The organism is Granulicella mallensis MP5ACTX8, from assembly GCF_000178955.2.
GTDB lineage: Bacteria > Acidobacteriota > Terriglobia > Terriglobales > Acidobacteriaceae > Granulicella > Granulicella mallensis.
Map to the genome: position 1 here is coordinate 4,484,104 of NC_016631.1, position 115,343 is coordinate 4,599,446.

The window sequence follows — 115,343 nt, forward strand, 5'->3', positions numbered from 1 at the left end:
AGCTGCAGCCGAGCGCATCGGACAACTGATCTCCGATCCGTACCTGCGCGCTCGCATAGGAGATGCCGGGATCACGCATATTCACAACCACTTCAGCTTGGAAAAGATGATCCGTTCCCACGTCGATCTTTACGATTCACTGCTTGCAAGGCAATCAAAGGAGCAACCATAAGATGGCACGCATCGTCTTCCTGACATCCCTCGGGCTTCTCCTCTACACCTATTTCGGATATCCCCTGCTCCTTGCACTTCTCAGCCTCTCGTTTCGCAGGCAGGCAACGCGCCCCTCGACAGATTTCACTCTCAGCGTGGTCATCTGTGCTCGTAACGAAGCACATGGTATAGGCAACAAGCTTGAGGACACGCTCTTACTCAACTATCCCTCTGACCAGCTTCAAATTATCGTCGTATCGGATGGATCTACAGATGAGACCTGCAAGATCGTAGAAGGCTTCGCGGACCGCGGTGTCGAACTTATCGTGCTTGCTCATCAACGCGGCAAGACCCATGCGCAGAACGTGGCAGTCCGCCAGGTTCGCGGCGACATCGTCGTTTTCTCTGACGCCACGACAAAGTACTCGGCGGATGCACTGCAGTATCTCGCAGGAGTATTTATGGATTCCGATGTCGGTGCTGTCTCCGGTCGCTATCTCTACGTAAACCCTAAGACTCACTCTACGACCACCACGGGAGCGAAGGCCTACGCCGGCTTCGACAATACCATTCGCTCGCTGCAGTCCCGCGTCAACAGCATCACTGGCTGTTGTGGCTGCATCTATGCGGTTCGCCGCGCCCTCTATACAGATCTGCGCGATGACATTATCAGCGATCTGGTGCAGCCGTTATATGTGCTGCGCAAAGGATTTCGCGTGAAGTATGAACCCAGAGCCATCGCGTCAGAAAATGCCACCAGCTCGCCCAGACAAGAGTTCTCCATGCGTGCTCGCGTGGTCGCCCGCGCTCTCATGGGCCTCCTCAGCGTCTACGAACTTCTGCTGCCGTGGCCGCATCCCTGGTATGCCTTTCAATTGTGGTCGCACAAACTACTCCGCTTTGCAACGCCTCTCCTCTGCTCGGGTATCTTTCTCTCATCCCTTCTGCTTTGGCGCTCACACCACATTCAGGTTTTCCTGGCTCTCGAGGCGTCTCTGCTTGTGCTGGCACTCATTGCGGCATTGATCCCTCGAAGCAATCGCCCTCGCATTCTCGCTCTTCCGCTCTATTTCATGACCGTAAATGCGGGCATGGTGGCAGGCATCGTCCAACTGCTTCGCGGAAATCGGCATGTGATCTGGCAACCAGAAAGAGAGAAAGCCAATGCGAACAGCTGAACATTTTGCATCCAAATCCAGTAAGTCCAGTAACTCCAGTCCCAGCATGTTGGGCCATCTCCGCTCCTCCCTTCGACACGCATCCGTTCGGGCATTGAGAATCGCGGGTGAACTCCGGGCTGCCCGCAAGTCGGTTGCTGCTTCCGGAGATCGGGTCGTACTTACATTTCATCGCATCGTACCCGACAAGGAAATCGCTCTGTGCCGTTCCCCGCGCGGCATGGTCTTGCGCGAATCGATCTTCGCCCAGGTCATTGAATATCTCAAATTCTCAACGTCTATTGAGGCTCCCGAGAGAGTGGAGTGGCCCCACTATCGAACGGGACGTCCGCAGGTTATCCTTACATTCGATGATGGGTGGATCGACAATCTGGATATCGCTCTCCCCTATCTCACGTCCGCCGGTATACGCGCTTGTTTTTTTATGACGACCGGATTCGCAGGTCAAGCTGAGCCCTTCTGGCCTGAACGTCTGCGCGGGATATTCGACTCATTGCGTTCGGCCAATATGCTCCCTCTCCTCCAAGAAGAGATGCATGAACTTGAATCTCGGTCGGACATCCCCAGCCCTGCGATGAATGGATCTACTAAGTTCGAAGAGATACTGACCTGGCTAAAGCAATTTCCCACCGACACAATATCTCAATGGCTTGACTCACTTCAAAATCACCTTTCGCCGATCGTACCGAATCTTCCGGCCGGCACGATCTTCGATCCACGCGAGCGCCTCATGGACTGGGATGAGCTTCAGCAGTTAGCAGCCGCCGGCCACACCATCGGATCTCATACCCGCAGTCACGCGCTACTCACTCAGCTTGATCCCCATGCCGTCCGCGAAGAGCTACTAGTCTCCCGAGAACACCTGAGTGAACATCTTCATCCCAGTAACGAAGCTCCGATTTGGCTCTCCTATCCCAATGGAGACGCGTCTCACGCCATCGCCGCTTCTGCCCTGCGGACCGGCTACAGCCGTGCCTTCCTTAACTCACCGGGTCTCTGGCGCAAGAGGACGTCGCAGATGCTGATACCTCGCGTCAACGTATGGGACGGGACGGTCACGGACCGCTCAGGCGACTTCAGCCCGGAGCACCTCGAGTATTCGCTCTTCTGGAAGACAGCCCGCACTCACACGAAATATAAATAAATAATATTAGATAAATGAATACAAATAATAGAGGTCTAAGAATGCGACAGCGCATCCGCAGCTGGAGCCAATTGCAGCTTTCCTCGATCTTCCAGTAATCCCCTCAACATGGCTTCGAAACGTTTCGCAGCCTGCTCCACTGTAAACTCTTCCGCTGCTCGCTTCGCACCCGCTCGTCCCATCCTGCTACGAAGTTCAGAGTCAGTACAAAGTTTATGAACGGCCGCAGCAATCGACTCGACCGAATCCCCATCGCAACGCAGCCCGGTGATTCCGTCCTCGATCGCAGCAGCGGTCCCTCCTGCCGTTCCACCAATCACGGGAAGACCGCAGGCATTCGCCTCTAGAAAAACCACTCCAAAACCTTCTGTGTCGCCATCGATCTCGCGATTCGGCTGCAGAAAGAGGTCCGCGGCCTGGTAAAGCCCGGCGACCGCATCATCTTCCACAAATCCCCTAAATTCGACTCGGTCTTCGATACCCAACTCCTTCGTCAGATGAGCCAGGTTCCCCTGTTCTTTCCCACGCCCGGCGATGACATAAATCCAGTTCTCGGGCAGCCCGTTCGCCGTATGAAGACGAGCCAAAGCCCGCAGCGCTTGATCGATTCCTTTTCGCGGGTCCAGCCGTGCGAGCGTCAGGATCACACATTTGTCTTCCCACCCCATCGCTCGTCGCAATGCCGTTCGATCCTCCGGCACACGAAATCTTCGTGTATCCACAAAGTTTGCCAACAACTTCATCTTGTTGGGATCGCAGCCTGACAACTCACAGCTTAGTGAAGCAGTGTAGTCGCTGACCGCGATGTTCAAGGCCGCCGACCGCAGAGAGCGCATCTGCACCCATCGCATCCAATGCATCAGCACCGCCGGACGCACCTGCATCGTCAACTCTTCCCCATGCAGATAGTTCACCATCGGCGTCCCCTCTGAGTGCCGCATCGCTAGCCATGCCGCCGAGTAGGTTCCGCCGCACACAATCAAATCCGGCTGCAACTCCCGCACCAGCGCGTCCCATTCGCTTCGGCCGCGCTGAAAGAATCCATACAGCTGCAAAAGCAGGCCCACCAAAGGGAGATCCCGCAGTGCGCGCCTCTTCTCCGCCGCGTGGCGCAGATGAAACTCAAAGGCATCGATTCTTCTTACCTCAAATCCGAAGTCGCGTTGCGCGATCTCATCCCACCCGGTCGCGTCTTCGTCACGCAAACCATGGCGGTCCGCTAGGACTACGATTCGATAGCCGGGAAGCCGCTGCAGCAAACCAAGATACACCTGCACCACGCCGCCATAGTAGACAGGCGGAAAGTAAGGCGCCGCAAACAGTAGCACAGGACGAGCGTCCGCCCCAGCATTCAATTCACACCGCCCGTCGATAAAACACTTGCAACGACAGGCGCTTGTCTCTGGCTCACCACCTGCGCCGGCACTCCCATTACCGTCGAATACTCAGGCACATCCTGATTCACCATCGAGTTCGCTCCGATCCTTGCTCCATCACCCACGATGATCGGCCCTATGAGTACAGCACCCGTGCCGATGAACACGCCATCTCCAACGATGGGAACACCGATGCCGCCGACGCCCCGCGTTCCCATCGTCACCCGATGCGCGAGATCGCAGTTTTTCCCAATCACGACCTCGGGATGCAGGGTGATACCCCCTGCATGCGCAATCAGTAGCCCCGGACCAATCTTCGCTCCCACATTCAGTCTCATCTCCAACAAAACCTCAAGGACTAAAGCCCCTGCGGAATGCAGAATACGGAACGGCATTGAAAGAACTCTCGATCTGTCGCTTCTATAAATGACTCGTCCTAAGCGATACCAGAATATGCACCACACCGCAGGGTTGCGCAAGATTGTGCAAGTACCTTCGCCGTAGGCACGATAGCGAGACATATCCTGCTTAAAGTCATTCAGCATCGTAAACCGTACTCCTATAACTTCAGGACCCTCTCCGAATCTTCGACCGCGAGATGGAATAACAACATCCTTGGCGGAGATCTTTGCTTGAAGTTCTGCAAGTGACGTGCCGAATGCTCTCTCCTCGACCACGTTTCGCAATACTCGATCCTTTTTATCCGGTGAGGCCGCCGTATTGAGTTCTTTGGCCGCTAACCTGCAGCGGAACAGGTGAGAGACTTATGCGGATTACTTCTTACCGGGGGGATCTCCTCCCCCTCTTCGGGCTCATCGTATTCATTGCGAGTTGCGCAAGGGTAATCCCCCCCAGCGCATTGGCCCTGTCGTCGGACACGAGCGGCACAACCAGCACGGTAAGTCCGCCTCACATCAACTACACCGACATCAACGTCGGCTCGAACACCGGTGGAGATACAGGAAACGGCGTCTACATTCGGATCTTCGGGTCGAACTTCGGTTCTTCGCAAGGTTCAAGTCTGCTCACGTTGGGTGGAAAACTCATCACAAATTGCAGGCTCTGCTCCTGGACCAACAATCAAATCATTGCTCAGCTGGGACCAGCCGCAAAGACCGGAGACATCCATGTCGACGTCGCTGGTGCCCATTCGAATGGCGTACCCTTCACCGTCACCCCGACAACAATCCTCTTCGTCGCTGCAAACGGATCGGACTCAAACCGAGGATCATTTGCCGCTCCCTTCAAGACCTGGCGCGCTGCCTTTAACTCCGTCACCAATACGGATTCACACCCTCCGAAGCAAAACACGGTCATCTACCTCGAACCTGGAGCCGTGGTGAACTTCGACGATGGCCGCGGATATAGCGCCGTCCTATCGACCGATATCGGTGGCACCTCGCCCATCAAACAACTCTCCATCGTTGGATTCCCCGGCGGCACCGTCAACGTCGGCAGCACCTCTGTCACACACGGCGTTCATGGCTGGGGTTCCTATATCACCATCGCGGATCTCACCATCGTTGGAAAGGTCTCCGCGATCGATGCTGAGAAAGGGAACGTACGCATCATTAACAACAGCCTGTCCTGTCCCTCACCTCCAACCGGCGTCGGCGGAGCCGCCTGCATCCTTGCTGAAACCGACACCCCAACCGACAGTTGGGTCTTCCAGGGCAACAATGTCCATGACACCGGGGGTAACGTCGACAAGACTTATCACGCCATCTACTTCTCTTCAAATGCCAATCACGTGGAGTTTGGGTGGAACAACATCGGTGCGAACTTCCTGGGATACTGCCGCAGTGTCCTCTTCCACGCCACCACGGGCGCCAACCTCTTCGATCTGCACGTGCATGACAATCAGATCGCCGGCGGCTACTGCGACGCTATCAGCTTCGCCTCGGTCAATCCATCCGCAGGCACCGTCGAGGCCTACAACAACGTAATCACGCACGTCGCTATCGCTTCAAATCCCTATGGAACCGCAAACGAAGCCGGCATCGCCATCAACTCCGATGCCTCGCCGGGAGCGAGCGGCACCGTCTACTCCTACAACAACACGGTTGTCGACGCCGGCGAATACACCATCGGCCACCAGAACGGCTGCTTTGGCGTGGTCAGCCCAGGGGTATCTCTCGTCCTTACAAACAACATCTGCATGCAGCCCAGTGCCGCTCAGCCGTACATCGAACCGAACAGCACAGGAGTCAGCGGCACCAACAATCTATGGTACGGAGCGGGACCTGCACCCAGATTCGATCCGCGACCAGTCATTCTTGCTCCACGCCTGGCAACGGCAACCGGCTTCGCCCTGCAGGCAGGATCTCCCGCCCATGCTGCGGGGACAATGACTCGGGTATCTATCTTCGACATCATCGGGACACAGCGAAGTCCCGCCCCGTCCATCGGCGCCTACGAGTAGACCGCCGTGCGCCGCAGCCTCTTCGGCGAGCGCGAAGTGGATACTTCTCTTCTGCACAAACGAATCATATCGGCGTCTCCTGATCGACCTGAAAGGGTACGACTCGGGCCATATCCGCCGCAATGCGCCTGAAAGTTTATTCGATCCGACTCAACATATCTTCTCGAAAGCCCATCAAGCACATGACAAGGGAATCGAGATTTGTGACAAAGATCACTGCATGACCGGTCGAGTAGTATGAGGATTGGGGAATGACAGGTAATGCTTTGCTCCATCCACTGAAGCCATATTGCCGAATTCTGATTGTTTCCTCTCTCTTCGCCTGCCGTCGAATGCAGCTCAGATAGCCGATCAGGCTCGCGCAGCAGACGACTCCGACGCTTCGTTACGCTGGCCCCTCACGACCGGGATGAAAAACTGGGCTTGGAAACAACCGCAATCAAAAAGAAATAACCTGCAGCGCCCACGATCGAATGCGCTCTATCCAGCGCATGTACGAATTACGAATAGTGCTGGGCGGCTTTAGAGAGAAAGCTGACGAACAATGAGCAATAGACTCAATATCAATGTAGACGCAATCAAAAAGCGACTTGACAGCCCAGACGAACCTCTTGGGTCAGCAGAGGAGCGGGCGGCCATTCTCTCGGGAGACGAGAATGAACGATTCTCCAAGGCGATCCAGGCTCTGCAGAAAGCATCACCTGCTCTAGAAGTCTTAGTCTCTGCCGTTGAACATGCTCACGATGCAATCATCGTGACTGAAGCCGGCCAACTCGATCTGCCGGGGCCGCGCATCGTATACGTAAATGAGACCTTCACAAAGACAACTGGTTACACCTTTGATGAAGCGTTTGGACGCTCACCGCGCATGCTCCACGGACCAAAGACCGATCGGGCTGCTCTCGACCGTATCCGCAAGGCGTTGACCTGTGGGGAGTCAATCCGAATAGAACTCGTCAACTATCGGAAAGATGGGAGCGAATTCAACGTGGATCTATCGATAGCGCCTATGAAGGACGAAAATGGGTGGTTTTCTCATTTTGTGTCGATCCGGCGAGACGTTACAGAGCGGGACTACCTTCGCAAGCGACTGCAAGAGAGTGAAGACCGGGTACGCGCTCTAATGGAGGCTATCCCTCAGCCCAAAGAAACATGTAACACATCCAAACGATTTAAGCAATAAAATTAGCAAACAATCCAAGCAACCAAAATTAGCATTGAAAATGCTAGGATTTTTCCGTTTTTTATGTTGCTTATAGGGGACAATTTTCTGTTGCTTATAGTAGAATCTGGCCTACCAGCAGACAAAGAGAGGGTTTTTTACTCTTATGAAGGAGTTTGTGGACACAATCCTCCCCAACCCCCTTCCTGGTGGGACATTCGGCTTCCATTGCAGAGCAAACGAGTGCTGACAGCACGTTCTTAGCTACAACGTTTCTGCAGTTCAGGCCGAACTCGGGAGTTTCTTATGCTGAAATGTCTCAACTGCCCACAACTTGGGAAGAATCCGTTTTGCAGTCTCGGTTCCGACGCACAAGCATTCCTGGAAGAGTCCTCAACAGAACTCAGCTATCCCCAGGGAAGCATCATCTTTCGCGAAGGCGATCAAAGTCACGCTGTCTACTTCCTCTGTTCTGGGAAGGTCAAGCTTTGTGCGTCCTCGAAAGATGGTCGAACCATGATCCTCCGCATTGCGCAGGCCGGCGAGGTCCTGGGTATAAGTGCCGCACTTGCAAAGGGAGAATTTGAGGTGACGGCCGAAGTATTGGAACCGTCTTCTGTTCGTGTTCTAAAAAACAAAGATTTTGATCAAATGCTCCACCGTTATGAGGAAGCGGGCGCTGCAGCCGCAAAGTCGCTTGTACGCGACTATAAGGCAGCCTTCGACGATGCCAGGATGCTTGCTTTATCCAGCTCTGCGAAAAGTCGACTAGCTATGCTCATCCTTGGCTGGAGCGCCACGAATGCGAAACTTCCGGTCCCCGCCGCCTTCATTAAAATGACATTTACTCATGACGACCTTGGGGCAATGACCGCAACGTCCCGAGAAACCATGACCCGAGCTCTGGGACAACTGCAAAGGGACAAAATCATTGCGGTCCACGGAATTGCTCTCACGGTGCTGAATCCATCGGCTCTTGAAGCGTATGCCACTTCGTGAGCCCGTTTCTTCATGCCACAACGGTGACGGCAGCACACGGCTAAAGCAAATCTCCTGTAGGGGTATAGCGAAACCACGAAACTTATGGCCGTTTTTCGCCAGAAAACGGCACTGCACGCCCGATTCAACTCCCCAGTAACAGGAGATTTGCTCTAGAGCATCGTCTCGCGCATGGACCTAAGCCGGGTCCGAGCGATCTGCGAAGCGATCTAGCGAGACGAAGAGCAGCTAAAATTCGATGCCTCGTCGATGCTGCCAACACCCTTGTAGCGGGCGACCTGAGGATAAGGGCAGAGAGGGCGGGTCCGATCGATCTTACCCGCAGCCTTGTGGGCAGCGATGATCTGCTCAGGAGTCTTGCCTAGTTCCACCCATTGTTCCATCACGTTGATCTTGTCGAAATTATCGGGGCCCTCGCCACCTGAGCAATGTGCCATGCCGGGCGCCATGAAAAGACGGACCCAGTTTTGTTCTGTAACTTTGCTCGCTTCCAGCACCTCCTTGTAGAACTCAACGCTAGAGCCCGGGGCTACCTGCTGGTCGGCCCAGCCGTGATAGAGGAGCAGCTTCCCGCCATGTTTCGCGAATGCTGTAAGGTTTGGATTGAGTTCGTCGATATCCTTATCGATTGCGTGCGCCTTGGCAGAATCACGTTCAAGGTCGAAGGTGCGCCAGTCCCAATTGGGATCCTGGTACACAACGTAGCGGAACTCATCCAGAAACAGATCCGCTGGTTGAGGCCCACCAGCGAGGCGACTCCAGCGAAGTTCAGTTCCCGGCTCCACCCGTGGGAATAGAATCTGCCCTGTCCTGGTCGCAACGGGACTCGTTATAGTTTGGGCGGTTTGGACCTGACGTGCTGTAAGGCAATCGATGCCGTCCTCCGCTTTGCATTGCAAGCTCTTGAAGTCCACGTTACAACTCTCTGGAGCTTCGATTAGCCCGTCCTTCAATCCGTCCTTTGCATCGCAGGCCTCAAGAACAGCGCGATGGATCATTGGGTACTTCGCCGCGGGGATATAGGCTTCAGGATCTTTAAAAGTCTGAACAGCCAACTCGAGCGCCCAGGCGTTTCGGCGGATGTTGGCTGGATCGCCTGCGATAATGCCGTCGAATTCCTCCGGATAGCGGGAGGCCTGCAGCAGACCTTCGCGTCCTCCGCCAGAGCAGCCGTTCCAAAAAGAGTAGCGCGGGTCACGACCGTAGAACGCATGGATGAGAGTCTTGGCTTCGACTGTCATCTCGTGATCGGCGCGGTAGGCGAAATCGATGAGCTTCTCCGGATGGTTAACAATGAACGAAGCACTTGGGCCAGTGTGGCCATCGTCGGTGGCGCTTGTTGCATAGCCTCGACGTAGCGCGTCGGCCATCTCTCCGTAGGAGATGGAGCCACCCCAGCCACCACTGCCTACGGCGATAAACTTACCGTTCCAACGTACGGTGGGGAGCCATACTTCGATGCGAATGTCTGAGTCGGAAGTCGGCTTCAGATCTGCAGCGACACGACAGAAAGATGGCAGATCGCGAAGCGTATTTTCGCTTCCAGCGGGAGTCAAGTTGCCAGCTTCCACAATCTTTGCAAATGTGATTGATACTTTCGGCGAAACGAGTTGCAGAAGCCTCTCACAGGGTTCTGCGTATAGCGCAGCCGGCAGAACCATCATGAGAAATAGAACAATCTTGTAGGGCTTGCGTCCAGTAAACATACACAGAACTATATATCTCGTGATTTGCCGCCAGAGCAAATGAGGTTCCTGTTGTCACAAACTGCGACTTGTTTAAAAGTCAATGCAGCACGAACAAAGCAAAATGAGCTACTGAACGCACTCCGCCACAAGAACCCCAAACGGTGCGAGCGTTATATGCTCCAGCGAAAAGTTCTCTCCGCTGGTCGACGGCGATGCATAAAGAACTTTTGCGGAACGAGCATGCACATCCCCTCTCAGTGAAAGGTGCTGCGTCTGCGCGCTCATGTTGAGCGCTATCACCACCGTGGAATGGTTGCTCTTCCTCAGATACGCAAATGTGTTCGGATCATCGCGATCGATGGACTCCTGCGTGCCGTCCCGCAGAGCGGGCACCGACTTACGCAACGCAAGCAGGGTCTTATAGGTATTGAAGATGGATTCAGGGTCCCGCTCTTCCGCGGCTACGTTGTAGGTGGCCGCGCTCGGAGGAACCGGCAGCCAGGACTCTTTCGACGAGGTGAATCCAGCTTCAGGAGCGGCGCTCCATTGCATCGGAGTACGCTCGCCGTCGCGCCCCTTTTCCTTGGGCCAGCCCAACTTGCCGATGGGGTCGCGCACGTCTTCTTTCCGAGCAGGATCGGTGGTTCTCATCCCAAGCTCTTCACCGTAGTACATCTGCGGGGTTCCGCGCGTCGTTAGCAGAAGCGTAGCCAGCAGCTTTGCGATCTGATCGTTATGTACGCCGTCGCCATAACGGTCCCATTGCCGAGGCTGGTCGTGATTGCTGAAAAAGTACTCAGGCTGTCCGTGAGCGGTATTGTTTTCAACCTCATCGAAGAGTCGTCGAAAGACGGGCGCAGATAGCTTGTTGACATCCGCTATCTGAAAATCCATCGGGAGTTGTATCTCGTCGCCATTGCCGTAGACCTTCGTCAGTTCGGCAATGTTCGGCTCATCCGCTTCTGTGAGCAGGACGGGATCGCCGGGATACTTGTTGACGGTCCGGCGCAGTTCCTTTAGCACATCGTTTACCTCTGGAAAGTTATCGGTGTACTTGTGCTCGATATTGCGGTCGCCATAGGCATTCCGGCCCGGCAGGTAGGGATCGTCACGCAGTTGGGGGTCTTCAAACAGCCGGGAAACTGCATCGATGCGGAAGCCGGAGACGCCGCGTTGCAGCCAGAAATCGAGAACGCCCTCCATCGCCTTATGTACTTCCGGATTGCGCCAGTTCAGATCGGGTTGCTGCACGTAGAAATAGTGATAGTAGAACTGCTTCGTGGTCGGATCGTAGGTCCATGCAGAGTGGCCAAACCAGGATTGCCAATTATTGGGCGGTCCCCCCCCGGGCTTGCCGTCGTGCCAGATGTACCAGTCGCGTTTTGGATTGGTGAGCGAGGAGCGGGATTCCCTGAACCATGGGTGCTGGTCGGAGGTGTGGTTGATGACGTAGTCCATGATGACGCGGATATCGCGTTTCCTGGCCTCCGCCACGAGCCGTTCAAAGTCGGCCATCGTTCCGTAAAGCGGGTCGATCGCTGTGTAATCCGAGACATCATAGCCGTTATCGATGCCGGGCGAAGGATACATCGGCGAGATCCAGATAGCATCGATTCCGAGATTGTGCAGATAATCCAGGCGCGATGCGATGCCATTGATATCGCCGACACCGTCGCCATTAGAGTCCTGAAAGCTTTTGGGATTGATCTCATAGATGACAGCGTGTTTCCACCACTCATCATGCGAATCGGGCAGAGCAGACGGCTGTTGTGCAACGGCGGCTATTCCTAGAAAGAAAGTCAGTAGGAAGGTAAAAAGGCGCAACACAAATTGCTGGATTGCCGTCTGTTTCAATTTCATTGTTTTCACCTTTATCTTTATGCAGGCCTATTCCAAGCCGAGACCGCCTAACATCAGTGAGAATTTTCTGACACGAAGGCGGGCGCCATTCCTCGCGGTGTTTGCGCGATGAGTGGGAAGCGGGAATGATCCGGCTCCCCACTCCAGGGTTGCTAGAACGAGACCCTCACAGCGAACTGCAACTGCCGCATGTTCACATTCTGGTCGAGTCCTACGATCTGCCCCGGCGTTCCACCAGCACTAAGCGAGCAGTCGATACAGGGGCCGTTCGTTTCATTGCTGGCGGTTGGCAGGCTGAGCGCAGGATGGTTGAAGAGATTGCTCGCCTGAAAGATGAACTGCCCATTGACACGTTGAGTGATCGGAAACGTCTTGGACAGCGAAGCGTTTACCAGGAACTCACGCGGACCTGTAAAAGAGTTCCTTCCGGAGTTGCCGACGATGCCGAAGGCCGGTCTCTGAAACGGTCCTGAGGACGAACCGTTCTGGCTCAAAGGAGCGACGGGGGTGAAGAACGTAACCGTGTGCGTGGCAGTATTGAATGCCTGTGCCCCATGAGGAAGGCTCATTGGCGAACCGCTCGGGCGACAGAGGACACCGTTGCTGACGCTGGTATCGACATCTTCGTCGGCATTGCACTCCGCATAGGTCGGAGTGAAGGGCAGACCGCTCATCCAGGTTGAAGTTCCGCTCAACTCCCATCCGCCGATGGCATAGTTCACGAGCCTGTTCGCGCCGCCCGCGTACTTCTGCCCATGACCGAAGGGCAGGTCATATACACCGTACAAGTTGAAGACGTTGGTGCGGTTCAGATCATTGCGAGAGTAGGTCAACCCGGGGTCCTGATTGAAGTAAGTTCCCGAGTTATTCATGGCCTTGGACCAGGTGTAATTGGCATTGAGCGAAAGGCCGCCTCTCAATTGCTCCTTAAGGGATGTCTGCAAGCCCTTATAGTTGGCGTGAGCGGAGGGTGCAACGCTGTTAAGGCTGGTGTTGCAGCAGACCACGCCATTGTTGTTGAAACGGTTGAAGAGGGGCATGCGGGCGTTCACATTTCCCAGTTCCGCTGGGGTCGTCGGCAGACGCTGCGTATTCAGGTTGTATCCTTCGGTGGTGCCAGGATAGGTTCTCTCCGCCAGGTTGCCGACGTAGGCAATATCGACGGTCAGTCGCGATCCCATCTGTTGTTGCAGACTGACATTCCACTGGTCCACCCGGGCAAGCTGGAGGGTCAGGGGGCGAACCGAGGGATAGCTTGTGTTATTCGCCATAGGAATAAGTCCATTCGGTGGAACCACCGGAGGCGCAGGCAGGGTGGGGCCGTTGGCTAGGTTGAAGACGGAGCCGTTGGGGCCAAAGGACGCCGCCGCTGTCAGGCTCTGGGTTGTGTAGACGGGCGTATTTTCCGTCAGCGCCGTTCCGAACAGCGTTCCGTAGAACCCTTCGGAGTCGTACATGATCGCCGCTCCGGCCCGCAGAACCAGACTTGGGTTGACGTTATAGGCAATGCCTACACGCGGAGAAAAGTTCTTGTAATCCATCTTTTCGCCACCGTTGGTGCCGATGCCGCCAACGCCTGCAACCTGCACATATCCTGTGCTCAGGTTTACGAAACCGCCATTGCCCGCGGCGTTCACCGTCTCGGGGAAGGTCAGTTCCCAGCGCAGGCCATAGGTCAGGGTCAAGGCAGGCGTGACGCGCCAAGTGTCCTGGCCATAGTAGGCCATGCGCTTTTGGTTGCTGGCTGCAGCGTTGTTATAGACGATGAAGCGCTGGAAGCTCGTGACGTCGCCAAGCAGCGCCGTTCCGAGATCGAGACCGCCAGAACCCGCCGACGCTGTGCCCGGCAGGCCGGAGGAACTTGTGCTCGATGCATTGAATTGAAGTACGCCGGTGCGATTGGTGTCGCTCGCACTGCGGAGCTGCGTCGCATAGCGAATATCTCCGCCGAAACGGATAGTATGGTTGCCGGCTGTGCGGGTCCAATTGTTTGTGACTTGGTACTCGTGCTCGCTCTGCTTGAGCGGACAGTTGCAGATCTGGGTGCCGTTGTAAGTGACGTTCGCTCCCAGATTGGTCAGTGTACCGCTGCTGAAGAGATAGTCGGGATTGCCCGAGGTGTCCAGCGTTCCAGTATTCAGCCCCGGAATGCCAAGGGTCGTCGCAGGCTCCGTGCCGATGTCGGGCTTATTCTGATTTACCTGGTATTTCATCAGGCCGAAGCGGAAGTCGGTCGCCATTTTTGGGGTCAGCGCCATATCGAATCCCGCTGAAACACTCTGGTCCTGCGACCAGTCGGTTCCGGCAAAGTAGGAGCCGTCCAATCCAACGCCTCCGGCCGCACCAAAGATGTTGGATCCGCTCAGGGTGTAGCGCGCATAGTCGTAACGGGCAAACGTGTGCATCTTCTGCGTCGTTTGATCGTCGAGGCGAATGTCTGCCTGATTTGCATTGTTGGGGCCAAATCCGGATGCGGCGTAGTTGTTTGCGGTTCCTGCTCCCGCGACGTTGGGGGCCGGTAACTCTGAAAGGAGCCCAACGGCCTGGGGTGCAAGCTGGCTTGTGGGAATCATGTTGCCTGCGTAAGCCACTCCGGTGATTGGGTTGTATACCTGCCCCACATTCCCCGAGCCGAGATACTCACTCAGGTTGCACATAGTCGATGCAGGAGAAAGACAGGTACTGCGCACCAGGTTGGTGGGCACGTTGACGAGCAGGCTCTGGCCGCTCTTTTGCCGGGTCCCCTGATAATCCGCAAAGAAGAACGTCCGATTCTTGATAATGGGCCCGCTGATCGAACCGCCAAATCGAGCGTAGACATTGGGTGGCAAGTACCTGCCGGTCAAAGGATTGGGCTGAAACTGCGTGAAGGGATTGCGGGCCTGTTGGGCATCCGAGTAACGATAGAAGTAGACATCACCATGGAGGGCGTTGCTACCGGACCTCGTCTCTGCCGTAATGATGCCTCCCGAAGCTCCTCCAAACTCCGCGTTGTAGTTCTGGGTGAGCACCTGCATGCCTTGTACGGAGTCCAGGGTCGGATTGATGACGATAATACCGAGCACGGGGTCGCGGTCGTCCGTTCCGTCCAATATCCAGCTCTGCGTGCCGAAGTTTTGGCCGTTGATCGAATAGCTCGCCGATCCCTGGGGGTCCTGCGAGGCACTGTTATTGCCAGTCGACGGAGAGGTTCCTGCTGTCAGCGCCTGAGTCTGCATAAAGTTGCCGGTCAGATTGGGAAGATTGGCGATCGTCTTTTCGTCGACTCGATCGGAGATCTGTGCGGAATCGGTTTGGAGGGCTGGGGGCGCGGACGTGACCGTGACCTGCTGGCTGGTTCCGGCGATCGACAGGGTCTCGTCGACCTTGGGCGCTCCGTTTGCTGTGACTACAATTCCCTTCGTCTCCACATCGGCGAAACCGTTAGCCGAGACTTTGACCATATACGTATCGGGAACCAGACGGTCGATACGGTAATTTCCACTCTCATTGGATTGAACGGTCTGGTTGATACCTTTGTCGACGTCGGTGACAGTTACCGTGGCGTTTGGGATGGCAGCACCGCTGCTGTCGGCGACCGTGCCGTAGATTGAGCCGAAGACCGCTTGTGCCCTGGCCCGGTTGCCGGCGCACAGGACCAGCGCAAGCATCAGGTATAAGCCGGTGGAAATACCTTTTTTGAATATCATTTGGCGTGCCTCCTCAAAAGTTCCACACCAGAACAAGAGAACTTCCCGGTTGAACCATTCAACCGGAACTCCAGACCTGTATCGTCATGGTTCCGACTACGGCTGGATCTACTGTTATGGTGCGAAGAGCATCTTTATCGGAACACGCAAGCATGGGGAAGTTTCTCGTAGTATGTAGCTTTTTCTATCCATCAAGTCGTTATTTTTCAATAAGATATGTTGAAGTTACATCGCATGTAACATGTTTTTTGATGGGCGATGGCAGAACAGGAACAGGAGAGCGGACAACTTTTTAGGAGCATGGACAGTCCCTCTGCGCACTGCTAGAATCGCCATTCCTGAAAGAAGTCCATATGGCGGGTGCGGCTGTTTACATGTCATCGGTCGAAGACTCCCAGCGGATGATGGCGCAGGTTGAAAAGATCATTCGCAGTTCGGTCTTCTTTGGAGCCGAAACCTCCAGCAAGCTTCTCCTCTTTCTGGCAAATCGCGCCCTCAATACTCCGGAGTCCTCCGGCTCTTCGATGAAAGAGTATGAGATCGCGACAGAGGTCATGGGCCGAAAGAGCGACTTCGATCCCCGGTTCGATTCCGGCGTTCGTGTGCAGGTAGCCCGGCTCCGCACCAAGCTCTCGGAGTACATGAGCCATGAAGGCAGCGCCGACCCGTATATCGTCGAGATTCCGCGCGGCTCCTACAAGGTCACGTTTACTCCCAATCCAGGGAGCCATGAGGTCCTGGAGTCCCCTCCTGCGATTCCTACGGATCACACCCTACACCTCCAGACATCCATTCTTGCCCAGGAAACGCCTTCGCCTGTGTCTCACGCTGCGGGATATGGAAGTCTCGTCTGGATAGCTCCGGCTGTCCTCGTTGTCCTGATCGCAGCAGCAGCGGTGTCGTTTTTCCATCTCAGGCGGGAGCCTGCCACTCCCACTCGCGTGGTTCCGCTGGATGCAGCGGTACGAGAGTTCTGGCAGCCATTTCTGGCGGATTCACAAGGGCCACTCACCATCCTGAGCAACGCTCCGTTCAGCGGAAATGTCATCAATGGTTTGCACTACGACCAGCCCGGCGAGCATTCGTCCGATGTGCACTCCTATTACACGGGTATCGGGGAGGCCATGAGTATTCATCGGCTCGATATGCTCTTCGATCAGTTGGGATATCCCCTGCGTGTCAGGCCTGGCAGTCTGCTGACGGTGGAGGACCTTAAGGATTCCAACCTGATATTTATCGGGGCCCCGGTCGAAAACCTGATGATCGAAAAAGTGATTGCGCTGAAAGACTTTACCTTTCGCGAACTGACATCGGGGCCACGCACCGGACAGGTTGTCATTGACAACCACGCTCCGCAGGCGGGTGAACCTGCAATGTACATGGCCAGCAATACCCCGGATCATCCGCTGATCGATGACTATGCCCTGATCACCCGTATGCCCATTGATGGCACACACGAAGCACTTGTAGCGGCGGGAACGACTACGATCGGAACCGAGGCGGCCGTGGAATATCTCTGCGATCCCTCTACCCTGATGCATATCCGGCAAAAGATCACTTCATCCAGCCATGAGGATGCTTACGAATTGATCCTCCACATCAGGATCGTGGACGAGGTTCCCATGCATGCCGATATCGTTGCTGTTCGGCAGTACCGGTTGTCTAATAAATAGCCTGCCCTGAAACCGGCACGCCACGAGCGCTGCGTAGTGAGTATGCCTCAGGGCCTTCCGCCTCTCGGAGCCGGAGGAAAATGTTGTGGCCATCCGCCGGCAAGCGATTTGTACAGTAGAACGGCAGAGATGGCGCTGTTGGAATGGCTTTCCGCATAAGCGTCTTCGGCCTGCAGTTGTACTCTCTGCGCGTCCAGCAAATCCAGTAAACCGGTAGCTCCATTCTTAAAACGAACACTGGCAAGATCGGCTGCACGTTTACTATCGTTGGCCGCGAGCTGGAGTTGAACGTCACGATCCTGCGACCTCGCATAGCTCACCAGAGCGTTCTCTACGTCCTCAAGAGCCAGGAGAACCGACTGCTGGTACTGGGCAAGTTGTGCATCGCCATCGGCCCGCTTGGCTGCGATGCGAGCGCGAACTCTTCCTCGGTCGAGGAAGGACCAGTCGATGTTCAATGCCGCCAGGTTCACCGCGCTGACTCCATCGAACGGTGTATCCCCATGGAACTCGTTCAATCCAAGAAGGCCCGCGAAGTTGACACGCGGGAAAAGATCGGCAGTAGCAATACCGATTTGTTCTGTCGCAGCATGCAGGCGTTCCTCCGACGCGCTTACGTCGGGGCGACGGCGTACAAGATCGGCCGGTGTTCCAAGATCGATACGTTGAGGAAGATCGGGTAGTGGCTTTGCCACTTCAAGCTCGGAGACAAGAGCCTCTGGAGAGAGCCCGCATAGCACGGCAAGGCGGTGTTCATCGAGTGCGATCGCAGAGAGCAGCTCCGGAATGCGCGAGGTTGTCGTCTCCAGAAGAGCGCGTGCTCTCGACGTATCGAACTCTGTTCCTCTACCAGCTGAGTAAGCCGCCTCAACCAGCCGTACTGTTTCCTGCTCATTCTCAACATTCTCTCGCGCGATCCGAAGAAGTTCCTGCCGTCCACGGAGATCTATATAGGTGCTCGCAACTTCTCCAACCACGGTAACCTGCATCGCCGCGAGGTTACTTGCATCCGCAAGAGTCTGCTGGCGTTGCGCCTCTATGTTGTGACGAACGCGACCAAAGAAATCGAGTTCCCAACTTGCATTGATCCCTGGGGTAAAAAAGCGATTATTTCTCGGATAGCCAAACGCCTGGTTAGCGCCGAACTTCTGTCTTCCCACGCTCGTGCTCATCGTTACGGTGGGATAGCGGTCAAACTTTGCTTCACGCAATAAGGCATTGGCGCTGTCGTAATGGGCCAGCGCGACGCGCAGATCGTTATTCGCAGTAAGTGAACGCTGCACAAGCGAGCTGAGCTCCGGGTCATTGAAGCTATGCCAGAACTCCGGATCATCCGCGTCTGCGTGCGGGCTAACGTCAACAGACGCGGTATCGGGAGCGGTAAACTGCTGCGGAAGTACAAGCGTTGGCTGCTTGTAATGAGGGCCAACGGAACACCCGGTGAGCCCAAGAGAGAACACCGTCGCCAGAATTGATTTGCGATTAAGCATTGCTCACCCCTACGCCTCCGCAAGACTCTTCCGTTACTTCGCTAAGCTTTTTCTTCGTCCAGGTACGCAGTGCTACATAAAATACCGGAGTCAGAAAGAGACCAAACAAGGTCACACCGAGCATTCCAGAGAAGACGGTAATGCCTGTCGCGGCGCGAACTTCGCTGCCGGCGCCGTGCCCCAGGAGCAATGGAACCGAACCGGCGATAAAAGCGATCGAGGTCATCACAATCGGACGCAGACGCATGCGACAGGCTTCGAGCGCAGCTTCGACGATACTCTTGCCCTGAATCTCTAACTCTCGTGCAAACTCAACGATGAGGATCGCGTTCTTACAGGCCAGGCCCATCAAAACCACTAAGCCCACCTGCACGAATACATTGTTGTCGCCATCCGTGAGCCACACTCCAAGAAGTGCCGCGCACATGCATACAGGCACAATCAAGATGACTGCAAGCGGCAATGTCCAGCTCTCAAATAGAGCGGCGAGAACGAGGAAGGCCAGCATCACAGCAAGCGGAAAGACCACGGCGGCTGCATGGCTTTGTGTCACCTGCTGATAGCTCAAGTCTGTCCACTCAAGTACGATGCCACGGGGCAGCACCTTGTTCGCGATCTCCGTAAGCTTGGTGACCACCTGTCCGGATGAAAGCATTTTGGGGTCGGAGTCGCCGATAAGATCAGCGGCTGGGTAACCGTTGTAACGCATGACCGGATCAGGGCCATAAGTGGGTACGACCGTCACAACCGAGCCGATAGGCACCATTTCACCGTGCGCATTGCGCACACGCAGATTGCCGATGTCCTCCGCGCTCTGGCGATGGGTGGCATCGGCCTGCGCCATGACCCGGTAGACGCGTCCGAATACATTGAAGTCGTTGATATAGACCGAACCAAGATAGGTCTGCAGGGTGTCGAATAGATCGGATAATGCAATTCCCTGCGCCTTAGCCTTAACCCGATCCACCTTGACTTCGAGTTGTGGGATGTTGGCCTGGTAGGAGCTGACGGGAAAGGTCATCCCTGGAGTTTGCGCGACGGTGCTCTGGAACGTGTTCAACGCATTCTGCAGAGCACCATACCCGAGCCCGGCTCGATCTTCCAAATAAAGCGAGTAACCCGAGCCATTGCCGAGCCCCTGAATGGGTGGAGGCATCAAAGCATAGGTGAAGCCTTCCTTGATGTTCGCAAACTTGGCGTTCAGTTCTTTGTTGATCTCCGCTGCGCTGCGACGGCGCTCATCGAACGGCTTGAGGATGATGTAAGCCACCGTAAGGTTTGGTGTATTGACTTGCTGCAGCGCGCTGAATCCTGAGTTGGCGGCCACCATCTCGACACCATCTACACTGTGGGCAACCTCAATCATCTTGCTCGTGACCTCATTGGTGCGAGCGTGCGAAGCACCTTCAGGCAGCTTGGCCCCGGAGAAAAGATAGAGTTTGTCCTGGGTTGGGATGAATCCTCCCGGCACTTTGTTGAACAAAAATGTGGTCGTGGCCAGCAAAAACGCATATACGCCGAACACAACTCCACGGTGACGTAGCGTGCGCCCGACCGCACCGTGATAGTTCTCCGAGCTACGCTCAAAGAAGCGATTGAACGGATGAAACAGCCAGCCGAAGACCCGTTCGATGCCGCGAGCCAACACATCTTTGGGCGCATCGTGCCCTCTGAGTAACTGTGCTGCGAGCGCCGGCGACAAAGTCAGTGAGTTGACGGCGGAGATCACGGTAGAGATCGCGATGGTTACCGCAAACTGCCGGTAGAACTGACCAGTGACGCCGGAGAGAAACGCCATAGGCACGAACACCGCGCAAAGCACCAGCGCAATCGCAATGATGGGTCCGGATACTTCTCTCATCGCCTGGTGGGCAGCAGCACACGGATTTAAGCCCTCCTGGATATTGCGCTCGACATTCTCGACCACGACAATCGCATCATCGACGACGATGCCGATCGCAAGTACCATGCCGAATAGCGTCAGTGTGTTAATCGAGTAACCCAACAAATATAGCCACGCAAATGTGCCAACTACAGAGACTGGCACCGCAATGAGCGGAATGATGGACGCGCGCCAGGTCTGCAAGAACAGAATCACTACCAGCACCACCAGCACCACGGCCTCGATCAACGTATGCTCAACCGCACGAATCGATTCGCGCACGAACACGGTAGGATCCCAGATTGGCTTGTAGGCAATGCCGGGAGGAAAGTCTGCAGATAACTCGCGGAACCGTTTATACACCGAGTTAGCGACTCCTAAAGCATTGGCGCCGGGGGTAAGGAATATCCCGATCGCTACAGCTTTTTGGCGGTCGGAGTACATATCCATGGTGTAGTCGCTGGCGCCGAGTTCCACCCGCGCTACATCGGAGAGGTGCACGATCTGGCCGTCCCCGCCATCTTTGAGGACGATGTCTCGAAACTCTTGTTCACTGCGGAGGCGGCCTCGCACGTTGATCGAGATCAGAAGTTCGGTTGTCTTCGGCGAGGGCTCGGCTCCAAGCTGACCTGCTGACACCTGCACGTTCTGCTCGCGCACAGCGTTGACCACATCGGCGGCCGTGAGACCGCGTGAGGCGAGCTGGTTCGGGTCGAGCCAGAGACGCATCGCATAATCGCCGGAACCGATCATCTGGACATCACCAATACCGGGTAGGCGCGACAACTCGTCCTTAATGTGCAGGACCGCATAGTTGCGCAGGTACAGTGAGTCGTAACGTTTGTCGGGAGAGTACAAGCTCACGTACATGAGCGGCGTGGGAGATTGTTTCTGTGTGGTTACGCCGAACTGGCGCACCTCGTCGGGCAATCGCGAAAGCGCCTGGCTGACCCTGTTTTGCACGCGCACAGCTGCAGTATCTGGATCGACCCCGGGCCGAAAGGTGACCACGACTTGAAGGCTGCCGTCTGAGCCGGCGACAGACTTCATGTACATAATGCCTTCGACACCATTGATCGCCTCTTCAAGAGGTTCCGCCACCGATTCGGCGATCTCCTTTGGATTGGCACCAGGATAGGTAGCACGGACCACTACGCTCGGCGGGATGACTTCGGGATATTCCCCAGATGGAAGCATCGGGATGGCAATGAGCCCGAGCGAAAAAATGACGATAGATAGAACGATTGCGAAGATCGGCCGGTCAATAAAGAATTTTGAGAAATCCATGATCTGGCTCTTTCTTACTTGCGGGCTTCCTGAGCAGGAGTGGAGGTGCTGCTGGCAGTCACAGCTCCCATTGCGACTTCCTGGGGAGCGATAGGAGCACCGGGGAAATAGATCTGTTGCAATCCGCCGACGATCACTTTGTCTCCTGGAGCAAGACCGGATTGAATCAGACGCAGGCCATCTGCCATGCTTCCCGTCACAACATTTTTGCGCTGCGCCACATTGCCGGAACCCACGACATACACATACTTCTGGTCCTGATCGGTAAGAATCGCTTTGTCATCAACCAGAAGCGCCTGCACGGTGCCGGTGCTCTCAAGCTGAACGCGTGCATAGAGGCCTGGAGTGAGAAGACGGTCAGGATTGGGCAATATGACGCGGGCCCGAATTGTTCCGGTCGATGGATTGACTTCATTGTCAAGAAAATCGATCCTGCCGGCATGAGGAAAGCCGGTTTCATTCGCCAACGCGACATGCACTGGGTTCGCCGAACTCACTCCGCTTCCGCGATGCACTCTCTCCTGAAAACGTAAATAACTCTGCTCATCGCAATCGAAGTAAACGTATAAAGGATCTTGAGAGACGACGGTGGTAAGCACTGTTTGATCGGCTTGCACAAGATTCCCGCGCGTGAGCTGAGCTCGGCTAGTTCGTCCATCGACAGGCGACCGTACTTCCGTGAAGGACAAATTGAGCTCTGCTGTTGCAACTGCGGCTTCCGCCTCATGGACCCGAGCGGTGCTCTGAGAGAGATCGGAATCGCGGTTCTGATATTCCTCCAGCGAAATCGCCTTAGAAGCGTTCAGCGCTTGTGCTCTTTTCGACTGAATACCTGCAAATGCCGCCGCTGCCCGCTCGCGCTCCAGACTCGCTTTTGCACTGTCGAGAGCATCGCGATACGGCCGCGGATCAATGACGAACAGTAGGTCACCGCGCTTTACGTTGTCTCCCTCTCGATAGGCAACCTTATCCACGTAGCCTGTCACCCTGGCCCGCACATCCACGGAATTGATGGATGCGACACGGCCGTTGAAGTCGTCAGACAGACGAATCGGCTTGGGCACGACCGCAGCGACTTCCACAACGACCGGTGAAGGCTGCTTCTTATCGGGCGCCGACTTACATCCCGCAAGAGGGATTACCAAAGCCCCAGCACAGGTGCAGGCAAGCAGAAGATGCCTAAACGAAATCCGATGTGCAAAGAAAGCAAGGCCCGCCCAATACCGATCGCGGATGTCCGCCGGGCGCTTCCCGCTCATATTCTGATTAGCCACACATATCCTGCTCCAGGAAACGCTGTATGTTTGTGCTTTCCGAGCAAAACACTCGTGAGCAAGATCATCGGTAAAATCTTCCTTCTCAATGTCTACGACTCCGAGGGCGATTCTTAGGTTCATCATGTCTTTCCTCTTTGATCGCGTAGTGAATTCATCAGTGCTAATAGACTTTTTCGAGCCTTCTTGATTTCTTTAACAGCCTCGTCCGCCTTGGCGAGTTACCCGAGTAGTCCGCACTACTGAAAAGCCATCTGCGACGAGCCGCCTTGGAATCGCTCCTCCGATACCACCGGAAGCGCCGGTTACTATCGCAGTCTTTGCCATTTCTTCCCCTAAGTTTTCAGATTACCCCTATTAAATGACGTGACGCTGCCTGGACAGCATGCATAGTTGGCATACTGAACATGCGTCTGGCGCAGCTTCAAAAAGCCGATCTTAACCTGCGCGTCTACCTCGTCGTTTTGAAAGTTCCCATAAGGGTCTGCGCCCCGGAAAAATCCATCGTGCCTTGCGCATGGCGACACCTGAGAGCACACTCTTCACACACGCGATGCGATACGAATGGGCGATCGAAACCGATCAAGCTCGTTCGGCAAAGCACGAAGCGGGAGCGCATTCCTGACTTCGCATTAGCGAACTTCTGGCGTCGCGCTGGCGGGATCAGATGATCGCGACCAGAGCCTGGACCTGGCTTACAAAAGCACGAACAACCTCCACCCAGATTCCTATAGAGCCTGTGGTCGTTGCTTTTTTTGCTCCTGTAGCCGGAGTTTTTCGCGAACGAAGCCCGGATCTCGAACCTGAGATCCGGGCTTCGCAAGTCGATGACGAATGAAGCGTCGATTACTGGTCGTTGCCTACTGTCAGTTCAGTGGCAACGGGTTTGAGGTAGCCGAAGAGCCCACCAGTGCCCTTGTCTGGTCCAGCGCTGAAATAGAGTTCTGCCGCGGGTGTGGCAGCGGGATCATAGCTGCCTGGTGCGGCACTATTGCCGGGGCTGAGGGCCCAGAGGCCATTAATGGAAAGCGGTTTTCCGCTTGCGTCCTGTACCAAACCGATGAACTTACCGGTGGCGAGATCGTAAGCGGCTATGGTTCCGCTCCCCTCGGACGAGCCTGCGCCAGCAAACTGCCCGACGAGCAGATCGTGACTAAAGATGCCGAAGTCGAGCGGCGCAAGGGCTACGCCCCAGGGAGCATTGAGCCAGTCACCGTGCTCGAGGCGTTGAAGGAGTTGACCATCAGAGGAGAAGATATCGACGTAGCCAAGACCGGGACCGTCAGTCTCTAATGGCTTGCCTTCCTGGTGGAGAACGAAAGTGACGACGATGTCGTTGCCGATGGCCTGTACGTTGAAGGGCACGAAGTTTCGGGGCAGACGATCGTCAGTAAACGCCCTGTTATTTTCGTCATCTCGATCACCGTCCCGGTTCGGCCGCAAAGTGACTCTTTGAAAGGCACTGTTGTAAACATCCACAGTACCTTTGTTGAAGTTGGCGGCGTAGAGATAACGATTGCCGTTAATGAGAGCACTGGTAAGCCCGGTGTAACTGGAACCATCGGTAGTCTTGACTACGATGACGGCGTTCGTGGAAGATCCCGGGGCCCCGCCTGCTGCTACGCCAACGTTCGGGTTCCAGCCGGAGATAGTGCCGTCAAGGGTGGAAAAGAGAAAGGCAGCAGCCGCGCCCGGGGCCAGAACAAAGTCGGTCGGACTGGAGTTAGCAATCGTTCCGGTGGGAGTGCCCGTGGGGAAGGTCTTGCTGTTGGGATTGGCCTTCGGGATAGTAACGACGAGTGGAGTGATTGCTCCGGCGCCGTTGTAAAGAGTGCTAAGGCCAGTCCCGTTATCGGAGATCCACCAAGGGCTACCAGAAGTTCGAGAGAGTCCCCACGGATTGACGAGATGGGGATCGGTAACAGGGGCTACGCCAGATACGTTGGCGACCAGATTGACTTGAGTGTAATGCTGAGCATTGGCAAATGGTCCAACAAACGAGGCCGACAATACGATTGAGGCCAGGGACAGGAACGTCTTCATCACGGATCTCCTGAAGCTGTGTAAGGCCCCGCCATTGGGGTGCCGCCTCATCGCCGACAGCGTCGGAGCATTGGCTGGATTTTCAGGCATGCGGGGAGTGACAGAAAAATCCACCCCGAGCTTATTCCCGCCGATCGACTCTTGTTGTCAGCGTAATGTCATCACTTTGTCTTCCAATGCTCGATCGGAGGCATAAGGATTTGTGAAGCGAAGAAGAAGCTATCACATGCCGGGATGCAGGCATAAACTCCGAGTTCTCATTCAGCAATGCATCGCTGAATGAGAACTCGGAGAATAAATCCCGCGGACTGTTTTCGATTGCCGCATGGCGAAGCAGGACATATCAGTTAAAGATTCTGTCCTGCCGAATGTACGTACTAGAAGCGTCGTTCGTGACAGCCCTTACCGTCGGTGACAGACGTCAGCACCTGGTTCTCGGCTGTAAGCGAACGGCTGAAGCAGTTACCCAGCGAGTCGTTGCTTTGATAGGACGCGTTCGATTTGCCTGCCGCAGACGTAAGGTTCTCGCTGGCGTTTAGCTGCAACGTGTCGTTGGAGTTGACCTGCTCCTGCGTATTGCTCTCGAAGAGCGGAAATCCGTTGAGGGTCTTCGACTCAGTCATCAGGTTCTGCTGGTTCGCCGTCGTTGCCTGCGTGAAGGTCCCGTTGGCGTTGGCGATGAACGAGAAGTTCACCGTCAACGGATACGACACATGCCTGGACTCCGTCTCCACCAGAATGCCGCTCCGCGTGGTGGTCTTTGAATCGACGGTACTGGTCTGAACGGCGTTCTGCACATCACCGCCTGTATTCGGGTTGACGTTGAAGGTCTGCGTGCTGAGGAAGTTGACCTGCTGCTCAACCGTGGTTTCCACACGTCCGTGCGAGGTGTTGACGAAGCCACTGATGGTGAAGGACCGGTTGGAGCCAATCGCGACTGTGCCCGTGACTACACCGCTGGTGCTGGTCGTGAGGTTTTCGTTGACCTGTGGGGTTGGAGCAGCGCTGAGAGTGTTGCTGATCAGGCCGCCGCTGACCTCTTTGCTGCCATGGTCGGTGAAGACGAGCATGTTCGCGGTGGCGAGGAAGAGGGTGTTGGCGTTGAAGACGCTGATGCCGACGATGTGCTGGCTGCCATCGCCGAGCACGCCGGCATAGGGTGTGAGGTCGACGCGGTAGGGCTTGAAGTTAAGCGTCTGCACGCCGGTGATGGGCTCCCATAGGAAGGGATCGATGCCGCCGGTGAAGATGAAGGGAAAGACGGGCGCGACGCCGGCGGGTTTGCCGTCGATGGTGATCTCGGTCTCGCGGAACGCGGTATTGCCGCAGCTCTCCAGCGTGCCGGTCTGGTCGTTGGGCACGCACAAGTAGTAGAACTCATCGTTGGACTGGTTCTGCGCGAAGACGTCGAGGTAGACCTTCTCTACGTTTCGCGGCAGGTTGAGGGTCTGTGTGACCTGATCGGTAGTGGTGTTGAGCGTGGCGGGGCCGTTGCCAACGCTTACCGGCACGATGATGTCCGGCACAACAGGAGCCGGGGTAAAGCGGGCGACAGGGTAAAACTCGAGCGCCGCGCTCGCGAAGATGGTACTGGTGTCAACGGAGTTGACGATGTTGCCGATACTGGCGAGGCCGGTCTGCGGCGTCTTGAAAAAGGACGTAAGGTCGGTAAGGTCACGCTCGACGTGCCAGGAGGGGCTCAGGTTGCTGCGGGGCTCGGCGGTAGTGCCGTAGAAGATGTTGACGTCGCCAAGATAGAACCAGGCGCTGCGATCGAACTGGTTCCCGGACGATACCGTGAAATCTGCCGTGAGAACGACCTTGGCCCATGGACCGGGGCAATCCGCGGGAGGGGTGTAGGTGAGCGGCGCGCCGTTGAAGCTGGCAAACGGTGCATTGGAGAGCAGCGAAACAATGCAGGGTTTGGTGTCTGGCCGCGTGACCAGTGGCTCCGCGCTGACGGGATTGGAAGAGCCGATCTGCGGGTTTGACGGAGCGAGGACGACCTGCGCGGAGGCAGCGCCACAAAATACAGAGACGAGTAAAAGGAGCTTGGAGACGGTGGGGAGGGGGTTGAGGACACGCAAGCCAACTGCTGTTTTATTCATGGGGAGATCATCCTTGGACTGCCGCAGAACAATACCACAACGATCTAAACAATGACTACCGCATTGCCAAAATTTCACAATAGTGAATAAATGTGGAGGTTTCAGGCGATTTCAGAAAACGTTGCATCGTTTTTGCTTCGCATCCAGAAGGTGCCTGGCCACGCACAGCAATCCCTTTTGGTATGGTGAATGTGTCTAGGCACGTCGAAACGGTAAGACGAAGAATCCGGGAGGCGTGAGTGGAGATACCGCAGTGGCTGCCCGCAGAGAAACAGGCGGCTATCTGTTTCACTATCGACGACATCCACCCGGGCAAAAGCAGCGATGCTTACGAAGCAGGCGGCGACCTGGAGAAAGGTGCTCTAGGCCACATCCAATGGCTTCTGGAGCGCCACCCTCAGCTCCGCGCCACATTCTTCGTTACTGCCGACTGGCGGGAGCTTGCTCCGCATGTCACACGCCCTCTGCTGGCCCAAATTCCTATTCTGCGAGACTCCGTCTACCTCACGAAGGTTCGTCCCCTGGGCGAGATGCGTCTCAGTCGCCATCCCGAATTCGTTGCCTATCTCAAAAGCCTTCCACGTACGGATGTTTCCCTGCACGGTCTCCACCACATCCGTAAGGGCAAACAGATTCCCATGGAATTCCTCGGCAAAGACCGCGCCGAATGCGATGTGATGCTCTCCGAAATGATCTCCATTTTCCGCGAAGCGGGTCTTCCCTTCTCTCCCGGAATGTGCCCACCCGCCTGGGCCTACAACGACGACCTCGGCTCTGCCATGCTGGCCCAGGGCCTGCAATTTGTCGCACCTACCCGTGATATCCGTACGCCCATCGCATCCGGCGCGGTTACGGCCATGAGTGGCGTGCAAGGCGTCTCGCTGATCCATCCGGAATGGCTCTACCCTGAATCGCTCCAGGGCGGCCAGCTTTTACACTTCAGCAGTAATTTTCAGGCCACCTCACCCATCGAACGAGCCTTCGAGATCATCGAAAACAACGGCCTTGTGGCCATCAAGGCTCACATCATCAAGAACACCTACGGCCACATCATGCTTGACGGCATGGACGATCTCTATCGCAACTATCTCGACCTCGTGTTTACAGAACTGGACCGTCGATACGGCAACCGCCTCTGGTGGACATCGATGGCGGAAATTACGGCCTGCGTCAACGAACGAAGAACTAGCGAGCTACCGGTATGCGTGTAGAAATCAATCCTCCTGACCTCGACTCCGAATATCTCCGCTGTCTGAACGCCTGTTTCCCCGGCTGGGGCGATAGGCAGATGGCTCAGTGGGCCTTTCGACGTGAACTGGCTCCTGATCCCATGCCGGATCTGATGGTGCTCCGCGAAGAGAACGAACTACTGGCGGGTTCGGCCGTTAGCTACCGTAGCATCGTGTTGCCTAACGGCAGCAGGGTCCGGGCAGGCATCATGACGGGATCGTGGACGCTGCCCGCTGCCCGTGGCCGTGGATGCTTCGCACGCATCATCGAGCGGTCGGTGGCGATTACGCGGGAGCGCGGAGGAGCTTTGCTGTTGGCTTTCGTGACAGAGGACAATCCGAGCTGCAGGCAACTCCTGAAGGCGGGAGCGACGCCCGTTCCGACTTCCTATTTATTTACCGATCTCGATGATTCCCGGCCTGAAGATCAAGCTGCTCCGGGGCTTGTAATCCTAAAGGATGCGGAGCTTTCCGAGGCCGTCGCGCTGTGGGCGAAAGGTCACGAGGGAAAATGCCGCTTCGCCTACTCCAGCCTTGAAGACTGGAAAGGACAGTTCATCGATCGTCCCGGAAGCGTAGAAACCGTTCGCAACGCATCAGGAGCCTTCGCCGTTATCGATAGGAATCCAACGACCGATAGAATCCTGGCCTGGTGGGCACCCTCACAAACATCCGCGTTGCAGCTCTTGAACGAGCTTCGCGCCGCTGCCCTGTCAAAGGGACGCAAACTCTTCACCTTTTCGACCGATGCAGCCATCGCAGCGCAATGCGAGGCAATGGGTTTCAAAAGAAAACCTGGCTATCTCACGGTAATGGTCACCGATTGGGAGCGACTTGGACGAGCATTGGAGACGACAGCTTTGCGGGAGCCTGACCACCATGCGCTCCTCAACCCTGCTAGCCCCTGGTTTGCCGGAGAATGGGACATCCAATCCGGTGACCGCATGTAATCGACCTCTGACTACGTATCAGACTGCCGGGGATACCGTCCCGATCAGGCGATGCTGGTCTTTGGCATCGAAAGCAGATCTTCGATTCGTACCGGCAGATTGCGAACACGAACTCCAGTCGCATGATAGACCGCACTGGGAATCGCCGCTGCAATACCGGCCAGTCCAATCTCACCCACTCCGCGGACACCAAGAGCATTCAGGTTGTAGTCCGGATAGTCCAGGAAAGTAACATCGATCTGCGGTGTATCTGCATTGACCGCCATCACATAATCGGCAAGATTGTTGTTGATGGGAGCACCGGAACGACTGTCGTACATCGTCTCTTCGAACAGAGCCATACCGATACCCATCACCACTGCGCCTTCAATCTGGTTCCGCGCCGGCCGAGGATTCATGATGCGTCCAGCATCAATGACAGTGACGACCCGGTTGATACGAAGACGTGCGATCTCTGGTTGCCAACCAATCTCTACAAACTGTGCTCCGTAGGAATGAAAGGAGTACTTGGGCTTCGAGTCTTCGAGGGTCCCCTCCGATTTACCCTGGCCAGAAACGGAGTTGATCTTGGCTATTTGCAGGACCTCTGCCATCGGAACCGCGCCCTGCGCCTGTCCTTTCAGGCGCACCATGCCGTCAGCAAGCTCTAGATCTTCGGGCTTCTTCCCTTTGAAGGGAGATCCGTCCGACTTAGCGGCCACGAGCAATAAAGACTGACTTGCCTTCTGTGCAGCTTCGAGCACTGCGGGTGTCACGGAAGCTGTCACCCAGGAGCCTCCGGAGATCGGGCCGGAAGGAAGCGCTGAATCTCCAAGTACGACGTTAATCTTGCTGACGGGGATGCCGGTCTCGTGACTCACAATCTGAGCCAGAACCGTATAAGTGCCGCCTCCAATATCCTGCGTGCCACACGCGACACGTGCAGAGCCATCCTGTCGCAGCTCTACGCTCGCCTGGGTCTCCGAACGCGCTGCAAGCCAGGAACAAGCAGCAACTCCCCATCCGAGAGTAACCCCGTCCTTTTTCATAGAGCCGATCTGCGGTGTGCGGTTGGCCCAGCCAAACTTTTCAGCACCGACCGTCAGACACTCCTTCATATGCCGCGAGGAAAATGGAATATTCAGACTCTCATCCATCTCCGGTTCGTTTTTAAGCCTGAACTGGACAGGATCCATCTTCAGGCTGACGGCTAACTCGTCCATCGCGGACTCCAATGCAAACAGTCCAGGGACTGCGCCAGGTCCGCGCATCGCCGTCGGATTGCCAACGTTTCGGCGCGCCAATCCGCCCGTTACGAGCAAATTTTGAGTGCTGTAGATGAACGGCGTAATCTCGCCGCAACCTTCATCGTAGTCATCCAGCATCGAGGTATGGTTGACGTAATCCTGTTGCACCGCCGTCAGCCTTCCATCGGGTTCTGCCGCTAACTGAATGTGCTGCTCGATAGCGGGCCGATGGCCGACGCTCTGAAACATCATCTGCCTGCTCACAACGAGCTTGACGGGACGGTTCAAGTTGCGTGCACACGCGGCGGCCAAAGCGCTCTGAGGCCAGGGCCAGAGTTTGCCTCCGAACCCGGAACCAAGAAACCGCGTGATGACCTGTACTTGCTCCGGAGGAACACCCAGCATCTGCGCAAGCACATCACGATGGTTAACGACAGCCTGCGAGGTCTCATAAAGAGTGAACTTCTGGCCGTCGTAGACAGCAACAGACGCATGGAGCTCGATTGGATTGTGTGTCTCGACGGGGGTCGTATAGACCTCGTCTACTTTGACCTTCGCACTCTTCAACGCCGTAGCGGTGTCCCCGCGTTTGCTCTTCTCCTCTGGCTTGTCAGTTGTGAGCGGTGAACCTAATAGCTTGCTGTTTGCATCGGGTTTATCCCGGTTGTAGGTGACCTTTACGCTCTCGGCGGCAGCTCGCGCCTGCTCGACGGTGTTTGCCACCACGACCGCTACATATTGGCCGTAGTAACGAATCTCGTCATCTTCGAACGGAGGACGTTTTTCGTCGAGGATCAAAGACATGCCTGCCGCCGGGGGCACGCGATAGAGCTTGCCTATGTTGGCACGATGGTAGACGGCGACGACTCCCGTCATCTTCTCCGCCTGGGCGCTATCAAGGTTTGCAATAGAACCCTTTGCAATGGTGGCACAGACCGGCCAGGCATAAAGAAGGCCCGGAAAGTGGTGGTCGGAGGCATACATCGCCGCGCCGCTCACCTTCAACGGACCGTCTACGCGGCGAGTTGCAACCCCGATAATCTTCGACTCGGTGATTTGATCCATCGTTCCGCCTCCTATGCGATCTGGCTAACCTGCCCCATGGTGTGCACCAGGCAGCGCTTGGCAAGCTCCACTTTGAATCCGTTCTGACTCTGCGGCCTGGCACCATGCAGCGCCGCTTCGGCTGCCGCGCGGAAATTCGCCTCGGTTGCAGCTTTGCCCATAAGCACCTTTTCCGCTTCCAGGGCACGCCAGGGTCTGGTGCCTACGCCACCCATTGCCACGCGAACATAGCTAATGCGATCTCCATCCTTTTTCATCACGATCGCTGCTGAAGCAAGCGCGAACTCATAGGACGCACGGTCACGCAACTTCAGATAACCGCTCTTTGCGCCAACGACTGGTTTGGACAATGTGATGTGGGTGACCAGATCCCCCGGCTGCAAAACCGTCTCACGCTCTGGTGTCGATCCGGGAAGAAGATAGAACTCCGAGATAGGCACAGCGCGTCGCCCGTTTTTGCCTTCGATGTGCACGACCGCTTCGAGGGCCATCAGAGCAATATTCTGGTCGGAAGGATTTGTAGCAATGCAGTGCTCACTGGTGCCAAGGATTGCCAACATGCGGTTGTAGCCACCGATCGCAGAACAACCCGAACCAGGCTGACGTTTGTTGCAGGCCGATGCAGTGTCCCGGTAATACACACAACGCGTCTTTTGCAGGAGATTGCCAGCAGTCGTCGCCATGTTTCGCAACTGTGGCGATGCGCCTGCGAGAAGAGCCTGGGACAGGACGGCGTACTGTTCCTTCACAGTCGCGTCCTGCGCCACATCGGCATTCCGCGCAAGAGCGCCAATCTTCAGGCCGCCCTCCGAAGTTCGTTCTATCTTGTCGAGCGGAAGACCATTGATGTCTACAAGCTGACGTGGGCGCTCTACATTCAACTTCATGTAGTCCACGAGATTTGTTCCACCCGCAATAAAGCGGACATCTGCTCCGTTCTGGGCGGTCGCCGACTGGGCCTGTGCCTTGACGGCGTCGGGAATCGTCTTGGCGGTGACAAGCTGAAAGAGTTCCATAGCCGATAACCCTCCTCTAGGACATGCGCCGAACTGCCTGCACGGCAGCAACGATGTTGGGGTAAGCGCCACAACGGCATATGTTGCCGCTCATCGCCTCTCGCACGTCTGCGTCTGTCTTCCCCCAGGGCTCTTTAACCATGGCGACAGCAGACATGATCTGTCCCGAGGTGCAGTAACCGCATTGAAAACCGTCGTGCTCCACAAAAGCGTCCTGCATCGGGTGCAGAGTTTCCAGTCCGCCGATACCTTCAATCGTTATGATCTCGGCGTTCTGCTGCATCACGGCGAGCGCCAGGCAGCTATTGATTCTGCGCTCGTTCAGATGGACGGTACATGCACCGCACTGGCCATGGTCGCAGCCTTTCTTGGTTCCAGTCAGATGTAGGGTCTCGCGCAGCGTGTCCAGCAGCGTCGCTCGCGGATCGATCTGCACAGCATGAGACTGTCCATTCACCCGAAGCGTAATGGGGACTGTGCCGGGAATCTTTGTCGATGCGGCTTCAGTTGGAGCACCTTCCGCTGACGCGGAAGAGGACGCAAGAGGCGCTATTGCGGTAGCTGCCGTTGCCGCTCCAACATGAGACAGAAATGACCGGCGTGTCAGTCGGCCCAAAGACGTTTTCGGCTCGTTCTCCTGCTCATCGATTGCCATGGTTCGCCCTCCGAAAGCATCCGGATCGATGCAAAACAGTATTTCACAATGGCTCAAGAGGTGAAACAGACCCTGCCTCCTCTGCCACGCATCATGACGTCGCACCCGACCCCTGCGGCTGCTAGTTTAGTGATGGATACTGTCGAGTCACGAGACTTATTGGAGGGGAAGATTGCGGAGAGGACTGTTACTCGCGGGTGTATTGATGTGGGGTGGTGGACTGCTTGCGGCGCAGGAACAGACGGCCGCGGATCAAGCCCGATGGAAGGCCGAGGCGGCACGGGTAACGATTGTGCGCGACGACTGGGGTATCGCGCATGTGCATGGAAAAACCGATGCAGATGCGGTCTTCGGGATGATCTATGCGCAATGCGAGGACGACTTTAACCGTGTCGAGACGAATTACCTCACTTCGCTTGGGCGCACGGCCGAGGCACAGGGCGAAGACGCAATCTGGCAGGACCTGCGGCAGCGACTGTTTTTGGATCCTGAAGAGCTGAGACACGACTATGCCACGAGCCCGGAGTGGCTTAAACAGCTGATGGATGCATGGGCAGATGGAATCAACTTCTATCTTTCGCAACATCCGGACAAGAAGCCGAAGGTGTTGACACGGCTTGAGCCTTGGATGGCGCTGTCGTTTACGGAAGGCAGCATCGGTGGAAATATCGAACAAGTCGATTTGAAGGCGCTGAAGGCGTTCTACGCACCGCCCAGCATACATACCACGGATGTTGGCGCGGTCCAGATAAAGCCGCTTGCGGCTGAACCGGACTGGTTCATGCCGGAGCCGAGCGGGTCGAATGGGTTCGCCATTGCTCCCGGTAATACGGTAGATCACCATGCGCTCTTGCTGATCAATCCCCATACTTCCTTCTTTTTTCGCAGCGAGCTGCAGATGGCGAGCGATGAGGGACTGGATGCGTATGGGGCGGTGACGTGGGGCCAGTTCTTCGTCTACCAGGGATTCAACGACCGCGCGGGATGGATGCATACCTCCAGCAATGTGGACGCAGTGGATGAGTATCTGGAGAAGGTGGTCAGGAATGGCGATACGCTGAGCTATCTGTATGACGGCACCCTCCGGCCGTTCACCAAGAAGCAGATCACGCTCCAGTACAAGACACCTCACGGCCTTGCCTCGCGGACATTTACGGCGCTGTACACCCTGCATGGACCAGTGATCCGGAAGGACGCCGATAAGTTCGTAACGATCCAGCTCATGAATATTCCTGTGGCCGCGCTGGAGCAGAGTTATCTGCGCACGAAGGCGCGAAACTATGCCGAATATAAAAAGACAATAGAACTCCAGGCGAACGCCTCGAACAACACAGTCTTTGCTGACGCCGATGGCGATATCGCATACTGGCACGGCAACTTCATCCCCCTGCGCGACACGCGGTTCGATTACACCAGGCCGGTGGACGGGAGCGATCCAGCGACGAACTGGAAGGGGCTGATGACGGTGGACCAGGCACCGCATCTGCTGAATCCGAAGAGCGGGTATCTTTTCAACGTGAACGATTCGCCCTGGAACGGCGCGGGCGCGAGTTCGCTGCGCAAGGCGGATTATCCAGCGTACGTAGAGCAAGGAATCGAGTCGGCACGCGGCCTGCATGCGACACGGGTGCTGGCTCCGGACGGTACTCCGCGGCGGGATCTCTCAATGGATGGGTTGATGCGTGCGGCGTACGACCCGTATCTGCCGTGGTTTGCCCGGACAGTACCCGCGCTGGTCGCGGCGTACGACGCGCTACCGGCTGATGCTTCGCTGAAGACGCGTCTGGCTGGGCAGATCGCACTCTTGCGTGGATGGGACGATCGCTGGAGCGCGGATTCAATGGCGACCTCGATCGCTGTGTATTGGGGTACAGAGATGATGAAGACCGTGGGCCGCCCGGCGCACGAGGCGCTAGTCCCCAGCGAGGATTGGGTGGCGACAAGAGTCCCGGCGGAAGCTCTGCTTACCGCTTTGGCGCAAGCTTCGGACAATCTGGCGGCGGACTTTGGAACGTGGCGTACACCCTGGGGGCAGATCAACCGCTTTCAGCGTCTTACTGGAGACATCGTGCAACCCTTCAGCGATGCCGGGTCGAGCATCCCGGTGCCGTTTGCATCATCGCTCTGGGGATCGCTGGCGTCGTTTGGCGCGCGGCAGTATCCGGGAACGAAGCGGTGGTATGGCACGAGCGGTAATAGCTTTGTCGCAGTTGTAGAGTTCGGAGACAAGGTGCGGGCAAAGGCCGTAACGGCCGGCGGCGAGAGCGGCGATCCGAAGTCGAGCCATTTTGATGACGAGGCTGAACGATATGCCGCAGGCAATCTGCGCGAAATTTACTTCTACCCGGAGCAATTAAAAGGACACACGGAGCGGACCTATCATCCGAATGAGTAAGAGAGCGCCTTCGGGAAGCACATAGAAGAGTTCCTCTTAGGCTGCATCGGGTCACAAAGAGTAAATCTTCGTCGCTGACGAGTTCTCATGCTTTATCCTCGCAATCAAGATGAGATCTCTTATTCTTGCCGCAGCGTCGATTCTCTTTCCGCTCCTTGTCACTGCACAACAGCCGGCCCAGCAGCCCGCGCCCGCCGCGACCGTTCTGCACGCGGCTCGCATCCTCGACGTCGCCGCCGGTAAGGTCGACTCCCCCGGCGAGGTACTCATCGTCGGCAACCACATCCGCGAGGCCGGCGAGCACGTCTCGCATCCCAACGGCGCTACTGTCATCGATCTCGGCGACGCCACGCTGATGCCCGGCCTCATCGACGCGCACGTCCATCTCTTCCTGCACCCCGGCGCCGAAGACCTCCAGACCGTCGAGGAGTCCGTCCCGCAACGCACGCTTGAAGCCGCAGCAGCAGCCAAAGCCGACGTCATGGCCGGCTTCACCGCGGAGCGCGACATGGGTACCGAAGGAGCCAAGTGTGCCGACGTCGCCGTGCGCAACGCGATCAACGACGGTCTCATCCCCGGTCCGCGCATGAGAGTCTCCTGCAACGCCATCGATATCCTCGGCGGCCACGAAGACGCCATCGGTTACAACCCCGCCCAGCATGTCCTCTCCAACGCCGACATTGCCAACACCGCCGACGAGATCCTCGCCACGATGCGCGAACAGCGTAAGGAAGGCGCGGACTTCACCAAAATCTACGAGACCGGCCATGACCATCTGGTAGAAGGCGCCTTCACCACGCCCTATCAATACAACGAAGCGCAGCTCGCCGCCGCCGTCACCGAAGCCGACCGCACCGGCTCTGTCGTCGGCGTCCACTGCACCGGGGAGCCTGGTGCAACCTATGCCGCCGAGGCCGGTGTCTCCAGCATCGACCACGCTTACTTTCTTCTGCCCTCCACTATGAAGCTCATGCGCGACAAGCAGATCTACGCCGTGCCCACCTTCGCTGTGATGGAAGCCTTCGCCCAGCACCCACGCCGTCCCGGTGACGGCGAGAAGGACCAACAGGTGCTCGACTTCCACGCCGAGCAGTTTAAGAAACAGATGGCCGCCGGCGTTCCCTTCGCCATCGGCAGCGACGTCGGCCCCTTCCCTCATGGCACGCAGGCCCGCGAGTACGTACTGATGGTGAAATATGGCATGAGCCCCACGGAGACCCTACGCTCCGGCCTCATCAACGGTGCGAAGCTGCTGCGCTGGTCCGACACCATCGGCCAGCTCAAGCCCGGCTTCTACGCCGATATCATTGCAGTCACCGGCAATCCACTCACCGACATCACTGTCCTCACCCACCCAACCTTCGTCATGAAGAACGGCGAGATTCTCCGCAAAGATTGAAGCCGCCGCATCAGCTCTTAGAGGGCGCCTTTGGGGTGCGGTGCTCGAAGCGCTGGAAGAGGGGTGCGCCCCATGTACCGATGGCGAGCAGAGCTCCGAAGAGGACGACGGCGTCGATGCTCTCGCGTCCCTCGCGTGACCAGTAGGCGAGGGCGTCGAGGTTGAGCCAGAGGGCGAACTCGTCGAGCGTAAGAGCGGCGCCGATGCCGTAGCTCAGAGCTAGCAGGCGGCTGACCAGAATCGAGACAGGGGTGTCGCCGGTGCCGGCTTCGGCGAGGGTGAAATAGCCGGAGATGAGGAGCAGGAGGATTCCCCAGACAAGGTGGTGAATGTGATGACCGCCCATCTCGACATAGCCGAAGGGTCCGATGTGGTGGGTGATAGAGGCGACCAGCAGGCGGACGGCGAGGAACGTGATGAAGAAGCTGATGGAGGCGAGGAAGAGACGGCGATGCGGCCGGTCGGGGATCTTCTGGTGGATGAAGTGGCCGAGCCGCGTGAGATGGAGCACGAGCAGGATGGCGGCTGAGGCGGCGGCGATGAAGAGGAGCAGTATCCAGGAGCCAGCGATGTGCATAGGGTAGGGGTATCACGAACTGGTCACTTCGTCGAAGAGAGTCCTCGTTCCAACCAACGGAAGGACCACGGCGAAGCCGCTCCACACGTCACGAAGTGACCGCCGCCCGCGCAGGGCGCCCGTCCGGCAGGACAAAGGCTTCTATCGATCCAGCCTAACGAAGACCCACCAGACCTTGAATAGACTGCGTAAGTTTCAAGGGATCGTAGCCGAGTCCGTCTTTAAAGACCGTGTCAACTTTTTCGATGTCGTTGATATCGACGGCAGGGTTGCCGGAGAGGACGACGAGGTCGGCAGCTTTGCCCTGCGCGATCGTGCCGATCGTAGCGTCTTCGCCGAGGAAGGCAGCACCGTTCTGGGTGGCGATGTGGATGGCTTCGAGCGGCGAGAAACCAGCTTCGACAAGGAGCTCGAGCTCGCGCTGGTCGCCGTAGCCGGGGAGAACGCCGCCAAAGGAGGTGGGATCGCAGCCGGCCATGAGCAGGCCTCCGGCTTTGACGAAGTCACGCTCGAATTGCATCTCTTTCTGAAGAGCCGCGGCGGCGAGAGGACTGTTGCGCTCGGCGATGGCGCTACGTGTGGCAAGGTAGGTGGTCCAACCCTGCGGCGTAAGCGCACTCTGGGCGCGGGCTTCCTGACGCAGAGACGGGCGATTCGGAACAGAGATCTCGAAGACGGCGAGAGTCGAGGTGACTGCGACGTGGCGGGCGACGAGGTCGTGGATCATCGCCTGAACGGGCGCGCCTTCAATGTCGACATTTTTGGCAAAGTCTTCAGACGTGCCGGTGGAGGGACAGATGCCGGGCTGTTTGCCCGGGAAAAATTCGGTGTCGACGATAATCCCGTGCTCGAGGTTGTCGATGCCAAGCGCGGCGGCTTCGCGGAAGCCGACAGAGCAGAGATGGCCGGTGAGTTTGAGGCCGCGCGCGTGGGCGTGCTCGATGGAGACCTTGAGCTCGTCGGGGGTGATGTCCATGTAGGCCTTGAAAGAAGTGACGCCTTCGTCGGCCCAGTAGTCGACGGTACGGCCGGCATCTTCGGGGCCGGTGAGGGTGTGGAGCTGCGGGATGCGGCTGAGCAGCCCGCCGAGATAGGGGCTGGTGATGCGGAGTTTGGGCCCAGGGGTGAGGCCGGAGTCAATCTTCTTTTTGAGGGAGAGATCGGTATAGGGCTCGATGCTACCGGCGGTGCGGGCGGTGGTGATGCCGCTGGCGAGGTAGAGCCGTGGAGCGCTGTCGGCCATCTCGCCGAGGAGGAAGACACCGGTGTGGCTGCCTTCGGGCGAGGTGTAGAAGAGGTGTTCATGCATGCCAACGAGGCCGGGGATGACGGTCTTGCCAGTGAGATCGAGGACCTTCGCGTTGGGCGGGTAAGAGACTTTGAGCGCGGCGCTCTGGACACGGAGGATCTTGCCATCAGCGATGTCGATGCGCTGATCTTCTACTGGCGCGGCGCCAGTGCCATCGATGACGCGGACGTGATCGAGGACGAGAAGGTGAGCGTCTTCTTTAAGGAAGGGCTTGAGGGCCGCTGGGGATAGGGGTTCCGCCTGGGTTTGGGCCTGCGTAGAAGTGGGTGCGAAGCTGACGGAGACGGCAAGTGTCACAAAAGCGGCGAGAAGCGGACGGCGCATGGTATGGCCTCTGGAGCGGCGAAGGTCTGGAGTAGGTAGAGCGATCTATGGCTGCGGGACTCTGTAGCGACTCAGCGTAGAAAACCGGGCGCAACAGGCTCTGCAGAAGAATAACCGGATAGGAAACAGACGTCGAGTGAAGAGCGATGCGGTGCAGGCCCCCGGTCATAGTAAAGGGGAAACAGCTCTAAACGGCGCGAAGCGTGTCTGTCACGCGTCACCCAATACCGAAACAAAGAAAGCAAGGACACCAGTCAAGCACGGGTGTCCTTGCTTTTTCACTAGGGCGTGTTCACGCCATCTGAGCGCTTCGACGATAAGAGCGAAGTGGAGGAAGCCGAGGAAGAGAACGTCGAGCTTCTCGAAGCGGGAGAATATTCAGCGGAAACCCTTGAGCCTCTAAGGCGCGACAAGTTTGAACAATTGAGCTCCCGTTCCATTGCAGGTGTAGATCTGTAGTTGTACGCCATTGGCGGTCGAGGCAGCTGGAGTATCCAGGCAAAGACCGCTGCCCTCGCCAACAAACTCATAGTACCCATTGCCCATCGAGACAGCCTTCCACACCTCGTTAGGATTTCCGGCATAGGTCCACAACTGCATCAGGCTGCCACTGGTGGTGCCACTATTGACCACATTCCAGGTTTCGCTCGGTGCATTGACGTTCTCGACGTAATAATCGCCATTGCCAGCCGGCTCGAACTCCCACTGCTGGTTGGGTTGGGTACTGAAAGTACCACTACCGCAGGCCCACTGCTGCACCGTTGTTCCATTCGCGGTGCCGGAGTTCGTAGCGTCCACGCAGGAGCCGCTGTTCTGATTGATGATGTTGTACGGGGTACCGGTAGTGATCGTGCTGCCGCCGCTGCTTCCCGCAGCGACATTGACCCAGAAGTTATTGACCTGTATTCCTGGACCGCCAACCCATATCTCTGTGCCAAATTCGATGGTGGTCAGATACCACGAGGACTGGATCTGTCCCAGGGCCAACGCTTCCTCGAAGAAGGGGACCAGATTGAGGCTGTATGTCGTGCCGTTGGTTGGCCCGTCACCATCATTGTTCACAAAGCTGATGACCTGGGCTCCCACGGGTCCGGAGCAATTGCAGTTGCCTGTGTTAAGCCCCGTATACACAGACCAGGTGTGCCCGCCGGTGGTGATCGTCGCCACCGGGGAGCAGCAGCCGATGGGCCCCGCGCCGCCATTGTGCTGTACCCAGATCATCAGTTCAGTCCCGGTCGTGTTCTGGTTGGAAGGCGCAGTCGTACCGGTGTTGAACCAGATGTCGTAGGCCACGTCATTGTTGTCTCCCGAAGGTTCCACTACCGTCTCGCCGCTGGTGATGGACCAATTGGAGAGCGCCGAAACCTGGATCGGCAGCTGCGTGTTCTGCGAGCATGCGCCATGAAAACATCCATAAAGGAAATCCGGGTAATCAGCGGGAGTGCCCGTGGTGTCGTTGAACGCGCTGCCAGAATAGACCATGCTCGGGCCGTTCGGAGGCGTAGCCGTCGAGTTCGTAATCGTTTCGCACTGATTCGTGCTGGAGAAGGCTGCATTCCACTGGTCGCCGCCAAAGATGTACTGGTTGACGTTGCCGAGCGGTCCCGAGCTATTGTTGCCGCATATCTGCTGCGCAGAGGCACTCCGTGCTGTCCCCATAAAAAGAACGGCGAAGGCAAAGACTGTTGTCAGTATTCCTAATACAGATTGCTTCTTCATGGTGCTTCCTCTCCCCACCTTGTTGGAGCGAGAAGATAAGAAGTGGTCCACTCGCCGGAGTCACCTCTTATTTACGCTCAGAATAAATGGGTGCCGAAGGGTTTCCACTTCGGCACCCTGAGTTACTCGGAGCCGATGAGTTCTACTCTGTAAACAGAATAGAAGGCGCTGATCCACCGGTTGCGGTACATGTGCCGAGCTTTAGATTATTGGTTTCGCCAGTCGTACCGTCCTCCGCAGATGGCGATACGCATGTCGGCGCAGTTGTCGACCCATCGGTCACCGCCACTTTCACCGAAAGTGACGCACCGGAGTTGAATTGCGCTTCCGATCCACCGGCGTTGCCTAATACATTGAACTCCGCCTGGGTCCAACCGCTCGCAATATCCGTAAGGCTATCGTTGACAGTTGCCGTAAACGCCTCGGTCCCAAAAGTGACCGTGGCTTTATCCGTTCCATTTTTCGTAGCTGAACCCGAGAGTGTCAGCTCTGCGAGATCGGTAATCGGTAATTGTCCATTAGCAATCACTACAGCCGGGGTATTTTGGACGCAGTCTTCGCCCGGCCCTGTTTCATCGGCACCACCATCGATGAATCCGCTAGGGCAAACATTGGAGCCACTCCTGGAGCCATAATTGATAAGCCAGTATTCTATAAATACTTCTGTTTTGCCGGTCAGACGATTGCTAGTAAGTGATACCGGAGTGTTCGTCGACATCACATACTGCTGCCAGGCGAAGCAACCCGAGAAGCCGGCACAAGCTGCAGAGTGAGGATAGAAGTTCGTATTAACCTGCAGCGTATATTCATTCGATCCAAGAATGCCACCACCCCCAAATGCAGCAACACCGACACTCTTTTCAGTTTTCACGTCCGTCACCGTTGGAAAGCTGCCGAGTGCTGAGCTGAGCAGACTCCCTGATGGTGCTTGAACGACATAATCAGAGCCATTACCAACTGTTTGCTCTCTCTTTGTGGGCTTTGGCAGTGCAGAGCGATAGCCTGGCGCTTCGGAGCATTCGATCGCCTGCCACTGAGTGCTCGGATACGAGGCATGAAAACAACCATTTCCGGGTGCGCTGAGGTGGTGCATGGTCCCGCTCCAGGACTCATGCGCCTGAGCTTCTACCTGGTCAGCGGTCTGAGCGGCAAGCACGGATGGAAGCCCGGCGACGCTCACAAGACTTGCAACGACTGCGATCTGAATGATGGAACGTACTTCAAATTTCATGCTATCTCCTTAGCCCGTCTATGAGGTTTTTGACACATCATTACGTTCGAGAATCAGAATAAGCAGACCTGCTTGCTTTTTAGAGGCACGCAGTCCACTTATGCCATCATTTTGGATTGCTATCGATCTCCGGTAACTGTGTGCATAGTTATCATTCGCAAAAAGTAATTACAAGAGAAATCATTTGTATTTTCTTGAACGCTTTCGCCTTGATTAGATAACACGGAGATTGAGGGTCGGATTGTAGCTGGTTGGCCGAAAGCCTAGGGCAATCCTGCATAAGTTATCTCGCTAACGCCCGCAACCTACCTCCGGATTGCGCGTTGCGTAAAGTACATCTTTCTGTTGCCTAAGCGCAAAAAAGGATGGTCCACAGCCTGATTAAGAATGTGCTCCCAGAGGGCGGCTAAATTTAGCCTCTTATTCGGTCCTATGTGGATGGTTGTTCAAGGGAAAGTCATCCACGCTGGACAGACAAGAAATAGTACAGACAAGGAATAGTTTCGCTAAGGGCACAGCTTTAGCTACGTCGTAACAAGCGGGGTAGAATCCAACCCGTTCAAGGTCTTTGAAGTGGACAGACTCTGTCCGAGCTTTTTTCGTCGTCACCCTGAACCGTACCGAGGTTCCCGGCCGGTCGTGATGGGCTATCCATCGAAAGATGGAGCTTGGAGCATCTGCGAAAATCCGGCCTTCCATCTTTGCAAGATGGAAGGCCAGATAGTTGATAGCTTCAGTGAATTGTGGGTGCAATGTTGATGGAATCGAGATCAGGCGCGAAGTTGCTTGGATTGCCGAACTGGATCTGGTTGGTTCCCGCGTTCAGTTGCACCGGAATCACCGTGCTGGTTGGCGTGCTGAAGGTGTAGCCGTTCAGGTCGAGTTCCTGAGCAGGATTGTCGTTGACGGTGATGAAGAACGAACGAGGGCCGCTGGTGCGGTAGTCGACCTCCATCTGATAGGTGCCTGCCACCGGCACCGTTACATTGGTGAAGGTCACGGTGTTCTGGGCTCCGTCGCCGATATTGCCTGCCGTGGAGACTCCAGAACAATTGCCGCAATAGGACTGGGTGGCGCTACCGCTCAACGTCGCGAGTTCGCCTTCATAGGTGGTGGAAGCCGGAAAAGGCTCATGGCCATCTCCGCTGATAAGGATGCGGTCAAGGTCAGGGGGATAGCTTGCCGGATTTCCGAACTCGATGCTGTTCATCCCCGCTTTCAGACGGACGGGAATGGTGGTGGGAAAGGGAAGGTTAGAGCTTCCGCCGCTGAGGTTAAGGGTGATCGCCGGATCGCCGTTGACGTTGACGATGAAGGAGCGAGTGCCGTTGGTCATCGAGTCGACTTCCATCCGGTACACTCCTGCCACCTTCACTTTCACGTTGAAGATGGCGTAATTCGAGGCTCCAATACCGAGATCGGTCAACTTGTAGCCGCTGGCACAGGTGGAGCATTGGTTAAGCTGGGTCCCGCCATAAATCGTAGCTGTCTCAGCTCCCAAGATTTGCGATGAAGACACGGCAGGATGTCCGGTTGCAGCCATCACCTTCAGCAGGCGCGCTCCGTGTCCGGGCAGCACATCGGAGAAGGATTGATAGGTAGGTCCAAGATCCCGGTGGTCCCAGAGATCGCGCACGTCAAATGCTCCGGAAAAGCCGAGATCTTTCCAGTCGACAGTTACCTCCGAGGGGAAGGCGTTGAGGTTGAAGAGCGCGACGTAATAGGATCCGTTGCCAAGATCGGAGACCCATACCGGCGTAAAACCACCGGTAACCTGGACAGCGGGATGACCGGACTGATTGACAGCGAGCACCTCGTCATTGGTGAGGAGTTTTTTTCCGTAGTCTGTCAGCTTGGTCAGATCGCCACCGAGGAAGAAGGGTGTGTTGGCCATCGCCCAGAAGGTCATGGCTGTCTTCTGCTCGGTGTTGGTGAGGCCATCGGTTGCGCCGTTGCCGACCTCAAGGGCATCCAGGTCGTTCCAGCCCAGCGAGCGACCCGCGGTGCGCTCCCATCCGATGAGGTCATAGAAACGAAGCTGAACGCGCTGCCACTCGGTGAGGAAGGGGCAGTCCCCTTCGCACTCGATATCGTTTTCGATGCGACGGGCATTGGCGTTCTGCTGCCAATCGGTGATGTAGTCCTCATCGAGAGCCCAGGAGATCGTGAACCAGATCGGGCGACCGCTCTGGGCGATAGCCACGTTCATCGCGTGCACATCGGGAATGTTGTTGATGCTGAGGGTGTCGTTGTCGGACCCCGGGGTAACGCCATCCATCTTGATGAAGTCGACGCCCCAGGAGGCAAACTGGTCGACGATGGAGTTGATGTACTCCTGAGCGCCCGGCTTGGTGAAGTCAATCTTGTCGGTATCGCAGAAGGCGTTGCCGCATGTGATGGGCATCGCGACGATGTCTTTTGCTTGGTAGGCCGTGCCGAAGATGGGTGTGTTGTTGTTGACGTCGTCGCTGGCGATACCGGGGTTGATGTAGATGCCAACCTTCTGACCGTTGTCGTGGATGTGACGGATCAGACCCAGGAAGTCAGGAAAGGCGATTGAGTTCCAGTGAGGCCTGCCGTATTGATCGTCCGTGCCGTTGCCGGAGGACCAGCCAGCATCGAGGTTGATGTAGACAAAACCACGGTCGGTAAGGCCGCTTTTCTTCATCGCGTCCGACTGCGCGGTGATGTTCTGCTCATTCATCACCGTGCTGGAGGCTACAATCGTCTGCTCGCTGAACGTGCTCCAGCCGAGGTATGGTTTTGCGCCTACGCCATTCATCTGGGCGGCGGCAGTAATGGACAGAGGGAGCAGAGCGGCGAAAATCAGTGTGAAGAAAAACCGCATTGCCGATCTTTCATGGCATATGCGGAATTTGCAGAGGAGTATCGTCAGCATAAAGTTCACCTCGTGAGGATGTCTGTTTTTCCCCTTCATCTGCGCGCATTTCCATGAGAAATGCGCGTGTAACCGTATTCATTCGGGGAACTAATTCCCTCAGAAAGAATCTCGATATTTTCAGAAGTGAAAAAGCATTTTTTAATGCGAAACCACTCTACCTCGCCGCAAACGAGGATGGCAATCATTGTTTGCAGATTTTTCACGAAACACGATGTGCCCGACAGGCTGAAAAACCGCACTGCGCCATGCTTCGAAGAACGCTGAAGTTGCAATAGATACGATATTTCTGATGAGATCGCAAAGTCGTCTCGACTTCGCAAGCGGGGTCGACGCCCCAAAGGCGTATCGGGTGTTGAAGCAGAACCGCGTAGCGATCATGTTCTACGCATGGACAGATCCGCAGATGCCAGCGAACGCACTGCGTTCAAAATCAGTCGTAGCGTTGCTTCATCGTAATCAGAGACTTCACATCCACTTAAGCCACCTCAGCTAGTCTCGATCAATGGTCTTTACTCTAAAAAAGCTTGCATACTCTTTCTGCTTCTTCCTTCTTGAATTCTCTATCGCCGGAAAGGTTCGCGCGGCCGATCCCATTGTCACCGTAAATGTGATCAGCGAAGCAGGCGCAAAACAGGCCATTGAGGCTGCCGAGCAGACGGCGCAAAAGCTTCACGCGCCTTGCGCTATTGCTGTTGTCGACAGAAGCGGCATACTGGTTGCCCTTCTCAAGATGGACGGCGTCCGTGATGGCAGCCCCGATCTCGCCATCGGGAAAGCGCGCACCTCCGCCTTACTACAACGCCCCAGCGCAGAAACAGAAACCAATGTAAACGAAGGCCGCACCGCTTTCGTCACCTCTGGCTTTATGGCACTGCGCGGCGGCGTTCCGTTGATGGCCGGCAAAGAGATCGTCGGTGCCATCGGCATCGCCGGTCTGAATAAAGATACAGACGTAACCATCGCAAACGCAGCAGCGGCAGCCTTCGCAACCACTACTGGCACACAACCTGTATCGCGCTAGCAACAGCCCACAGCCCAACTCGCCGGCGCGTTTTGTATGAGCAGACCGCTGCTGTTGAGGTTTTCCCCTTATCGGGGTCGTGGCGTTTGCCGTTACATTGCATGGCGATGGCTCTGTGTCCCGGACGTAACAGGTAATCTTCGCGCTACGAATCCGCTACCCAATCCTCCTTTTTAGGCTTGGATGAAAGGCAGCAACCCGTTGATCCTCTAATCTTCGATCTCAAAGAGGAATGCTACGAATCTGGACTTGATAAAGCTCCACCGCAAGGAAGCGATGGCTGCTCCGCCAGCGCGACGGCCTGAGCGAGTGTCAAAGGTACTGAGAGGCGGTGGAACTGAGAGCGCGTCACATCTTGATTTTTCGCAATGGACTTGAACAAAGCCGCCTTACCGCGTATGTCGCCGAGGACATGCACGGTTCGCCACTGGCCATAAAAAGGCGCCTTGAGAGACGAAAAACTGCTCCCGGCGTGGATCGTTGCAAGGAAACCAAAGCCGATGTTGACATCGCGGGGCATGCTGCCCTCAATCGCGTGGAGGCGAAGCTGGCTTCGATTAATCAGGAGATATCCATTCATGCCATAGAGGATCTTTTCCTCAATGCCGCTAGGTGAGTAGTTAGGTGACGGACGGAAGTCGATACGCCAATCACTTCCCTCTTCACGCATGTTTTCGAGCAGAAAAGCCTTCGGCAGCAGCTCCAACATCTGTCGCGCATGCGCTTCGTCGTCCTTCTGCGCTTTCTCCCGGGCCTCAAAGGCTAAGGGATTAGCTAGATCGTAGGCGAGACGTCCGCGCTCCTGCGCATCGCGATTGGCAGATAGGGGCTTGCCGTCCTCGGCAATGAGGAACCGCACGCGCCCTAACGGGGTTTCAACAACATGTTCTGTCCAAGCCCTTCCACCCGTGCGGTCGGAACGCTCCACCGAAAGGTAGTCGAATTGCTCCTTGTGGGCCTGTGCATCGAGTTCGCGAGCGACCATCGTGTTCACGATATCTACCGGAGACGATTTGCCCCACACGGGAATTGCGAGGCAAACGCTCATCGCAAGAACGCAGACTGTGATAGGCCATAAACCGTTACAGACGCGCTCACTCATCCGTAGATTTTCACTGACGTTCCTTAACGCTACCTGAAGGTGGCCAGCCTCATTGGCGCGTGCGACGCACAAGTTACACCCAAACGAAGGCTAATTTATGCAGCGCGCCCGCTGCAATAGGATGCCGCGGTGCTTGTCTATGTGAATTTCGCGGAAGTGCCTACGGCCGGCCTTAAGCTCTGCTTCAGTTCCACAGGATAGGCTTAGCCGAACAAAGCCATGCTGAAGATGGCCTATTGCGGATCTTCGCGCCTTTGGAACACATTATGATCAAGAAGCTGCTTAGCGTATCGATGGTCGGGGTTACCCTTGCCGCCCCCTGTCAGCAGCCCGGCTCCAGTATGCAGCAAATCACGGTTGCTACTGGCGTCCCACTACATATCAAGGTAAACCGGACCGCAAAACTTTCTGCCGGCACGAAAGTGGAAGGGGTTCTGCTCGATCCTATCTACGTCGGAGACCGATTGGTCATTCCTGCAGGAGCTTCGGTCCGTGGTGTAGTAACAGGCATAACTCCTGCAGCCCATCAGGTCCGACTGCAGGCCCTGCTCAATGGAGATGTAACTCCTCTCCATGAGCCGGTGGTTGACTTCAACACCCTGCGTCTCCCGCAACTTTCCTACGATATCCAGCTCGACTCACATGCCCTGATCCGGGACACGCAGATCGTCAGATTTGATGCGGCGTCGAAGAAGCATTCGATCTTCTGGCAAGTAAAATCGATGGTCAGCCAGCGTGTCCACGATACTCGCGAAGCAATCTTTGCACCTGGCAAAAAGGACCGTGCCCTCAGACTGCTCTACAGCCAGTTACCCTATCATCCGCAACGCATCTGGGCTGGCACACAGTTCATTGCGGACCTCAATGCACCTGCGACTATCACACTCCCAACGGAATCCCCAGCCCGGCTGGCGATCAATCCCTCTCTCAACGGGCTCAAGGTAACTGCGCGCCTGGAGGACTCGATCGATTCCAGTACAGCGATCAAAGGTACGACCGTCAAGGCTATCGTGATACAGCCCATCTTCGACTCCAGTCAAAACCTGATCCTGCCGGAAGGAGCCATGCTCGAAGGCTCTATTCTGCACAGCAAACCCGCAAGGAGCTTTGGACGCAACGGAGAGCTTCGCTTCGACTTCCGCCGCGTCGATGCTTTGAATGTATCCCCCCGAAAGGTAGACGGAATGCTGACGGGAGCCGCAGGTAGCAACAACCAGAACCTCACGGTCGATGAAGAAGGCAACGTTAAAGCTAACCCGGACAAGAACCGCTTCGTAGCACCGCTCTTGCTGGGAGTTCTTGCAGTAGCGGGCAGCCAACGTGATGACGATGGAAACGGCCTCGGACGGACGACCGTGGCCTCAAATGGATTTGGCTTGATCGCCAGAATCGTCGCATTGACCGCAAACAATCGTGCTGTAGCCACGAGCTTTGGAGGCTACGCATTCGCTAAATCCATCTACTTCCGCTTCCTCACACGCGGGCATGAGGTCACTTTCCCAAAAGATACCCTGGTTGAGGTGCAACTCTTCTCCCGCCAATAAGCCATTCTGATCTGGTTTCTCATCTCAGAAGTTCTGGAACTCTATTGGAGGAACATACGGTAGTCGTGAGTTTGCCACCTTCACGGCTACCGTATCGCTGGGTAAATCTGCTGCTGAGCTTTCCTCCCAGCCTTGATCTTCCGTAAAAGTTCAGCATGCTTCACTATTCCATCGACCCAGGCTGAAATATCGTTGATCCTCGTTTCCAGGACGGGTATTGAGAATCCATCGCATTACGCCATAAGATCTGATTCAGTTGCTCCGTAGGAACGTCATCCGGTTCCACCCAATTCATCTTGCCGGACGCTATCGCGTCCGCTTTACTTTGCCCGTTGAGTGCGCCCACCTCCGGATTGAGTTCGTAGATAGACTGCACAGGCTCTATCGCTTGATAGGGGGTCAAATCCGGCGTTGACTGGAAGCTCTGCCGCATATCGTTCGCAATCAGATCGAACAATGACATTGGAGGCACGCCCAGGATCAACTCGATGGTCTTCACCATACTGACCTGTGAGTAGAAGGTAGAATCGATTGCTCCTCGCTGAGTATAGGGACTAACGGCGAGTGCGACTGTGCGGTGCCCATCGACATGATCCAGACCGTCCTGCGCATCATCCTCGACGATCAGGATAAGAGTCGACTTCCAGAACTTCGAATGCGAGATCCCGTCCACGATCTGTCCCACCGCAAGATCGTTATCCGCAAGGCACGCCTTAGGAGTAGAAAACCCCGGTGTCGTTCCTTCCGTATGGTCGGAAGGCATCTGGATCATCACGAGGTTCGGCATGGTGCCAGAGTTCTCCCACGTCTTGAGGTGGCGCAGGAAGATACGTGCGCGAGTAACATCCGGCACCTTCAGCCCATAGGATGGAAAGTCCGGTACGAGGTATTGATTCAGGCGCGCGATTGGAGCCTTCGTTGTAAATGTGCCGATGAATTCACTTCCCTGCTTATACTCTCCGAGAAGTTTTGCACGAAGAGCCCCATTCTTTCCACCCATCTCACCCACATATTCGCCGAAATCAGCGAAGGTCTTGTGGTGTGCTGCCAGATGGTCCCAAAGAAATCCGGAGCCCGCAAAAGCCAGGGGATCATCTCCGTTTTTGGGATAGCTGCGCCCGTCGTACCCGGGCCAATAGGCGTAATCGGTCTCAGAGGCCTGAGTAAGCCATTGGTGCCCGTCGGCACTATTTCCGCCATTGGCATAAAAGTTGTCCAATAGCACAAAGTCCCGCGCCAGTTTCCGCTGATTTGGAATGACATCATCTCCATACATATTCAAACTAGGATCGCCGTTACCTTTGCCCAGAGAGCCGAAATATTGATCGTAGCTGCGATTTTCTTTGATGATGTAGACGACATGCTCGATCGTGGAAGGTTCGCCTGTCCTCACCGGAACAGGACGAGGCATTGCTCCCGGATTCGGCTTTCCCTGAACGCTATTCGAAGCGAGCAGCTCATTCGGCAGTCCCATGTGATTATTTTCCGCAACTGCGATGGAGTATCGCCCGAGCTCATCTTTGTCGGGGACTTGAATAATATGGACCGTACCGCGGTCAGCATGGACATACCGGCGATGAATATTGAGTTCAGGCTTCATACCATCCCGTTTCTCACGAGCCAACAGGTTTGGACTGTTCCATCCAGTACCGACTCCTAAGAGCGTCGAGACTGCAATAAACTTTCCATCCGGGCTCACCGTAACATCATCCGGATACCAGCCCGTCGGGATAAATCCTGTCGCATGGGGATGCTGGGCTTTGAGATCGATCACAGCCACTGCATTGATTCCAGCGCACGCTACATACAACGTTGAATGATCCGGCGATAACGCAACAGATTCAGGGGATATTCCAGCAACCTTCTTATTGAAGGGCTGCAACAAGATCGTCTCCTGCAAACGATTCGTAGCTGTATCCACGATCGAAATTGAATCGGAGTTGCTATTCGCCACGTAAAGCTTCTTGCGCGTTTCATCCCATGCAAGCCCGGATGGGTGCAGGCCAACGGCAACGGTCGCAGTCACCTGCCCGGTGAGGAGATCAATACGTGCCACAGTTCCGCTCGAAGCCACTCCTCTTTCATCGACCAACACCTGATCGGCATTTTCCTCCGGCCCGGTAGCAGCACTGCGCTCACCCGGCTTCGGAACGCGTCCACCCCAGTTACTCACGTAAGCAACGGAGCTATCCGCATTCACGACCGTTCCAAAAGGCGCGATGCCCGTCTTGATACGGCCGTGAACCTCTTTGGTGTCAAGATCGATGACCGCTGCCTCGTCGTCGAACGTAAGCGCAACCACAGCAAAACGCTGTCCGTTGGAATTCCTGGAACGTCCGATGCTGAGAGCTCCAATCTGATGCGAACCCAGCCCATTGGCAATCATCGTGCTACTCTTGTCCTTCAGCGCGACAAGTTGACCGACGGATCCTTGTCCCTTCCCAACCCCAGATATGCCGCTCAATAAAGGAGTATGGCTCGTCGGATCATAGGCCAGCCCCTGCATTCCTGAGCCGGTCTCGGTGCTCACGACGTTCATCATCCGATTCGTCTTCAGATCGATCCGATAAACATGGGACCCCTTCTGCCCCAGAACGGCAGCATAGATAGAATCGCCATTCTCGCCGAAGGCAACACCGTTCACCCTGCTCTCAAAGACACTCTGCAGCCCGGCAGGTGTAATGTTCTGGCGGCTGGGAATCACGCCAGGATCCACTACGGAGCTAACAGGTGGCGCGGCCTTTGAGGGTTTGGCCTCTTCCTGGCCGACCGGTCCCATCTTCTGGACCTTTGAGGTGGATCGCTCGGATTCCTGTCCTTTGGCAGTTACCTGCACAAATGGAACGATGCAAATCGATAACGCGACAAGTCTCATCCCAACGAAGGCCGACAGAAATTTCATCGATTTAACTCCTTAAGGTCCATAGCACTGCTTGAAATAACATCCGACTCATAGATACCAATCGGGCCTTAGATTTGGCATAGAAATAGCCGCCAAACCAAGGCCCGATAGAGGATAATAATTTTCTTTTTACAACGACAATCTTCTAAGGATTTACACGATAGACCAGCAGACCGGCCATATCTACATCGGTTTTGGGGTGGATCACATAGAACTGCTTTAGCTGAGGAACATAGAAAGAAGTCTTTCCGCCGTTCGTGGGGATATTCGCAATTTCACTGTAATTGTCCGGGGAATCCTGATGAAAGATGCTAAGACCCTGTGTTCCGCTGATGTAGATACGCTTCAGCACCGGGTCCCAGGTCATATCGTCATTGATGTTGACGCAAGGCTTCTGGCTTACAACTTTGCCGTTACTGTCAAAGGCATAGAAGATTCCAGGGCTGCGGCCGGCAACGAAGATTCGCTGGTTCTTCGCGTCAACCGCAAGCGCCGTATTGCGCTTAAGGTCTGGAGTCGTCCAGATATCAATTACTTTCTTTGCGATGAGATCCACCACGCCGATTTGCTGCTTGTCGCGAATATTCACATAGAGGCGATGGTGAATCAAATCGATACCCATGCTTTCAACGTTATTTCCGGGGATAGAGATCTTGTCAATGAGCTTGCCCTGATCGACCGAGAAGATAGAGATCTCCGAGTCAGGAAGATTCGCCGAAACGCCACCGTTGCCGATGTAATAAAGACGATTTACCGCGTCATAGTAGGCCGCATCAGGGGAGTCTCCCTTGCCCGTGACAGAGCCGTCGATAAGCGGAATACGGTCAAGGTGGTGAAAGTCTTCCGCAGAGACAAGAATCAACGCCGAATCGCCGCCATCCGCAACAAGCAGTTCATCTTTCTCTGGAGAGAAAGCCAAAGAATGAGGCGTCTTGAATCCACCAATACTCTGGAGATGAGCACCGGTCTTGAGGTCGAACATCTCTACGGAGTGGTGCACCTCTGCCGATACAAAAAGATGATTGCGCTTGAGATCGACAGCAAAATGGTCGAAGTCTCCTGTAATGTCCGGGAGATAGGTCGTGGACAGCAGTGTGACCGGCGTCAGGGGTTCAGCAGCCTTTGCCGAGCCCGGGACACTTGCCAGTGAGATCACAGCTGAAAGACAGCAAATAACTCTCTTGAACGAAAATGATGACATTGAGGAGTCCAATATGAATGAATTAGTTGATATTGCACAATATGACTAAGCCGGGACACAGGGGGTCCGATCACAATTCCTCTAGTGATTCAGGATGACAGTCTGATGCTTAAGAGGGACTGAAGGAATAGCTCGCACAACCAGAGAGCAGTTGCTCTTTTACTCTTATTTAACATTCAAGCTAGAGCATTTTACAGAGCTCGTTTGCGCTAAGCAGAAAGCAACATCCACCAGATACCTTCATCTGTGCTCGAAGTTATTCCCGACTATTTTCTTCTCTGGAGCAAAGGGCGAAGCAAGCCAAGATTAGAGACAGCATCGAGGTTAAGAACCGCATCCACCAGACCTTTCGATTGGGCTCCCCCTAGAAACGGATCCATCAGATCACGACACTTGGCCACGACTTCCTCTCGCGTCATCGGGTTTTGAACGGTTCCCCTTACTGCATCGATGCGTTGTGTATAGGTCGCGCCGCTATGCAATGTCACTTCCACGACGGCGACCAGTTGCGGATAAAGACGCTCGAGCCGTTCATCGGGAACCAGTTCGATCTTGGCGCGCTCACGGACAATGTCAGGTTCTTCAACACGGGCCTTATCGTGGGCGGCACGGAACGATACAGTTTTATCGACGAGCATGACGGCCACCATCTGCTGTAGTGAGATGTCCTGCATGTTGCGATCATTCACAGTCTTGGCCTCGCTGGTTGCGATTCGCACCACGACCTTCGCCAGTTCGTCCAGTCGAAATGGATGCTTCTGTTGAATGGCCTGCAGCGCATCGAGCGGAGCCTGGATCGGAGAGCCAACCGTCCACTTTTTGATATTCGTCTGCGTAATTTCAAACCGCTTTCCTAGGCCTTCGATCAACCCGGCAGGGTTAGCCTCAGGCCCAAATGCCATGAGAAAGTTGTCAGAGCCCGAGAAGACATCGTCTACCCCGGTCGCCCCCAGATGAATGGGCAGGGCGGCATTGACTCCGTTGCGCGCAGGTATTCCCCCGAACACGAGAGACTTCTCCACATGCTGAGTATCACGCTGCCACGCCGCGATTCCCGATGCCTGTTGCGCAAGCATAGTCCAGTAGCCAGCGCATCTGCTGAGCACTCAGGCCAGCGGAGCAGCCAGCTGCCGCTGACGCACCAAAGGTATTCGCAATGCTATGCGAAGATCGATGAGTCTTCATCTGGAACTGCAAGCCGCCAAGCGTCATCGAAATCCGTGGCCCGATGTCATAGCCCAAAGCAACCGCACGCAGAAGGTGTTGACCGTCGATCCCGAATAGCTCTCCAGAAGCAAGCGCAGCAGGCACGATGGCACAGCCGGGGTGCGAATGCGAAGGAGAATGTGAGTCGTCGGTCTCATCGGAATGAGCGAGCATGCCGTTGACCAGGGCAGCTTCCATCGGGCCGCAGAGCAAATCGGAGCCTACAACCGTAGCTGTCGTCTGTCCGCCATAGGATCGAGCAAAGCTATAGGCAACACGCGCTGGTGGCAGCTCCGATCCGGAGACCATTGCCGCCAGCGTGTCCAGAATATGTTCCTTCGTCCTTTCGATGACATCTGCAGGAAGAGGTCGAGAACGAGCCTCTGCCATATATCCACTGAGCTGCTCCATGATAGAAACAGCGGGAAAAGTGTGGATTGAGGAGTTAGCCTCTTGCGCCAGGGACCATCCTGGGACAACTGCTGCGGCTATCGCCAGACTAGCTCCATAAAAAAGATCTCTCCGGCTAAGCGTTGATTTGTCTTCCTTTTGGCTCCGCATGACATCACGGACGCTTCCATCATCTGCCACTCTTTTCATCACCTCTACCTACAAGTCTCGCCAGAATTCACAACTTCAAACGGTAGAGAATGCACATGACTCCGCCGATCATCCACAGGAAAGATTAGCTCAGGTGTCCCGTCAGGTTGAATAATTCTCGACTAGATCGCATTCAGCAAACCTTCATGAAGATAAATCGTCTAGCTTTCAGAAGTGCAGGCTCGCCTATCTTGCTTTGAGAAAGCTCTGCTTTCAGGCCGCATCAGACAAATGTAAATATTCCATAACCGGCTCTCGTTCCTAAGCTTGCTTTAAGGCTGCTGAGATCGAATGCAATATGCCCTCCTCGTCAAACGGTGTATCAGGAGATCTACCTAGGTGAGCATCGTGTTTCGCCGAAGGGGCTATCTCTCAAGAGACATATCAGGTTTTGAAAGGACCCCGATGCCTAACAAGTTTAAGACGACATTCCAGATCTGCACGTTTCTCTTTCCGGCTCTTCTTGCCACCTCTCCTTTTTGCGCAGCACAAGCTCACCAGCCACTTACACTCGTGACGACTACTTCACTGCCTGAGATCAGTGGTGACTTTGATCATTTTGCTGTGGACCTGAAGCGAGGCCGCTTAATCTCTGCCGCCGAGGAACATCACACCCTCGAAATCTTCGATCTGAAGACCGGCAAGCACTTGCAGAGCATTGCAGGATTCAAGGCTCCTCATTCCATCGCCTACGTACCGGAAAAGGATGAATTCTTCATTACCGATGGCGAGGATTCCTCCTGCATTATCCTCGCTGGAGCGGATTTTCATAAAGTTGATCGCTTGCCGCTCGCTCCTGGACCGGATTCGGCTCTCTATGATCCGACGAGCAAGCGTTTTTATATCGGCAACGGCGGCCGCGATGCGAAGCAAAAGACTTCAACCATCACGATCATCTCCGTCATAACTCACAAGAAGCTTGGTGAGATTCCAATCGACGGAGACAACATCGAAGCCATGGCGGTGGATCACGCGCACAATCGTATGTTCGTAAATATTCGCGACAAAAAAGAGATCGGCGTTATCAACCTGGCCACCAATAAGACAGTGACGACCTGGACGGCCCCGGGGATGAATCGGAATACTCCCATGCGCTTCGATGAAGTCAACCAGAGAATCTTCGTGGCTGGCCGTACTCCAGGTAAGTTCTTCGTCTTCAATGCACAGGATGGGTCCCTCGTTACATCTCTGGACTCCGTGGATATGGCCGATGACATGACATGGGATGCAGCATCGCATCTTATCTATGTAACCGGAGCAAAAGGCATCAGCACCTTCAAGCAACAAAGCAAAGACAGCTATGTCTCATGGAGCCTGATGTCAACCATCGGAGGAAAGACTTCCCTCTATGTCCCGCAGTTGAAGCAGTTGTATGTTGCTCACCCTAAGAGCGACACGGATCAAGCAAGCCTTCTCATCTATCGAGTCAATCCCTAAGCAGCGAGCTCTCCGATGCACCCATCGCTCTTTCTTCTCAAGAAGTACAGAAAGGTATAACTGCCATGTCCTCTGAGTCCCTCTCCCCGGAGATCTTCAATCGCCGCCGATTCCTTCGGCAAAGCTTTGCCTTCAGTGCTGTTGCTGCCCTCAGCCCGATGGCCACTTTTGCCATGCCTTCCCATCATCCGGCAAAACCGAACGCCGCTCATCTGCTGATGCTGGGCGATTGGGGCCGGGAGACAAGAGACCGCGCACAACAGCTTGTAGCTCAAGGCATGATCGAGTACACCAAAAAGCAGGCCCTTACTCCTCAGGCTCTACTCATGCTCGGTGATAACTGGTACGACGCACTGCCGGATGGCGTTCACTCAACACGTTGGCAGACCGGCTTTGAGCAGATGTACCCGAAATCCGTATTCAATTGTCCCGCTTACGCTATCCCCGGAAATCACGATTATCAGATCATGCCGGAGAGCAAACTCGCGGCTGAACTTGAATATGCCCGTCTTGGAAATACCCGCTGGACGATGCCGTCTCTCTGGTATCGTTTCGGATTCCCTTCGAAGAACCCTCTGATCACTTTCATTGCTTTAGATAGCAACGTCTTTCATGAGAACGGCAAGCCCGAGAAGAATGACTACAACTTTACGCTCAAGCCCGAGCAACAAGCGGAGCAGTTGGCGTGGCTCCAGGCCGAGTTGGAGAAGCCCCTGACAACACCTTTTCTTATCGTCATGGCGCATCATCCAATCTTCTCAAACGGTCCCCATGGAGATCACAAGGTTCTTGCTCGTGATTGGGACCCGCTGCTACGGAAACACAATGTTCATGTCTACCTTGCCGGTCACGATCATGACCTGCAACATCTCGAGTTCGAAGGCCATCCCACTTCCTTTTTTCTGTCGGGCGGGGGCGGCGCAGACCTCTATACCTTGAGAGAAGAAGAGGCATCGCGCGGCCCCTGGGCGGAGAAGGTACATGGGTTCAGCCATCTCGAGGTCACTTCGAATCTGCTTACACTTCGCCACGTTGATGCAGATGGGCGTGTTCTGCACTCTTTCACCAAAACACCAGAAGGTAAAATCACCATCGCGACCTAAAGTGCTATCACTGTCTACCGCGGTAGAATGATCTGACTATCAATCAAGCCGCTCTCCTTGTGAAAGGCAATGGACGATAAAAGTTAAACAAAGCGGGCAGCCCAGGATTACCTGAGCTGCCCCTCTCTTTGTTTCCGGCTAGCCTGTTTAGAAATCGACCTTCAGGCTAAATTGCAGATCGCGCGGCCCGCCGGATCCAGCGGTATTTGAGTTATACGGCGTGAGGATCACGCCGAAGTTATCGTTGGATGCCCAATTCACAACAGGCTTACCGTACTCTGCATGATTGAAGACGTTGAAGGCCTCGGCACGGAAGGTAGTACCGATTCTGTTTGTGATTGCAAAACGTTTGCTGAGAGCAGGATCGATCTGCCAATGCCTCGGTCCACGAGCTGCATTGCGGCCCAGGTTCCCCCAGGTACCGTTTGCCGGAGCCGAGAAGGCTGCATAGTTCAACCAATTCTGTGGCGATTTGTTCTTCGGATAAATGGATTGGCCAGGCACCAGATTCGGGCGTTGATTTTTGTTCAATCCATCCGGCAGCGCACCTGTGCTACGGCTAAGGGTGATATTGAGAGGAAGACCGCTTCTCGCTGAAGCGATACTGCTCAACTGCCAACCTCCGAAGAATAGATCTGCAGTCCTCGAACTGGTATTGAAGTACTTGCGTCCCTTTCCAAATGGAAGCTGCCAGATGCCACTAGCCGAAAAATAAGAGCGCATATCCTGATCGCTCGAAGCTCGCTCGCAGCGCGGGCAGGCGACATTTTGTGGGCCGTCCGCTTCGCCACCACCGATGCCACCATCGTCGATGGAATGAGACCACTCATAGTTTGCCGAGATCGATGAACCTCCGCGAAGATTCCGTTGAAGACTCGTCTGCAGGCCATTTGTGCTTGCATGATCGAAGGTTCCCCGATAATCGATCGTCGAAAAGCCAGCATAAGGACGCTTTCCGGTAGCCGGGTTAAGCCCGTTCAAGGTTGTGTCGGAGAAGGCGTGCGACACACTTGTTCCGAAGTAGGCCAGTTGGAAGATCGTCTGGTTTGCTACTTCCTGCTGAACGGAAAGAGTCCATTCGTCTACTGCTGTGTCTCTGCGATTGATGGGAGCCCCAGAGGGGCTCGAACTGCCGCTCGCCGCGGCCTGAGCCGGCGCGACAGGATAGCTAAGACCAGGGATCTGGGCTTGTGTCAGGGTATATTTTTCGGAGGTAAGGTTGGAGATTGGAGCGCTCAGACCGCCGAACTGCCCAAAGCCATAGTAGATGCCAAATCCCGTGCGAATCACCGTTTTGCCGTGGAACATCTCAGGAGACCAGGCGGCACTGATGCGAGGAGAGAGATCGAGCAGGTTCGGGCTGTACCATCCAATGGAGCTCGGGCAAATCACATTCGGGCAGTTGAGCGGATCTACGCTGATGCCACGCCCAAGCACCTCGTGATTGACACCAAAATACTCATAACGTAAGCCCACATTCAAATTCAGCGTCGAGCTTACTTTGTACTGATCCAGAACATAACCAAAATATTCTGTCATGCGCTGCCCCGTAAGAGGAACCGTGCCGTTATAGGTATCTGTATCGATAAGATTTTGCAGGAAAGTGGTCGTATTGGTGTATTCCAACGTGTCGTCGGGGCTGCTCGGGGACGACTTATTTTCCTGGACGCGCCGTACCGTCACACCCGCCTTGATGGTGTGCTTTCCGAAGAGGAAGGTTGCATCGTCAAGGGTCGTGAAGGAATTATCGTTACGGATCGAACCGCTAGGATCACCAATATTGGTGAAGGGTGTAATCTGCAACGCAAATGCAAACGGTGTGGTTTGACCTTGTAGGAATTCAGCGCGATTGAAGCCAAAACGGAAGTCGTTGAAGAACTTTGGAGTGAATGTGTTCTGAATTCCAATCGTGGCATTGGGAGTGTTCAGATTGCTGAATCCTGTCGAAGGTGGAAGGCCATCCGGGGCAGTTTGGGTGTAATGATCGGTGTTGAAACGAACAAAAGCGCTCATCCTGTCGCTGACATGGTAATCGGCCCGGATCAAACCTGAATCTTCGCGCGTAACCTGTCTGCCCGTTCCATTGAAGGTTGCGCTAACCGAGCTGAGGGGGGTCTGCCCCAGAGGATAGGCATTGATCAGAGGAGCAAGCACCGGCTGTAGTGCCGCCACTTGGGTGCGGTAGCTCGCGCTGGGGACTGTGCCGGTAATAGGGGTGTTGAGAATCTCATGCACTGCTTCGTAGTTCGCGAAGAAGAACAGCTTCCCCTTCAGGATTGGGCCGCCGAGATTCGCGCCGAAGTTGTTCCGGCGTAGTGCTGGCAGGAAGCCAGCCGCTCCCCACGGTGTTGCATCGAAATAATTGTTGCGGATAAACTCCCACGCTGCTCCATGAAATTGAGAGCCGCCGGTCTTTGAAACAACCTCGATCTGACCACCAACCGAACCACCCTGGTCGGCGCTGTACGCCACACCATTCGCGCGGAACTCTGCGATAGCTTCCGTAGAGACCTGAAGATGAAGATCGACCTTCTGATACTGGTGATTGATACCAGAGTTATCGACACCATCCAGATGCCAGGTATTGTCTTCATCGGACAACCCTGCAAACCTCACATCCTGCTGGGTCCCCGTTCCCGAGTCAATCGCTCCGGGAACCAGGGAGACAAGGCCTACAAAGCTCCGCCCGTTGAGGGAGAGGTCCTGGGCCTGCTTGCCATGTACGACGCCGCCGATCTCGGCGGAAGATTTTGACAGTCCCGAGTCAGAGACCTCTACCTGAGTTACAGCACCCGCCACGGATAACTTCGCATCGAGCGTACGAGTCTGGCCTACGTCGAGCGTCACATCCTCGACGACAAAGGGAGCGAAACCCTCCGCTTGAATGCTTACCATATAAGTACCGGTAATCAAGGAACTCAGGGTATAGACTCCGGCCTCGTTCGTCTTTGTGGGACGAGCGAGACCGGTGCTATCTGACGTTATGACCAGGTTCGCACCCACAACCCTACGTCCGGATGGATCCGTGACCGTCCCCGTCATGGTAGCTCGGTCTGTCTGTGCCATGAGCGGCAGGACCGACAGCAGAAACAAAAATAACAGCTTCTTCATCACTATCCTTCTTTCTTTAGGGTTGCTAAGGCGTTACTTATAGAGAGCTTTCTTGCTGGGGATCTGGCTCTGCATATCGTCCCGGATCGCGACGCCGATCTTGAGAGCCTCTTCTTCGTTATTCGCCTTGGAGTAAGGGACTTCCATCACAACAAAGCCGCCATCAAGATCGCGTCCCTTGGCATCGGTCATAGGAATGAGTAGATCGAATACCTTATCCTTGTCGATACGCACTGCAACCGGCTTGCCGGCAGCCAGCTTTTCCAGATCGGTAGGAGAAGACTTCTTGCCATTCTTAGAGGGTGTAATATTCGCGATGATGACGTTGTCGGTCTCCGAAGGAGGCACAGCGTGGATACCGAGTTTCACGATCTGATCATCATGAGCAGCCTTCACCTTGAGGACGAGGGCCTGGGCGAACGGTGCGTTAACGTGCATGTAGGTGGAAGGGTCCTGAGAGGCAGACTTGGCAGGCTTTGCCTGTGCCAGCATCACGGACGGGGCAAGAACGAGAGACAGCGAGCAGATGAGAATTCCTTTGATGATTGACATGGACCATTTCTCCTGGTTGAAGGGTTTTATTGCAATAATTGGAAGCACGACTCAGCCCACTGGATAAGCCCACTCCTGTACATCCACAGAAGAAGCACCGCACTCCCCATCTGGAGTTATGCGAATAGCATTCGAAGAAAAGCTCTATGGGTTCTTCTAACGGCTGATAGGTTGATTCAAACCAAGCTGTCTTAGGTCAACCTTAAAAATGAAGGGCTGTAACAGCTAATTCATAGAACAGCTGCAATCTCTTCACATTGGCGCGTCTCTAATACATATCTATGAACATTCTTGTCGTCGAAGACAATAAACGAATCGGCAATATCCTTCGCCAGGGACTCGTTGAAGACGGGCATCAGGTTGTGCTTTCGCAGCGAGGGGATGAGGGGCGCGATCTCCTGATCAGCGCACCCTTCGATGTAGCGGTGCTCGATGTCATGCTGCCGGGCCTGGATGGATTTAGTGTTCTAGAGCAAGTGAGAGCCGGTAACTGCACGGTGCCCGTCCTTATGCTTACGGCAAAGGACACTATGCCGGATATCGTCCACGGACTCAACCTCGGCGCCGACGACTACCTCACGAAGCCCTTTCAGATACAAGTTTTCATCGCACGCATACGAGCGCTCGGGCGGCGTGGTCCCGTGCTTCAAACCAAGAAATTAATTACTGGAGACCTGGAGCTCGACACGGTTAATCGGAGTGCGCGTCGTGGAAGCGACGACATTACTCTGACTAAAAAGGAATATGCCATTCTAGAACTTCTCATGCGGCGGGTAAATCAGGTTGTCACCCGCAACCAATTAAGAGAGGTGGGCTGGTCCTACGACGCAGAGGTCAGCGATAGCAGCGTAGATTTCTACATGCACAGCCTACGGTCAAAGATCGACATCAAGGGCCACGACAGCCTCATACGGACCGTGCGGTCCCTCGGATACTCAATGGTTGGCCCAAAATGAAGATCAACCTGCGGTCACTGCGAATACGCCTATTTATGCTTTACATCATCTTCGCTTTGACCTCTATGATCTGCCTTGGGAGCTTCTCCTATTGGTATCTCAATCAAAAGCTTGCGAGTTCGCGTCAACACACGATGGAGGCTCGCGAAAAGCGAGTCATTGAGTTCGTCGACACCTGGCCAAAGAAAGATACCTCTTTAAGCCTGGCTGAAAAGCTTCGCCAATTGAGTATTGGGATTGCCAGCACAGACATCATCCAGGTTTATGAACTGGATGGAACGCCAATTTACTCCTCTCCCGGCGATGCCACCTTCAAGATCCCCTGGCCTAATAAGGCTTGCCTTGAAAGATGTTATGGTTTGCTCCGGCAAAACGGGCATGCCATCAGGACTCTGGACCATATCGTTGAACTCGACGGCCACAAAGTTCGTCTATCACTCTCCGGCAGCATCGATGAACACTTCGAAATTCTTCAAGCGGTTCGCAACTCTTACCTGCTCTTCTGTCCACTATTACTTCTGGCTTCGATGGCGGGCGGTTTTGTCCTGAGCAATCGTGCACTGGAGCCGGTAAGCCGCATGACGACAGAAGCTCGTAAGATTGGCATCCGAGATCTTGAGCGCCGCTTGCCAGTCCCGGATACAGGGGACGAGCTTCAAGTGCTGGCTGAAACCTGGAATGAGCTTCTAGGACGAATCGAAACCGCGGTGGAAAGACTCACCCAATTTACAGGCGATCTCTCTCACGATCTGAGTACAACGATTACGATCATGCTCACAACGGCCGGATTGGCTCTGAGCCGTGAGAGATCGAACGAAGAGTATCGCACAGCACTGAGCACCATCTCGGTGGAGTGCGAGGCCACTTCACAACTCCTTGACGACCTTCTCGCTGTTGCACGAGCAGACATGGTTCACAAGAATATCGAGTGGAAGCCTGTGGACATATCAGAGCTTGTTCGCCAGGTTTGTCACCACTTCGAGGCAAAGGCAAGGCTCAAGGGCCAATTGCTGACCTTCAACATCACAGAAGAGACGTGGATGCTGGGCGATCTCTCCCTGCTCAGACGCATGGTTACAATTCTTCTGGATAACGCGACCAAGTACACCCCGGAATCGGGGTCTATTCTAATTTCGCTGATCAAGGAACACGAAAACATTCAACTTGAGGTTAGCGACACCGGGATCGGTATTCCGGCCGATGCCCTACCGAAGATCTTCGACCGTTTTTATCGCGTGGATGAGTCCCGCAGCCAGGATGAAGGAAGTAGCGGCCTTGGACTGTCAATTGCTAAATGGGTGGTTGAGGCTCACCGCTCCACCATCAGCGTGGACTCTACCCCTGGAAAAGGCAGTACCTTTACAGTCTTTATACCGCTGGTAGAACCAATCCTTGCTACAGAAACTTCGTATCTTGCAGCTTCCGTGGGCTAACGCCTCAGCCTAGCTGGATCGACTAAGGAGGGGCTCAAAGAGTTGAGCCCCTCCTTAGAATCACAAGCATTCGCGAACAAGGTCGATTCTTTTATTTTCCAACGACCAGAACACAGAACGATCCTTCTGCAATCACTTTGGTCGGCTTCTTTCCGGGTTCAGTCGCGGGGATATTGGTCACAGTGGCTGCCGAGAGAAAAACCTGTCCGGTCTTTTTGTCGAAGGCCATTGTTTTAGCACTGGGCTGAGTCACTACCGATTCGTCTGGGGTATATTCATCGGCTGAGTGTTGTTGGATCACCGTAAGGTTTCCTTCCCCGTTCGAGATGAAGATGCGTCGCGTCAGAGCATCAAATCCTGCCGCATCGGTTCCGGAACCAGTCGGAAAACTCGCTACCTGTTTTCCGCTTGCTACGTTGATGATCGCCATCGTCTTATTATGACCACCCACGAATAGACGATCATTCTTCACATCGACAGCCAATCCAGTAGGGGCTGTAATGTTTTCCAATGGCAGATGCCGCTTTACTTCAAGTGTCTTCGGATCAAAGGCGGCAATCTCATTTTTGTCTTCCAATGCCACATAGACCAGCCCATCCTTACCGGTCACCGCACCTTCACCGTTTCCACCGATCTCCACCGTTCCTACGACAGCTCCAGACTTTCCATCGATTGCGGTGATGTTATGGGATCCATGGTTGTTCGTGAAGATCCTCTGCGAGGCTTCGTCACAGTAGATTCCGTCTGGTCCCTTTCCAACCTCGATCTTTTTAATGACTGCGAGTGTCGAGGTATCGAACATCGAGACTTTATCTTCCTTGCCATTGCTGGTAAAGCCATGTTTGAAGCGGGATGCTATGGCAACTCCATGGACCCCAGGGGTGTCTTCAATCGTCCCAATCGCAGCACCGGTATCGGCATTGAGCACATTGACACGGATGCTATGAGAGACGTAAAGCCGCCGAGCTGCACTGTCCACAGCAATATAGTCCCAGCCCTCTGTACCAGCGATTGGATAGCGTGTTTTTACTTTGTATTCGGCAGCATGTAAAGAGGTGCCAATAGATAACACGATCGTGAGGATAGCAATCATCCGTTTCATCTTATGTTCCCTTTCCTGAAGGAAGTGCATTGATGTTTCTATACATTCTGAATGCCACACCATTAGACCTATCCATTGCATTCGGCTCGTGCTCCAGGAATGATTCACCTGAGGTCTTGCTCAAGAAAATCGCACTCCCCTTAAAAGAGGCTTAAAAACAAACCTGGAGAGTCGAAAATTCATACAGCGGAGGATTAGCAGCCCGCAACAGCGATCATCCAGCTTATGGGCACTCCTCTATATCAAAATTTGACATGTGCGCTGAATTGCAATCTTCGAGCCGGAAGTGCGGCTGTCGGTTGCTCAAAGAAAGCTGATTGGATGTTGCCAACATACGAAGTGAAGTTGGTATGGTTCGTCACATTGAATCCATCGACAGCGAAAGAAAACACTGGAGATTTCTCTTTCTTTCCGCCAGGCAAAACAAAATCCCTGCTCCAACGCAAATCCAGCTCAAGATTCCCGGCCGCCTCCAGACTGTTTCGCTTAATGCCGGCTGGACGGGCATTGAGTATTCCGGTGTTGAAGATATCGATCCCCGAGGTCTCCGTGTACGGAGTGCCCGAGTACAGCTTGGCCCCAATGCCCAGGTTCAACCAATGGTCGTCATTGAAGGTTCCCAATAGGTTAAAGCGGTGACGCTGATCGAAGTCTGCCCGGCTGTACTCTCCGGTGAGATCATACTGATTGGCCGGAAACCATGCGATGCCCCCAGTATTGTTATTCGTCCGGCTAAAGGTGTACTGCGCCATCCCTGAGAACCAGCGTGAGATGTTACCGTTCAACGTGACATCCAGGGCATTGCCAACCTGCCGCCCCTCTGCCTCTATCTGGCGCACTACCCCTAATTCCAAGTTCGGCCTTACCGAGTAAAAGGGTGGAAGTGGGGCATTTACATCTCTGGAGCGAAACAAACCTACTCCAAGCAAGCCGCGGTACGTTACAGCCAGGGTCAAACCTCTGCCGAGCTGACGTTCTGCTCCGAAACTGTAGTGCGCGGTATAGGGCATGTGTGTGTTCGGGGCCTCCTGTACAAGATTGGTAGGAATACTGGAGACAGGTGTGTTCAGAGGAAGCGGATCGGGGTATGCAGAATTGAGAAGAGTGTAAGAACGGACAATTATGTCGTTATATCGCTTGAGATCGGCAATCGCCGGGGCACCCGAGCGATCATAGAAGAGTCCGCTTCCCCCGCGGATAACCATCTTGTGCTTTTTCATGGAATAGGCAAAAGACAGACGTGGAGCGAAATCATGAATGGATTTGAAATACGTCTGCCAGTCGTATCGAAGCCCCAGAGAGACCTGCAAGTCAGGACGAAGCTGGACTTGATCCTGGACAAAGGAGCCTATTTCGTTAAACCAGAATGTAGTTCTCCCCGGTCCCTGCTGTTGGGTAAAGGAATAAGGGGTACCATCCGCGACATCCGCCAGGTTGGAGAAGCTGAATGTGCCCAATTGATTGGTGTGGTCCTCCCAGGCTCTTCGGCTTAGATTGGGAATGTTCACTCCAAACTTTACATAATGCCGCCCCTTATTCAGGCTGACAATATCATTGATCTTGAGGTTGTTTTCAGTGTTCAGAAGATCGGCCTGAGCGCCTCCGCCTGTAAAGGCGCCATCCACAACTATCTTTTGAGAAGCAAGTACACTGCGTGCGGGGTTATAGTCCTTCTCGAAAAATAGCTGAAGCTGGTTGATCAATGTCGGAGAGAGGATCAAGCGGTCGTTGAAGATGACGTCGTCTTCGCGTGTTTCCGAGTTCACACCGGATTGAGCCAGAACCAATCCTCCGACTCCCTGATTTCTTGCAATCGTATCGACAACGTTGTACTGCAACGATGCCCGGTGCGTAGACGAGAACTCATGGGCCACGCGAGCCGCAAACTCCGTATCGTGAATGGGTGTCGGCACATTGGTGGACAGGACTCCTGCTGCTGTCTGGGCATGAACGATCGCCTGGAGGTTATCCTCCTGCCGCGTCCCTGAGACAAGAAACGTTGTTTTACCATCATTTCCTAACGGCCCCGTGATGGAGCCTTCATAGATCCGTTTTTGCTCAAAGGGTTTTACAAGCGCGAAATAGTTCTTCGCATCGAAGACAGAATCGCGAAAGGTAAAGGTAAAGCTGCCATGGATCTGTGGAGTTCCAGGCTTTGTAATGATCTCAATTCTGCCTTTGCCCGGCCGGTTTGTCTCTGCGCTGTAAGGGTCATTGTTGATATGGGCCTCGGCAATAGCTGAGGCGGAGACGCCCGTACCTTTCATCTCAATACCATCGACGATAAGGGTCACGCCACTTGTACCAACGCCGGACTGATCAAGAAACGGCGTAAGCGCTGCGACGTAGTTCTGGTCAAAGACGGGAACCTTCTCCAGCATTCCTGCGCCCACCGCAACCTGGTCTCGATTTTCAGAGGAGTCCATAGACAGATCGTTTGTTGTCGAAGCGACTGTTACCTGCTGTTGAACGGAATCTAAGGCTAGTTCGATTTTGAGCTCGAAGGATTTGCCGGTCTCGATGCGGATCTGCGAATGGTAGTCGCCGAAACCATATTTCCCTGGAATCCCTACTACATACTCTCCCGGATTAACCCGTTGCAGATGAAACTTTCCTTCGGCATCCGATACCACAGAGTGTCCATTGGAAACGGCCTTCCCTATCGGCTGCAGCCGAACCTCAACACCTGGTACTGCAGCGCCAACAGGGTCTACTACGCTGCCTATCACACTACTCTGGCCAAAGGCCAAGCTGCACGATAATAGAAAAAAAAGAAGAAATAGCTTTCCAATACAACGGAAGAATGACGAAGAAGACAACATGTCTCGACAGTAAAGTAGGTCAACTGAATTTTTCGTGAGGAGTACTGCCATTCGTTAGAGGCGTGCCCCTTGGGCGCTGTCCATCAGCACCTTTTTAAGATCTGCCCGAGGAAATGCGACTTCAAAAGCCGCTCCCTCGCCGAGTTCGCTATCTACCCTGATCGTTCCTCCATGCATCCCCACCAGGCTCTTCGCAATAGAAAGTCCTAACCCAAACCCGCCATCTCGCGGCGTACGAGCAGTATCCACCCGAAAAAATCGCTCAAAAATTCGTTGATGGTTTGCGGCGGCAATACCGATGCCAGTATCTCGAACGATGAATCCACACAAATCGTTAGACACCCATTCCGTTAATTCGATGTGCCCCTCCTGGGGGGTGTAACGTACCGCATTGTCGATAAAGATCATCAATAGACGTTCGAAGATGTCTCTATTCCCTCTGATAGGCACAATCTGCGTTTCTGCGCGATAGGCCAGAGTTATTTTTTTTGTCTCCGCCAGGGACCGGGCACGAGCGATTACAGCATCGATTGATTCTCCCAGTTCGAATAACTCCATTGGGATGGACTTATCGCTACCGCTGCCCCTTGCAAGGGTGAGAAGATCCCCAATAAGCCGTGCCATGTATTCGCTCTCGAGCAGAATATCGGAGAGGCCTTCGGCCGTGCGCTGGTTGTCCGTAGGACTCATGAGGAGCAGTTCGGCATTGGAGCGGATGAGGGCCACCGGAGTACGCAGCTCATGAGACGCATCCGCGGTGAACTGCGCGATTCGCTCATAGGACACGGCAATGCGATCCAGCATGTGATTGATCGTATTGGAGAGACGATCCAACTCATCCTGCGTTCCCCGCAGGGGGAGACGCTTCGACAGGCTTCCCGCATCAATCGAGTGCGTGGCTTCAGTAATTTGGTGAATAGGAGAGAGGGCTCTGCCACTCATCCAATAGCCCGCACAAGCAGCAAGCAGACCGGCGGCAGGAATACTTAGGATAAGAAGCCAGTCGAGGCCTTCCATCAACCTCGCATATTCCGTCTGATCCACGGCGACCTGTATCCCAAAGGTATAGGAACCTACCTGGGCCAGTCTGCCAATCGTACGAAACGACCTGCCACCGATCGAGACACTCTGTTTCAGGGTTTGATCTGCTTGTGAATGCAGAGAGGGCACAACTGCCATAGCATCCGGCTGATACACCACCGAACCGTCAGGATTGCTGACTCTGAACATTTTGCCGCGTGGCAAGAGGGCGGAGTGCTCTCGCAATTCCTCGCCAAGATTATTCATTTCATGAATAGCAAGCTTATGGTTCAGAAATGTCGCAACACCATCAATCCCGGAGGTAAGCTCCTGATCTGCAATCCTCCGCAACCCCCAGGAAGCGCCAAAGAATATGCCCAGCCCAAGGGATACGACGATCAACGCCACAATGACCGAATACCACAGCGTCAGACGTACACGAATTGAGATCTTCATACAGGTTTACTCGACGTGAGCTTGTAACCAAATCCCCGGACCGTATGAATAAGCTTGTTGCCGTGCCCTTCGTCTACCTTCGAGCGAAGCTGCTTCATAAAGGCATCCAAGGTATTGTTCTCGACGGTATGCTCGTATCCCCAGACAGCATTGATGATCGCCTCGCGCCGGAGTACGGTATGAGGATTCCGCATCATGAACTCAAGCAGAAGAAATTCTGTCCGGGTCAGCATAATCGCGCGTCCGGAACGTGACGCTATATGAGTGTGCGGATCAAGGCAGAGATCCTCAAGCTGATACGACAGCGAAGCTGTTGCCAGGGTGCGCCGCCCCAGTGCCCGCAGCCGGGCAAACAGCTCTGCAAAGGCAAAGGGTTTGGTCAGGTAGTCGTCGACACCGCTATCCAGCCCGCGAACCACGTCGCTCGTTGCATCTCGCGCGGTAAGCATCAGAATCGGAGTCGACACCTTTGCGTCACGAAGGGATCTGGCCACGGTGAAGCCGTCCATACCGGGAAGCATCGCATCCAGGATGATCGACTCGAACTCATGGCTGGACGCAATATCCAGTCCCTCTAACCCCGTGTTCGCCAACACGATACGGTGCGATTGCTTCTCGAGTGCATCCCGGAGAACCAACGCCATCTTACGATCATCTTCGACGACCAGGATTCGCATGGTGACAGCTACAAATCTTTACTGTAGCCATGCCACCTGAATTTTCCCTGAAGGTTCGATTGAAAGATGGGCTTAAATCAATCCCCGCTGACATCCTCAAAGGACGTCAGCGGGGATTGAGATATGAAACGGGAGTTAATAGCTAAGACGCAGGGAAAACTCAAGAACGCGCGGCGTTCCCGTCCCGACAAGACCACCGCTATTCACCACCGAAGTGATGGCGCCAAAACTCTGGGGAACCGTAAGCACACGTTTGGGCTGCGTTCCAGGAGGAGCCGTCGGCGGTGGCGGAGTCGTCGTTACGCTCATCGTCGATGCCGGGGAGCCATACTGGGCACGATTGAAGATGTTGAAGGCTTCCGCCCGGAAGATGACATTATTCCGTTTGGTCACACGAAAGGTCTTTTCGATGCTGGCATCGTCCTGCCAGAGTGGAGGCCCTGTCGCGATGTTCTTTCCCAGATTGCCAAAGGACCCAACAGCAGGAAGGCTGAAGGCTGCTGGATTGAGCCAATGAGCGATGCTGCGAAAAGCTAGATAGATCGGCACGCCAGGTACACGGTTTGGCCGCTGGTCTACATTGTTACCGTCCGGCAACTCTGCGGCATTGCGGTTCAGCGTGACGTTGATGGGAAAGCCTGCACGTGCAAGCAGCAGAGTATTGACCGACCATCCTCCGACAAACAGATCGGCCGTCTTCCCCACGTTGAGATAACGTTGTCCATGGCCGAAGGGCAGATCATAGACGGCGCTTACCGTTCCGCTATGACGCGAATCGAAGTCCGAGCTTGAGTAGTCACAGCGGAAGCACGCGATATTCTCCGGGGCATCAGCATCGCCCGCACCCACGGACCCATCGTCCAGAGCATGCGAGTACATGTAATTCCCGGAGAGGAAGAAGCCATTGTGGAACCGGCGGTTGACGCTCACCTGCAGAGCGTTGAAGTTCGACGAGCCCTCGTTGAACTTCGTATCGATCTCGCTTGGATACTGTGGCAAGGGACGTGTATTCGTTGCGGGATTAATGAGGTTGGTATAGCTACGGCGGAAGAGATGAACGCCATGCGACCCAAGATACGTGAGAGTCAAGGCCGTCTGTCCAGCAAGAGCCTGCTGGATGGATGCCGTCCACTGTTCCACATAAGAGTCCGGATGGTTCAATGACATGGAACGTGGAGTCAGTGCGAGTCCAGTGGAAGGAGTTAATGAAGGAGCCACCGGATAGGAATACTGCACCGTTGTTCCGTTCGACTGGATGCCGCTGGTCAACAAGGTTGAAGGTTCGACGTTGACGACAGGGCTGTCCTCATCTCCCAACTGCACCTCTCCGTGATAGATGCCATAACCAGCCCGGATAACGGTCTTCCCGTGAAACTCATCCGGGGCATAGGCCACGGAGAAACGCGGGTCGAAGCTGAGGTAATTCGTGTGATAAAAAGGCGTTCCGATACCACAGTATCCTCCGCAGTTTGCGATATCGAACGGATCTTCGCTGTTATGGTTTTCCTTGAAGGGCGAGAAGAAGTTGTAGCGCAGACCGAAGTTCACCGTGAGATTCTGGCTCATCTTCCACTGATCCTGAACGTAAGCTCCCACATGTGTCTTGCGCATTCCCTTATCCGGCAGAGCTGCCGTTGTCAGAAAGCTTACGAGCTGATTTTGCAGAAACGTCGATTCATTCAGGAAGCTCGCAGTGCCGTCGACTGAGTTCTGCTCGTTGAACCAGGGGAGTTTGTACTCCGCGCCGAACTTGACCGTGTGCTTCCCTCTGGTCCAGGTCACGGTGTCGTTCACGCTGTATGACTGACCAACCTGTTCCTTGGAGTAGTTTTCGGAGAGACCAGTGAACCCGGTGATCGAAAAATTGAAGGGCAAGCCAGTCTGTTGAAACTGAATGTAGGTATTGCGGTTGAGCCCTAGCTGAAACTCGTTGATCGAGTGTTCGTTGAAGATATGCGTCTCTTCAAGAACGAAGTTCTGGGTCCTCGCATTTACGGTGATGCCCTGGGCCAGCGCATTCAGAGCACTAGTTGAAGATCCATCATCAATGTTGTAGCGAATGTATCCGGAGTCCTTGTCGGAGATACGATGATCCAAGCGAACCGTACCCGAATTCTCGATATTGGGGCTCGGGACTACGCCGGTAAAGGTGAATACATTCGGATCGGACGTAGGAGCCTGCCCTTCAGGATAGGCATTGACGATAAAGGCAAGCGAGGGCTGCTGCGCTGCAACCTGAGCGCGATACGCAGGGCTGGGAACAAATCCGGTCTGCGGCACACCACCAAGCTGCTGCCGAAAGCCCTCATAGTTGACGAAGAAGAATGTTCGATCCTTGATGATTGGGCCGCCGACGTTGCCGCCGAACTGATTCAGATGAAAGCCAGGATGAATCGTAGTCTTGATCGGCGAAAGCGCATCGAAAGAGCTGTTGCGCAGGTAATCGAAGATGCTGCCATGGAGGACATCGGTCCCTGTCTTGGAGATCAGGCTGACCTGGCCGCCCGCAGAACCACCTGTATCGGCGGTATATCCAGCGGTATCCACCTTGAACTCCGCAATCGATTCCGTCGAAAACTGCAGCCTCAACGCCGACTTGAGCGATGCATGAAAGACACCACTGGCGTCCACTCCATCCAGACGGAAGTTATTGTCATCGGTTCCATTTCCCGCAAAACGGATCGAGGACTGCTGTCCGGAACCTGCATCAATAGCACCTGGAGCCAATAACTCAAGCGTAGTGAGATTACGTCCGTTCAACGGCAACTCTGCAACCTGTACGGACTGGATCGTTCCCCCCAGGGTCGCATCGCTTTTGTTCAGCAACGCGCCGCCCCGGTCACCTTCAACCTGTACGGTCTGTGAGACAGCGCCGACCTTCATCTTTGCGTTGATAGTGCGCACGTCACCGGAATGGAGATCGACATCGGCAATGCGAAGATCATTAAAGCCGTCATGAACGAACATCACTGTGAATCTGCCAATAGGAAGTGAGGAGGCGACGAACTGGCCCTGCTTATCGGAGATGACTACTCGCTCCTGATTCGTCCCCTCCTGCCGAATCGTAACCGTCACACCGGAAAGCATGGCACCCGATGGATCGCTCACTGTGCCATTAAGTTCGGTTCGGTCAATCTGCGCAGTCGCAGGTGAAATGATGCAGACCAAGAGGAGAAGGAGCCAGACGAGTTGTTGCATTCGAGGGGATTTCAAGGGATCTCCAATTAAAGAAAAAGGTAGGGGCTGACAGTTTCAGTGAAACGAAGTGTCTCTGCAGGAACGTTGCGCTGCGATTGAATTTTCCTGAATCCCAACTCATCGAATCTTCAGATTCGAATTGGACTGCCTGGATCAGAGCATGAGGGGGCGTATCCGCGCATGCTACTGCGCGGATGCTCCCCTGCCCTGCAAGCAATAAGTTGTTCAGGATGTGCAGACTTAGAGATCGCTATTTGTGCTGGAAGAGCCACTCCAGACTTGGAATCTTGGCAGAAAGCTCCTTGCGAATGGCCTCTGCCCGGAGCGCGGCATCTTCCTGACTGGTCGCTGTCGTATCTGGAATTTCCATGACGAGAATTCCAATACGGCGCCCCGCCGCATCGAACATCTGCATCTTCATGTTGTAGAAGCCGCCGTCAGCGATATGAGGACCATACGTCTTACCGTCCTTCACCGCAGCAAAGTCTCCCGGCGAACTATGAATGCCGAGCCTGGTTGCATTGCCATTCGCGATAAGAATCATCGTGCTTTGGCCAGGAGGAATCACATGCAACCCGATCTTGCGCAGGTAAGGATGGCTCGACAATATATTGAGAATCAATTTTTCGGCGACAGGTGCATTCACAGGCTCCTGCGGCTCTGGTCCACGTACATCACCTGAGCCAGTGTTCATCGGCTCGAAGATCTCCACGCGCGCACTCTTCGTACCATCCTGCGGCGCAGCGATGAAGAGCCGATTCAGCTGCGGAACAAACCGCCCCGTTTTTGCCTTCGAATCAGTGGAGATACTGCCGCGGGATACATACTTATCCATGCTGATCTGGTCATAGACGTCCACAGCGCCGCCACCGATCGCATAGATCCTCTTGCTCTTCGGATCGTAGATCGTGTCATCGACACCGGACGTAATGGGAAGGCTTTGCAGCTCCTTGCCCGTATTGGTATCGAGAACAACCAGCTTACCGTCCCGGCATCCCACAAAGAGACGCTGCCGCTGTTCGTCGAGGGCCATCGTGACATTGACCTTGCCCATTGTGATGGGCCACGTCGCAACGGTGGTGTTTTTGAACCGGTCGAAAACAACGACTGTGTTCTTTGCCTTGTCATTGATGTAGATGCGTGGCCTGTAGGTATCCAGCGCCATGGCTTCGAGCGTATCGCCGTCGATCTTGACGTCTGTGAGCTTCTTATTGCTGCTCGTGTCGATCACGCTGAACATCGAATAGGTCTGATGAACATCCTCACCACCATTGTCGACATACAGATACTTCCGCGAAAGATCATAGCCGATCGAATCCGCGTCCTTAAGAAGAGGGATTCTGGCGATCAGCTTATAGCTTTCACCGTCGTATACCTTCACGCTGCCATCGCCGCCATCCGTCACATAAAGACGGTCGGTATCTTCGCGGTACAGCACTGCATGCGGACGCTCGATTCCGCTGATCTGGTGAACCAATGTCCCCTGAGCTAGATCGAAGACCAGCACGGCCTTGAAATCTTCCGGTGTAGCGAACAGCCGGTTTCTCTTCAGATCGATACCGAAGTGGTCAAAATTTCCTTTAATCGTCGCAGGAAGAGTAATCGTCTGAACATGGCGCAGGGATTCACCCTTTAGCTGCTCAGCGTTGTTACCCGCACCCTGTGCTGAAGCTATTATTCCCGAGAAAATAGTAGATAAGAGAACCGCCGCCAATAACCGCATTAAAGCTGACCTCACGACTTTCATGATCCACAGGATCTTTTCTAAAGTTAGGCTTGCCGTGAGTGTGGCAACGTAACAAGGGCACAAATTTACTATCAAACGCTCTTCAGTGAACGTTCAGGAAGTTCGGCTTCTTACGAGAAAAGCTGCATAACAAAGCGATCGGCATTCCCTCTATAAATTAACTGCATCCATCACCGGAAAATATTGATGTCTCGCCTCGGTCGAACAGACAATGGAATCAAGGGTTTCTATTCTCCCCTCAAGCCCCTCACGGTCTCAGGACAAAGGGAGGCTCTTTCCTGCCGCTGCACCAGAGGAGCGCCAGACCGAATGTAGCGTCCAGCGTTGGACCTTGCTTGAAATGCATGGCGCAGAGGACGTTGTTTACGGTTACAGTGTGATGCTCTTCAAGGTGCTCGGTCATCCAGACTGAAGCAGTGCATCGTTCAAGCAGTATCGCGGCGATCGAATCACCAAAAAACTTGCTGATGAAGCTCTGATGATTTCGCGCCAACGAGCGGGTACTCTCCAAACATTATGTTCTTCTCGGCTCCATCGAACCGATACCGCCAAAGCCAGAACTGTCCACCCAAGGCTGGATGAGAAGACACAGGCCGCCACCATCGGCTAATTTGTATTTCTTGTCCTTCGGCTTTGCGTTCTCGATTTCCTTGATCGTGAGCGACACAGCGGTCTCCAGAGCGGGGCTTTCACTTTCCCCACACTTTGGCTCATCCTACCCCCACATCTTTCCCTACAGAAAAGTCTGGCTGTAGCCGCACGCCTTCGGCCCCTATCGCACCTTATTTCTCGCAAACCACTGTAAAACAAGAACATCCTCGCGTGCGAGGATGTTCAGAGAGGTACGAGGAAGATCGGTAAATGGGTGTATTGGTTGCCCAGGGATTCACGGGCATTGAAAATAAAGGGGATGAACTCATTTTCCACAGCTTTCCCCACACTGTTCCCCACACACGAAATAAGGATTGTTTATCCGATTCGTCGGGCACTTTTTAGCCTAAAAAGATAGGGTGATATAGGGTGATATTGTGTGCGTTGCTCTGGGGGAGGGTGGGCATTCTTACTGCAGTCGATTCTGGGCTCCGCCGGCTTGAGAAGCGAGGAGAGATTCGCTGCGTCCTTTGCAGCATTTACGCCTAGCCTCCGCCAGGGTCTGCCGATACCGTCGATATGCGTTCCACCCACAATCGTTGGAGTCTACGAGCGGCCCAACCGGACTGATCAAAAGCCAAGGCTTGCGCCCTTTGCTGATTCCGTAGAGTGATTCGGGCGAAAGGCACTTACCGTAAGCCCCCCAGGGCCCTGCGCCGTTCGATGATCCCGAACTCGTCATCCAGGCTGTTCTGAGTGGAGTAGGAATCGGCACCGCGATGGAAGAAACACTTGCCGGCTTGATTGCAGAGTGGCGTTTGATTCAAGATCTGAGAGACTGGTGTGCGCCATTCCCTGGATATTTTCTCTACTACCCCAGCCGCCGTAACCAACCCGCAGCTCTATCCGCCCTAGTAAACACGCTGCGATTGTCAGATGAGCCATAGTTCTCGGGGTTTCGCAAAGCACCTCCAAACTCGTTGCGCTTCAGCCAATGGGATCATTGGGGTGGATTGGCCTCCGGCCAATACCGGAATCTGCTGAATGTTGCACTTTGGGCACCCCAGGCGCAGAGCGCGGGACGTACATCGAGAAAACCACCCAAAACGTTGTGGTGCATTCCTGAAATCTCTGCTGACTCTTCCGTACGCTGCCACGCCTGTCCATCGAACCGATAGTAGAAATCGACTTCCTCCCGATCGTTCACAATGCGTAGCGTGGCGCGTTTTGGCACCGAACTTTGATGATCGAAGGTAAGACCGTTTCCAACGCGTACATGAATACCTATAGAGGACAGCGTGATACCGGTTGCATGCTCGGGATTATAGAAAAGCAGCAAGCCCGCTTCGCACCCCGTCTCTATCTCAACCTCGACCTCTACCGTATAAGAGTGTCCGCCAACTGGATTCGTCAGAACAGAGGTATCTTGAAGATTCTTGCCGCGAGCAGCAAGCCGGAGGTAATGCTTAGCTGTCTCGAAACGTGACGGATCATACTCATGCCAGAAGCTCCATTGCAGGCCGAGCTTCGGTGTATCAAAGTCGTCCGACGGATCGGCAAAGGCCTGCTGGCTAGTGCCAGGTACCGGCATGGGAATGGCTGAATCGGCTGCGATCTCTGGTGCAATACGAAACCATCCATCGGCAGTCCACTCAACCGGGAGGAGAAGCAATTGCCGTCCCAGGGTGCGGTACTCATTCTCATAGGAGTGGACGGTCATGTACCACTTTCCTTGCGCAGTATCCACGAGACGCCCATGCCCTAAGTTCAACCAGCGATCTTCCCGGGACTGCGTATGCACAATCGGATTATAGGGAGAGAATTCCCAAGGTCCTTCGGCGTGACGGCTTCGGGCACTGATCACAGAGTGGCTGGTAGCAGGGCCGCCCGTTCCTCCCTCAGCAACATTCAGGTAGAAGTAGCCATTATGTGCAAGCATCTTGGGCCCCTCCAGGCACGTACATTCGATACGTGTGGATTGCGGAATGGTCCAGGGCGCAAAGACAGTGCGTGGTGCTGACTTCACGCTGAGGCCGTCCGGCGCAAGTTCGACCATTTGGCCGCCATTGGTATACAGATAGCGGCGGCCATTCTCAGCGATGTGCGCGGGATCAATGGCGTCAAGGCCAAGATCGATGGGCTCACTCCAGGGCCCTGCAGGGTGAGCGGCGTGGACCACTTGAATTCGATTGTTCGCCGGGAAGTAAATATAGAAATGCCCGTCGTATTCACAAAGATAGGGAGCCCAGATAGTCCCATAATATCGAAGCAACGCCGCAGCGATCGGACGCCAGTTAATCAGATCTCGCGAGTGCCAGATCAGAAGTCCAGGGGCGTAGTCGAAGCTTGAGTGGGTGAGATAGAAATCATCGCCAACTCGGATAGGACTTGCATCTGGATGATCTCCACCCAGTATGGGGTTGTGGTACACCTCTTGCCGTTCTTGACCGAACAACTTTTGAACGTGGGGCTGGAGCGCTAACGTGATGGACGTCACCGAGGCATCGCGAAAGAACCGTCGTCGGGTGATCATTCCTTGGCTTGATTGACTACTGTTTTGCATACTTGCCTTCCCAGTCCACTACCTATGAAAGATCGAGGCTACAGAGCCCTTCACTGTTACCGAATGGAGGCCCTCGTTGATCGACGACCCCAGAAGCCGCCGCGAATTCCCTATTTTCATTGCTGTTCAGGTGTTTGAACCACCTGCAGTACAGCCGAGTCAGGAACGTTCCACGCTTTGGCACCAGAGTGAGAAAGCTTTTTGGCGGCCTCGTCCCAATGAAGTTCGGTGATGTCGTGCTTGCCCTGTTCGTAGGCATACGTGGTCCCATCGTCGGAGTAGAGCGTAAAGTGCGCGCTCACTCCTGGATAAACGCGAATTTTCTCAATGCGCTGCACTTCATTGGTACTCTCGACCGGTGCCCCCAAGGGCAGAATAGAACCTGCCCGGACAAAGACAGGAATCTTTTCTATGGGAGACTGCGCCACAATGCGCTGGCCGCCATGGATTCTTTCATTCGTCCAGAAGTCGTACCAATCGCAACCTGCCGGCAGATAAACAGAACGGGAGGTCGCTCCCTGCTCCGTCACTGGAGCCACCAGCAGCGCTGGCCCGAACATATACTCATCTCCGATATCGGACACGTTCGGGTCATCGGGAAAGTCGAGGAAAAGACCGCGCATAAACGGTGCCCCGTTCTCATGTGCCTGCCACCCCAGGGAATAGATATACGGCATCAGTTGATAGCGCAGACGTAGGTATTTTTCCAGAATTGGTTCGGCCTGCTTGCCGTAACTCCAGACCTCGTTCTGCGGCCGAGTCCCGTGGGTACGGAAGTTCGGCTGAAAGGCTCCGTACTCAAACCACCGCGTATAGAGTTCAGGATAATCGTCATATCGTCCGACGTTATCGCGCGCGTCACTGGGGTCCAGAAGCGGCGTGTGCACCGGTGTATGCGAGTACGGAAGCCCCTGCCATCCACCAATATCGGTGGACCAGTAAGGCATGCCGGACGCGGTAAAGTTGATGCCGGTTGGCACTTGGCGCCTCAAGGTGTCCCAGTTGGGGCTGATGTCCGAGGACCAGAAGATCGTCCCATTATGCTGCGCTCCCAAGTAGCTGTCGCGAGCCAGAATCAATGCACGTTGCTTCATATCAGCACGCATGCCCTTGTAGAAAGCAGCGGTATGGAATAGCGGGTACACATTGAAAAACTGCGTGCCCGGACCGATCTTGAAATAGGAACCGTTGGGTGGCAGATCAGGTTCCGTCTCATCGGCCCAGAAGGAGTCAAACCCTTTATCGACATAATTCTCTTTGATGGTGCTCCAGTACCATCTTGCTGCGTCGGGATTCGTGGTGTCGATATCGGAACCGGCCTTGTCATAGGGCAGTCCGTTGGTGGGTGTGCCGTCAGCCAGATGCTCGAACCAGCCATTCTTCTGAAGCTCATCGTAATAGCGGCTTCCGGGTACAAAACGCGGCCAGACGCTGATCATCACGTGATAGTTCATCGCATGAAGCTGTTTCAGCATGGCGGCAGGGTCAGGCCACGCTTCAGGATCCATATCCATCTGCCCCATCTTCGTGTAGGTAAACCAATCAATCACGAGATCATCGATCGGCAACTTACGGTCGCGGTAGCCTTTCGCCACTCCCATCAACTCAGCCTGCGTCTGGTAACGCTGCTTGGACTGGAGATATCCATAGGCACTCTTGGGAAGCATGGGTACGTCGCCGGTCAGCAACCTGTAACCGCGATAGATCGCGTCGTAGTCTCCAGCAATCACGAAGAAACTGACCCGTTGCCCCACTTGGCTTTTGAAGGTGTTGTGACTATTGAAACCTAGTGAGATGGTCGTCTTTGACGGATTATCCCAGATCAGCCCATAGCCTTTGTTCGTGACCAGAAAGGGAACGCACACACTTTGCCCGGAAGGCGCATCGTAATCGTGGGCGCATTCGATCACATGGCCGCGTCTATCTAAGAATCCCTGTTGATTTTGCCCGAGTCCATAATCGTGCTCATCGTCAGCGGCCGCAAAGCTCGCACCAACGGTGAAGAACGGAGGATCGATGGACCGGCGATCGTGTTCAATCTCGTGGGTGCCATCCTTGTAACTGGGAACGGCCATCTCCCAGTTGTCCATACTTAGCAAAGGCTTACCGTCTGCCATGGCGATGGAGAGACCGACATGACCAGTCGATCCCGAGAAAAATTTGGCAGTCTCAGCCTGCGGCCAAGGCCCCTTGGGTTGTGGCGCCAGCGTCACGGTCAGTGCGGAAGACTTCAGGACGTCTCCCTTTTCTCCGGAAGCCATTGACCAGCCAGACGCTAGTGGCTGTGCGACGATACCGTAACCAGGTGCGGAAACCGCATCCTCCTTGCGCAAACTCAGGCTCACGCGCACGATATTAGGCGCGTAGGGTTCCACCAGTACCGTCGCCGTACCACGGTCAGTCTGAATATGCACGGCCTGAGCGAAACCGTGGCACGCTATGGATGCAAACAAAGTCGCCAACAGGAAAGCAGAGGGGCAGCGAAAGAAAGAGGTACGCAAAGGTTTCTTGTGATTTGTGGAGGTGCAACATAGGCGGAAGCAATCGAGACTTGGGACTTTCAAAATAAACAGGGACATTTCGATCAGTTCCTTCCAGACGTGCGCGTCAACACGACAAGAACAACGTCGTTACTCCGCATAGGCACCGTTACCGTGACTTCGCCATTTTGATTACTACGGAGGATTTGCTCTTTCTCTGGCTGATCGCGGGTTAGTTCGTTCAACTCGCCTATCTGCTTAGCATTCAAATCCTTCGGAGCCCCCATTCGGATGTATGCGGAATACGCATCATTGGCGTCGTATCCCGTGCGAAATAACTTCAAACGATATTGTGTGAGCGGTAGCCCATGCGCGACACGCAATTCGACAGGTTCTGATGGAACCGCGGGAAGCAGTTTTGTGTAGAAAGAGCGGTTGCTAACACTCTGTTGCGGCTGCTTGAAATCCCATATGACTGCCGCGATGTTGCCCCCTTCCACGGCGATCATGGATTGCGCATCGCCGGAGCTGAGAGTGTTTCCCTGCAAGGCATGAAGATACTTATAGGCAAAGAACGCGGGTTTGCGAATCCCATCACGGCTCAATAGTCCGAAGCCCCCCTCGAACGCCGCAGTAGGCGGTCCAGGTTCCTCAAATAGGTCTGTATAAGTCCAATAGCTCATCCCTTGCACGAGGCCCTCACTCGCCTTCAGCTTGCTCAATATGTAGGGTGCGCTCACATACGAGTCATGGATGACATCTCGGGGCGTGTAGCTCGTACTCCACTCTGTGAAGTAGATCGGCAGCTTCGGAAAAGCAGAAGCTTCGACTTGAGCTCTAACTCGACGCACATCGCCAACGATTGCGTCTGGGGATGGCGATAGCTTTGTATCGCTCTTTCCATTTTCATCAAGAAACCCTCCATCGACGCCATAGGTGTGTGTCGACACGAAATCGACCTTGGCCCCGCTCTGCTGAACATGCGCCAGAAATTCCGGAACCCAGTCAGCGCCAGCCGTGGCCGGCCCTCCTACACGAAGTGCCGGATCGATGCGTTTAATGGTGTTAGATGTTTGGTCGAAGAGTTCAAAATAAGCACGCTGGTCTCCGCCTTCCCAGAAGCCCGATAGATTCGGTTCGTTCCATACCTCAAAAAGCCAGGTCTGCACTTCCCTCTGCCCATACTTCTCTTCGACATGGTGGATGAAGGCCGAAACGAGGTTGTTCCAACCCGTGGGGTCCGGGTGCGAGGTATTGCCCTGCCAATAAAAGATCTTGTTGCTTGACGTCGCCAGCGCCTTGGGTGTGAAGCCAAGTTCGACGAAGGGTTTGATGTGCGCTGCGAGCAACTGGTCATAGAGTTGATCGAGCTTGGTCCAGTCATAGGTGGTCTTGCCATTCTCGACGTGAACGATCTCCAGAACATCATGAAAAATCGCATGGAAGCGGATATAGCGAAAACCAAGTTCATCCGTTGTTATCTTGAGTTGTGCCTGGCTATCGCTGCGAATGAGCGTTCCGGGGTAATCAGAACCTACAGAGAGGTCAAAGAAGCGGTCTACCGGCGGACCGATTTGCGCCATGTCAGCGACGATTTGTCGCTTCTCGATCTGCTGTGAATTTGCGCTAGAAGACAGGCTTAGGAATCCGGCCAGGAGCAGCATGGATAGCCTGCAAGAATCCTTGAGGGATGATCTCAAAAGTAGCTCCAATGTTGACTAAGAAGAGCGGAATGCCGCGACCAGAATCTGCACGATGCTCATGGAAGAGGACGCGGCTTGATTCCACTTGGGTGGATGTCACAACCGTACACGCGCGGCAAAACAAAGTTTCGCCGCGCGTGCGGTTGAGCTAGAACGTGTATCTCGCAGAAAGTTCCAGAATTCGCCTGCCGGTCTTGTACGGAGCGGATCCGAAACCTAGTGTGGGGTCAGCCACGCCCTGGTTGAATGCAGTGCCATTAGCGTTTGTAGCGTTGAGCATGTACTGGTTCGTAAAATCGCCGCTAAAAGTCGTCAGTGGAGAATTCAAGAAGTTGAAGGCCGCAATTCGGAATTGAATCGCCTGCTCTTTACCCAACTTGAAGGACTTCTGAGCACTCAGGTCATTGTCCTTGTAGGTTGGACCAGGAAGGAACGGGTAGCGGTAGGGACCATTTTGCAACAAGTTCGGGGTACGGAAGCAATTGCCATTGATGAACTGATGGCTGCCGAGCCCCTGAGCGGGATTACAGATAAGAGTGGGCTGCAAGCTCACGTCCGGCGTTCCCAGATAGACCGAATTGCTGATCGCAATGTAATTCGGGTTCGGGGTGCCGTTTGGCAAATTCTGCTGGCCAATGTTTCCACTTACAGCGAACCCGGGGTTGGTCGTTGTCGTCGGGATGTCTGGCCCAGTTTGAATGGTGGTGATGCCTGACACCTCCCAACCATTTGCGAATGCGCCAATCAACTTGTTGTGGACGGGATTACCTACCATGACGGTATACGACGCGTTGAAGATTTGCCGACGGTCGAATTCCTCCGGACCATAGTTATTCCACACATGGAAGGGATCGGCGGGATTTCCGGCGTTATCGGCTCCACGTATGCCCAACGCATGACTCCAGGTGTAGTTCACGTTGAAGAGAAAGTGGCCGCTCTGGCGCGACAGTCCTGTCTGCAATCCGTTGTAATTCGCGAACAGCACGTGGTTCGGCACATCGATCGCACCATATTGCACGGAAGATGTGTTCAGCGGACGATAACTGTTGACCTGGGCGGTCGATGCCGATGAGCTCGTCGTCGCACAGGTAGCCCCGCTGGGGTTGATCCCAGTCGGCGTCAATACCTGTCCATAGCATGGGCTCGCCCTGTTTGGGTTCGGCCTGTACAGTCCGCCGATCGGAATCGCATTCACGTTATCGAGTGAAATGGTCTGATTGCTGCCGTCGTTCAGCAGAAATCGGCTGTTGTTGCCCACATATCCGAGAAGCAGGTTCATCTTCAACGGTAGTTGCTGGTTCAGCGTGACACTATATGTATCGGTGAGGGGTTGCTCGCGGTCGCCCTTCGTTAATCCATAGAAGACGTTGGGAGTGCTCGTGAGCCCAATTGTGTTGGTGTTCGCCGGTGCGGCGGTGTTATTGATATTGAGATTGCTGACGGCTTTGAGGGAGAGTCCTCCGTTGCCACTCTCGTTGATACTGTTGATGAATTGGCTGTTCTGGACGGCATTCCCGGCAGCGCCTTGTGAATCATGCGCCCGATACTCTCCCCAACCTCCGCGTAACACGGTGGTGCCATTGCCATGAATATCCCATGCTGCGCCAAATCGTGGTTCAACGAAGAAAGGCTCGGACTTATTCCCGGAAAGCGGAAGGCTCGAATCGTAAGCATGCCAGATGAAACCCGGAAAAGGCGTCGCAGCAGATCCGGAAGAAATCAGCGACGGATCGAAAAGCGCGACTCCCTTTTTATAGGAGTCATTCCACAGGCCGAGATGATGAACACGAAGTCCATAATTGACCGTGAAACGATGTTTAATATGCCAGGAATCTGTTGCGAAAAACGCATTATTCCAGAAGTAGAGATTATCTGCCGCCAGAAAATTTTGCTGAGAATATCCGCCCACATAACCCTGGTAGTTGTTGGCCACATAATTCCCGGACGAGATGGCGGTACTACCGTCCACGTCCGTGATTGCTGCACCGGCAACCGGAAAGCCGTACTCGCTGAGGGAGCCATTAGTGGCCGCGCCCGTAATGCGGCCATTGGCGACCAAACGCTCGACGAAAACCCCGAAAATTGCGGTATGGGTTCCCCACACTTTGGTGAAATTATCGCCTCCCTGCGGCGTGAACTTCTTGGAGAAAATTGGGGAAAGAGAATAGTCCGGCGTAAGTTGACGAGGTAGACCGCTCTGATCGTCGTAATTGCCAAGCTGAGGAAGAGGGTGACGGCCATTGGCATAGGCACCCTGGTAGGGATATGCAGTCAACGCAGCGGGGTTCGCAGTCCTGAATGCAGCATCAAGATACGCGAGACTTCCAAAGAGCTGGTTGGTGGCCGTAGGCGAGAGGATGGTCGTCAGGTTCGCCGCCGCGCTTTCGGAGTTGACTGTGCTTAGACCTCCGCCGGGCGTGTTGAGCTCGCCTTGGTTGTAGTAAGGCGTGCCCGGCACACCCGAGGCTCCACGCTCGACCGTGTAGCGCCCGAAAAGATGATTTTTCTCGGACATTGCGATGTCTCCGCGTCCCGTAGCCTCCCAGAGGTCATTGTTGATGAAATTGGTGGCCTGCCAGTTATATGGGTTCGCCAGAGTGGGCGTATTGTTCGGCAGGGGCATGCTATTGAAGATCGCGGCGAAACCCGGATCGGCATAAGAGGAAGGGATTTGCCCATTTGCGATCGAAGTGCCGTCTTTGGCATAAGTCGGCACGGTACTGATGTTTTGGTATGCGCTATTGCCGGATAGTTCGGGGCCAAGATAGTTCTGCAACTCGGTCGAACTGAAATTACCATTACGCATATTCTGTGTCGGGACCAAAGCATGGACCAGAGCACCCGCAGCGCTGCCATAGGCATAGATACTGCGCTGAACGTAATCTTCTGCGCCCGCGAAGAAAGTAAGCTTACGCTTGTGGTTGAAATTGGTGCCCGGGATCAAGACGGGGCCGCCAATAGTGAAACCTGGATAAACCTCATGATCCGGAGACTTGGGCTGGCTCGTGGCCTTGCCCAGAGCGTCGGCGGCATCGAGTTGAGGGGCGCGCCCAAAGGCGTACAGTTCGCCATGGAAGCGATCTCCGCCCGCCTTGGTTACGGCCGAAACAACGACCGGACCGTTGGCCACTTCAGCGCCAAAGTTCGAAACCTCGACCTTCACTTCGGAAACCTGGTCATAATTCACGTTCTGGAGGGCAGCTCCATAATTGCCCGCATCCGTGATGTCGGCACCATCCAATAAGAGGTACACTCCCGAAACGGGGTTCCCGTTGGCCGAATAATTGCCGAGCGCGCCGTTCACGCTCACCTGTGAAGGATCGTAGGCCGAGTTGCTCACGCCTTGGTTGGCGATGGCAAAACCCGGCAGAATCTTGAAGAGTTCGGTGACATCTCGCCCCTCCACCGAAAGATGCTTGATATCATCGGCCGTAATCAAGTCGCTGCGCTCGCCTGAGTCAAGCGGAACATTGTTATTGTCTGCGCTGACAGTTACCGATTCGCTGACCCCACCAGGCGTCAGCAGGAGCGACGGCAAAGTCCGGCTATCGCCCGGATCGAGATGGATACCACTCTCGGTGAAAGTCTTAAAGTTCGATGCCGTGATCGTGATGTTGTAGTCGCCCGAGTTCACGCCCGCAAAGGTGAACGTTCCCGCTCGGTTAGAACTCACGGTGCGTGTCGCCCCACTCAGGGCGTCTCGCAATACGACAGTGGCATCCGGAACAACGGCTCCAGAGTTGTCTTGGACGGTTCCCGATAGCGTGCCGGTAATGACCTGAGCGTAAACTGAGGGGCAGAGCAGCGCTGAGCCCGGGATGAGAAATAGAGAGCTGGCGAGCACACAAGCCCTGAATATACCTGGCCAAGTCACTCTCTTCTTGAATTCAGATTTCATTGTGGTCTCCATGAAGGCACTGCGAAATGGTTCCATTGGTGGGTCTGAAATTTTGAATGACAGCCTCACCCTGAAACGTTCTACAGCGCACAATCAAACGCCTTCAGCGAGACGTTATTCAATGTTCTATACAGTTCCGTTCCTAGAAATGTGTTGACAATAAATAACTTACGCCGCCCATTCGCCCTGTACTATACTTCCGCGATGGGGGATTGCATTGCGAGGCTGTGACTTGTGATTATTGAAGAGCTGACCGACCCTAAGAGCGAGGGGATATCTCCAGAGGAGATAGCCTTAGCCCTGAAACGGATACTGACTAGTCGGTCCTTCCGAACCTCGAACCAGTGCAGCGGTCTGCTTCGTTATATCGTTGAGCACACGCTCGCCGGGGAAGAGAACCTGCTGCGGGAGAGAGTAATCGGCGCCGAACTCTTCGGGCGGGCCGCCAATTACGAGACCAGCGAGGATCCGGTTGTTCGGCTCCGCGTCTCGGACGTGCGGAAGCGACTCGCGCAATATTACCAATCGAATCGAGACCAGCACCGAGTACAGATTGATATCCCTTCAGGAAGCTATCGAGCGACCTTTCATCGGAATGCGGAAGCAGCCGCCATCGCTGTCGCGAAAGAGCCGGGACCCACCGCACAAGTCGTCGCAGAGCCGGTTCCACTACGGGAACTGGCAATTCATTCTGAAGCCATTGCCACGGACCGCACGGAAGACCCACGCATCGGCAGAACTCCCGGTAAAAGATCGGTTCGAACGATCCTGGCCGCAGTTGCTCTTTGTATTCTCCTGTTAATTGGAGCTCTTGCCCTGATCCACGCCAATTCTTCAAACAAAGCGTTCAGAACCTTCTGGGCTCCGTGGATCGCCAACACGAAACCCGTGATTCTTTCTATCGGCAGCAATGCTGTTTACCGATTTCGGTTCGAATATCTGGATAGGTACGCGGAACAGCATAACCTCAAGAATTCGGGCCAGGAGTTTTATGTCCCTCTTCAGAAAGGTGGGACGATCTCGGCTGATGACATGATCCCTGCTTATAACAGTTTTGTTGCGTTGGGCGATGTTGCTGCCGTATCGCGTATCGTGGCTGCTCTCACCCAAGAGAAGAAACCCTTCCAAGAGCGTTTCCCCAACGATGTATCCTTCGCAGAGTTACGGGAGAATCCGTCTGTTTTGATTGGCGGCTTCAATAACTCGATGACCTTGGAACTAACCAAGCAACTCGAATTCGTGATGCGCGGCGGAAACGAGATCATCGATACTTTGGATCCGAAACGCAAGTGGCAGCTAAACACACTCAAGGACCCACCAGACACAGCGGACTACGCGATCATTACGCGCCTTGTCCAACGCAACGGAGATGCACCTTTAATCAGCGTAGCCGGACTAGGACAATATGGAACGCTCGCGTCCGCGGAACTCATTAGCAGTCCGACCAACATCCATCTAATCATCGACCGACTTCCGCAAGGCTGGTCTGACAAAAACCTTCAAGTCGTAGTGCGGATCAGTATTGTCGATTTCAAGGCCTCGGCGTCCGAGGTAGTCGCCTACAAGAGCTGGTAACTCTTCGAAACTCCCCCGGGCATGATTCTGCACGAAGTTTCAACTATTCAACAAGCGCCATCAGTTTTGCTTCGGGGCTGACTGTGGTTCTCCGATAACGATACCGAGTCCGTTTGTTCCCAGGTAGACCTTCGGCACAGTCCCGGGGGTTTTTCGTATCCGATTTATAGCACTGCCCTCGGGCTAATGGAACTCCGAAAGAGCCACGCGAACGTATAGTACCCCGAGTACCTCACGTACGTTACTAGACCGAATCGGTTGTGGCCTCTATGATTGCGAAACTTACCTGGCGTATCTGGCTGGGTCGAACGATATCTGCACGTTAAGACGCATATCGAGTGAGGTCGCGTGAAATTCGTTGCACCCCTGCTGCTCTCGACAGTCGTGTTCAGCTTCGCTGCGCTCGCGCAGAGACCCTCCGACCGGGACCTGCCGAGGATCGATAGAAGCGGTGTCCATCCTGCGCTGATCGTCGAAGGTAAGCCATTCCTGATGCTGAGTGCACAGGTAAACAACTCTTCCGCATGGCAGGGCGAGATGCCGGCAGTGTGGCGCACCCTCAACGATCTCGGTGTGAATACCCTTGAGGCTCCCGTGTACTGGGAGACGCTCGAGCCTGAGGAAGGCAGATTCGACTTTGCGCAGATCGACATGTTGCTCCGTGAGGCCCGGGCTCACAAAAAGCACCTCGTGCTGCTGTGGTTTGGGACCTGGAAGAATGGCAGCCCCGGCTACGCTCCCGAATGGGTGAAGCGGGATCCCGCCCGCTTTCCGCTCTCTCTCAAGGCAGACGGAATGCCGGTATTCTCCCTGTCACCTTTCGGAACGGCGAGCCTGGCAGCCGATGAGCGCGCCTTCACCACGTTAATGCGCCATCTCAAACAATCAGATCCTCAACACACGGTTCTGCTGATCCAGGTGGAGAATGAGACCGGGATGTGGGGCTCCATGCGCGACCACTCCCCTGCCGCTGACGCCGTCTTCACCCAGACCGTTCCAGCCGCTGTGCTGCAGAGCATGGGCAAGGCCAAAACTCATGGCAACTGGTCCGAGATCTTCGGCCAGGACGCGGAAGAATTCTTTTCCGCATGGGCTATCGCCCGCTACGTCCAGCAGGTCGCAGCCGCCGGAAAAGCAGTTTATGGCCTCCCGATGTATGTCAACGCAGCGCTCCGGGACCCGATCCATCCTGGTGGTCCTGGGTCTTTCGAAAGTGGCGGCCCGACCTTCGATGTGCTGACACTCTGGCACGCCGTGGCTCCGTCCCTGGATGGCATCGAGCCCGACATCTACCTGCCGGGTTATGAAGAGAATATGGCTGTGCTTCGCCAGTACTCGGCCGACGGAAATGCGTTGTTCGTTCCCGAAATCGGCAACCGCCCCGAATACGCTCGCTACTTCTTCGCCGCACTTGGCCATGGGGCCTTCGGCTGGTCTCCGTTCGGTATGGACGCCACCGGCTATGTCAACGCACCTCTGGGCGCGGCACACATCGACGCCGACGCCCTTCACCCCTTTGAGCAAAACTACCGCGTCGCCGCGCTCTTCGGCGGCCAGCTTGCAGCGTGGATTCGCGAGGGCCGCGTTCAGGGAATAGCCGAAGACCACGTCCGGCATACCGAAGACATTGTTCTCGGAAACTCCTCCTGGAAGGCGACAGTATCCTACGGCCTACCCAGTTTCTGGACGGACAAACCCGCACCCGGCAATAAGGTTCCGGCAGGCGAAGCACTCATCGTCAACCTGGGCCCGGACGAGTTCCTAGTCACCGGTCTGCACTGCCGCGTAGACTTCTCCTCAATGGTGCAAGGTAAACAACACATGTGGATCTCCGTGGAAGAGGGCGACTACACGCAGGGCATCTGGCACCGCACACGCCTGTGGAACGGCGATCAGACCGACTATGGCCTCAACTTTTTTGACGAACCACAGCTTTTGCGGGTCAGAATCATGTCCTACGAATAACCACTTTTATTCAACCTCCAGCTTTTCCCAGGAAACCACGATGCTGCTTCCGTTGCGCAAACTCTTCACCATCGCACTCTTGCTGGCCACACCCGGTATCAACGCTCAGAAGGCCAAAGCGCCCGCGGCGCCAAAACCCTGGATGGATACCTCCCTAAGCCCGGACCAAAGGGCAGACCTCGTCCTTGCCCAGCTCACGCTCGCGGAGAAGATTCAACTCGTCCACGGCATTGGCTGGGGACCACTGCGCGCAGGCGAGTCCGTACCTGCCGATAATAATGGCGGAGCCGGAGAAGTCGTAGGCATCCCTAGGCTGGGCATTCCATCCTTGCAGCAAGCCGACTCCGCCGTAGGCGTCCGTATGGCCGCGCCGCAGAGCCGCTATGCCACCCTGCTGCCGTCGGTACTTGGAGCCGCCGCCTCATGGGATTCCGAGGCGGCGCATCTCTATGGCGACGTCATCGGTCGCGAGCTTCGCGCGCAAGGCTATAACCAGTCCATCGGCGGCGGCGTGAACCTGGCCCGCGACCCGCGCAATGGCCGCCTATTCGAGTACCCCGGGGAAGATCCGTTGCTGGCTGGCGTTACCGTCGGACACGTCATCCAGGGCGTGCAAGCCAACGGCGTGATGGGAGACATCAAGCACTTCGCCCTGAACGACCAGGAGACTGGCCGCACCGTCGTCGACGTACACATGCCTCATAAGGCCGCTCGGGAGAGCGACCTGCTGGCCTTCGAGATCGGCATCCGGATCGGCCAACCGGCCTCTGTGATGTGCAGCTACAACAAGGTCGACGGCGACTGGGCCTGCGAAAACGAGTGGCTGCTCAGCCATGTCTTGAAGCAGGACTGGAAATATCCCGGCTTCGTCGTCTCCGACTGGGAGGCGACCCATACAACCGTCAAGGCCGCTCTGGCCGGGCTCGACATGCAGATGCCGGGCGATGAGCACTTCGGAAAACCGCTGGAGCAGGCCGTAACCTCCGGGCAGGTACCGATGGCGCGCCTGGATAATATGGTTCACCGTCTTCTGCGATCCATGTTCGCTGCGGGAGTTATCGATCGTCCGCCAACGCCGCGCACGGTCGTGGACCCCTTCCGCGGCCGCGACGATGCTCAGCACATTGCAGAGGAGAGCATCGTCCTGTTGAAGAACAACGGAACACTTCCGTTGAACCCGCAAAACCTTCATTCCATCGCCGTGATCGGTGCCCATGCCGACCGCGGCATTATGTCTGGCGGGGGCTCGGCGCAGGTCGATGCTCCTGGAGGCAACGCGCTCGATCCGTCGCGCCCCAGCAAGTGGGGTGAGCCCGTGTACTTCCCCTCAGCGCCGCTTCGTTATATTCGGGAACACGTCCCGGATGCGACCGTTCGCTTCGATCCGGGCACGGACCCTGCCTCCGCCGCAAGACTGGCTAAGAGCGCGGACGTAGCGATCGTCTTCGCCGACCAGTACATGAGCGAAGGTGGCGACGCGCCGACGCTATCGCTGCCCAACAACCAGGACGCCTTGATTCGCGCCGTGGCTGCGGCCAATCCACACACTGTTGTCATCCTCATCACGGGCAATCCGGTCTCCATGCCCTGGGTCAATCAAGTCGCCGGCATTCTGGAAGCATGGTATCCGGGCATCGCCGGAGGACAGGCTATTGCGAACCTGCTCTTCGGTTCGGTGAACCCATCGGGCAAACTGCCCATCACATTCGCGAAGTCGGAGGCCGATCTTCCTCATGCGCGCATCTTCGGCATGTCCTACCAGATAGCGAACGGTGGCCTCCCAGAGCACTGGATCTCTGAAAATAAGCGCGAAAGCTTTCCCGCCAACTATACGGAAGGCGTGCGTTTCGGGTACAAATGGTTTGATTCCGAAGACAAGGAACCCCTTTTCGCCTTTGGATATGGCCTGTCCTACACCACGTACAGCTACACTGGCCTGAAGGTCAATGCTGCCGGCCACGCGGTCACCTTTACCCTGACCAACACCGGAAAGCGCGACGGTACCGAGATATCACAGGTCTACGTCCAGCTCCCCCTCGCAAGTGGCGAGAACTTTCGTCGCCTTGCAGGATGGCAGCGTGTTTCGCTCAAAGCGGGAGAAAACAAGACCGTGACCATAACACTCGAGCCTCTCGCATTTGCCAGCTTTAGTGAGCAGAAAGACGCCTGGCAATGGCTCGACGGCGAATATGTTGTTTCGGTCGGAGGCTCGTCACGCTCTCGTCCGCTCGAACGCAAGACTTCACTGAGGTGATCCTATCCAAATTGATGGAAAAGATTAGCAAGACGATTTCCAGGAGACCTGTATCTTAACCTTTGATCGACGTCAAGATACGTATCGCAGGCATGAAACGAATGATCAACAGAAAGGTTCACCCCATCACATGGCAATCGCAGGCATCAGCAGCACGCGCAGTTCCTCCTATGGTCCAGGCACCACAAATTACAGTGCGATGGCGATGGTCACCACGTTGTTCTTCATGTGGGGATTCTGCACCGTTTTAAATGATGTGCTGATCCCTCACCTGCAAGGCATCTTCTCGCTCAGCTACCTGCAAGCGTCCCTCATCCAACTGGCGTTCTTCAGCTCCTATTTCATCTTTGCGCAGCCTGCTGGCAAGCTGGTGGAGTGGGTCGGGTACCAGCGCACAATGGTAATCGGACTGCTGGTCATGGGCATGGGAGCCTTGCTGTTCATCCCTGCTGCCACGACGGTGACGTATGGCTTCTTTCTGGGCGCGCAGATCGTCCTGGCGGCGGGTGTAACCATGCTCCAGGTTGCGGCAAATCCGTACGTAACGATTCTCGGTCCAGCAGAGACAGCTTCGAGCCGCCTCAATCTCACACAGGCTTTCAACACTCTTGGCGACACCGTCGCTCCCTATTTCGGCAGTATTCTCATTCTCGGTGGAGCGGCTGTTGCCGCTAAGAACGCCGCGTTGAACCACGGAGCCGCTCTCACGCGGGCCCAGCAAGCAGCTTCCGTCAAACTGCCCTATTACATCCTTGCAGGCATATTGATCCTGCTCGCAGTGGCCATCGCTCTGTATAAATTCCCCCGACTGGAAGTAACGCAAGACTTCAGGCCCACGAGCCAGGAGCATCACAAAGACAGCATCTGGAATCACCCGCACCTCTATCTCGGTGCCCTAGCCATCTTCATCTATGTTGGGGCTGAGGTTTCTATTGGCAGCTTTCTAGCCAAGTATCTTGCAGACCCGAAGATCGCCGGCTTGCCTCTTGAGCGCGCCGCAAAGATGGTGGCCTTCTATTGGGGAGGCATGATGGTTGGACGCTTTATTGGCTCCTACCTGATGCAGAAGATCTCCGCCGCAAACATGCTCGCTCTGAGCGGAGTCGGCGCTGCGATTCTGGTGTTCAGCTCTCTGATTGGAACTGGCCACTTTGCGGAGATCACGATCTTAGCTGTCGGCCTGTTCAACTCGATCATGTTTCCCACAATTTTCACTCTCGCCGTGGCCGAACTGGGCCCACTCACCGGCCGTGGATCGGGATTGCTGGTTCAAGGGATTGTTGGAGGCGCGCTGATTCCGCTCCTCATGGGCTATCTCGCGGATCACTTTGGCATCCACCGGTCACTCGTGCTGCCCCTGGCTTGCTACTTCTTCATCATCTATTACGGTTGGAGAGGTCATAGAATCTTTCCTTCAGAGCCGAAGGGGCACTTCGACATTGCACCATCGATCTAAGCGCAGGGGCGTATACCGACAGGCGCGCGGTCTAAACCACACACGCAATGCGGAAGCTGCTATAGGGCAGCAGATTTGCTTGCCTGGTACGAGATCACCCGTTACAAATCCCCAAGCGACTTTGTTTTCGCTGCCAGCAGCAATCGGGCCGGCAAGAAAAGGGGAAACAGCCGATCTGACTACCGACCGTGATGCGATATCACATCCAGCCGGTAGTCAGGCGACTGGGCATCACAAAAAAGATCTCGAGGCATACGTTGGGTTACCCGAGAGGTCGTACTGAACACTGGTATCCTCTTGCCAACTCTGGGTTACGTAGTTCTACCAGTTCGTGCCTGCTATCCGGCCCATAACATCGTAACGAAACTGCGTACACGAGAGGCCCGGAGTAATCTCTTGCGTCAACCTACCGATACCGTTTGCCCCTGGCCTTAGGTCAGGATAGCGACCGTATTCCCGCGATCCGGTGAGGTCTTCGATGTCAGCCGATTCAGCACATCGTATTTGCAGGTGATGGTCATTCCATTGGCCTCGGTCTTGTAGAGCAGGTTGCCGTTCAGGCCATAGCCATTGTGTTGGCAGCCTGCGACAGTGCGATCTCCCTGCCCGTAACATACAGTCCCTGTCTCCAGATTGGTTGCCGTTATCAATTAGCTGAGGAGAATCGGCAATTGAGAAACTAGTCAGATTGAACTACCTACGATCTTCTGAGGATGGCAATTCGACTGAGTACAAATTTCCGGTTCCCACACGGAGTTCAATCAAAGGGGAGCCGTCGGGCGTGATGCCGCCTAAGAAGTAGCTCTCAGACGTGGGCGACCCGAGCTTTGAGAGATCGGCGACAGTCTCTACTTTGCCATCCATAATGGCCGAATCTGGCTGGGCAGCTCTTGCAGCCGTTCGTGGGCATCGGGATGACGTTGCGGGTGATACAGAACTGCAAGATTGCCCTGTAACTCAGTGGTTTGTAGAGTGGCTTTCGCAGCGAGCGGATCATCTCGCCGCAGGCAGGCGACGAGACGGTCTCGCCGCAATTCTTCGATGTGTAGATCCGGATGCCGCAAGGGCAAAGTCACGAAGGCGGATCGTACCCCAACTTATTCCCCAAAGAAAAGGGTGGCTATGATCGCACGCCCTCGGACGTGCTCGCACACTATTTCCATGTAAGCTACTGCAAAACAAGAACATCCTCGCGTGCGAGGATGTTCAGAGAGGTACGAGGAAGATCGGTAAATGGGTGTATTGGTTGCCCCCCAGGGATTCGAACCCCGATTGGACGAGTCAGAGTCGTCAGTCCTACCATTGAACGAGAGGGCAATGCTGGTTGTACGGCAGCTGCAGGCTCGGCGGGAGCCACAATCAGCCGCCTTATTGAGTGTACGTTGCATCGCCCATTGGGTCAACAGCTTGGCCCTACTCCTCGCGCAGAACCTCCAGCGGTTTCTGGCCAAGGATCCGATGGCTCGCCAGCCATCCTGTAGCCACAGTCAGCGCAGCCGTTGCCGCCCATGCTCCGAGGTTCAGCCAGGGCTGAAAATGATACTCAAAGTGCAGAGCATGAATCAGAATCAGGCGCGCCAGCAGGTTCGCAAATACCAGGCCCACCGCACCCGCGACTAATCCCAGCACCGCAAACTCGATAGAGAAGATCGTGGCGATACGTACGCGAGTGGCACCGAGCGTCTTCAGCACGACGACCTCACGGATACGGCGGTAGCGCGTGCCCGCAATAGAGCTTGCCAGAATCACGATGCCCGCAAAGATGCTGAACGCCGCAAGAAACTGGATGACATAGGTGATCTGCAGGATCACCTGCCGCACCGTCTCCAGCGTGGCCGCAACATTGATGACCGTAATCGTGGGATAGTGCTCATACAACGCGCGCTGCAGCAGCGCGGTGGCAGCCGCATCACAATGCACACCGCCATACCAGACCACAGGCAGTCCGGCGAGCACGGGCTGCGGCACAACAAACTCTGCGCGCGAAGACGCATGACGGCTATCCGGCTCGTAGATCGCGGCAACCGTCGCGGTAAACTGCGTGTCCTGCGCCGCAAAGGTCATCTGCTGCCCGGGATGGACGTGCAGATGATCCGCTGCCTGCCGAGCAATGGCCACCAGCGGATGCTGCACAGAGTCCGCCGACTGTTGCGTCGTCCACCACTCGCCCTCTACCACCTTGTCGCCAAGCGGAGGCGCATCGGCGGTTGCCGGCCACGTGATGTTGATCGACTGCAGCACGCGGCGCGGCAGGTGTTGCAGCTTGAGCTGTGAAGCCGGCACACCATCAATCGACAGCAGGCGCGAACCAACGACGGGGAGGATCTCCGGTGTGCCTTGAACGCCAGACTGATGCGCAAGCAGGGAACGCACACCCGCCACTTCGTCCGTTGCGATGTCGAGAAGAAAAATATTCGGCAGATTGGCAGCCGTTGAAATCTGCATCTCCTGCACAACAGCGCGCTGCGCAATGTAGACGGCCACAATCTGCATAACGCCAAGCCCCAGCGCAGCCAGCAGCGCGGCGGATGGATTGCCGGGGCGATAGAGATTCGAAAGACCATGCCGCACCGCCGAGGGCAGATGCAGTCGTGTGCGACCCAAAAACACGCGCAGAAAATACAGCGTCAGCCACGACATCGCCAACAGAACCAGCAGTACCAACGCCAGCCCCGCCGCGAAGTAGCCGCCCACTTGCCGTGAATCCGATACGCGCGACGCGATCAGCGTGAGGCACACAAGAATAAGAACAATCGCACTGAGTTGTGCGAGCGAGCCACGCAGTTTGCGCGCCAGCCGGGCAGTGAATGGATCGTCGCTGGTCTCAACTGCTCTGCGCAGAATCAGGATTGGACGCACGTTGCGGATATCCAACAACGGCGGCAAGGTAAAGAGCAGCGTAGTCAGCAGGCCCGCGCCCAGACCAGTCGCAAACACACGAGGATCAAGCCGGAAGTCCGGCGTGAGGTGCAGCAACTTCGCAAGAAAGAGCGGAAACGAAAGCTGCACACCGATACCGAGCACAACACCGAGCAGGCCTCCGCCGAGCCCCAGCAGCAGCGTCTGCAGCAGATAGATCTTCATGATCTGCCCGGAACCAGCACCCAGCGACTTCATAATCGCGATGGAATCGAGCCGCTGTTGCAGATGCGCGCGCATGGCCATCGCAACGCCCACCGCCCCGAGCACCAGAGCCACCAGCGACATCAGGGTGAGCAGTCCAGTCGCGCCGTCCAGCCCTTTCGTAAGAGCAGGATTAGCCTCTCGATAGTCCGTGATCTGCGCTTCAGGCAGCAGCGTTTCAAGCTGCGTTTTGAGCGCAGCCACGACATCGTCAGAGCTTGCACTTCCCTGCTTCGTGGCCGGAAGCTTGAAGAGATAACGCCGCGCCGCGTGCGATCCAGCAGCCAGCAATCCCGAATCCACCAGGGCCGTCTGCGAAAGCAACACCCGCGGCCCGGCAGCAAACGAACCCGAGAGTCTATCCGGCTCATCGACCACCGTCGCAACAATGCGATAGGTATGCGTGCCGAGTTTGACGGAGTCACCGATCTTCAGATGAAGACGCAACAGCAGGTCGTCGCCAACAGCGACAGTCGCAGGCGTCAAAGCCTGGGCTATGGGCATCACCGGGGACAATACAACCTCTCCGTAGAACGGATACTTCTCTGGATCGACGGCCTTCACCGAAACCAGAAGAGGATCGAGCGAGGCTGTGGACGAGGCCATCGAAAGCAGTTCAGTAACAGGACTCTCGTCTCCACCGGCGGCAACGAGCTTATCCAGGCCAGCCTGTTCCTGCGGGGTAAGTTGCTGCGTTGTGCGCGCGGAGACATCCGCCGCCATAATGCTGCGGGCACGTAGAAGGAGCATCGTGCGAAACGAAGACGAGAAGCCGCGCACGCCCGTGAGCGCGGCGACGCCGATAGCCACGGACAACAGAACAAACGTGAACTTGCCACGCGAAGATCGAAGTTCGCGAGCGGCAATACGGGCGGCGGTGGAATAGCTGAGGCTGGGCATCCGTAGTATTCCCTTCCTCAGAGCTGTGTTGCGACAGGAGATTGTCGGTGATCGCTGACGACCAGACCGTCACGCAGTGTAATGACGCGGGTCGCGTAATCGGCCAGCGCAGGATCATGCGTAACGAGCACCAGCGTCGTGCCCTCAGCGTGATTGAGCTGGAGCAGAAGATCGAGCACATGCTTACCGTTGGAGGTATCGAGGTTGCCGGTAGGTTCATCGGCCAGCACGATCGGCGGACGCAGAATAAACGCCCTCGCCAGGGCAACGCGCTGCTGTTCCCCGCCGGAGAGCTGCACCGGATAGTGGTCGAGCCGCGACTCCAGGCCAACCGACACGAGCAGTTGCCGCGCACGTTCCAGGCCCGCCTTGCGGTCGCCGGATTCATCGTTCAACTCGTAGGGCAGCAGCACGTTCTCCAGCGCAGTCAGCGTGGGGATGAGCTGATAGCTCTGGAAGACGAAGCCGATGGTGCGTCCCCGCAGCTTTGCGAGCTTGTCTTCTGGCAGATAGCTGATGGCTGTGCCGTTGAGATGCACGTTGCCGGAGGTCGGATTATCGAGCCCCGCGAGCAAGCCGAGCAGCGTCGATTTCCCCGAGCCCGAGGCCCCCATGATGGCGGCAAACTCGCCCTTATCGATGGTGAAATCGATGCCCTTGAGGATTTCGACCGTGGTGGTTCCCGTCCGCAGCGACTTGCGCAGAGACTCGACGACGATCATGGACGATGAGGAAGCTGACGGAGTTTCGAGCAAAGCGGCGGGCCCTCTGGGTAGAATCGACTTGTGCAGCGACTCAATATGCTTCCTATCTTAGCTGTGCTCTGCGCATCCCTGGCGCTCAGCGGCTGTAAGTCCGACACGGCCGGGCCGGCAGAGACAAGCCAGAACACGCAGCAGCCCGTCCCGCAAAGGCCCGTGGCCGCCGCTCCGGTATCGGATCGCCCCGTCATCGTCTGTTTCGGCGATAGCCTGACCGCAGGCTATGGGACAGACCCCGGCCAGAGCTATCCGGATTATCTTCAGCAGAGGCTCGACGACGCAGGCTTTCACTATCATGTCGTAAATGCCGGGGTAAGCGGCAACACCACAAAAGACGGCCTGAACCGCATCGCTCGGGTAATCGCGCAACATCCCGAACTGGTTGTGGTCGAATTTGGCGGCAATGACGGTCTACGCGGCCTGCAACTCGAACAGACCCAGCAGAGCCTTGCGAGCATCGTCGAACAACTGCAGGCCAGCGGTACCAAAGTCGTACTCGCCGGAATTACCCTGCCCCCGGACTACGGTCCCGATTACATCGCAAAGTTCAACGCGATGTATCCGGCACTGGCGAAAAAGTATCACGTGCCGCTGCTCCCGTTCTTGCTACAGGGAGTGTACGGCGTGCCCGGCGACATGCAGGACGACAGCACTCATGCCACTGCAAAGGGCAATCAGCAGGTTGCGGTCAATGTCCAGCGCTTGATCGAGCCTTTGTTGAAGCGCTAAGCCACCGACAGACAGACGCTGCAAGAATCTGCACTTGCTTTTGCCGTTGCCTGTTTTTCGCCGTCATCCTGAGCGGTACGCGAAGGCCCCCGCATTGGGGCCACCACAGACGCCCGCACCCACCAAGGGCGCCCGGGCACGATCTCGCGGTTCTCACCCATGTCTCGGTGCCACCACGAATGCGGGGGCCCTTCGGCTACGCCTCAGGATGACGGCGAAAAACAAGCAGCAACAAAAACTACGCAAGCACCACAATCGGCTGCATCAACGTACCTGCAATACGCCGAGCGATCGCAATCATTTCGCGCGGCCCCGTAAAGACCTTTACCAGCGACGCCTGCGAAAACTCCGGCACATTCACCTGCATCCCGTTGCGAATGCGGCCTGCCGTCTGCTCATCCACCGTGACCGAAGGCATCTCCGGCAACAACGTGCGCGGGTGCGGTAGTCGCGCCTCGATCTCAGCAACGTTTAGCGTCTTCAGATCGTCAACCGTAATCGCCTGATCGAGAGTAAAAGCGCCAGCCTGTGTACGTCGCAACGACGAGAGATGCGCTCCACAACCGGCAAACTGTCCAAGCTCATGGGCTACCGAACGCACATAGCCACCCGCTGAAACATGCATCGCAAAGTCAGCAGTGTCGCCTTCAAGACCCTTTAGCTCAAACGAGTGGATGCAGATGCGAGCAGGCTTTACTGGAACTTCTTTTCCCGCGCGTGCGAGCTTGTGCGCAGGAACACCGTTGATCTTCTTCGCGGAGAAGACCGGCGGCATCTGGTCCATCTCCCCATGGAAGTGCTGTGCCAGCACACGCAGCTCGTCGAGCGACTGCGTCAATGCCTGCGGCTCGGCCGCAGGTGTGCCTTCGGCGTCGAAGGTATCCGTAGCAAAGCCGAAGCGAATATCGCCGGTGTATTGCTTTTCCGCCTGGCCAAAAAACTGCGCCAGGCGTGTGTACTTGCCGAGCAGCAGCGGCAGAACCCCCGTAGCCATCGGGTCTAGCGTGCCCAGGTGTCCAACGGAGCGTTCGCCTGTAGCGCGGCGCACAATCGAGACGACATCATGAGAGGTAATACCGGCAGGTTTATCGAGAACGAGGAGACCATTCATGCAGCTAACGCCGCCGTTCGACGAGTGAGAGAAACTCGTTGCGCGTCTGCTGCTGCGATTTGAAGACACCGAGCATCGCACTGGTCACCGTGCTCGAACCTTGCTTCTCGACGCCACGCATCATCATGCAGAGATGCTGTGCCTCGACAATGACACCCACACCCTGGGGCTGAATCGCATCTTCGATGGCCTGTGCGATCTGTTGTGTCAGGCGCTCCTGCACTTGCAGGCGGCGCGCGAAGACATCAATGATCCGCGGAATCTTGCTGAGGCCGATGACCTTGCCGTTCGGCACATAAGCCACGTGGGCTCTGCCGAAGAACGGCAGCAGATGATGCTCGCACTGCGAGTAGAACTCAATCTCTTTGACGATCACCATCTCGTCGTAGTGCACGTCAAACAGCGCACCGTGCAGCACCGCGTCGATAGATTGCGTGTAACCCTGCGTCAAAAATGCCATCGACTTTTCCATGCGCTTCGGCGTATTCAAGAGCCCGTCGCGCGAGGGGTCTTCGCCAATGCGGGTCAGTAATTCGGCATAGATCTGCTGCAGGCTCGCACTCGCGAGCGTAGGGTTGGAAGATTCGGCAGATGGCTTACTGCTCTTCTTGGTCATGGGGGTCTGTTTACAGCCTTTCAATATCGCTCGTGAAGGATTCGCAATCTTACTCTTCGTGTTGTATCTTTGCCCCTTCTCCGAAGTAGTCGAAGGAGTTGTTGCCGGTCTCTTCCACGCGGACGCGCTCGAGCTTCGCATACGGATACTCGGCAAACATGCGCCATAGTTCAACACATACATTTTCCGTACTCGGCACCCGGTCGCGGAAGAACTCCAACGAGTTCAAGTTCGCGTGGTCGAAGTGTTCGAGCAGTTCACGCTGCGCAAAGCTGTCGAGGTCGGCAAGGTTCGTCACCATGCCCGTCGCCACATCCACTGGGCCGGAGAACGTAACCTGCGCAATGTAGTTATGCCCATGCCCAAAGGGGTTGTTGCACTTGCCGAACATCTCCCGATTCTGCTCGGGCGAAATAGCATCGACGTGCAGGCGGTGCGACGCCGAGAAGCGATAGCGGCGGCTCAGATGGGCAATCGGGCCGTTCATGCGCCTTCTCCGTAGAAGTCAGCAAAGAGTTCGGGCATCTCGTAGACGCGCACACGATGCAGCTTCGCGTTGGGAACCTTGCCGTCGAGTCTGCGCCAGATCGCAATCGCAATGTTCTCTGTCGTGGGGACAGCGGTCTTGAACTCGGGAACTTCATGGTTCAGGTGGCGATGGTCATAGACCGAGACGACCTCCTGCTCCAGGATGTCCTTCAACTGCTTCAGGTCGACGACAAAGCCCGAAACAGGATCAACCTCGCCTTCGACCGTGACCTCCAGTGTGTAGTTGTGGCCGTGGCCCTGGCGATTGGCGCACTTACCGAAGACACGAAAGTTTTCGGCTTCGGTCCAGGAGTCGTTCCAGTAGAAGTGAGCAGCGGAGAAGTCGGCTTTGCGAGTGAGCAGGATCATAGGATTCAGTAAACAGTTAAGACTACATCGAGATAGTTGGATGCGCGAAGAGATTGTCGCGCTTCAACGGCCGGTGCGATACTCCCTGCCCTTCCACGTGACCTGGTGAAACAGCTTGTGTTTCATCCAGCTGCGGACCAGCAGCACGATAAACAGCGGTAGGGCAAACACCGAGAGCGAGCAGTTCAAAAAGCTGAAGTTCGACCGCGCGACACGACGGGAGTACCGCAACAGCGTCCTCGCCCAGAGCAGGAGAATCGCTATCTTCTGCCACAGCACAAGATAGGACAAAGCAAAGATCAGTAGCGGCAGCAGAAGCAGGGCCAGATCCAGTAACCTCCACGCAGCCAGTGCCAGCGCGTGCGGAAACAGCAGGACTAAATTCTTCGTCCACCCCTCGACCATGTCGCTCAATCCGCGATACATGCGCGTGCTAAGGGCGTCAGGCGCATAGCGGAAGCGCAGACCCCGTTTGGAACGCTTGATGCTGTAGGCCAGATCGACATCCTCAAGGACCGAACGCCCCACCACGCGATGCCCCCCCACCGCAAAGTACGCCTCGCGCTCCACCATCAGAAACTGTCCGTTGGCAGCCGCGATGCGTTTATCCGGGTCGTTAACCTGATCCAGCGGGTAGACGCTTGCCAGCTCCGAGAAGACCAGCGGCATCAGAGCTCGCTGCCAGAAGCCTTGAACGATCTGCTGTGGCGAGTAGGAAAGCAGCGCCACCTGATGCTTTTCAGCCTCGTGCAGCGCACGGACAAGATCGCCGGACTCGTGCACGGTATCCGCATCGGTAAAGAGCAGCCAACGGCCACGGGCCTGCTGCGCCGCAGCCCAGCAGGCGTTGGTCTTGCCCGTAAAGGCGCGCTGAGTGGCACGCAGCTCCAGCGGCGGAGCCTCGATCACCCGCACCCCCGCATGCTGCGTGGCGGCTTCCGTCGCAATCGCCCGTGTGCGGTCTTTGGAGTCATCGTCAACGACAATCAGCTCCCAATCGTGGTCCAGAGGGAAGAACTCGTCGGCCTGCGCCAGCAGCGAGGCCAGGCAAGCGGGGAGACTCTGTTCCTCATTGCGGGCAGGAACGATGACGCTCAACCGCAGCGCAGCTTCGCCCTCTTCCTTTGTCCGCACAGGCACGACGACCGGCTCATCCATAGGAAGTCCAAAGATCGGACTCAACTTCTGGCCCGCAAAAGACCGCGAACCACCGTCCGAGTTGGGTTCAGGCAGCATAGATTCGTATTATAGGAAGTGATGACACTTCAGCGCGCAATACGGACCCTGGCAGCGGTGGCGGCAGTGACGCTTTTGAGCGCAACCGGCTGCGACCGCAATGAGCACCCGGGCCAGCTCGGCAACACCGCGCCGACGTTTCACATCAGCGACGGTCAGCAGTCCGTGGATCTCGCCAAGCTTCGCGGCCACGTCGTCCTGCTGAACTTCTGGGCGACCTGGTGCGCGCCCTGCATCGAGGAGATGCCAAGCCTCGAAGCCCTGCAACAGCAACTGCCGCAGGTACAGGTCGTCGCCGTCGCCACGGACGATGATTCCAGCGCCTACAAGAGCTTCCTGCAGCGCCGCCCCGTCCACCTGTTCACCGTGCTGGACAGCGCTCAGGAGTCCAACTCCCTCTACGGCAGCTTCCGCTTCCCCGAGACCTACGCCATCGACAAGAACGGTGTCGTCCGGCGCAAGTTCATCGGACCGCAGGACTGGACCAGCCCCGAGATCGTCGATTTCCTCAAAAAACTGGCCGCCTGAGCTCCCGACAAAGGCATTTCGACCGGGCACTGCTAAAATTTCCCTATGACTCAGCTTGATGTAATGTATCGCTACGGCGCCGCGCCCACTGAGGCCGCCATGATGGCTCTGGGACGGATTCGCGAGGTCTACGGCATTCGGAAGATGGAGTTCAGCGAAGCCGCGAAGACCGTGCGCCTAGAGTATGACGCCACCCGCCTTACCGAACCTATCGTGCATCAACTGCTCCGCCGGTCCGGCCTGGATGTCGTGGAACGCGTCTCGCTGATTCCCCCTCAGCCTGTACCCGAGCCGGTTGCCGCCCCAGCCGCAAGCTAAGCGCTCCTTGTAACGCCCAGGGTATCTGCCGACCGTATAATTCTCTGCCAACGAGGCAGAGCTGTCTTCGGATAGCGGTTCCGGCTTCGCATCCCAACACGAGGCATTACAAGTGGCTATTACGCGGCAGGTTATTACCTCTCTCGGACGAGACGGCTCCGATCTACTCGGCAGAAAAACAGTTGCCATCAAGATCATCGATGAGAGCATCGTCAGCGGCTCGCTGCTCACGGTCGAGAGCAATCACTTTTGTGTTCTGAAGTCACGCGGCGCTGTTTTGTCCGTTTACGAGACCGGCCAGTACTCCATTCAGACTCCAGACAAGCCCCTGCTCGGGTCCATTGCACAGGGCTTCTTCGGTGGCTCGTCGCCCTGGGTGTACGAGGTCATCTACATCAATCGCAGCAAGCTGCTCCTGAGCAGCGTTGGCATCGCGACCAGTAAAGAAATGGCCGAAGTCCAGTACCAGGTGGACTACTACATCCACATCGATAGCACCGATGACGCACTCGACCTGATCACGCATATGCCCTTCGACGGCATGGCGATCTCAGCCAGCGAAGTAGCCGAGTACGCCGGCCCCGTCGTGGAACAGGCCATTAACCAAATCATCCAGGTCACCCCGCTCGAACAGATCAACGAGCGCGTGCATGACATCGTCGAACTCATCAAGGAACATCTGGCAGCCACTCTCAAGATCTACGGCATCGCGTTGAACGACGTGAAGCTGCTGATGCTTCCCAAAGATGCGCGGATGCGTGAGCTGATCTCGCTGAAGGCCTTCGGCCTCGAGCCCGAGCAGGCCGTGCGCTACTACCTGGCACTGCAGATGGCGGAGAAGGGCCTGATCTCCGCTCCCAACGCTGCCGCGGGACTTCCGTTCAATATCGGTGGCTCTGCGCTGGGCTCCTTCAATCTGGATAAGAACATGAATCTCAAGTAACAAAACTTGTACCGAAGAGCCCCGGATCATCCGGGGCTCACCTTTTAGGAACAGGGGTTTGAAGATGTCGGCCTTTTATCTAGCCAATGAGTTCGAACAGCTCGCCATCAATCTTTTCTACGGTTGGGGCTATAACTTCTATCGCGTCGAGAACCAATTGCGCACCGACGACCTGCTGGTCCGCAGCAAGGTCAGCGAGCTGCTTGCCGACGCGCGCACCGACGTCGTCGATGCCGGGATCAAGTATCGCCACGAGCATCTGCCGCCTCCGACACGCGAGAACCCCTTCCCCAACGCGGATGCCGTGCGCACCGCCAAAGCCATCGACGAAGTAGCCGCCACGCTAACCGCTGTGGCCGCGCAGATACGCTCCGCTCCGGCGCCGGAGAACGATCGCATGTGGCAACGGCATCGCAACGAAGCCCATACATTGTCCCAGCTCGGCGAGGTGGACAAAGAGATGGTGGTCATCGCAGCCGCTCTGCGTTCGAAGACTCAAAACAGTGGCAGCGCCTGGATCATCGAGAACCTCAGCGAGATTCATTCAGCCACGGACGCTCTGCAAGCCGTTCTGCGCAAACGTGCGGATTTACTGAGGATCTAAGCACCAGACTCTTGTTAGTTTTTCGTCGTCATCCTGAGTCCTGAGCGAAGTCGAATGGACGAAGGACCCCCGCATTTTGGGCCACCCATGCACCTCGCACCACCCAAAACGAAAGCGCTCGTCAGCTTCTCCACAGCATGACGACGAAAAACCAACAACACAGTTGCCTCATCCTCTTTCATCGGTTATTCTTACTTAGTTGCGTCATTGCAATGTGCGCCCGTAGCTCAGCTGGATAGAGCGCCTGGCTACGAACCAGTAGGTCGGAGGTTCGAATCCTTCCGGGCGCACCATACCCCTTCCAAACCCACACTCTTCCAATTAGCCTTCCCTGCCCTTACGCAGAGAGCCTTGCCACGCCTCGCCAATTGACGACCGATTTAGTCCGCATTAGAATCGAGCTAGAAACGACGGAAGTTATAGCGTCGCGAGCGTGGGTGCCAACTGGCTCGCCCAGCTAGGAAGACTGGGATGCTGCAAGCCTTTATCATCACGCTCCGCGAGGGTGTCGAAGCGGCGCTGATCGTCGGAATTATCTTCGCGTACCTCGACAAAATTGATCGCCGCGAGCTCAAGAAAACTGCCTTTGTGGCCTTACTTTCGGCTGTCGCAGCCAGCATTGGCGTCGCGATCGTCATCTCACGCACCCAGTTCAATGAGGACATCTTTGAAGGCTGGGTGATGCTCGTCGCCGCGGCGTTCGTCATCGGCATGATCTGGTTCATGCACAAGACCGCGCGCAGCATGAAGGGCGAGATCGAGTCGAAGGTGGCAAAGCTCACCAGCAACCGCTTCGGACTCTTCATGTTCGTCTTCCTGATGGTGCTGCGCGAAGGCGTTGAGACCGTGCTCATCCTCGCCGGAGTCTCGCTGAACTCGACCGAGCTGATGAGCTTCACCGGAACGTTGCTCGGCATCGGCGCAGCCGTCGTGTTTGGCGTGCTTTTCATTCGCGGCAGCGTGCGGATCAACCTGCAGCGCTTCTTCCGCGTCACCACGATCATTCTCTACTTCGTCGTCTTCCAGCTCCTGGTCAGCGGTCTGCACGAACTCTCCGAGAACGGCGTCCTGCCCTCCAGCACCACGGAGATGCGCTACATCGGCCCTATCGTCCGCAACGACCTCTTCTTCTTCGTCACCATGCTCGCGCTCGCTGGCCTGATGGTGCTGTTTGAGTACCGCCGCCGCGCCCCGCAGGTCGTTCCGACAGATGCGACACCCGCGGACCGCCGCAAGCTGGAGTGGACCGCCAAGCGTGAGCGCCTTTGGATGACGTCCGTGATCATCATCAGCTTCCTCTTCATCTTCCTCTCGACCGCCGAATTCATCTACGCGCAGAGCTCCACGGCATTGAGCGCAGCCACTCCGGTCACGCTGGTGGGCTCGCAGGTAACCGTGCCGACAGCGGACATCAACGACGCCAAGCTGCATCGCTACGCCGTGCACATTGACGGCGACGGCAAATCGACCGAAGTGCGCTTCCTGCTCTTCCGCAAGCCCGACGGCAACCTGGTCGCCGCAGCCGATGCGTGCTCCATCTGCGGGCCGGTGGGCTTCTATATCGGCGAGCAGGGCATCACCTGCAAGATGTGCTCGTCGCCCCTGGTAGCGAGTTCGATGGGCCAGCCCGGCGGCTGCAACCCGATTCCCCTGAAGTCGACGATCGAAGGCGGCATGATCGTCATCGCCCGCGCCGACCTCGAACCGCTCGTCAAAGTCTTCGGAAAGTAGCGGCTCATGTTTCTGCGGATGCTGGGTGAAAGTTTCGTGCGGCAGCGGCGGCGTAAGCTGCTCGCGGGTCTCGCGATCCTGCTCGGCACCACTGCCGTGACCGCGATGCTGGCGCTCGCAACGACCATCGGCGACCGCATCCACCGCGAGCTGGCGGTCTATGGCGCAAACATCACGGTCTATCCCAAAGCCGATACTCTTGATGTAAAGATCGGCGGCCAGACGCTGCGGCCCACAACCGGCGGCGTGTATCTGCATGCGAGCGATCTCGAGAAGCTGCACGGCATCTTCTGGGCCAACAACATCACCGGCCTGAGTCCGGAGCTGGACTCCAGCATCAGTCTCGGCAAGATGGACTCCGTACCACCCTCTCCTGTTCCCGCAGCCGGCTTCTGGTTCCAGCACAACTTCGGCGATGCAAAGGTCAAACTCATCACTGGCGCAACGCAGTTGCATCCGTGGTGGAAGCTGCAAGGGGCAGCCCCCCAGGGCAGTGGCCAAGTCGTCCTCGGCGCGGCCCTGGCGAAGAGCCTGAAGGTAGGGATTGGCGACCGCCTCATGGTGCTGGGAGCCTCTGACGTGGCCGAACCCGCCACGGTGACGGGCATTCTCACAACCGGCGATGCCACCGAGGCAAAAGCGATCTTTGAGTTGAGCACGCTTCAGCAATACGCGAATCTTCCCGATGCAGTCTCTCGCGTCGACGTCAGCGCGCGCACCAAGCCGGAAGATGCCTTCGCACGCAAGGACCCCGATACTCTTTCCCCGAAGCAGCGCGATCTCTGGTACTGCCGCCCTTACGCGAACTCCATCGCCTATCAGATTCGTGAAGCGATCCCCGGAGCTGCCGCCGAGCAGGTACGTCAGGTGGAACAGAGCGAAGGCACGATCCTCGAACGCATCAGCGGCCTGATGTGGCTGGTAAGCGCCGCGGCGATGCTGGCTGCCGCAGTGGCAGTCTCCGCGGCGATGGCGACCGCCGTGCTCGAGCGCCGCACCGAGATCGGCCTCATGCGCTCGCTCGGCGCCAGCAAGGTCCGCATCGCTTCCCTGTTCTACTCTGAGGCCGGTCTACTGGCCCTCCTGGGAGGAATCGTGGGCTATGGAATCGGCTCCCTTCTCGCAGCACTGCTGACGGCGAGAATCTTTGGCGAGCAATCAGGAATCACTCTGCCTATAGCCATGGCTCATGCCTTCAACCCGGCGCTGCTGCCGGTGGTCCTGGGCATTGCGCTTCTGGTCGCCATCGCCGGAAGCACCGCCTCGATCCGTAGCGCCTTACGTATGGATCCCTCCGCCGTCTTAAGGAATAACGCATGAGCACGACGGCAACCAACAAGACGAACATCTCTCTTGGGCGAATGCTCTTGCGCTCGCTCGCGCATCGCCGTGCGCGCAGCTTCTCCGCACTGGCCGCGCTGACGGTTTCAGCAGCCGTGTCGACGGCGCTGCTCACGCTCTACAACGACCTCGACGCGAAGCTGCATCACGAGTTCCGCAGCTTCGGTGCCAACGTCGTTGTCACCTCGACCACCGCCGCCATCTCTCCGGATGAGATCCTGCAGGTCCAGAACATCGCGGGCACCAACTCACTCACCGCCCCTATCTCCTATGCCATCGCGACGACCGACCGCAAGACTCCGGTCGTTGTTGCGGGAGTGGACTTCGCCACCATGCAGAAGCTCGACAACTGGTGGAAGGTCGGCACATGGCCTAGCCAACCCGATCAAGTCCTGCTTGGCCAGCGTGCTGCGGGCTTCATCGCCAACGAGAAGGAAGTAACGCTCACCTATGCGGGCAAAGCACTCACACTGCACGGCACAGGACGCCTGAGCACCGGCGGTGACGAGGACTCACGCATCTATCTCCCGCTCGCGACCTTCGAAAACTGGGTCGGCGTGCAGCCTCATGTCCTCGAGATACAAGTCCCCGGCGGCGCAGGACGCGTAAATGCCGTTCTCTCGCAGCTGAAGCACGATCTACCGCAGTTGCATGCCGACCCGGTACGCCAGCTCGTCGCGGGCGAGTCCAGCATCGTCGACAAGACCCATGCGCTGATGTACGGAGCTGTTCTATTGATCGCGTTGACCGTAGCGGTCAGCGTACTCGCGACACTTTCAGCGAGCGTCCTTGAACGCCGCCGCGACTTCGCGCTGATGAAGGCGCTGGGAGCCTCGCAGTCTCAGTTGTTTGCTCACTTTCTACTGGAGGCGCTTGTCCTTGCAACCGTGGGAGTCGTTGCCGGCTACCTCCTCGGCTCGGGACTGGCCTGGGCGATCGGTATCGCAAACTTTGGCACGGCCACCTGGCCGAAGCTCTCGATCCTGCCACTCGTTTTACTCTTGAACCTGGGGATCGCAGCATGCGCCGCACTTTTCCCCGCGCGCGTCCTCCGCGGCCTGCAGCCGGCCGCGCTACTGAAGGGTGAGTAACAACCATGAAGATGGTCTCGGAAGCACAACGGCAACACGCAGAGGCAATGCTCGAAGGCGCAGCTCCCGTGATTGAGCTGCTCGGCGTCTCACGTGTCTATCCTTCACGCTCGGGAGTGGTTCACGCGCTCAACGATGCCAGCTTCACTATCGGCGCAGGCGAGTGGGTCGCGATCACCGGGCCCTCCGGCTCAGGCAAATCGACGTTAGTCAATCTGCTGGGCTGTCTCGACACCCCGACCGCCGGCACACTGCGTATCGACGGCACAGAAGTCCACACGATGGGTGGCGGCGACCTCGACCGCTTCCGCGCCGACAAAGTCGGGTTCATCTTTCAGCAATTCCATCTGATCCCCTACCTCTCGGCGCTCGAAAACGTCATGCTCGCGCAGTACTTCCACTCGATGACCAACGAAACCGATGCCCGCGCCGCGCTGGACCGCGTAGGCCTCAGCCACCGTGCCGAGCATCTGCCCAGTGAGTTGAGCGGCGGCGAACAACAGCGCGTCTGCATCGCCCGCGCCCTCATCAATGACCCACCCATTCTTCTGGCCGACGAACCAACCGGCAATCTCGACGCGGCAAACCAGCGTATCGTGGCGGAGATCCTTACCGAACTGCATGGGAACGGGCACACCATCGTAATGGTCACCCACGATCCTGAGATGGCCGCTCTGGCACAGCGCAAGATCGCACTAAGCCACGGCAAGGTGTTCTGCCATCCGGTGTCGAACGTGGTGAAGCTAAGCCAGTAACCCCAGGCACTCCAGGCCGCTTTTGCTGTTGCGGTTGCCTGTTTTGGTTGTTGTTTGTTTTTCGTCGTCATCAGCCGTAGGCGAAGGACCCCCGCATTAAGTGCCCACCACAGACATCATGCGACCACCACCAAATGCTGGTGATGCTCTCAGCGTCTGTGCCACCACGGGCAGAATGCGGAGATCCTTCGTTCGCTACGCTCTCTCAAGGATGACGGCGAAAAAAAAACAACGGCAGCCTACCGTTCGCCCCAGCTCAACTTCGACCGCAGCACATTGAACAGCCCATTAGGATGCAGCCGCAGCAACTGAATACTGCGCTCCGACCGCTTGCAGAGAATGCGATCTCCAAGCAGCAGCTCTACAGCCTCCTGCCCATCGACCGTGAGATACGTCTCATGCGGCACCCCGTCGACCGAGACGCAGATCTCGGAGCTGCCAGGAACAACAATCGGCCTGATCGTCAGCAGGTGCGGACAGATCGCCGTCAGCACCATGGCATCGACACTCGGGATCAGAATAGGACCATCCGCAGCCAGCGTGTATGCCGTCGAACCCGTCGGCGTGGAGACGATCACACCATCCGCGCGAAAGCGTGCCACGTACTGGCCGTCCAGCTCGATGGCGAACTCTCCCATGCGGGCGATGGCGCCCTTTGAAAGTACGACGTCATTCAGCGCATCCCACTGGCGAAAGAGCTGGCCGTCGCGAATAAGCTCCGCGTGCATCAGGCTGCGCGCGTCGACAATCGCTTCGCCCCTCATCCAGGCTTCAAACGTCATGTACAGCTCGGGCAGCGGCACCTCGGTCAGGAACCCAAGAGAGCCGAGATTGACGCCGAGAATAGGCGTGTCTGTCTTGGCAAAGGCACGCGCAGCCGAGAGCAGGGTTCCATCCCCGCCGAGCGAGATCACGATCGAGGGCTCCAGGCAGCACATATCGGGGCGCTCGATCGCATCGTTGCTGCGGCCGACGTAGGCGGCGCTCTCAGGGTCGAGGATCGAGTCGAAGTTGTGTGCCTTGAGCCACGTCATCAACTCGGGCAGAAGGGTTTCCAACTCGGGTTTTTGCGGCTTGGAAATGATGGCGGCTATTGGCATCGTCTGTAATGTCAGTGTAACCGCGTCAGGCAAAACGAGCGCGCAACAGAAACTCGCGGTTGCCTTCCATGCCAAGGATCGGGGAGTCGATCAGGGCCAGCGCCTCGCCGCCAAGCCCGAGCACGGCAGCCTCCACGCGATCCACAGCAAGCTGCTGAGCCGCCGGATCACGTACGATGCCCCCCTTGCCGACGTGCTCGCGTCCAGCCTCAAACTGGGGCTTTACCAGCACCACCGCATCGCCCGTCCAGCGGCTGCCCGCAGGAGCGAGCGCGGCTACCACCGCCGGCAGCACAAGGGTCGAGGAGATGAAGCTGACATCCATGCAGAAGAAACCGATGCGCTGCGGCGCATGAGCCACCAGGGAGCCCGGCTCAAGTAGGCGCGCATTGGTACGCTCCATCAGGGTCACACGCGGGTCGACGCGCAGTTTGTGCGCGATCTGCCCATAGCCCGTATCGACCGCCAGCACGCTGGTCGCGCCCCGCTGCAGCATGCAGTCGGTAAATCCGCCGGTAGAAGCACCGATGTCGGCGCAGGAGAGCCCCTCTACAGCGATCGACCAGGTCTCGAGCGCATGCTCCAGCTTGAGCCCTCCGCGCCCGACAAAGCGCATGTCATCGCCCAGCATACGCACTACAGCCTCGGCCTCAACCGAGGTTCCCGGCTTATCCACGCGCTGCTCTTCAACCAGAACACGCCCCGCCAGAATGAGCGCCTGCGCGCGTTCGCGCGAAGCCGCCAATCCACGGTCCACCAGAAGCTTGTCCAGTCGAAGTTTCATGAGATCGGAGGAACATGGTCAAACCATGCCCTCATAGCACTCCTCGTTAAACTCCTCGCGTGTTTGCGACAGGGACAGTCCGCAAACACGCGAGAGATTCTATCGCTGATATCGAGCCGAAACTCGACGGGGTTACTTAGTGTTGCGTGGTCAGAACGCGAATGCCCACACCCTGCAGCGTAATATGCGTCTCAACCGTATTATTATCGGTGCGAATAATTGTGAGGTCCTCACTGTCCGGAGAGGTGACATACACCTTACCGGTCGGCTTACCAGCGGTCGACGCGATCGTAGCCGGGTGTCCGTGCACCAGTGTGGGGTTCGCATTCGGGTCCGATGCCAGTGCCGTCGTGATGCCGCAGATCGTTGCAGTCACCGTGAACGAAGACAGACTCACAACACTGACCGAACCTTCGGTGGCAGCGCAGTGCACAGGATCGCTGTTATTCACGACATAGGCCTGGGTGCCATCGCTCAACACCGAAACCATGCTCGGGTTAACACCGACGGAAACCGTTCCCAAAACCGTTCCAAAGTTATTCGCATCCGTCGGATTGGCAAGATTGCAAGTAGGATTACCCGTCGGCGAGGCGATATTGCAAAGCGGAATGTTGATGATGGTGAGAGTGCCAGGAGTCGTGCCGTCACCTTTGCTCAGCACAGCCAGTTGGGAATTGATCGTCGAAAGATCCGCCCAGACCGGATTCGTGCCGACAGCCAAAGGAATCGTGCCAACCGAAGATTTGGGAAACTGTACACCGGTATCCGGTGCATTGTTCACCACATTGATCACCGAAATATTGTTTGATCCCTGGTTCAGGATGAAAGCGCGCCTGGTATCGGGCGTCATCACACCATAGACCGGATTCGTTCCCACGGGAATAGTGGCCGAGGTAGCCAACTGAGTGCCTTCGATGGAGGATACCTCCCCGTTGCCGCCTGCATCCTGGCTGATCGCATAAACACGCTGTGTTCCATCGGCGCCAACCACATATCCGGGAATCTGGCCGGGAGGAAGGTTGATAGGTTGCAGCAGCGATGGAGTGGGCGAGACGCTCAGTGCCGCAATCGAGGGGCCAACACTCGGCAGCGTGCCTGCCTGAGTTACAAACACCGTCTCACCAGTGGTTCCCACAGAGATCGCCGACATGCTGATAGGATTTGCTCCCTCCGCAAGTGCAGTCTGCACGACGTCCTGGGTCAGCAGGGTTGTCGGATTGCCGAGCGGGAACTCATTGAAGCTTCCCTGGGGGTTGACCACGTATCCGGAAGTACTGACTGTCGTCGATCCACTGCCTGTAGTCGCTCCGGCGGCATTGAGCGCAAACATATTCGGATTGACAGGGGTAGGAGCACCGCAGGGAGACGGCAGCGCTGGCGAAAGCGTCGGAAGCTGAAGGATGTTGGGCGTTGAAAGCACCGTATCGCCCGAGACATCGACAAACGTGAGCAGTCCAGGCAAAAACTGGCAGGTAGCCGCGTTTGCAGGATCAGGTCCAGGATTGGAGATCGCTATAGCGTACTGACCAGATGGCTGCCCAGCGGGCCCAACCGGATTGGTAGCCGTAACGACAGGGCGGTACTGATTGCCGCAACCGCACGCAAAAACCGCCGCCGCAGCGGCTACCGTGAAGACGGCCAACAGGTTGCGCCGCTCCTTTACTGCTGTTTGTTGCATCGTTGCTCCGTGCAAAACTGCTCCTAACAAACCTTTGGGAAACCGCTCAAGCCGATGACTCGATATCGGGTCTATCAACATCTGATTGTAAACGAGGGGACTGTACTGTCCCATGCATAACGCCATCTTCCCGTTGAAAGGCGAAATTCCGAGCTTCTGCCGAGATGACAATGTTCGGATATTTACATCTTCCATGAGCTTCTACAATCATCAAATGGATCTACGACGCTCCCTCCGTGCTCTGCCACGCTTCGCAACGGCCACGCTCGCCCTCCTGCTTTGCGCCGCAACCCCTGCCGTACGTGCCCAGCTCACCGAAGTGGGAGATGGCGGTCCAGGTCCGGTAAAGGCCCAGCACCTCACGGTCGAGCTCACATCGCTGTCCCCGCAGGTTGCCGTTGGCGGACAGGTCCAGGCAGGCCTGGTCATCACCATTGAGGAACACTGGCACGTTTACTGGACCAACGCCGGCTTCTCCGGGGAGCCGCCAAAGATCCACTGGACACTGCCTCAGGGCATCACCACCGGCCCCCTCCAGTTCCCGCCACCCTCACGGTTACCGCTCGGCCCCTACATGGACTACGGCTACGAGGACCATGTAGCGTTGCCCTTCACCGTCACCGCCTCGCCCTCGCTGAAACCTGGCAAAGTGCATCTGGATGCACATGTGAACTGGCTGGTATGCAGCAGCGTCTGCCTGCCGGGTAAAGCCCATCTCGGCCTCGACCTTGACGTCGCAAAAGGCCCGCTGCCGGCGCCGGCCGTCGTTGGCACCCTTGGCACGGCTATCACCAGCCTTCCCCGGCCGCTGCGTCCCGATATGAGCGTCGATGTGATCGGCGGAGCCAAAGAGGTCGTCTTTACCCTGAAAACCGGCGGACGCGAGGCAGAAGCGGAAATTTATCCGTTCGACTCCGGCCAGATCAGCGATACCTCCGACCAGACCGTCGAGCCACTGCCCGATGGCATTCGCGTGCGCGTGCCCCGGGCGCACGTCTCGCCTGAGTCCGATCAGCTTACGCCCCTCCCGGCAACGATTCATGGCCTCTTCAAACTGACCGATACCGAGGCCTACGATTTCACAGCGAAAGTCGTTCCGGGGGAGGTTCCAACCCCCACTGCCGGAGCGAAGAAGGGCACGGATACCACCGGTGCAACCAGCGTGACCCTCTTCGGAGCCATTGGTCTCGCCTTTCTCGGCGGACTGATCCTTAACCTGATGCCGTGCGTCTTCCCCGTGCTCTTCATCAAGGGCATGGCATTGGTGAACTCCTCCACGGAGGAACGTGGTCGTCAGCGAACCCATGGGCTCGTCTACACGCTGGGCATCGTCGCCTCGTTCTGGGTTGTGGTCGCCGTGCTGCTCGTCCTGCGAACAACAGGCAAAGAGCTGGGCTGGGGCTTCCAGCTTCAGTCTCCGGTGTTCGTCGCCGTGCTGGCCTCGTTCTTCTTCTTCCTCGCCCTGTCGCTCGCCGGACAGTTTGAGCTCGGGCTCTCGCTCACCAGCGCCGGCGGAGGCCTGGCTAAGAAGCAAGGCCTAACAGGCAGCTTCTTCACCGGAGTGCTCGCCACCGTCGTAGCAACACCCTGCACAGGTCCTCTGATGGGCGCGGCCATCGGCTTCGCCCTTGCGCAACCGGCGTGGCTCACATTCCTCGTCTTCACTGCGCTTGCCCTGGGTCTCGCGCTGCCCTATCTCGCACTCACCATGCAACCGCAGTGGACGAAAATTCTGCCCAGGCCCGGCGCCTGGATGGAAGTGTTCAAGCAGCTCACCTCGGTGATCCTGTTCATCACTGCCATCTGGCTCACCTGGGTCTTCGGACACCTCTACGCAAACGATGGCATCGACCGCATCGTCGCGTTGCTGGCCTGCTTCCTGGTGCTGGCGATTGCCGGCTGGGTGCTGGGACGCTGGCCCGCCAAATGGGGTTCGACCATCGTCGCAGTCCTGCTGATTCTTGGAGGGCTCATCATCCCGCTGCGTAAGCCCGCGG

80 protein-coding genes, 2 tRNA genes and 1 pseudogene (2 of these 83 only partly in view) are annotated in these 115,343 nt (G+C 56.0%); 33 read left to right on the forward strand and 50 right to left on the reverse strand.

Annotation, left to right across the window (positions count from 1 at the left end):
* The 3 genes in view from ACIX8_RS24745 to ACIX8_RS17565 are tightly spaced (at most 1 nt apart) and all read left to right on the forward strand, a layout consistent with a single transcriptional unit that may run on beyond the window.
* Positions 1-172 carry the 3' end of a glycosyltransferase gene (locus ACIX8_RS24745; protein ID WP_014266719.1) on the forward strand. The gene continues 1,043 nt to the left of window position 1, outside the view, so 172 of the gene's 1,215 nt are visible here — the last part of the coding sequence; its start codon lies off the left edge, out of view; it ends in the stop codon at positions 170-172.
* A gap of 1 nt (position 173) precedes the next feature.
* Complete coding sequence (locus ACIX8_RS17560; protein ID WP_014266720.1) at positions 174-1,331, forward strand: glycosyltransferase family 2 protein; 1,158 nt, start codon at positions 174-176, stop codon at positions 1,329-1,331.
* Positions 1,318-2,475 (forward strand): polysaccharide deacetylase family protein, encoded by a 1,158-nt coding sequence (locus ACIX8_RS17565; RefSeq protein WP_014266721.1) that lies wholly within the window; start codon positions 1,318-1,320, stop codon positions 2,473-2,475. Before ACIX8_RS17560 ends, ACIX8_RS17565 begins: the two co-directional genes overlap by 14 nt.
* A gap of 35 nt (positions 2,476-2,510) precedes the next feature.
* Here ACIX8_RS17565 and ACIX8_RS24750 read toward each other — a convergent pair whose 3' ends face one another.
* Both ACIX8_RS24750 and ACIX8_RS26240 read right to left on the reverse strand, forming a co-directional pair.
* Positions 2,511-3,803: a glycosyltransferase family 4 protein gene (locus tag ACIX8_RS24750; protein ID WP_014266722.1), complete on the reverse strand. Its 1,293-nt coding sequence runs from the start codon at positions 3,801-3,803 to the stop codon at positions 2,511-2,513.
* Between the two features lie 23 nt (positions 3,804-3,826).
* Positions 3,827-4,189, reverse strand: a complete 363-nt coding sequence (locus tag ACIX8_RS26240; protein ID WP_223295368.1) for a serine O-acetyltransferase — start codon at positions 4,187-4,189, stop codon at positions 3,827-3,829.
* Between the two features lie 428 nt (positions 4,190-4,617).
* Here ACIX8_RS26240 and ACIX8_RS17580 point away from each other — a divergent pair, with 428 nt between their 5' ends.
* From ACIX8_RS17580 to ACIX8_RS17590, 3 genes are all read left to right on the forward strand, one after another.
* Entirely contained in the window at positions 4,618-6,273 is a 1,656-nt protein-coding gene (locus ACIX8_RS17580) for an IPT/TIG domain-containing protein (protein ID WP_014266724.1), read from the forward strand.
* Positions 6,274-6,817: 544 nt separating this feature from the next.
* Entirely contained in the window at positions 6,818-7,456 is a 639-nt protein-coding gene (locus ACIX8_RS17585; protein ID WP_014266725.1) for a PAS domain-containing protein, read from the forward strand.
* A gap of 285 nt (positions 7,457-7,741) precedes the next feature.
* Positions 7,742-8,434, forward strand: coding sequence for a Crp/Fnr family transcriptional regulator (locus ACIX8_RS17590; RefSeq protein WP_014266726.1), 693 nt, complete (start codon positions 7,742-7,744; stop codon positions 8,432-8,434).
* A gap of 209 nt (positions 8,435-8,643) precedes the next feature.
* On the opposite strand, the gene ACIX8_RS17595 is transcribed toward ACIX8_RS17590, so the two are convergent.
* The 3 genes from ACIX8_RS17595 to ACIX8_RS17605 all read right to left on the reverse strand — a co-directional run bounded on the left by ACIX8_RS17595 (position 8,644) and on the right by ACIX8_RS17605 (position 15,671).
* Entirely contained in the window at positions 8,644-9,990 is a 1,347-nt protein-coding gene (locus tag ACIX8_RS17595; RefSeq protein ID WP_223295369.1) for a tannase/feruloyl esterase family alpha/beta hydrolase, read from the reverse strand.
* A gap of 258 nt (positions 9,991-10,248) precedes the next feature.
* Positions 10,249-11,982, reverse strand: a complete 1,734-nt coding sequence (locus ACIX8_RS17600; RefSeq protein ID WP_014266728.1) for an alpha-glucosidase — start codon at positions 11,980-11,982, stop codon at positions 10,249-10,251.
* A gap of 152 nt (positions 11,983-12,134) precedes the next feature.
* Entirely contained in the window at positions 12,135-15,671 is a 3,537-nt protein-coding gene (locus tag ACIX8_RS17605; RefSeq protein WP_014266729.1) for a TonB-dependent receptor, read from the reverse strand.
* A gap of 374 nt (positions 15,672-16,045) precedes the next feature.
* Between ACIX8_RS17605 and ACIX8_RS17610 the strand changes: the two genes are divergently transcribed.
* The gene (locus tag ACIX8_RS17610; RefSeq protein WP_150110651.1) at positions 16,046-17,344 is read left to right on the forward strand and encodes a hypothetical protein; all 1,299 of its coding nucleotides are present in this window, start codon (positions 16,046-16,048) and stop codon (positions 17,342-17,344) included.
* Between the two features lie 47 nt (positions 17,345-17,391).
* Here ACIX8_RS17610 and ACIX8_RS17615 read toward each other — a convergent pair whose 3' ends face one another.
* The 5 genes from ACIX8_RS17615 to ACIX8_RS17635 form a co-directional block, all read right to left on the reverse strand.
* Positions 17,392-18,834 (reverse strand): efflux transporter outer membrane subunit, encoded by a 1,443-nt coding sequence (locus ACIX8_RS17615; protein WP_014266731.1) that lies wholly within the window; start codon positions 18,832-18,834, stop codon positions 17,392-17,394.
* On the reverse strand, positions 18,827-22,003 hold the full coding sequence (locus tag ACIX8_RS17620) for an efflux RND transporter permease subunit (protein WP_014266732.1): 3,177 nt from the start codon (positions 22,001-22,003) through the stop codon (positions 18,827-18,829). The genes ACIX8_RS17615 and ACIX8_RS17620 overlap by 8 nt, the downstream gene beginning before the upstream one ends.
* 14 nt (positions 22,004-22,017) lie before the next feature.
* The gene (locus ACIX8_RS17625) at positions 22,018-23,277 is read right to left on the reverse strand and encodes an efflux RND transporter periplasmic adaptor subunit (protein ID WP_223295370.1); all 1,260 of its coding nucleotides are present in this window, start codon (positions 23,275-23,277) and stop codon (positions 22,018-22,020) included.
* Between the two features lie 846 nt (positions 23,278-24,123).
* A complete protein-coding gene (locus ACIX8_RS17630) occupies positions 24,124-25,320 on the reverse strand; it encodes a TIGR03118 family protein (protein ID WP_014266734.1) in 1,197 nt (398 codons plus the stop codon).
* A 377-nt stretch (positions 25,321-25,697) separates the two neighbouring features.
* On the reverse strand, positions 25,698-27,428 hold the full coding sequence (locus ACIX8_RS17635; protein ID WP_014266735.1) for a peptide-N4-asparagine amidase: 1,731 nt from the start codon (positions 27,426-27,428) through the stop codon (positions 25,698-25,700).
* A 239-nt stretch (positions 27,429-27,667) separates the two neighbouring features.
* Here ACIX8_RS17635 and ACIX8_RS17640 point away from each other — a divergent pair, with 239 nt between their 5' ends.
* Positions 27,668-28,639: a polysaccharide deacetylase family protein gene (locus ACIX8_RS17640; RefSeq protein WP_014266736.1), complete on the forward strand. Its 972-nt coding sequence runs from the start codon at positions 27,668-27,670 to the stop codon at positions 28,637-28,639.
* Positions 28,630-29,607, forward strand: coding sequence for a GNAT family N-acetyltransferase (locus tag ACIX8_RS17645; protein WP_014266737.1), 978 nt, complete (start codon positions 28,630-28,632; stop codon positions 29,605-29,607). Before ACIX8_RS17640 ends, ACIX8_RS17645 begins: the two co-directional genes overlap by 10 nt.
* 44 nt (positions 29,608-29,651) lie before the next feature.
* Here the strand turns inward: ACIX8_RS17645 and ACIX8_RS17650 are convergent, their stop codons facing one another.
* From ACIX8_RS17650 to ACIX8_RS17660, 3 genes are read right to left on the reverse strand one after another with little or no spacing between them, the layout of a single operon-like run.
* Positions 29,652-31,898 (reverse strand): xanthine dehydrogenase family protein molybdopterin-binding subunit, encoded by a 2,247-nt coding sequence (locus ACIX8_RS17650; RefSeq protein ID WP_014266738.1) that lies wholly within the window; start codon positions 31,896-31,898, stop codon positions 29,652-29,654.
* A gap of 11 nt (positions 31,899-31,909) precedes the next feature.
* A complete protein-coding gene (locus ACIX8_RS17655) occupies positions 31,910-32,914 on the reverse strand; it encodes an FAD binding domain-containing protein (RefSeq protein WP_014266739.1) in 1,005 nt (334 codons plus the stop codon).
* Positions 32,915-32,930: 16 nt separating this feature from the next.
* The gene (locus tag ACIX8_RS17660; protein ID WP_014266740.1) at positions 32,931-33,569 is read right to left on the reverse strand and encodes a (2Fe-2S)-binding protein; all 639 of its coding nucleotides are present in this window, start codon (positions 33,567-33,569) and stop codon (positions 32,931-32,933) included.
* Positions 33,570-33,741: 172 nt separating this feature from the next.
* Between ACIX8_RS17660 and ACIX8_RS17665 the strand changes: the two genes are divergently transcribed.
* Positions 33,742-35,964 (forward strand): penicillin acylase family protein, encoded by a 2,223-nt coding sequence (locus tag ACIX8_RS17665; RefSeq protein ID WP_014266741.1) that lies wholly within the window; start codon positions 33,742-33,744, stop codon positions 35,962-35,964.
* A 109-nt stretch (positions 35,965-36,073) separates the two neighbouring features.
* Positions 36,074-37,363: a metal-dependent hydrolase family protein gene (locus tag ACIX8_RS17670; protein WP_014266742.1), complete on the forward strand. Its 1,290-nt coding sequence runs from the start codon at positions 36,074-36,076 to the stop codon at positions 37,361-37,363.
* A 10-nt stretch (positions 37,364-37,373) separates the two neighbouring features.
* On the opposite strand, the gene ACIX8_RS17675 is transcribed toward ACIX8_RS17670, so the two are convergent.
* The 6 genes and pseudogenes from ACIX8_RS17675 to ACIX8_RS17695 all read right to left on the reverse strand — a co-directional run bounded on the left by ACIX8_RS17675 (position 37,374) and on the right by ACIX8_RS17695 (position 45,371).
* Positions 37,374-37,940, reverse strand: a complete 567-nt coding sequence (locus ACIX8_RS17675) for a hypothetical protein (protein WP_014266743.1) — start codon at positions 37,938-37,940, stop codon at positions 37,374-37,376.
* A gap of 154 nt (positions 37,941-38,094) precedes the next feature.
* On the reverse strand, positions 38,095-39,573 hold the full coding sequence (locus ACIX8_RS17680) for an amidohydrolase family protein (RefSeq protein ID WP_014266744.1): 1,479 nt from the start codon (positions 39,571-39,573) through the stop codon (positions 38,095-38,097).
* A 300-nt stretch (positions 39,574-39,873) separates the two neighbouring features.
* A pseudogene (locus tag ACIX8_RS25690) lies at positions 39,874-39,972 on the reverse strand (IS5-like element ISCARN85 family transposase); the annotation flags it as partial.
* Complete coding sequence (locus ACIX8_RS17685) at positions 39,973-41,292, reverse strand: RICIN domain-containing protein (RefSeq protein WP_014266745.1); 1,320 nt, start codon at positions 41,290-41,292, stop codon at positions 39,973-39,975.
* A 142-nt stretch (positions 41,293-41,434) separates the two neighbouring features.
* Positions 41,435-42,523 carry a hypothetical protein gene (locus ACIX8_RS17690; protein WP_014266746.1) on the reverse strand — a complete coding sequence of 363 codons (1,089 nt, stop codon included), beginning with the start codon at positions 42,521-42,523 and terminating at the stop codon, positions 41,435-41,437.
* 733 nt (positions 42,524-43,256) lie between these two features.
* Positions 43,257-45,371: a CBM35 domain-containing protein gene (locus ACIX8_RS17695; protein WP_190273690.1), complete on the reverse strand. Its 2,115-nt coding sequence runs from the start codon at positions 45,369-45,371 to the stop codon at positions 43,257-43,259.
* Between the two features lie 556 nt (positions 45,372-45,927).
* Here ACIX8_RS17695 and ACIX8_RS17700 point away from each other — a divergent pair.
* Positions 45,928-46,446, forward strand: coding sequence for a GlcG/HbpS family heme-binding protein (locus ACIX8_RS17700; protein ID WP_014266748.1), 519 nt, complete (start codon positions 45,928-45,930; stop codon positions 46,444-46,446).
* Positions 46,447-46,681: 235 nt separating this feature from the next.
* Here ACIX8_RS17700 and ACIX8_RS17705 read toward each other — a convergent pair whose 3' ends face one another.
* Positions 46,682-47,494 carry a hypothetical protein gene (locus ACIX8_RS17705; protein ID WP_150110653.1) on the reverse strand — a complete coding sequence of 271 codons (813 nt, stop codon included), beginning with the start codon at positions 47,492-47,494 and terminating at the stop codon, positions 46,682-46,684.
* Positions 47,495-47,814: 320 nt separating this feature from the next.
* Between ACIX8_RS17705 and ACIX8_RS17710 the strand changes: the two genes are divergently transcribed.
* Complete coding sequence (locus tag ACIX8_RS17710) at positions 47,815-49,092, forward strand: hypothetical protein (protein ID WP_014266750.1); 1,278 nt, start codon at positions 47,815-47,817, stop codon at positions 49,090-49,092.
* A 163-nt stretch (positions 49,093-49,255) separates the two neighbouring features.
* Here the strand turns inward: ACIX8_RS17710 and ACIX8_RS17715 are convergent, their stop codons facing one another.
* The 4 genes from ACIX8_RS17715 to ACIX8_RS26250 form a co-directional block, all read right to left on the reverse strand.
* Complete coding sequence (locus ACIX8_RS17715) at positions 49,256-51,994, reverse strand: bifunctional YncE family protein/alkaline phosphatase family protein (RefSeq protein ID WP_014266751.1); 2,739 nt, start codon at positions 51,992-51,994, stop codon at positions 49,256-49,258.
* A 145-nt stretch (positions 51,995-52,139) separates the two neighbouring features.
* Positions 52,140-53,150 carry a YncE family protein gene (locus tag ACIX8_RS17720; protein WP_150110654.1) on the reverse strand — a complete coding sequence of 337 codons (1,011 nt, stop codon included), beginning with the start codon at positions 53,148-53,150 and terminating at the stop codon, positions 52,140-52,142.
* A 311-nt stretch (positions 53,151-53,461) separates the two neighbouring features.
* Entirely contained in the window at positions 53,462-54,202 is a 741-nt protein-coding gene (locus ACIX8_RS26245; protein ID WP_223295371.1) for an MmgE/PrpD family protein, read from the reverse strand.
* 25 nt (positions 54,203-54,227) lie between these two features.
* Positions 54,228-55,001, reverse strand: a complete 774-nt coding sequence (locus ACIX8_RS26250) for an MmgE/PrpD family protein (RefSeq protein ID WP_317623985.1) — start codon at positions 54,999-55,001, stop codon at positions 54,228-54,230.
* A 405-nt stretch (positions 55,002-55,406) separates the two neighbouring features.
* Between ACIX8_RS26250 and ACIX8_RS17730 the strand changes: the two genes are divergently transcribed.
* Entirely contained in the window at positions 55,407-56,438 is a 1,032-nt protein-coding gene (locus ACIX8_RS17730) for a YncE family protein (RefSeq protein WP_014266753.1), read from the forward strand.
* Between the two features lie 65 nt (positions 56,439-56,503).
* Positions 56,504-57,541: a metallophosphoesterase gene (locus ACIX8_RS17735; RefSeq protein ID WP_014266754.1), complete on the forward strand. Its 1,038-nt coding sequence runs from the start codon at positions 56,504-56,506 to the stop codon at positions 57,539-57,541.
* A 147-nt stretch (positions 57,542-57,688) separates the two neighbouring features.
* Here the strand turns inward: ACIX8_RS17735 and ACIX8_RS17740 are convergent, their stop codons facing one another.
* Positions 57,689-60,652: a TonB-dependent receptor gene (locus ACIX8_RS17740; protein WP_014266755.1), complete on the reverse strand. Its 2,964-nt coding sequence runs from the start codon at positions 60,650-60,652 to the stop codon at positions 57,689-57,691.
* Between the two features lie 33 nt (positions 60,653-60,685).
* The gene (locus tag ACIX8_RS17745) at positions 60,686-61,204 is read right to left on the reverse strand and encodes a hypothetical protein (RefSeq protein ID WP_014266756.1); all 519 of its coding nucleotides are present in this window, start codon (positions 61,202-61,204) and stop codon (positions 60,686-60,688) included.
* 281 nt (positions 61,205-61,485) lie between these two features.
* Between ACIX8_RS17745 and ACIX8_RS17750 the strand changes: the two genes are divergently transcribed.
* Together ACIX8_RS17750 and ACIX8_RS17755 are read left to right on the forward strand one after the other, a co-directional pair.
* Positions 61,486-62,160, forward strand: a complete 675-nt coding sequence (locus ACIX8_RS17750; protein WP_014266757.1) for a response regulator transcription factor — start codon at positions 61,486-61,488, stop codon at positions 62,158-62,160.
* Positions 62,161-62,195: 35 nt separating this feature from the next.
* The gene (locus ACIX8_RS17755) at positions 62,196-63,593 is read left to right on the forward strand and encodes a sensor histidine kinase (RefSeq protein WP_190273691.1); all 1,398 of its coding nucleotides are present in this window, start codon (positions 62,196-62,198) and stop codon (positions 63,591-63,593) included.
* 91 nt (positions 63,594-63,684) lie between these two features.
* Here the strand turns inward: ACIX8_RS17755 and ACIX8_RS17760 are convergent, their stop codons facing one another.
* The 7 genes from ACIX8_RS17760 to ACIX8_RS26000 form a co-directional block, all read right to left on the reverse strand.
* Positions 63,685-64,695, reverse strand: coding sequence for a YncE family protein (locus ACIX8_RS17760; protein ID WP_044176999.1), 1,011 nt, complete (start codon positions 64,693-64,695; stop codon positions 63,685-63,687).
* Between the two features lie 242 nt (positions 64,696-64,937).
* Positions 64,938-67,568 carry a TonB-dependent receptor gene (locus ACIX8_RS17765; protein ID WP_223295373.1) on the reverse strand — a complete coding sequence of 877 codons (2,631 nt, stop codon included), beginning with the start codon at positions 67,566-67,568 and terminating at the stop codon, positions 64,938-64,940.
* A 3-nt stretch (positions 67,569-67,571) separates the two neighbouring features.
* On the reverse strand, positions 67,572-68,993 hold the full coding sequence (locus tag ACIX8_RS17770) for a sensor histidine kinase (protein WP_014266761.1): 1,422 nt from the start codon (positions 68,991-68,993) through the stop codon (positions 67,572-67,574).
* Complete coding sequence (locus ACIX8_RS17775; protein ID WP_014266762.1) at positions 68,990-69,670, reverse strand: response regulator transcription factor; 681 nt, start codon at positions 69,668-69,670, stop codon at positions 68,990-68,992. Before ACIX8_RS17775 ends, ACIX8_RS17770 begins: the two co-directional genes overlap by 4 nt.
* Before the next feature lie 135 nt (positions 69,671-69,805).
* A complete protein-coding gene (locus ACIX8_RS17780) occupies positions 69,806-72,883 on the reverse strand; it encodes a TonB-dependent receptor (protein WP_223295374.1) in 3,078 nt (1,025 codons plus the stop codon).
* Positions 72,884-73,118: 235 nt separating this feature from the next.
* Positions 73,119-74,606 (reverse strand): YncE family protein, encoded by a 1,488-nt coding sequence (locus ACIX8_RS17785; RefSeq protein WP_150110655.1) that lies wholly within the window; start codon positions 74,604-74,606, stop codon positions 73,119-73,121.
* Positions 74,607-75,129: 523 nt separating this feature from the next.
* On the reverse strand, positions 75,130-75,282 hold the full coding sequence (locus ACIX8_RS26000) for a hypothetical protein (RefSeq protein ID WP_190273692.1): 153 nt from the start codon (positions 75,280-75,282) through the stop codon (positions 75,130-75,132).
* 676 nt (positions 75,283-75,958) lie between these two features.
* Between ACIX8_RS26000 and ACIX8_RS25345 the strand changes: the two genes are divergently transcribed.
* On the forward strand, positions 75,959-76,153 hold the full coding sequence (locus tag ACIX8_RS25345) for a hypothetical protein (RefSeq protein ID WP_396248615.1): 195 nt from the start codon (positions 75,959-75,961) through the stop codon (positions 76,151-76,153).
* Positions 76,154-76,206: 53 nt separating this feature from the next.
* On the opposite strand, the gene ACIX8_RS17795 is transcribed toward ACIX8_RS25345, so the two are convergent.
* The 4 genes from ACIX8_RS17795 to ACIX8_RS17810 all read right to left on the reverse strand — a co-directional run bounded on the left by ACIX8_RS17795 (position 76,207) and on the right by ACIX8_RS17810 (position 85,850).
* Entirely contained in the window at positions 76,207-77,739 is a 1,533-nt protein-coding gene (locus tag ACIX8_RS17795) for a family 43 glycosylhydrolase (protein ID WP_052310648.1), read from the reverse strand.
* 146 nt (positions 77,740-77,885) lie between these two features.
* Complete coding sequence (locus ACIX8_RS17800; protein ID WP_014266767.1) at positions 77,886-80,348, reverse strand: glycoside hydrolase family 31 protein; 2,463 nt, start codon at positions 80,346-80,348, stop codon at positions 77,886-77,888.
* Positions 80,349-80,353: 5 nt separating this feature from the next.
* Positions 80,354-81,913, reverse strand: a complete 1,560-nt coding sequence (locus ACIX8_RS17805; protein ID WP_014266768.1) for a GH39 family glycosyl hydrolase — start codon at positions 81,911-81,913, stop codon at positions 80,354-80,356.
* A 187-nt stretch (positions 81,914-82,100) separates the two neighbouring features.
* Complete coding sequence (locus ACIX8_RS17810; RefSeq protein ID WP_014266769.1) at positions 82,101-85,850, reverse strand: TonB-dependent receptor; 3,750 nt, start codon at positions 85,848-85,850, stop codon at positions 82,101-82,103.
* Positions 85,851-86,084: 234 nt separating this feature from the next.
* On the opposite strand from ACIX8_RS17810, the gene ACIX8_RS17815 reads away from it, so the two are divergent.
* The 4 genes from ACIX8_RS17815 (at position 86,085) to ACIX8_RS17830 (ending at position 93,100) form a co-directional block, all read left to right on the forward strand.
* A complete protein-coding gene (locus ACIX8_RS17815; protein WP_014266770.1) occupies positions 86,085-87,425 on the forward strand; it encodes a hypothetical protein in 1,341 nt (446 codons plus the stop codon).
* A gap of 348 nt (positions 87,426-87,773) precedes the next feature.
* Entirely contained in the window at positions 87,774-89,390 is a 1,617-nt protein-coding gene (locus tag ACIX8_RS17820; protein WP_014266771.1) for a DUF5597 domain-containing protein, read from the forward strand.
* A 40-nt stretch (positions 89,391-89,430) separates the two neighbouring features.
* Positions 89,431-91,644 carry a beta-glucosidase gene (locus ACIX8_RS17825; protein ID WP_014266772.1) on the forward strand — a complete coding sequence of 738 codons (2,214 nt, stop codon included), beginning with the start codon at positions 89,431-89,433 and terminating at the stop codon, positions 91,642-91,644.
* A gap of 130 nt (positions 91,645-91,774) precedes the next feature.
* Positions 91,775-93,100: a sugar MFS transporter gene (locus ACIX8_RS17830; RefSeq protein WP_014266773.1), complete on the forward strand. Its 1,326-nt coding sequence runs from the start codon at positions 91,775-91,777 to the stop codon at positions 93,098-93,100.
* A 431-nt stretch (positions 93,101-93,531) separates the two neighbouring features.
* Here ACIX8_RS17830 and ACIX8_RS17835 read toward each other — a convergent pair whose 3' ends face one another.
* The 5 genes from ACIX8_RS17835 to ACIX8_RS17850 all read right to left on the reverse strand — a co-directional run bounded on the left by ACIX8_RS17835 (position 93,532) and on the right by ACIX8_RS17850 (position 97,845).
* The gene (locus tag ACIX8_RS17835) at positions 93,532-93,750 is read right to left on the reverse strand and encodes a hypothetical protein (RefSeq protein ID WP_044177008.1); all 219 of its coding nucleotides are present in this window, start codon (positions 93,748-93,750) and stop codon (positions 93,532-93,534) included.
* Between the two features lie 198 nt (positions 93,751-93,948).
* Positions 93,949-94,176, reverse strand: coding sequence for a type 2 periplasmic-binding domain-containing protein (locus tag ACIX8_RS25350; RefSeq protein ID WP_083836715.1), 228 nt, complete (start codon positions 94,174-94,176; stop codon positions 93,949-93,951).
* A 167-nt stretch (positions 94,177-94,343) separates the two neighbouring features.
* Positions 94,344-94,417, reverse strand: a tRNA-Gln gene (locus ACIX8_RS17840).
* A gap of 96 nt (positions 94,418-94,513) precedes the next feature.
* The gene (locus tag ACIX8_RS17845) at positions 94,514-97,123 is read right to left on the reverse strand and encodes an ABC transporter permease (RefSeq protein ID WP_014266774.1); all 2,610 of its coding nucleotides are present in this window, start codon (positions 97,121-97,123) and stop codon (positions 94,514-94,516) included.
* Positions 97,124-97,140: 17 nt separating this feature from the next.
* Positions 97,141-97,845, reverse strand: coding sequence for an ABC transporter ATP-binding protein (locus tag ACIX8_RS17850; protein WP_014266775.1), 705 nt, complete (start codon positions 97,843-97,845; stop codon positions 97,141-97,143).
* 78 nt (positions 97,846-97,923) lie between these two features.
* Here ACIX8_RS17850 and ACIX8_RS17855 point away from each other — a divergent pair, with 78 nt between their 5' ends.
* Positions 97,924-98,613 carry an arylesterase gene (locus tag ACIX8_RS17855; RefSeq protein ID WP_014266776.1) on the forward strand — a complete coding sequence of 230 codons (690 nt, stop codon included), beginning with the start codon at positions 97,924-97,926 and terminating at the stop codon, positions 98,611-98,613.
* Positions 98,614-98,851: 238 nt separating this feature from the next.
* Here the strand turns inward: ACIX8_RS17855 and truB are convergent, their stop codons facing one another.
* The 5 genes from truB to ACIX8_RS17880 form a co-directional block, all read right to left on the reverse strand.
* A complete protein-coding gene (gene truB / locus ACIX8_RS17860) occupies positions 98,852-99,724 on the reverse strand; it encodes a tRNA pseudouridine(55) synthase TruB (protein ID WP_014266777.1) in 873 nt (290 codons plus the stop codon).
* Between the two features lie 4 nt (positions 99,725-99,728).
* The gene (gene folE / locus ACIX8_RS17865; protein ID WP_014266778.1) at positions 99,729-100,340 is read right to left on the reverse strand and encodes a GTP cyclohydrolase I FolE; all 612 of its coding nucleotides are present in this window, start codon (positions 100,338-100,340) and stop codon (positions 99,729-99,731) included.
* Between the two features lie 49 nt (positions 100,341-100,389).
* Positions 100,390-100,827, reverse strand: a complete 438-nt coding sequence (locus ACIX8_RS17870) for a 6-carboxytetrahydropterin synthase (RefSeq protein WP_014266779.1) — start codon at positions 100,825-100,827, stop codon at positions 100,390-100,392.
* Positions 100,824-101,237: a 6-pyruvoyl trahydropterin synthase family protein gene (locus ACIX8_RS17875; RefSeq protein WP_014266780.1), complete on the reverse strand. Its 414-nt coding sequence runs from the start codon at positions 101,235-101,237 to the stop codon at positions 100,824-100,826. The genes ACIX8_RS17870 and ACIX8_RS17875 overlap by 4 nt, the downstream gene beginning before the upstream one ends.
* Before the next feature lie 63 nt (positions 101,238-101,300).
* Complete coding sequence (locus tag ACIX8_RS17880) at positions 101,301-102,473, reverse strand: glycosyltransferase (protein ID WP_014266781.1); 1,173 nt, start codon at positions 102,471-102,473, stop codon at positions 101,301-101,303.
* Positions 102,474-102,494: 21 nt separating this feature from the next.
* Here ACIX8_RS17880 and ACIX8_RS17885 point away from each other — a divergent pair, with 21 nt between their 5' ends.
* From ACIX8_RS17885 to ACIX8_RS17925, 9 genes are all read left to right on the forward strand, one after another.
* Complete coding sequence (locus ACIX8_RS17885; RefSeq protein ID WP_014266782.1) at positions 102,495-103,001, forward strand: TlpA family protein disulfide reductase; 507 nt, start codon at positions 102,495-102,497, stop codon at positions 102,999-103,001.
* A 45-nt stretch (positions 103,002-103,046) separates the two neighbouring features.
* Positions 103,047-103,319: a hypothetical protein gene (locus ACIX8_RS17890; RefSeq protein WP_014266783.1), complete on the forward strand. Its 273-nt coding sequence runs from the start codon at positions 103,047-103,049 to the stop codon at positions 103,317-103,319.
* Between the two features lie 112 nt (positions 103,320-103,431).
* A complete protein-coding gene (locus ACIX8_RS17895) occupies positions 103,432-104,262 on the forward strand; it encodes an SPFH domain-containing protein (protein ID WP_014266784.1) in 831 nt (276 codons plus the stop codon).
* Positions 104,263-104,326: 64 nt separating this feature from the next.
* Complete coding sequence (locus ACIX8_RS17900; RefSeq protein WP_014266785.1) at positions 104,327-104,866, forward strand: hypothetical protein; 540 nt, start codon at positions 104,327-104,329, stop codon at positions 104,864-104,866.
* A gap of 216 nt (positions 104,867-105,082) precedes the next feature.
* Positions 105,083-105,159 (forward strand) — tRNA-Arg (locus ACIX8_RS17905).
* A gap of 178 nt (positions 105,160-105,337) precedes the next feature.
* Positions 105,338-106,597 carry a Fe-S-containing protein gene (locus ACIX8_RS17910; protein ID WP_014266786.1) on the forward strand — a complete coding sequence of 420 codons (1,260 nt, stop codon included), beginning with the start codon at positions 105,338-105,340 and terminating at the stop codon, positions 106,595-106,597.
* Positions 106,598-106,603: 6 nt separating this feature from the next.
* Positions 106,604-107,917, forward strand: coding sequence for an ABC transporter permease (locus ACIX8_RS17915; RefSeq protein ID WP_014266787.1), 1,314 nt, complete (start codon positions 106,604-106,606; stop codon positions 107,915-107,917).
* The gene (locus ACIX8_RS17920) at positions 107,914-109,029 is read left to right on the forward strand and encodes an ABC transporter permease (RefSeq protein ID WP_014266788.1); all 1,116 of its coding nucleotides are present in this window, start codon (positions 107,914-107,916) and stop codon (positions 109,027-109,029) included. Before ACIX8_RS17915 ends, ACIX8_RS17920 begins: the two co-directional genes overlap by 4 nt.
* A 5-nt stretch (positions 109,030-109,034) precedes the next feature.
* Positions 109,035-109,784, forward strand: coding sequence for an ABC transporter ATP-binding protein (locus ACIX8_RS17925; protein WP_014266789.1), 750 nt, complete (start codon positions 109,035-109,037; stop codon positions 109,782-109,784).
* A 239-nt stretch (positions 109,785-110,023) separates the two neighbouring features.
* On the opposite strand, the gene ACIX8_RS17930 is transcribed toward ACIX8_RS17925, so the two are convergent.
* From ACIX8_RS17930 to ACIX8_RS17940, 3 genes are all read right to left on the reverse strand, one after another.
* On the reverse strand, positions 110,024-110,884 hold the full coding sequence (locus ACIX8_RS17930; protein ID WP_014266790.1) for an NAD(+)/NADH kinase: 861 nt from the start codon (positions 110,882-110,884) through the stop codon (positions 110,024-110,026).
* Positions 110,885-110,909: 25 nt separating this feature from the next.
* Positions 110,910-111,668 carry a TlyA family RNA methyltransferase gene (locus ACIX8_RS17935; RefSeq protein WP_014266791.1) on the reverse strand — a complete coding sequence of 253 codons (759 nt, stop codon included), beginning with the start codon at positions 111,666-111,668 and terminating at the stop codon, positions 110,910-110,912.
* A gap of 136 nt (positions 111,669-111,804) precedes the next feature.
* Positions 111,805-113,346, reverse strand: coding sequence for a YncE family protein (locus ACIX8_RS17940; RefSeq protein WP_014266792.1), 1,542 nt, complete (start codon positions 113,344-113,346; stop codon positions 111,805-111,807).
* A gap of 193 nt (positions 113,347-113,539) precedes the next feature.
* Between ACIX8_RS17940 and ACIX8_RS17945 the strand changes: the two genes are divergently transcribed.
* Positions 113,540-115,343, forward strand: the 5' portion of a protein-coding gene (locus ACIX8_RS17945; RefSeq protein ID WP_223295376.1) for a protein-disulfide reductase DsbD family protein. 365 nt of this gene lie beyond the right edge of the window; only the first 1,804 of its 2,169 coding nucleotides appear in the window; it begins with the start codon at positions 113,540-113,542; the stop codon falls past the right edge of the window.

Coding starts and splice junctions, on each gene's coding strand:
- ACIX8_RS17560 (WP_014266720.1), top strand. CDS start 174: ATGGCACGCATCGTCTTCCTGACATCCCTCGGGCTTCTCCTCTACACC.
- ACIX8_RS17565 (WP_014266721.1), top strand. CDS start 1,318: ATGCGAACAGCTGAACATTTTGCATCCAAATCCAGTAAGTCCAGTAAC.
- ACIX8_RS26240 (WP_223295368.1), bottom strand. CDS start 4,189: ATGAGACTGAATGTGGGAGCGAAGATTGGTCCGGGGCTACTGATTGCG.
- ACIX8_RS17580 (WP_014266724.1), top strand. CDS start 4,618: ATGCGGATTACTTCTTACCGGGGGGATCTCCTCCCCCTCTTCGGGCTC.
- ACIX8_RS17585 (WP_014266725.1), top strand. CDS start 6,818: ATGAGCAATAGACTCAATATCAATGTAGACGCAATCAAAAAGCGACTT.
- ACIX8_RS17590 (WP_014266726.1), top strand. CDS start 7,742: ATGCTGAAATGTCTCAACTGCCCACAACTTGGGAAGAATCCGTTTTGC.
- ACIX8_RS17600 (WP_014266728.1), bottom strand. CDS start 11,982: ATGAAATTGAAACAGACGGCAATCCAGCAATTTGTGTTGCGCCTTTTT.
- ACIX8_RS17605 (WP_014266729.1), bottom strand. CDS start 15,671: ATGATATTCAAAAAAGGTATTTCCACCGGCTTATACCTGATGCTTGCG.
- ACIX8_RS17610 (WP_150110651.1), top strand. CDS start 16,046: ATGTCATCGGTCGAAGACTCCCAGCGGATGATGGCGCAGGTTGAAAAG.
- ACIX8_RS17615 (WP_014266731.1), bottom strand. CDS start 18,834: ATGCTTAATCGCAAATCAATTCTGGCGACGGTGTTCTCTCTTGGGCTC.
- ACIX8_RS17620 (WP_014266732.1), bottom strand. CDS start 22,003: ATGGATTTCTCAAAATTCTTTATTGACCGGCCGATCTTCGCAATCGTT.
- ACIX8_RS17630 (WP_014266734.1), bottom strand. CDS start 25,320: ATGAAGACGTTCCTGTCCCTGGCCTCAATCGTATTGTCGGCCTCGTTT.
- ACIX8_RS17635 (WP_014266735.1), bottom strand. CDS start 27,428: ATGAATAAAACAGCAGTTGGCTTGCGTGTCCTCAACCCCCTCCCCACC.
- ACIX8_RS17645 (WP_014266737.1), top strand. CDS start 28,630: ATGCGTGTAGAAATCAATCCTCCTGACCTCGACTCCGAATATCTCCGC.
- ACIX8_RS17650 (WP_014266738.1), bottom strand. CDS start 31,898: ATGGATCAAATCACCGAGTCGAAGATTATCGGGGTTGCAACTCGCCGC.
- ACIX8_RS17655 (WP_014266739.1), bottom strand. CDS start 32,914: ATGGAACTCTTTCAGCTTGTCACCGCCAAGACGATTCCCGACGCCGTC.
- ACIX8_RS17660 (WP_014266740.1), bottom strand. CDS start 33,569: ATGGCAATCGATGAGCAGGAGAACGAGCCGAAAACGTCTTTGGGCCGA.
- ACIX8_RS17670 (WP_014266742.1), top strand. CDS start 36,074: ATGAGATCTCTTATTCTTGCCGCAGCGTCGATTCTCTTTCCGCTCCTT.
- ACIX8_RS17675 (WP_014266743.1), bottom strand. CDS start 37,940: ATGCACATCGCTGGCTCCTGGATACTGCTCCTCTTCATCGCCGCCGCC.
- ACIX8_RS17680 (WP_014266744.1), bottom strand. CDS start 39,573: ATGCGCCGTCCGCTTCTCGCCGCTTTTGTGACACTTGCCGTCTCCGTC.
- ACIX8_RS17685 (WP_014266745.1), bottom strand. CDS start 41,292: ATGAAGAAGCAATCTGTATTAGGAATACTGACAACAGTCTTTGCCTTC.
- ACIX8_RS17690 (WP_014266746.1), bottom strand. CDS start 42,523: ATGAAATTTGAAGTACGTTCCATCATTCAGATCGCAGTCGTTGCAAGT.
- ACIX8_RS17695 (WP_190273690.1), bottom strand. CDS start 45,371: ATGCGGTTTTTCTTCACACTGATTTTCGCCGCTCTGCTCCCTCTGTCC.
- ACIX8_RS17700 (WP_014266748.1), top strand. CDS start 45,928: ATGGTCTTTACTCTAAAAAAGCTTGCATACTCTTTCTGCTTCTTCCTT.
- ACIX8_RS17705 (WP_150110653.1), bottom strand. CDS start 47,494: ATGAGCGTTTGCCTCGCAATTCCCGTGTGGGGCAAATCGTCTCCGGTA.
- ACIX8_RS17710 (WP_014266750.1), top strand. CDS start 47,815: ATGATCAAGAAGCTGCTTAGCGTATCGATGGTCGGGGTTACCCTTGCC.
- ACIX8_RS17715 (WP_014266751.1), bottom strand. CDS start 51,994: ATGAAATTTCTGTCGGCCTTCGTTGGGATGAGACTTGTCGCGTTATCG.
- ACIX8_RS26250 (WP_317623985.1), bottom strand. CDS start 55,001: ATGAAAAGAGTGGCAGATGATGGAAGCGTCCGTGATGTCATGCGGAGC.
- ACIX8_RS17730 (WP_014266753.1), top strand. CDS start 55,407: ATGCCTAACAAGTTTAAGACGACATTCCAGATCTGCACGTTTCTCTTT.
- ACIX8_RS17735 (WP_014266754.1), top strand. CDS start 56,504: ATGTCCTCTGAGTCCCTCTCCCCGGAGATCTTCAATCGCCGCCGATTC.
- ACIX8_RS17740 (WP_014266755.1), bottom strand. CDS start 60,652: ATGAAGAAGCTGTTATTTTTGTTTCTGCTGTCGGTCCTGCCGCTCATG.
- ACIX8_RS17745 (WP_014266756.1), bottom strand. CDS start 61,204: ATGTCAATCATCAAAGGAATTCTCATCTGCTCGCTGTCTCTCGTTCTT.
- ACIX8_RS17750 (WP_014266757.1), top strand. CDS start 61,486: ATGAACATTCTTGTCGTCGAAGACAATAAACGAATCGGCAATATCCTT.
- ACIX8_RS17755 (WP_190273691.1), top strand. CDS start 62,196: ATGCTTTACATCATCTTCGCTTTGACCTCTATGATCTGCCTTGGGAGC.
- ACIX8_RS17760 (WP_044176999.1), bottom strand. CDS start 64,695: ATGAAACGGATGATTGCTATCCTCACGATCGTGTTATCTATTGGCACC.
- ACIX8_RS17765 (WP_223295373.1), bottom strand. CDS start 67,568: ATGGCAGTACTCCTCACGAAAAATTCAGTTGACCTACTTTACTGTCGA.
- ACIX8_RS17770 (WP_014266761.1), bottom strand. CDS start 68,993: ATGAAGATCTCAATTCGTGTACGTCTGACGCTGTGGTATTCGGTCATT.
- ACIX8_RS17775 (WP_014266762.1), bottom strand. CDS start 69,670: ATGCGAATCCTGGTCGTCGAAGATGATCGTAAGATGGCGTTGGTTCTC.
- ACIX8_RS17795 (WP_052310648.1), bottom strand. CDS start 77,739: ATGATCACCCGACGACGGTTCTTTCGCGATGCCTCGGTGACGTCCATC.
- ACIX8_RS17800 (WP_014266767.1), bottom strand. CDS start 80,348: ATGTCCCTGTTTATTTTGAAAGTCCCAAGTCTCGATTGCTTCCGCCTA.
- ACIX8_RS17805 (WP_014266768.1), bottom strand. CDS start 81,913: ATGCTGCTCCTGGCCGGATTCCTAAGCCTGTCTTCTAGCGCAAATTCA.
- ACIX8_RS17810 (WP_014266769.1), bottom strand. CDS start 85,850: ATGAAATCTGAATTCAAGAAGAGAGTGACTTGGCCAGGTATATTCAGG.
- ACIX8_RS17825 (WP_014266772.1), top strand. CDS start 89,431: ATGCTGCTTCCGTTGCGCAAACTCTTCACCATCGCACTCTTGCTGGCC.
- ACIX8_RS17830 (WP_014266773.1), top strand. CDS start 91,775: ATGGCAATCGCAGGCATCAGCAGCACGCGCAGTTCCTCCTATGGTCCA.
- ACIX8_RS17845 (WP_014266774.1), bottom strand. CDS start 97,123: ATGCCCAGCCTCAGCTATTCCACCGCCGCCCGTATTGCCGCTCGCGAA.
- ACIX8_RS17850 (WP_014266775.1), bottom strand. CDS start 97,845: ATGATCGTCGTCGAGTCTCTGCGCAAGTCGCTGCGGACGGGAACCACC.
- ACIX8_RS17855 (WP_014266776.1), top strand. CDS start 97,924: ATGCTTCCTATCTTAGCTGTGCTCTGCGCATCCCTGGCGCTCAGCGGC.
- truB (WP_014266777.1), bottom strand. CDS start 99,724: ATGAATGGTCTCCTCGTTCTCGATAAACCTGCCGGTATTACCTCTCAT.
- folE (WP_014266778.1), bottom strand. CDS start 100,340: ATGACCAAGAAGAGCAGTAAGCCATCTGCCGAATCTTCCAACCCTACG.
- ACIX8_RS17870 (WP_014266779.1), bottom strand. CDS start 100,827: ATGAACGGCCCGATTGCCCATCTGAGCCGCCGCTATCGCTTCTCGGCG.
- ACIX8_RS17875 (WP_014266780.1), bottom strand. CDS start 101,237: ATGATCCTGCTCACTCGCAAAGCCGACTTCTCCGCTGCTCACTTCTAC.
- ACIX8_RS17880 (WP_014266781.1), bottom strand. CDS start 102,473: ATGCTGCCTGAACCCAACTCGGACGGTGGTTCGCGGTCTTTTGCGGGC.
- ACIX8_RS17885 (WP_014266782.1), top strand. CDS start 102,495: ATGACACTTCAGCGCGCAATACGGACCCTGGCAGCGGTGGCGGCAGTG.
- ACIX8_RS17890 (WP_014266783.1), top strand. CDS start 103,047: ATGACTCAGCTTGATGTAATGTATCGCTACGGCGCCGCGCCCACTGAG.
- ACIX8_RS17900 (WP_014266785.1), top strand. CDS start 104,327: ATGTCGGCCTTTTATCTAGCCAATGAGTTCGAACAGCTCGCCATCAAT.
- ACIX8_RS17910 (WP_014266786.1), top strand. CDS start 105,338: ATGCTGCAAGCCTTTATCATCACGCTCCGCGAGGGTGTCGAAGCGGCG.
- ACIX8_RS17915 (WP_014266787.1), top strand. CDS start 106,604: ATGTTTCTGCGGATGCTGGGTGAAAGTTTCGTGCGGCAGCGGCGGCGT.
- ACIX8_RS17920 (WP_014266788.1), top strand. CDS start 107,914: ATGAGCACGACGGCAACCAACAAGACGAACATCTCTCTTGGGCGAATG.
- ACIX8_RS17925 (WP_014266789.1), top strand. CDS start 109,035: ATGAAGATGGTCTCGGAAGCACAACGGCAACACGCAGAGGCAATGCTC.
- ACIX8_RS17930 (WP_014266790.1), bottom strand. CDS start 110,884: ATGCCAATAGCCGCCATCATTTCCAAGCCGCAAAAACCCGAGTTGGAA.
- ACIX8_RS17935 (WP_014266791.1), bottom strand. CDS start 111,668: ATGAAACTTCGACTGGACAAGCTTCTGGTGGACCGTGGATTGGCGGCT.
- ACIX8_RS17940 (WP_014266792.1), bottom strand. CDS start 113,346: ATGCAACAAACAGCAGTAAAGGAGCGGCGCAACCTGTTGGCCGTCTTC.